Origin of the sequence: Lysinibacillus sp. HST-98, from assembly GCF_016757845.1 — a bacterium.
GTDB lineage: Bacteria > Bacillota > Bacilli > Bacillales_A > Planococcaceae > Lysinibacillus > Lysinibacillus capsici.
The window spans coordinates 1-115,343 of the sequence record NZ_JAENHX010000011.1; the positions used below are offsets into that span (position 1 = coordinate 1).

Annotated in this window: 99 protein-coding genes, 2 rRNA genes and 3 pseudogenes (1 of these 104 running past the window's edge); 70 read left to right on the forward strand and 34 right to left on the reverse strand. The window is 35.6% G+C overall.

Features of this window, described 5'->3' with window-relative positions; genetic code table 11:
- Together JIN86_RS19855 and rrf are read left to right on the forward strand one after the other, a co-directional pair.
- Nucleotides 1–125, forward strand: a 23S ribosomal RNA gene (locus tag JIN86_RS19855); the annotation flags it as partial.
- Nucleotides 126–317: 192 nt separating this feature from the next.
- A 5S ribosomal RNA gene (rrf, locus tag JIN86_RS19860) occupies nt 318–433 on the forward strand.
- A 103-nt stretch (nt 434–536) separates the two neighbouring features.
- On the opposite strand, the gene JIN86_RS19865 is transcribed toward rrf, so the two are convergent.
- Entirely contained in the window at nt 537–1,208 is a 672-nt protein-coding gene (locus tag JIN86_RS19865) for a LytTR family DNA-binding domain-containing protein (RefSeq protein WP_004233045.1), read from the reverse strand.
- 214 nt (nt 1,209–1,422) lie between these two features.
- Here JIN86_RS19865 and aceA point away from each other — a divergent pair, with 214 nt between their 5' ends.
- Nucleotides 1,423–2,706 carry an isocitrate lyase gene (gene aceA, locus JIN86_RS19870; RefSeq protein ID WP_004233046.1) on the forward strand — a complete coding sequence of 428 codons (1,284 nt, stop codon included), beginning with the start codon at nt 1,423–1,425 and terminating at the stop codon, nt 2,704–2,706.
- A gap of 112 nt (nt 2,707–2,818) precedes the next feature.
- Nucleotides 2,819–4,417, forward strand: coding sequence for a malate synthase A (aceB, locus tag JIN86_RS19875; RefSeq protein ID WP_039885193.1), 1,599 nt, complete (start codon nt 2,819–2,821; stop codon nt 4,415–4,417).
- Nucleotides 4,418–4,691: 274 nt separating this feature from the next.
- On the opposite strand, the pseudogene JIN86_RS19880 reads toward aceB, so the two are convergent.
- Both JIN86_RS19880 and JIN86_RS19885 read right to left on the reverse strand, forming a co-directional pair.
- Nucleotides 4,692–4,994: pseudogene (locus JIN86_RS19880) on the reverse strand (O-methyltransferase); the annotation flags it as partial.
- Nucleotides 4,995–5,635: 641 nt separating this feature from the next.
- A complete protein-coding gene (locus tag JIN86_RS19885) occupies nt 5,636–5,953 on the reverse strand; it encodes a hypothetical protein (RefSeq protein WP_036219235.1) in 318 nt (105 codons plus the stop codon).
- Nucleotides 5,954–6,266: 313 nt separating this feature from the next.
- Here JIN86_RS19885 and JIN86_RS19890 point away from each other — a divergent pair, with 313 nt between their 5' ends.
- The 4 genes and pseudogenes from JIN86_RS19890 (at nt 6,267) to JIN86_RS19905 (ending at nt 8,216) form a co-directional block, all read left to right on the forward strand.
- Complete coding sequence (locus tag JIN86_RS19890) at nt 6,267–6,662, forward strand: hypothetical protein (protein ID WP_370568730.1); 396 nt, start codon at nt 6,267–6,269, stop codon at nt 6,660–6,662.
- A gap of 204 nt (nt 6,663–6,866) precedes the next feature.
- Nucleotides 6,867–7,127: pseudogene (locus JIN86_RS19895) on the forward strand (recombinase family protein); the annotation flags it as partial.
- 426 nt (nt 7,128–7,553) lie between these two features.
- Nucleotides 7,554–7,778 carry a hypothetical protein gene (locus JIN86_RS23640; RefSeq protein ID WP_004233061.1) on the forward strand — a complete coding sequence of 75 codons (225 nt, stop codon included), beginning with the start codon at nt 7,554–7,556 and terminating at the stop codon, nt 7,776–7,778.
- 162 nt (nt 7,779–7,940) lie between these two features.
- Nucleotides 7,941–8,216, forward strand: coding sequence for a DUF5839 family protein (locus JIN86_RS19905; protein ID WP_202342690.1), 276 nt, complete (start codon nt 7,941–7,943; stop codon nt 8,214–8,216).
- Nucleotides 8,217–8,427: 211 nt separating this feature from the next.
- On the opposite strand, the gene JIN86_RS19910 is transcribed toward JIN86_RS19905, so the two are convergent.
- Entirely contained in the window at nt 8,428–9,354 is a 927-nt protein-coding gene (locus JIN86_RS19910) for a hypothetical protein (protein WP_202342691.1), read from the reverse strand.
- A gap of 88 nt (nt 9,355–9,442) precedes the next feature.
- Between JIN86_RS19910 and JIN86_RS19915 the strand changes: the two genes are divergently transcribed.
- Nucleotides 9,443–9,964 (forward strand): hypothetical protein, encoded by a 522-nt coding sequence (locus JIN86_RS19915; protein WP_004233066.1) that lies wholly within the window; start codon nt 9,443–9,445, stop codon nt 9,962–9,964.
- A gap of 418 nt (nt 9,965–10,382) precedes the next feature.
- Here the strand turns inward: JIN86_RS19915 and JIN86_RS19920 are convergent, their stop codons facing one another.
- The 3 genes from JIN86_RS19920 to JIN86_RS19930 form a co-directional block, all read right to left on the reverse strand.
- Complete coding sequence (locus JIN86_RS19920) at nt 10,383–10,736, reverse strand: hypothetical protein (protein ID WP_004233069.1); 354 nt, start codon at nt 10,734–10,736, stop codon at nt 10,383–10,385.
- Nucleotides 10,737–10,882: 146 nt separating this feature from the next.
- Nucleotides 10,883–11,443, reverse strand: coding sequence for a DJ-1/PfpI family protein (locus tag JIN86_RS19925; RefSeq protein ID WP_004233070.1), 561 nt, complete (start codon nt 11,441–11,443; stop codon nt 10,883–10,885).
- Between the two features lie 790 nt (nt 11,444–12,233).
- A complete protein-coding gene (locus JIN86_RS19930) occupies nt 12,234–12,440 on the reverse strand; it encodes a helix-turn-helix transcriptional regulator (protein WP_004233073.1) in 207 nt (68 codons plus the stop codon).
- Between the two features lie 750 nt (nt 12,441–13,190).
- Here JIN86_RS19930 and JIN86_RS19935 point away from each other — a divergent pair.
- From JIN86_RS19935 to JIN86_RS19965, 7 genes are all read left to right on the forward strand, one after another.
- The gene (locus JIN86_RS19935) at nt 13,191–13,406 is read left to right on the forward strand and encodes a hypothetical protein (RefSeq protein WP_202342692.1); all 216 of its coding nucleotides are present in this window, start codon (nt 13,191–13,193) and stop codon (nt 13,404–13,406) included.
- Between the two features lie 665 nt (nt 13,407–14,071).
- A complete protein-coding gene (locus JIN86_RS19940) occupies nt 14,072–14,365 on the forward strand; it encodes a LysR substrate-binding domain-containing protein (RefSeq protein ID WP_237497371.1) in 294 nt (97 codons plus the stop codon).
- Between the two features lie 72 nt (nt 14,366–14,437).
- Nucleotides 14,438–14,833, forward strand: a complete 396-nt coding sequence (locus JIN86_RS19945) for a GntR family transcriptional regulator (RefSeq protein ID WP_004233080.1) — start codon at nt 14,438–14,440, stop codon at nt 14,831–14,833.
- A 4-nt stretch (nt 14,834–14,837) separates the two neighbouring features.
- Nucleotides 14,838–15,935, forward strand: a complete 1,098-nt coding sequence (locus JIN86_RS19950) for a DUF1648 domain-containing protein (RefSeq protein WP_004233082.1) — start codon at nt 14,838–14,840, stop codon at nt 15,933–15,935.
- A 73-nt stretch (nt 15,936–16,008) separates the two neighbouring features.
- A complete protein-coding gene (locus tag JIN86_RS19955; RefSeq protein WP_004233083.1) occupies nt 16,009–16,680 on the forward strand; it encodes a response regulator transcription factor in 672 nt (223 codons plus the stop codon).
- A complete protein-coding gene (locus JIN86_RS19960; RefSeq protein ID WP_004233084.1) occupies nt 16,677–18,050 on the forward strand; it encodes a HAMP domain-containing sensor histidine kinase in 1,374 nt (457 codons plus the stop codon). Before JIN86_RS19955 ends, JIN86_RS19960 begins: the two co-directional genes overlap by 4 nt.
- A gap of 73 nt (nt 18,051–18,123) precedes the next feature.
- Nucleotides 18,124–18,531: a hypothetical protein gene (locus JIN86_RS19965; protein WP_004233089.1), complete on the forward strand. Its 408-nt coding sequence runs from the start codon at nt 18,124–18,126 to the stop codon at nt 18,529–18,531.
- A 44-nt stretch (nt 18,532–18,575) separates the two neighbouring features.
- On the opposite strand, the gene JIN86_RS19970 is transcribed toward JIN86_RS19965, so the two are convergent.
- Nucleotides 18,576–20,492 (reverse strand): SEL1-like repeat protein, encoded by a 1,917-nt coding sequence (locus JIN86_RS19970; RefSeq protein ID WP_202342693.1) that lies wholly within the window; start codon nt 20,490–20,492, stop codon nt 18,576–18,578.
- Between the two features lie 238 nt (nt 20,493–20,730).
- On the opposite strand from JIN86_RS19970, the gene JIN86_RS19975 reads away from it, so the two are divergent.
- The 4 genes from JIN86_RS19975 to JIN86_RS19990 all read left to right on the forward strand — a co-directional run bounded on the left by JIN86_RS19975 (nt 20,731) and on the right by JIN86_RS19990 (nt 24,574).
- On the forward strand, nt 20,731–21,444 hold the full coding sequence (locus tag JIN86_RS19975) for a glycosyltransferase family 2 protein (RefSeq protein WP_004233095.1): 714 nt from the start codon (nt 20,731–20,733) through the stop codon (nt 21,442–21,444).
- Between the two features lie 84 nt (nt 21,445–21,528).
- Nucleotides 21,529–21,789, forward strand: a complete 261-nt coding sequence (locus tag JIN86_RS19980; RefSeq protein WP_004233098.1) for a metal-sensitive transcriptional regulator — start codon at nt 21,529–21,531, stop codon at nt 21,787–21,789.
- A gap of 253 nt (nt 21,790–22,042) precedes the next feature.
- Complete coding sequence (locus tag JIN86_RS19985) at nt 22,043–23,179, forward strand: transglutaminase domain-containing protein (protein WP_202342694.1); 1,137 nt, start codon at nt 22,043–22,045, stop codon at nt 23,177–23,179.
- Nucleotides 23,180–23,269: 90 nt separating this feature from the next.
- A complete protein-coding gene (locus tag JIN86_RS19990; protein ID WP_370568731.1) occupies nt 23,270–24,574 on the forward strand; it encodes a transglutaminase domain-containing protein in 1,305 nt (434 codons plus the stop codon).
- 21 nt (nt 24,575–24,595) lie between these two features.
- On the opposite strand, the gene JIN86_RS19995 is transcribed toward JIN86_RS19990, so the two are convergent.
- The 7 genes from JIN86_RS19995 to JIN86_RS20025 all read right to left on the reverse strand — a co-directional run bounded on the left by JIN86_RS19995 (nt 24,596) and on the right by JIN86_RS20025 (nt 32,757).
- Nucleotides 24,596–25,543, reverse strand: coding sequence for an N-acetylglucosamine kinase (locus JIN86_RS19995; RefSeq protein ID WP_004233104.1), 948 nt, complete (start codon nt 25,541–25,543; stop codon nt 24,596–24,598).
- Nucleotides 25,540–27,054: an argininosuccinate lyase gene (argH, locus tag JIN86_RS20000; RefSeq protein ID WP_202342696.1), complete on the reverse strand. Its 1,515-nt coding sequence runs from the start codon at nt 27,052–27,054 to the stop codon at nt 25,540–25,542. The genes JIN86_RS19995 and argH overlap by 4 nt, the downstream gene beginning before the upstream one ends.
- Nucleotides 27,055–27,081: 27 nt before the next feature.
- The gene (locus JIN86_RS20005) at nt 27,082–28,788 is read right to left on the reverse strand and encodes an ABC transporter permease (protein WP_009371491.1); all 1,707 of its coding nucleotides are present in this window, start codon (nt 28,786–28,788) and stop codon (nt 27,082–27,084) included.
- Between the two features lie 12 nt (nt 28,789–28,800).
- Entirely contained in the window at nt 28,801–29,871 is a 1,071-nt protein-coding gene (locus tag JIN86_RS20010) for an ABC transporter ATP-binding protein (protein WP_009371494.1), read from the reverse strand.
- Nucleotides 29,872–29,954: 83 nt separating this feature from the next.
- On the reverse strand, nt 29,955–31,061 hold the full coding sequence (locus tag JIN86_RS20015; RefSeq protein ID WP_004233117.1) for an extracellular solute-binding protein: 1,107 nt from the start codon (nt 31,059–31,061) through the stop codon (nt 29,955–29,957).
- Nucleotides 31,062–31,260: 199 nt separating this feature from the next.
- Nucleotides 31,261–32,175, reverse strand: coding sequence for an EamA family transporter (locus JIN86_RS20020; RefSeq protein WP_202342697.1), 915 nt, complete (start codon nt 32,173–32,175; stop codon nt 31,261–31,263).
- A gap of 18 nt (nt 32,176–32,193) precedes the next feature.
- Entirely contained in the window at nt 32,194–32,757 is a 564-nt protein-coding gene (locus JIN86_RS20025) for a GNAT family N-acetyltransferase (RefSeq protein WP_202342698.1), read from the reverse strand.
- A 156-nt stretch (nt 32,758–32,913) separates the two neighbouring features.
- Between JIN86_RS20025 and JIN86_RS20030 the strand changes: the two genes are divergently transcribed.
- From JIN86_RS20030 to JIN86_RS20050, 5 genes are all read left to right on the forward strand, one after another.
- The gene (locus JIN86_RS20030; RefSeq protein WP_004233123.1) at nt 32,914–33,861 is read left to right on the forward strand and encodes a carbohydrate kinase family protein; all 948 of its coding nucleotides are present in this window, start codon (nt 32,914–32,916) and stop codon (nt 33,859–33,861) included.
- A gap of 20 nt (nt 33,862–33,881) precedes the next feature.
- Nucleotides 33,882–34,313, forward strand: a complete 432-nt coding sequence (locus JIN86_RS20035; RefSeq protein WP_004233124.1) for a protein-tyrosine phosphatase family protein — start codon at nt 33,882–33,884, stop codon at nt 34,311–34,313.
- 117 nt (nt 34,314–34,430) lie between these two features.
- Nucleotides 34,431–34,634, forward strand: coding sequence for a PLDc N-terminal domain-containing protein (locus tag JIN86_RS20040; protein ID WP_004233126.1), 204 nt, complete (start codon nt 34,431–34,433; stop codon nt 34,632–34,634).
- A complete protein-coding gene (locus JIN86_RS20045) occupies nt 34,631–35,515 on the forward strand; it encodes an ABC transporter ATP-binding protein (RefSeq protein ID WP_004233127.1) in 885 nt (294 codons plus the stop codon). Before JIN86_RS20040 ends, JIN86_RS20045 begins: the two co-directional genes overlap by 4 nt.
- Nucleotides 35,512–36,294 (forward strand): ABC transporter permease, encoded by a 783-nt coding sequence (locus tag JIN86_RS20050; RefSeq protein ID WP_202342699.1) that lies wholly within the window; start codon nt 35,512–35,514, stop codon nt 36,292–36,294. Before JIN86_RS20045 ends, JIN86_RS20050 begins: the two co-directional genes overlap by 4 nt.
- A 50-nt stretch (nt 36,295–36,344) precedes the next feature.
- Here JIN86_RS20050 and JIN86_RS20055 read toward each other — a convergent pair whose 3' ends face one another.
- Both JIN86_RS20055 and JIN86_RS20060 read right to left on the reverse strand, forming a co-directional pair.
- On the reverse strand, nt 36,345–36,998 hold the full coding sequence (locus JIN86_RS20055; RefSeq protein ID WP_004233130.1) for a GAP family protein: 654 nt from the start codon (nt 36,996–36,998) through the stop codon (nt 36,345–36,347).
- Between the two features lie 11 nt (nt 36,999–37,009).
- Nucleotides 37,010–37,765, reverse strand: coding sequence for a MerR family transcriptional regulator (locus JIN86_RS20060; protein ID WP_370568732.1), 756 nt, complete (start codon nt 37,763–37,765; stop codon nt 37,010–37,012).
- 170 nt (nt 37,766–37,935) lie between these two features.
- Between JIN86_RS20060 and JIN86_RS20065 the strand changes: the two genes are divergently transcribed.
- Nucleotides 37,936–38,640 (forward strand): CBS domain-containing protein, encoded by a 705-nt coding sequence (locus JIN86_RS20065; RefSeq protein WP_004233133.1) that lies wholly within the window; start codon nt 37,936–37,938, stop codon nt 38,638–38,640.
- 25 nt (nt 38,641–38,665) lie between these two features.
- On the opposite strand, the gene JIN86_RS20070 is transcribed toward JIN86_RS20065, so the two are convergent.
- Nucleotides 38,666–39,385 (reverse strand): YetF domain-containing protein, encoded by a 720-nt coding sequence (locus JIN86_RS20070; RefSeq protein ID WP_202342701.1) that lies wholly within the window; start codon nt 39,383–39,385, stop codon nt 38,666–38,668.
- A 102-nt stretch (nt 39,386–39,487) separates the two neighbouring features.
- Here JIN86_RS20070 and JIN86_RS20075 point away from each other — a divergent pair, with 102 nt between their 5' ends.
- Nucleotides 39,488–40,693: an MFS transporter gene (locus JIN86_RS20075; protein WP_202342702.1), complete on the forward strand. Its 1,206-nt coding sequence runs from the start codon at nt 39,488–39,490 to the stop codon at nt 40,691–40,693.
- Between the two features lie 28 nt (nt 40,694–40,721).
- On the opposite strand, the gene JIN86_RS20080 is transcribed toward JIN86_RS20075, so the two are convergent.
- Entirely contained in the window at nt 40,722–41,408 is a 687-nt protein-coding gene (locus JIN86_RS20080) for an adenine nucleotide alpha hydrolase family protein (protein ID WP_004233138.1), read from the reverse strand.
- A gap of 564 nt (nt 41,409–41,972) precedes the next feature.
- Between JIN86_RS20080 and JIN86_RS20085 the strand changes: the two genes are divergently transcribed.
- Genes JIN86_RS20085 through JIN86_RS20115 form a run of 7 tightly spaced genes read left to right on the forward strand, consistent with a single transcriptional unit; the run spans nt 41,973 to nt 47,748 of the window.
- Nucleotides 41,973–44,384, forward strand: coding sequence for a Na+/H+ antiporter subunit A (locus tag JIN86_RS20085; RefSeq protein ID WP_202342703.1), 2,412 nt, complete (start codon nt 41,973–41,975; stop codon nt 44,382–44,384).
- Nucleotides 44,374–44,796, forward strand: a complete 423-nt coding sequence (locus JIN86_RS20090; protein ID WP_004233141.1) for a Na(+)/H(+) antiporter subunit B — start codon at nt 44,374–44,376, stop codon at nt 44,794–44,796. The genes JIN86_RS20085 and JIN86_RS20090 overlap by 11 nt, the downstream gene beginning before the upstream one ends.
- A 3-nt stretch (nt 44,797–44,799) precedes the next feature.
- On the forward strand, nt 44,800–45,138 hold the full coding sequence (locus tag JIN86_RS20095; protein ID WP_004233143.1) for a Na(+)/H(+) antiporter subunit C: 339 nt from the start codon (nt 44,800–44,802) through the stop codon (nt 45,136–45,138).
- Nucleotides 45,131–46,636 carry a Na+/H+ antiporter subunit D gene (locus JIN86_RS20100; protein WP_004233145.1) on the forward strand — a complete coding sequence of 502 codons (1,506 nt, stop codon included), beginning with the start codon at nt 45,131–45,133 and terminating at the stop codon, nt 46,634–46,636. Before JIN86_RS20095 ends, JIN86_RS20100 begins: the two co-directional genes overlap by 8 nt.
- Entirely contained in the window at nt 46,636–47,118 is a 483-nt protein-coding gene (locus tag JIN86_RS20105; protein ID WP_004233146.1) for a Na+/H+ antiporter subunit E, read from the forward strand. Before JIN86_RS20100 ends, JIN86_RS20105 begins: the two co-directional genes overlap by 1 nt.
- A complete protein-coding gene (locus tag JIN86_RS20110) occupies nt 47,118–47,402 on the forward strand; it encodes a Na(+)/H(+) antiporter subunit F1 (RefSeq protein ID WP_004233151.1) in 285 nt (94 codons plus the stop codon). Before JIN86_RS20105 ends, JIN86_RS20110 begins: the two co-directional genes overlap by 1 nt.
- A complete protein-coding gene (locus JIN86_RS20115) occupies nt 47,380–47,748 on the forward strand; it encodes a Na+/H+ antiporter subunit G (protein WP_004233152.1) in 369 nt (122 codons plus the stop codon). Before JIN86_RS20110 ends, JIN86_RS20115 begins: the two co-directional genes overlap by 23 nt.
- 165 nt (nt 47,749–47,913) lie before the next feature.
- Here the strand turns inward: JIN86_RS20115 and JIN86_RS20120 are convergent, their stop codons facing one another.
- On the reverse strand, nt 47,914–48,627 hold the full coding sequence (locus JIN86_RS20120; RefSeq protein WP_202342704.1) for a DNA-binding response regulator: 714 nt from the start codon (nt 48,625–48,627) through the stop codon (nt 47,914–47,916).
- A 14-nt stretch (nt 48,628–48,641) separates the two neighbouring features.
- Nucleotides 48,642–51,650, reverse strand: a complete 3,009-nt coding sequence (locus JIN86_RS20125; protein WP_202342705.1) for an ATP-binding protein — start codon at nt 51,648–51,650, stop codon at nt 48,642–48,644.
- A 422-nt stretch (nt 51,651–52,072) separates the two neighbouring features.
- On the opposite strand from JIN86_RS20125, the gene JIN86_RS20130 reads away from it, so the two are divergent.
- The 3 genes from JIN86_RS20130 to JIN86_RS20140 all read left to right on the forward strand — a co-directional run bounded on the left by JIN86_RS20130 (nt 52,073) and on the right by JIN86_RS20140 (nt 54,375).
- On the forward strand, nt 52,073–52,867 hold the full coding sequence (locus JIN86_RS20130; protein WP_202342706.1) for a transporter substrate-binding domain-containing protein: 795 nt from the start codon (nt 52,073–52,075) through the stop codon (nt 52,865–52,867).
- Between the two features lie 133 nt (nt 52,868–53,000).
- The gene (locus JIN86_RS20135; RefSeq protein WP_004233158.1) at nt 53,001–53,660 is read left to right on the forward strand and encodes an amino acid ABC transporter permease; all 660 of its coding nucleotides are present in this window, start codon (nt 53,001–53,003) and stop codon (nt 53,658–53,660) included.
- Nucleotides 53,653–54,375: an amino acid ABC transporter ATP-binding protein gene (locus JIN86_RS20140; protein ID WP_202342707.1), complete on the forward strand. Its 723-nt coding sequence runs from the start codon at nt 53,653–53,655 to the stop codon at nt 54,373–54,375. The genes JIN86_RS20135 and JIN86_RS20140 overlap by 8 nt, the downstream gene beginning before the upstream one ends.
- Nucleotides 54,376–54,426: 51 nt before the next feature.
- Here JIN86_RS20140 and JIN86_RS20145 read toward each other — a convergent pair whose 3' ends face one another.
- Complete coding sequence (locus JIN86_RS20145) at nt 54,427–55,209, reverse strand: saccharopine dehydrogenase family protein (protein WP_237497372.1); 783 nt, start codon at nt 55,207–55,209, stop codon at nt 54,427–54,429.
- A 600-nt stretch (nt 55,210–55,809) separates the two neighbouring features.
- On the opposite strand from JIN86_RS20145, the gene JIN86_RS20150 reads away from it, so the two are divergent.
- The 10 genes and pseudogenes from JIN86_RS20150 (at nt 55,810) to JIN86_RS23645 (ending at nt 69,705) form a co-directional block, all read left to right on the forward strand.
- Nucleotides 55,810–56,058, forward strand: a complete 249-nt coding sequence (locus tag JIN86_RS20150; protein ID WP_202342708.1) for a hypothetical protein — start codon at nt 55,810–55,812, stop codon at nt 56,056–56,058.
- A gap of 54 nt (nt 56,059–56,112) precedes the next feature.
- Nucleotides 56,113–56,271 (forward strand): annotated as a pseudogene (locus JIN86_RS24015) (N-acetyltransferase); the annotation flags it as partial.
- Between the two features lie 64 nt (nt 56,272–56,335).
- Nucleotides 56,336–57,400 carry a hypothetical protein gene (locus JIN86_RS20160; protein WP_202342709.1) on the forward strand — a complete coding sequence of 355 codons (1,065 nt, stop codon included), beginning with the start codon at nt 56,336–56,338 and terminating at the stop codon, nt 57,398–57,400.
- A 19-nt stretch (nt 57,401–57,419) separates the two neighbouring features.
- Complete coding sequence (locus JIN86_RS20165) at nt 57,420–58,532, forward strand: hypothetical protein (protein WP_202342710.1); 1,113 nt, start codon at nt 57,420–57,422, stop codon at nt 58,530–58,532.
- Nucleotides 58,533–58,559: 27 nt separating this feature from the next.
- Entirely contained in the window at nt 58,560–59,678 is a 1,119-nt protein-coding gene (locus tag JIN86_RS20170) for a hypothetical protein (RefSeq protein ID WP_004233182.1), read from the forward strand.
- A 42-nt stretch (nt 59,679–59,720) separates the two neighbouring features.
- Entirely contained in the window at nt 59,721–60,197 is a 477-nt protein-coding gene (locus tag JIN86_RS20175) for a GNAT family N-acetyltransferase (RefSeq protein WP_004233183.1), read from the forward strand.
- 94 nt (nt 60,198–60,291) lie between these two features.
- Nucleotides 60,292–60,987, forward strand: coding sequence for a phage tail protein (locus JIN86_RS20180; RefSeq protein ID WP_009371514.1), 696 nt, complete (start codon nt 60,292–60,294; stop codon nt 60,985–60,987).
- A 208-nt stretch (nt 60,988–61,195) separates the two neighbouring features.
- Complete coding sequence (locus JIN86_RS20185; RefSeq protein WP_202342711.1) at nt 61,196–65,281, forward strand: S-layer homology domain-containing protein; 4,086 nt, start codon at nt 61,196–61,198, stop codon at nt 65,279–65,281.
- 208 nt (nt 65,282–65,489) lie between these two features.
- Entirely contained in the window at nt 65,490–67,208 is a 1,719-nt protein-coding gene (locus JIN86_RS20190) for an RTX toxin (protein ID WP_237497373.1), read from the forward strand.
- A gap of 22 nt (nt 67,209–67,230) precedes the next feature.
- Nucleotides 67,231–69,705, forward strand: coding sequence for an S-layer homology domain-containing protein (locus JIN86_RS23645; protein ID WP_370568733.1), 2,475 nt, complete (start codon nt 67,231–67,233; stop codon nt 69,703–69,705).
- 48 nt (nt 69,706–69,753) lie between these two features.
- On the opposite strand, the gene JIN86_RS20200 is transcribed toward JIN86_RS23645, so the two are convergent.
- Nucleotides 69,754–70,461: a response regulator transcription factor gene (locus JIN86_RS20200; RefSeq protein WP_004233926.1), complete on the reverse strand. Its 708-nt coding sequence runs from the start codon at nt 70,459–70,461 to the stop codon at nt 69,754–69,756.
- A 510-nt stretch (nt 70,462–70,971) separates the two neighbouring features.
- On the opposite strand from JIN86_RS20200, the gene JIN86_RS20205 reads away from it, so the two are divergent.
- The gene (locus tag JIN86_RS20205; protein ID WP_202342713.1) at nt 70,972–71,787 is read left to right on the forward strand and encodes a metallophosphoesterase; all 816 of its coding nucleotides are present in this window, start codon (nt 70,972–70,974) and stop codon (nt 71,785–71,787) included.
- Nucleotides 71,788–71,801: 14 nt separating this feature from the next.
- On the opposite strand, the gene tatC is transcribed toward JIN86_RS20205, so the two are convergent.
- The 4 genes from tatC to JIN86_RS20225 are packed head-to-tail and all read right to left on the reverse strand — an operon-like array spanning nt 71,802 to nt 75,365.
- The gene (tatC, locus tag JIN86_RS20210; RefSeq protein ID WP_202342714.1) at nt 71,802–72,647 is read right to left on the reverse strand and encodes a twin-arginine translocase subunit TatC; all 846 of its coding nucleotides are present in this window, start codon (nt 72,645–72,647) and stop codon (nt 71,802–71,804) included.
- 11 nt (nt 72,648–72,658) lie between these two features.
- Nucleotides 72,659–72,862, reverse strand: a complete 204-nt coding sequence (tatA, locus tag JIN86_RS20215; RefSeq protein ID WP_048390784.1) for a twin-arginine translocase TatA/TatE family subunit — start codon at nt 72,860–72,862, stop codon at nt 72,659–72,661.
- A gap of 27 nt (nt 72,863–72,889) precedes the next feature.
- Nucleotides 72,890–74,602 carry a GMC family oxidoreductase gene (locus JIN86_RS20220; protein ID WP_202342715.1) on the reverse strand — a complete coding sequence of 571 codons (1,713 nt, stop codon included), beginning with the start codon at nt 74,600–74,602 and terminating at the stop codon, nt 72,890–72,892.
- Nucleotides 74,603–74,615: 13 nt separating this feature from the next.
- Complete coding sequence (locus JIN86_RS20225; protein ID WP_202342716.1) at nt 74,616–75,365, reverse strand: gluconate 2-dehydrogenase subunit 3 family protein; 750 nt, start codon at nt 75,363–75,365, stop codon at nt 74,616–74,618.
- Nucleotides 75,366–75,694: 329 nt separating this feature from the next.
- Between JIN86_RS20225 and JIN86_RS20230 the strand changes: the two genes are divergently transcribed.
- Nucleotides 75,695–77,692: a methyl-accepting chemotaxis protein gene (locus JIN86_RS20230; protein ID WP_202342717.1), complete on the forward strand. Its 1,998-nt coding sequence runs from the start codon at nt 75,695–75,697 to the stop codon at nt 77,690–77,692.
- Between the two features lie 48 nt (nt 77,693–77,740).
- Here the strand turns inward: JIN86_RS20230 and JIN86_RS20235 are convergent, their stop codons facing one another.
- The gene (locus JIN86_RS20235; RefSeq protein WP_004233904.1) at nt 77,741–78,916 is read right to left on the reverse strand and encodes an alanyl-tRNA editing protein; all 1,176 of its coding nucleotides are present in this window, start codon (nt 78,914–78,916) and stop codon (nt 77,741–77,743) included.
- A 156-nt stretch (nt 78,917–79,072) separates the two neighbouring features.
- On the opposite strand from JIN86_RS20235, the gene JIN86_RS20240 reads away from it, so the two are divergent.
- From JIN86_RS20240 to JIN86_RS20270, 7 genes are all read left to right on the forward strand, one after another.
- Nucleotides 79,073–79,360, forward strand: coding sequence for a DUF6509 family protein (locus JIN86_RS20240; RefSeq protein WP_202342718.1), 288 nt, complete (start codon nt 79,073–79,075; stop codon nt 79,358–79,360).
- 150 nt (nt 79,361–79,510) lie between these two features.
- Nucleotides 79,511–80,656 (forward strand): VanZ family protein, encoded by a 1,146-nt coding sequence (locus JIN86_RS20245; protein ID WP_202342719.1) that lies wholly within the window; start codon nt 79,511–79,513, stop codon nt 80,654–80,656.
- Nucleotides 80,657–80,669: 13 nt separating this feature from the next.
- Nucleotides 80,670–82,004, forward strand: coding sequence for an FAD-dependent oxidoreductase (locus tag JIN86_RS20250; protein WP_004233896.1), 1,335 nt, complete (start codon nt 80,670–80,672; stop codon nt 82,002–82,004).
- Between the two features lie 14 nt (nt 82,005–82,018).
- Nucleotides 82,019–82,495 (forward strand): glutathione peroxidase, encoded by a 477-nt coding sequence (locus tag JIN86_RS20255; protein ID WP_004233894.1) that lies wholly within the window; start codon nt 82,019–82,021, stop codon nt 82,493–82,495.
- A gap of 149 nt (nt 82,496–82,644) precedes the next feature.
- Nucleotides 82,645–83,412 (forward strand): ABC transporter ATP-binding protein, encoded by a 768-nt coding sequence (locus JIN86_RS20260; RefSeq protein WP_004233892.1) that lies wholly within the window; start codon nt 82,645–82,647, stop codon nt 83,410–83,412.
- Nucleotides 83,399–85,267, forward strand: a complete 1,869-nt coding sequence (locus JIN86_RS20265) for an ABC transporter permease (protein WP_202342720.1) — start codon at nt 83,399–83,401, stop codon at nt 85,265–85,267. Before JIN86_RS20260 ends, JIN86_RS20265 begins: the two co-directional genes overlap by 14 nt.
- Before the next feature lies 1 nt (nt 85,268).
- Nucleotides 85,269–85,628, forward strand: a complete 360-nt coding sequence (locus JIN86_RS20270) for a YxeA family protein (RefSeq protein ID WP_004233888.1) — start codon at nt 85,269–85,271, stop codon at nt 85,626–85,628.
- A 72-nt stretch (nt 85,629–85,700) separates the two neighbouring features.
- Here the strand turns inward: JIN86_RS20270 and JIN86_RS20275 are convergent, their stop codons facing one another.
- Nucleotides 85,701–87,119, reverse strand: a complete 1,419-nt coding sequence (locus tag JIN86_RS20275; RefSeq protein WP_202342721.1) for a sensor histidine kinase — start codon at nt 87,117–87,119, stop codon at nt 85,701–85,703.
- Nucleotides 87,116–87,838, reverse strand: a complete 723-nt coding sequence (locus tag JIN86_RS20280) for a response regulator transcription factor (RefSeq protein WP_004233885.1) — start codon at nt 87,836–87,838, stop codon at nt 87,116–87,118. The genes JIN86_RS20275 and JIN86_RS20280 overlap by 4 nt, the downstream gene beginning before the upstream one ends.
- Nucleotides 87,839–88,029: 191 nt before the next feature.
- Here JIN86_RS20280 and JIN86_RS20285 point away from each other — a divergent pair, with 191 nt between their 5' ends.
- The 4 genes from JIN86_RS20285 (at nt 88,030) to JIN86_RS20300 (ending at nt 92,514) form a co-directional block, all read left to right on the forward strand.
- Nucleotides 88,030–88,644, forward strand: a complete 615-nt coding sequence (locus tag JIN86_RS20285) for a PH domain-containing protein (RefSeq protein ID WP_004233883.1) — start codon at nt 88,030–88,032, stop codon at nt 88,642–88,644.
- Nucleotides 88,645–88,728: 84 nt separating this feature from the next.
- Entirely contained in the window at nt 88,729–90,087 is a 1,359-nt protein-coding gene (locus JIN86_RS20290; RefSeq protein ID WP_202342722.1) for an acetamidase/formamidase family protein, read from the forward strand.
- Nucleotides 90,088–90,285: 198 nt separating this feature from the next.
- Nucleotides 90,286–90,840, forward strand: coding sequence for an HPP family protein (locus tag JIN86_RS20295; protein ID WP_004233879.1), 555 nt, complete (start codon nt 90,286–90,288; stop codon nt 90,838–90,840).
- Nucleotides 90,841–91,068: 228 nt separating this feature from the next.
- Nucleotides 91,069–92,514 (forward strand): hypothetical protein, encoded by a 1,446-nt coding sequence (locus JIN86_RS20300; RefSeq protein ID WP_225340601.1) that lies wholly within the window; start codon nt 91,069–91,071, stop codon nt 92,512–92,514.
- 39 nt (nt 92,515–92,553) lie between these two features.
- Here the strand turns inward: JIN86_RS20300 and JIN86_RS20305 are convergent, their stop codons facing one another.
- Complete coding sequence (locus tag JIN86_RS20305; protein ID WP_004233875.1) at nt 92,554–93,738, reverse strand: CaiB/BaiF CoA transferase family protein; 1,185 nt, start codon at nt 93,736–93,738, stop codon at nt 92,554–92,556.
- Between the two features lie 504 nt (nt 93,739–94,242).
- Here JIN86_RS20305 and JIN86_RS20310 point away from each other — a divergent pair.
- Complete coding sequence (locus JIN86_RS20310; protein ID WP_202342724.1) at nt 94,243–95,811, forward strand: sensor domain-containing diguanylate cyclase; 1,569 nt, start codon at nt 94,243–94,245, stop codon at nt 95,809–95,811.
- A 354-nt stretch (nt 95,812–96,165) separates the two neighbouring features.
- On the opposite strand, the gene JIN86_RS20315 is transcribed toward JIN86_RS20310, so the two are convergent.
- Nucleotides 96,166–96,522: a winged helix-turn-helix transcriptional regulator gene (locus JIN86_RS20315; RefSeq protein ID WP_004233871.1), complete on the reverse strand. Its 357-nt coding sequence runs from the start codon at nt 96,520–96,522 to the stop codon at nt 96,166–96,168.
- A gap of 125 nt (nt 96,523–96,647) precedes the next feature.
- On the opposite strand from JIN86_RS20315, the gene JIN86_RS20320 reads away from it, so the two are divergent.
- The 9 genes from JIN86_RS20320 to JIN86_RS20360 all read left to right on the forward strand — a co-directional run bounded on the left by JIN86_RS20320 (nt 96,648) and on the right by JIN86_RS20360 (nt 112,221).
- Nucleotides 96,648–97,274 (forward strand): nitroreductase family protein, encoded by a 627-nt coding sequence (locus tag JIN86_RS20320; protein ID WP_004233869.1) that lies wholly within the window; start codon nt 96,648–96,650, stop codon nt 97,272–97,274.
- 309 nt (nt 97,275–97,583) lie between these two features.
- Entirely contained in the window at nt 97,584–101,942 is a 4,359-nt protein-coding gene (locus JIN86_RS20325; protein WP_202342725.1) for an S-layer homology domain-containing protein, read from the forward strand.
- A 712-nt stretch (nt 101,943–102,654) separates the two neighbouring features.
- Nucleotides 102,655–102,837, forward strand: coding sequence for a salivaricin M family lantibiotic (gene slmA, locus JIN86_RS20330; protein WP_004233864.1), 183 nt, complete (start codon nt 102,655–102,657; stop codon nt 102,835–102,837).
- 105 nt (nt 102,838–102,942) lie between these two features.
- Nucleotides 102,943–106,062 (forward strand): type 2 lanthipeptide synthetase LanM, encoded by a 3,120-nt coding sequence (lanM, locus tag JIN86_RS20335; protein WP_202342726.1) that lies wholly within the window; start codon nt 102,943–102,945, stop codon nt 106,060–106,062.
- Nucleotides 106,063–108,225: a peptidase domain-containing ABC transporter gene (locus tag JIN86_RS20340; RefSeq protein ID WP_054548914.1), complete on the forward strand. Its 2,163-nt coding sequence runs from the start codon at nt 106,063–106,065 to the stop codon at nt 108,223–108,225. It begins immediately after the preceding gene.
- A gap of 143 nt (nt 108,226–108,368) precedes the next feature.
- On the forward strand, nt 108,369–108,533 hold the full coding sequence (locus tag JIN86_RS20345) for a hypothetical protein (RefSeq protein WP_202342727.1): 165 nt from the start codon (nt 108,369–108,371) through the stop codon (nt 108,531–108,533).
- On the forward strand, nt 108,524–109,486 hold the full coding sequence (locus tag JIN86_RS20350; RefSeq protein WP_202342728.1) for a polyprenyl synthetase family protein: 963 nt from the start codon (nt 108,524–108,526) through the stop codon (nt 109,484–109,486). The genes JIN86_RS20345 and JIN86_RS20350 overlap by 10 nt, the downstream gene beginning before the upstream one ends.
- A gap of 10 nt (nt 109,487–109,496) precedes the next feature.
- Entirely contained in the window at nt 109,497–111,626 is a 2,130-nt protein-coding gene (locus JIN86_RS20355; protein ID WP_202342729.1) for a sensor histidine kinase, read from the forward strand.
- Nucleotides 111,613–112,221, forward strand: coding sequence for a response regulator (locus JIN86_RS20360; RefSeq protein ID WP_237497374.1), 609 nt, complete (start codon nt 111,613–111,615; stop codon nt 112,219–112,221). Before JIN86_RS20355 ends, JIN86_RS20360 begins: the two co-directional genes overlap by 14 nt.
- 145 nt (nt 112,222–112,366) lie before the next feature.
- On the opposite strand, the gene JIN86_RS20365 is transcribed toward JIN86_RS20360, so the two are convergent.
- Both JIN86_RS20365 and JIN86_RS20370 read right to left on the reverse strand, forming a co-directional pair.
- Nucleotides 112,367–114,523 (reverse strand): peptidase domain-containing ABC transporter, encoded by a 2,157-nt coding sequence (locus JIN86_RS20365; RefSeq protein WP_202342730.1) that lies wholly within the window; start codon nt 114,521–114,523, stop codon nt 112,367–112,369.
- Nucleotides 114,524–114,592: 69 nt separating this feature from the next.
- On the reverse strand, nt 114,593–115,343 hold the final stretch of the coding sequence (locus JIN86_RS20370; RefSeq protein WP_202342731.1) for a type 2 lanthipeptide synthetase LanM family protein. It continues 2,402 nt past the right edge of the window; only the last 751 of its 3,153 coding nucleotides appear in the window; the start codon falls outside the window, past its right edge; the stop codon is at nt 114,593–114,595.

Consider the following 115,343-nt stretch of genomic DNA (forward strand, 5'->3'; position numbering starts at 1 on the left):
AAGATGAGATTTCCCATTACGCAAGTAAGTAAGATCCCTCAAAGACGATGAGGTAGATAGGTTCGAGGTGGAAGTGTGGTGACACATGGAGCTGACGAATACTAATCGATCGAGGACTTAACCAAAACGTTTGAAACATTCAATGCACCGTTTATCCAGTTTTGAAAGAATAATTCTTTCAACAAAAAAGAGCGCTTCAAGACACAAGTAGTACAAGGAAGCAAACGAGTGATTGAAGGAGCGTACGTTTGTACGTGACTGATTGAACGAGAGCAGCTGACGCCGTAATACGCCGTGTATTGGAGGTCGAATAAAAGTCTAGTGATGATGGCAAAGAGGTCACACCCGTTCCCATACCGAACACGGAAGTTAAGCTCTTTAGCGCCGATGGTAGTTGGGGGCTTCCCCCTGTGAGAGTAGGACGTCGCTAGGCAAATGAAAGATCAGAGAATAAATTCTCTGGTCTTTTTTGTTGTACACAAATTAAGAAGATAGTTTAAATTAGGCTGTCCCCCGAAAAAGACAGCCCTATATACTTAAAATTCAAGAGCACTCCGAAGATCATTTAGATAAGATTGACTCACTGGCAACTCACTTCCATCAATTAAAGTGACAATAAAATTTGATGTTAAATCACGTGCCATTTTTTTTATGAAATGTATATTTACAATGTAAGATCTATGGATACGAATAAAATATGATGGTAAGCGTAATTGAAGTTCTTTGAGTGTAATACTCGTTTTATACTGATCACCCTCTACATAAAACCATGTTTTTTTCTGTAGGCTTTCAATATGAGATATTTTATTAATTGCTACAGGATTCCATTCCTCCTCTTGCTTTCCAGTTAAAAATTGAAATGGTTCTGCTCTTTTTGCTGTAAATGATGACGGTAGGACAATGACGAGAGCAGCAGGCTTATTTTGAATGTATATAGGATAACCAATGCCGTAATATGGCGTATCGAATAGGGAATTATCTAAAATAGCATCTGTTCTTTTTTGAGTCTGTAATACTTGGTCCGCAATACTCCCAGGTAATACTTGTTGACCTATCTCTAAATGAATACTTTGGTGACCAGAGTGAAAATAAACATAAGAATTTTCAACAGCAATCGCAATGGATGAATCAGCAGGTATCCAGTCTTTCAACATAAAAATATATTGTTGTGAAATATCTTTTACGAAAGAATTTAACTCATTGTTCATTGTGAATATCCCCCTTGTTTGTAAACAGTCTTCCAAATTTCATCGTCAAAAAAGGTAGTTTTATCCTTAAAATTTGATCTTTTATCGAAAAATAATGAAAATTCAAATAGTCTGTTATATATTAATTTACAACAAATAAACCTGTTATGGAACAGATAATTAAAAGTTTTTTAACAGAGTATATTGTACACAAAGGGGAAGGTGGAATTTCAATATGTCAACTCGTCAAGAAAGAATCGAAGCTTTAGAAAAACAATGGGCGGAAAACCCACGTTGGGCTGGAATTGAACGCACATATTCAGCTGAAGAAGTTGTTAAATTACAGGGAACAGTAGTAATTGAACAAACACTAGCGCAAAAAGGTGCTACTCGACTTTGGAATTCATTACATGAGGAACCGTTTATCAATGCATTGGGGGCATTAACGGGGAATCAAGCAGTACAACAAGTAAAAGCTGGCTTAAAGGCTATCTATCTATCAGGCTGGCAAGTAGCTGCTGATGCAAACCTGTCTGGTCAAATGTATCCTGACCAATCATTATATCCAGCTAACTCTGTACCAGCAGTAGTAAAACGAATTAATCAAGCGCTTCAACGTGCAGATCAAATTGATCATGCTGAAGGACGTGTTGATCAATTTGATTGGTTCGCGCCAATCGTAGCAGACGCAGAAGCAGGTTTTGGTGGGCCTCTAAACGTATTCGAGCTTGTAAAAGGTATGATTGAAGCAGGAGCAGCTGGTGTTCACTTAGAAGATCAATTAGCTTCTGAAAAGAAATGTGGACACCTTGGAGGTAAAGTATTACTTCCAACACAAAATGCTGTTCGTAACTTAGTAGCTGCACGTTTAGCAACAGATGTTATGGGTGTAGATACAATTTTAATCGCACGTACAGATGCTGATGCTGCTGATATGGTTACATCAGATATTGATCCACGTGATGCAGAGTTCATCACAGGTGAACGCACACCTGAAGGCTTCTTCCGTACAAAAGCTGGAATCAAACAAGCAATTGCTCGTGGTTTAGCTTACGCTCCATATGCAGATTTAATTTGGTGTGAAACTTCTAAACCATCACTTGAAGAAGCTAGAGAATTTGCTGAAGCTATTCATGCTGAGTTCCCAGGTAAAATGCTTGCATACAACTGCTCACCTTCATTCAACTGGAAGGCAAATCTTTCAGAAGAAGAAATTGCAGAGTATCAACGTGAACTTGGTAAGTTAGGCTATAAATTCCAATTCGTTACTTTAGCAGGTTTCCATGCACTAAACCACTCTATGTTTGAGCTTGCTCATGACTATAAAGATAATGGTATGGCTGCATATTCTAAGCTACAACAAGCAGAATTTGCTTCTGAGTCTAAAGGCTATACAGCTACACGTCACCAACGCGAAGTAGGTACTGGATACTTTGATGAAATCTCTCAGGTTATCTCTGGTGGTACTTCTTCTACAACAGCAATGGCAGGTTCTACTGAGACAGAACAGTTTGTATAAGTCGTAGTTTAAATACGTGTTTTCCTAAATTCATAATCATAGAATAGTCTCCTCCGCTCCTCCTAAAGCGGAGGATGACGAAACTAAAATGGCAAAGGTGGGTAAACAGCTAATGGAACAAGCAACGACAGGTAAGCTTAAAATTGTTGGAGAACAAAATGAGCAAACTAATGAAATTTTGACACCTGAAGCTCTTGAATTTGTTCTTGCTCTGCACGAAAAATTTGATGCTCGCCGCAAGGAGCTGTTGGAGGCTCGACAAGAACGCCAAAAACGACTTGATGCGGGAGAGAAGTTGGATTTCCTACCAGAGACAAAGCATATTCGTGAAGGTGATTGGGTAATCGCACCACTTCCAAACGACCTGCAAGATCGCCGTGTTGAAATTACAGGGCCAGTTGATCGGAAAATGGTTATAAATGCGTTAAATTCTGGAGCAAAAATGTTCATGGCATGCTTTGAAGATGCATCTTCTCCGACATGGGAAAATATGATTGGCGGTCAAATTAATATGCGTGATGCTATTAATAAGACGATTGAGTTTACACAAGTATCCAATGGTAAAACATATAAATTAAATGATGAGACAGCAGTGTTGTTAGTTCGTCCACGAGGTCTACACTTGCTTGAGAAGCATGTCCTGGTGGATGGAGAGCCGATTTCAGGCAGTTTCTTTGACTTCGGTTTATATCTATTCCACAATGCCAAAAACGCACTTGCACAAGGTACAGGGCCATATTTCTATCTACCAAAGCTTGAAAGTCATTTAGAGGCTCGACTATGGAATGATGTCTTTGTGTTTGCTCAAGATTATATTGGTATTCCACAGGGGACAATAAAAGCTACTGTATTAATCGAAACGATTTTAGCTGCGTTTGAGATGGATGAAATTTTATATGAGCTACGTGAACATTCAGCTGGTTTGAATTGTGGTCGTTGGGATTATATTTTCAGCTACATTAAACGTCTACGCAATCAAGCTGATGTTATTTTGCCAGACCGTGGGCAAGTAACGATGACAGTACCTTTTATGAAAGCCTATACATCTTTATGTATTCAAACATGTCACAAGCGAAATGCACCAGCAATGGGCGGAATGGCAGCTCAAATTCCAGTTAAAAATGATGATGAGGCGAATGCAGTCGCATTTGCAAAGGTGGCAGAAGATAAACGTCGTGAGGCAACAGAGGGGCATGACGGTACATGGGTAGCACATCCTGGTATGGTTGCAACAGCGATGGAGCAATTTGATGCTATTATGACAACGCCTAACCAAATTCATAAAAAGCGTGAGGATGTACAAGTATCTGCCGAAGATTTAGTAGCTGTACCAGAAGGAACAATTACAATTGAAGGACTACGCATTAACTGTAGTGTGGGTGTACAATATATTGCTTCATGGCTTCGAGGTAACGGAGCGGCACCAATTAATAACTTGATGGAGGATGCTGCAACAGCAGAAATCTCTCGTACACAAGTATGGCAATGGATCCGTCATCCGAAAGGAATCTTAGATGATGGACGTGGTATTACACTAGCATTTGTTTTAGAAATATTGGAAGAAGAACTTGTGAAAATTAAAGAGGCTGTTGGGGAACAAGCTTATAACAGTGGTCGCTATGAAGAAGCTGCTGAACTGTTTAAATCCTTAATTGAACAAGATGAATTTGCGGAATTCTTGACACTTCCAGGGTATGAAAAATTAGCGTAAAATACAAGTCTACTATCCAACATATCAAACTTTCCTAATAACTATCTAAGGATTGCACTCGAGTACAATCCAGCCTATTCCACTAACATAACGTGACGGGGTCTGTTCCCCCGTTTAAAGAGATGAGCACGATTGATTTAAAAGGGGTCTATAAATAAAAGTTAAGAGCTTTTAAGGGGTAAAGATGTCTTACTAGCTTAGATGGGGAGCAGTAAGGCATCTTTTATATAGTACATCCGCGTAACTGCTTTTTTAGTTACGCGGTTTTTCTATGCTAATTTACTACGGCTAGTACAAAGCCGTCATACCCTTTGACACCCACTGTTTGTATAGCCGTTGCTTCAATTCTTGGGTTTGCTTTTACTAAATCCATAAATTCTTGTACGCCTCTAACACGTTCATCCTCACTATTTTCATTAGTTACCTCACCATTACGTACAACATTATCTGCAATAATAAGAGCGCCAGAGTTTGCTAATTTTAACGCCCACCTCAAGTAAGCGGGGTTATTAGGTTTATCAGCATCAATAAAGATAAAGTCAAATAATAGTCCAGCATTTTTTAAATTTGGTAATGTTGGCGTTTCGGAAGCTACCGTTCGGAGAAGATTGAAAGAGAATAAAAGTGAATTTTAGACATATTAGCTGTATATATTTTGTATATATACTTCCTGATAAATGGATATGAATGTATATAAAATGTATATCTTTCTTCATTTCATTGATATCACGAAAAAGCTTTGCCCTGCCTAGCCCCCGACTAGGTGGGGGGCACTTTTTCCTTATGCTCTTTCTAACTTTTTCTGGGGATTTCCAGAAGTTTTTTTAATTAAGGATCATCTGTAAATTTTTTTACGGATTTGATTTTACAGATCTTTTTCTGTTTCAGAGGGATAATAATTGAACTTTTAAAAAACACTAATGCCTTCCAATTCTAAACGGATGGCATTATTGTTTTGTTTATTATTTACTCTTTAAAAAATTAATCTCTTTCTTTAAATCTTCTAGTGTCTTGCCTGCTATAAAATCAGTTATTTGCCCATTAACTTCATTTGAAATAGAGAGAGTTGTTGTATCACTTATATTTATATCATCTGTAAAATCGTCTGGATTATAATCGATTAGATTACTATTTAATGTAGCAGCTTTATTAACTGTATTGGTATCAATACTAATTAAATAAGGTTCAATTGCTCTTAAGTAGATATTATTGTTGGTATCAAAACTGAGCAGTTGTTACCATTTTTCCAAAAAAACCAGTATCTGCATTGGTGAATCTAGTTAAGAAATTTACTGATTTTGAATCATTAAAAAATCGTATGTTCTCCGATGTTGATGTTCTCCACGATGATGCTCCGTCTATCCATCCGGTTTTTATAACGCCATTATTGAGGCTATCTCCCCATTTATACGAAATAAAGTTCGTACTAGTAAAACGCCAACCAGTTAAAGAGTATGCTGAAGCTGTGTTTTGAAATATAGAAAATAATAAAACAAAAGACAGAATCATAACAGCAAGTTTCGATTTTGATTTCAAGTTAAAACCCCCTAGGTATTTTTCAAACAACACCATTTTATACCAATAATTAAAATAAATAGTTTTTTATAAATTAGTTAATTTTAGTGAATTAAGGTAATTCAAAAGTCTTGGCTCAAAAGCAAAATATTTTTGATTTTTTTTAATAAATAACTCTGCCATGTTTACGAATGTATGGGGCGAATACCCATACTTTCCCATCAGCCTTTATATCAAAACTTAAAGAGTTGTGGAACGGATTCTTGTTCAACTAACGAAGAGATTTAGTTGAATATGTAACTTTTGGTAGACAATAGGTGTCTATATAAAAGAGGTGGGTAAATTGAAAATAAAAAAATTATTCTATGGTTTGATCGCATTAGCTTTATTCATGATTACAGGATGCAATATTCAAGGGGGAACTACAACAGTATCAATTGACAGTATAGATGCCGAAGAAGTTTTAACATTAGATTCTGATGCTGATATTTTTCAGTATGATGGAGTTATCTACAAAACTAATATTGATTGGGTTGAAGAATTATCTTTAACAAAAGATGTTCAAATCGGTGAAATAAAAAAAAATGATGCTAATACAGATTTTAGAGATGAGATGTCGAATAAACTTCCTGTTGGTACAAAGATTTTTTCCACCAAAGAACGGGGAGATATTTTAATTGTTGAATCTGAAGGAGAAATCAAAAAATATCTTGCAATTGTTGAAGGGTAAACAAAATTCCTTGTTCAACAAACGTGGTGCTTTAATTGAATAGATAGAATGATGTATCCATCTCATACGAGGTGGTCTTTTTTATTTATACAGTGCCAAAACTTAATAGTTTTGACACCGGTGTGTTGATGCAGTGATATCAAGGTGTAAAAAGGTGTCATAACTTAGGTCGATAAATGTAGTGCAGAAATGAGATATTTTTCTATGATTTACGGTTATGCAAGGGTATCGACTGTATCACAGGAATTAGAGGTTCTGCTTCAAACGTTGGAGAGTGAAGGAGCGACTGTTATTTATAAAGAGAAATTCACAGGAACGAAAACAGACCGACCACAATTAAATGAGCTGCTGTCTAAATTAAATAAAGGTGACAGGCTTGTTGTAACCAGATTGGATCGATTGGCTCGAAACACTAAAGAAGACAACGAGATCATTGAACGGTTATTCGCCAAAGGCGTAAATTTATTAAAAAGTTTCCGTCATCGAAAGCGTTTTGCATCGTTACTACAGCGATGTAAAACGCTTTTTTGCTTCAAAAAAGGAGCAACTATCATGAAAAATAAACTAAAAACTACACCAAACCAAGCAGTCTAAACATTTATTACATACGGCAATCAAAAAGGAGATCGGCAACTCAAAGAAGAGCGCCTACAGCAATTAGAAGACGTACTAGCCACACAAGGTATTTATCCTGGAGGGAAAGTACATAGAGTGCTAGAAAAATTGATTGATGATCTTACATACAACGGCATTATCGAGAGCATTTGAGTAACAAATTAGAGGTAGGATTCAATACAATTTCAACAGCTTTTAAGTATATGGAGCAATCTAAGAGCTATTTATCCTTTCCAGAAACAAATCAGAAAGACGGATAGTGGGTGTCGTGTCATTTTGGATGTGCAGCATGTGAACTTTGAAAGCATTTTAAGCGAAGTGTATCATCTAAATGCGTATGAAATTGCCATCGTTAAAGATGAATTTAAACAACCAAATAAACATCAAAATAAACATCAGGAATTGGCCCAAAACGCTGTTATATCAAAGCTTAATGGCTCGAATTCGACTCTTAACTATAATAACCAAATTAAAACAATCACGAGCAAGAAGAAGAAATAAGCGAAGAAAAGAAAGCCTATTTTGCACAAGAACGTGAGCGAATCTTGGCCAAGTTACGTGATCTTTAATCAAATGAGGAATGATGAAAAATCATACCTCTAGTTTGTTATACTCATTTTTAATAACGTAAAACATGGTTCTGGAAAAATAGGAGGTTGTGAAATGGAAAACAATAATACACTTTCAGGATTTCATATCAAAAGTAAAAAAGATAATGACGTATTGAAGTTATATCCTAAACCCTATACTTGGCATAATCCTAAACATTTACGTGATGTCAATCTTCAACCAGGTGATATTGTGGCTGTGGGGAAAACATTGGCGCCCTTTTTGGTAACAAAGGTTTTTCGGGAAGAGTTTGAGGAGACAGGACAACGATATGAAAGGGTTATTCGGCTTTTAGAGAAAGCGCCTAGGGAAGAGCATATGAGTGTATAGCTGTAATTATTGAATCAATACAAGGGTTTGTTCAATGCCGCCAAGAGGATTTTGATGCAGTAAGATTGTCAATCTAAATTTGCTCCTTATCCTCTCTTTGGTTCGGTACCGCAATTTAAGATTGACAACCGCCACGTTTCACCTTTTCTCTCCAGCGACTGTAAAGCCAAAATAAAAAGAGTAGCAAATGGCTACTCCTTAATGTTACTTTTTAAAATTTAGTTTGAGCATGTGTACTCGCTTCTGTAAATTTATCAGATTGACTAGCTGAAACTCCGAATGAAAGAGGATAGAAAGTAACAGATGGAGCAATTTGGAACGTTGTTTCTTGATGTAGGTACTTTCCATAAGCATCTATCTGACTAGTAGCAGCTAATTTATCAGCTGTATAATAAGAAAATGCAGATAAAGTTTTTACTTCTTCACTATTACAAGCATAAGATTTCACAACATCATTTGGTAAATCAATATTTAAGGCATAACCAGATGCCCCTTTTGACCATGAATTACTGCCACTAGAATAAGTTGTACTTAGATATTTAATTTGATCACAAGAATGTCTCACTGACCAACTTTGTTGACCGTATTGAGAATTTGGAGCAGGAGCCCAAAAAGAACTATTAATAGCTGTACCTATAACATCAATTTTTCTATTACTTGGCATAATACTCCACGTAATTGCAGTTTTTACCCTGTACTGTTGTTTTGCTGCTAAAGAAACAATTGTAGTAGTAACAGTCTTATAGGATGTAGTATGTGTACTTGAAAGTGTAGATACAGAATCATTACTTCTTTTAGCTTCTTCTAATTGAACTTCTCTTAAATACGTATTTTCATCAAGTTCAATAACGACTTCCTTACTAAAATTGTTAATATCGTATGTACTAACATTGTCGTTAGAAGTATCTCTTTCAATGACTTTAAAAAACTTTTTATCGACAGCTACAACTTCTCCGTCAATTTCTAAGTTTTTTAATATTTCTGTTTCAGGCATGTTCAAAATTTCTTCTTCAGTGAAACCTAAAGACTCTAAATGCCTTATTTGATCTATATTTAGCTCAGCAGCTTTAACATTCATACTTTCCAAATTAAAAACTACAAAATATACCATAAAAACAACTAATAATATTTTTTTCAAATAATCTCCCCCTTTATTTTATATTAACCTAATGATAAGTTTAAATGAAGTGAAAAAGTCCATTATTTTACAAAAAGGGGTTTTGTTGATGAAAAGGTTTATATTGCCATTTTTGGTATTGGTTATATTATCTATGTATTTATGGAATTATTATGAAAAGTATCATATAAAACCATTTGAAGAAAGTGTAAAGACTTTTATAGAAGAATCTAGCAAGGATAAAGTAGAGCTCATAAATTTTGAACAAATAGAAAATACTAATATATGGTTAGCTCAATTGAAGTTTAAAGAGGGAGAATTTGGTCATGCAAAATTTCAAAAGGGATGGAATCATAATCTAAAATTCATTTACCTAAAAACAAATCCTAATATCACTTATGAAGAATATAATACTAATAAAGGGAAGTATGGCGTTATATTTGTTAATAATTTAGATAAAAATATATCAAAAATAAAAGTCAAATCACAATTAAAAAACTTTGAAACAGAAATAAACATTTCAAACTCACAAACATTTATAAAAACATTCAAGTTGCCAAAGAATGTTGAAAATACTTCACCTGCAACCTTTGAAGTATATGATAAAAATGGAAATCTATATAATGATTGATAAATATGAAAGAGCATTTTCATTCTAGTTTTTATGAAAAAAATCAAATTATAGGGGCATTTACATTTGTTTTAAAACGCTTATTTTATTTTTGCTTTATATCAACTTCATGTTTTAATCTCAAAAGGCTTAAAAAAGCTTGTGGGAGCTTAGAGAAATATACAGGATTTTATGCAAAGTGAAGAATAAACCAAGTCAGTAAAAATGCTGCTATATCAGCATTTACGCTATTTGTATAAAAAGATGTATAAACAATGTTCATAAGAAAAGCCATAAAACGTTGATTTAACAATGTTCATGGCTTTTCGATGTGTTTCCAAACGTACATTTGGGAACGTTATTGGCTTTATGAATGTATATGTTATAAATCCTTGCTGCACTAAAGCACCCTTCCAGCACTTTATTGGGAATATGAGTACTAATATTCCGTAATTCGCCAACCTGTTTCCTCATCCCAAATGGCATCCGTATCATCTAGATGCACATGCCAATCACCATTAGAAATACTTCTTCTAATATCTGTCAAACAGGTCAACCAATAAAACAGTACATGCAATGTATCTTCAAAATTATCTGAAAGTGGTAGCTTTGTTGAACCTGCAAAGATCACTGTTGGTTCATCCTGATCATAGTCATAAACACAAAATGTTTCTCCAATATCCTTTCTTTCAAAACCTGCATTGTATTCATCAATGATAGCCGTTATCTGTTGCTCCTCACTGTTGGTAAGGTTATGGTTTCTCATACAAGTGTAATAAACAGAAACTCCCATGCTACATTACTCCTTTATTAGTTTTAAACCTGCGCCGTAAAATGCACCCAAAACGAGGAAAGCTTTCCTCGTAGAGTCACCAAACTTCCATTTGGGGAACGTTATTAGGTTTATTTATGAATACGTTATAAATTCTTGTAAAATTTTTATCCTCTTAATTGATTTTTAAAGAACAATACGGTTTCTAATTCGTCTTCCCTGTCTTTAAAAATCTCCAACCTTTTTCCAACTGCGACCGCAAATTCAACATACGCATTCCCTTCGGCTGTGATTAAATTTTCACACACGGTTACATCGGTTTCACTCTTGAATGCCTCATTGAAATAATGTTTGTAAGCCAAGTCATCGTCAATAGAAGTTGAATATTTCCTTTTTCGTAAAACGCCTGCTGCTGCTAGAAAGGCAGACCCTCCACAAATCGCTGAAATCACTTTACCTTGGTCATCAAACTCTCTAATAAGATTCAATACACGATCATCCTTAACAAACGGATCAGGTTCCCCACCAGGTATGATTAAAACATCATAGTCGTTGGGATTACATGCTTCGATATTCATATCCAATTTGACTTTGAACATCCCTTTATGAATGACTTCATCATTTAATGCGGTTGTATTAATTTCTACACCAGTTACATTTAAAATGTATGATAAAAGACTGATTTCCCAATCAACATACCCTTCATACAGAAAAAATAATGCTTTCAACTGTTTATCCCCCCACGCTTTTTTATATAACAATCTGCTCCGTTAGTTAAAGTATAACCTTCCCAAAGCGCAGTTTGGTCACAATTCTTTCTCTTTCCTTCACGTTGTAAATCCACATAAATCTGACTAACGATCATATATCAATCATTTGTTCAGTCAGAGTAGCATTTTACTACTTTTTTAGTTTTGTAAAAAATTCAAGGTTAAAGTAGGGCAAGCAACGGGTATGGCATGCCATGCCCCAAAAAACAGAGTTTTTGGCTTGGTAAGAGATTCCTACGACCTTTACAAATATAGCTGCTTATTTTTTCCAAATAAGCAGCTATATTTGTTGTCGCTTTGCTCGAATTGTAAAGAAAGAAGATACAAATAAAGTACAAAAGGATGCCTATTAGGCATCCTTTTGTACACCTTAATATGATTATGTACTAACCAAATATAAATAGTGCCTTTTTGTCCTTTGTGCAGAAGGATAAAAAGGTACCTTAATTAGAATATCAATTTCTTGAATTGAAAGCTATCGAACGAAGGGATTGAAAGTAAAATAAGGAAAAATTTACTTAAAAAAATACAAATTATACAAGATTTATTGATATAACTATCTCGAATTAGGCAGTAATGAGAGGACAAGAATTTTAAAGGAAAGAGCATAAGGGAAATCTGCTATCACTTGGGGTGATAGACTAGGCAGAGCCTAGTGTTTCGGTGTCCCCATAAAAAAGTGCATTTCTACATGTTTTCTATACAAACGTTTATTCGTTTCTATATGTTTTCTACATAGAGTATCCAGTCATTTTTGTTCTTTCAATCGTCTCCTAATAGTTGCTTCAGAAACACCTAGTATTCGTGCAATTTCTCGATTACTTTTCCCAGCATCTTTTAAATGCAGCAATTTTAATTCATTGATGGTTAACTTAGGGCGACCATTTGGATTTCCACCTTGCCATTTCTCATCATTTTTTTCATCTTTATTATTTTTAAAAAATCTTTTCAGCAATATTCTCCCTCCGACAATTGCGTCTTAACTCTAAATCTTAAGTTTTGACGCACACAATATCAACCTTACATTTTGGTAGGGCTCAATAAAAGATTAGGGAATTTAATTATTCAACAAGAAAAAAGTAACTGGAAAATGAAATTGTTTAGGAGTTGCGAACAAAACAAGGGAAGTTGATAGGGAAAATTGAAATGATTCGCTCTGGTGATGATATAATTTTATGAGTGAAAACCACAAATAAGTTCAGGAATAAATACAATACTGTAAATTGAAATGATAAAATATAAAAGGAGAGGTTGTGAGAAAAGTTTGATTTTTCGATTAGTCGGATACATATTCTATTTAATAGCTGCTGTATTTCTTTTAACCGGTTTTATGGAAGTGGTCTTTGTAAAAGATTTAATACATTCCATAAATTTTAATATGAAATGTACAATTGGTTTAGTAAGTTTAATAATTGGTACCACACTGCTTCAGATATGGAAATTAAAACATGATTAGATTTTGTTGCAGCTACTAATTGAGCTGAAAAGTGCAGTGAAAATCAGGCTGTATGATGCGAAATCAAAAAGGTAGTAACGACAGGGCTTGGCCCTTGCTCGTTACTGCCTTTTTCTAATGTTATGTAAAATAAAATGTATGAACTGAATAAAACTTTTAAAAAAAGTTGTTAAATCAATTGAGAGACCCCTTTATAGAGTGTTAGGTTGTTCAATTCTAACAAATTCATATAATATAGGGGGATATATAATGGCAACATCAAAAGTGGTAAGACGAGAAACAGAGGTTGTAACAGTACAAAGTTTCCTCGCTGCGGCACACAAAGAAAACAGTAAAATCAGTCCAGATGATTTAGGGTTAGGAATTGCTTCGGTGGGTGTAGCCTTAGTAGCAACAGCTTTTGCTAAACATATTGCACCAAAAATGGCAAAATTTTTGGAAGTTGTTGGCTTTGTATTACGATAACTGGATTTGTTGCAATGTTCTTAAAAAATCCGAATAAAAACCAGTTACAATCCGTTTTAAACGATTGTGCGAAGCGTAATGGTACTCACATTTTAACAACTACAGACTTAGTGGAGTATGTAGGTGCGAGTGGTAACAATATTACTTACTCAACACAAACAAAATATTCGTACCATTAATTTTGAAAAACAAGCAAAAGGTATTAATCCTTTTGCTTGTTTTTTTTGTTTAGCTTAATTGTTATATATAATGAAGAACTGAACGCAATAAACATTATTACAGAAAAAGCAATTGAGAACGTGGCTTTATAGTAGATAGATGTAATAGCCAAGACAATTAAACTGATGATAGCTACACGTAATAATAAATCTGTTTTTTTACTTGGATTAAAAAAATCTTGAAGAATGGCAAATAAATAAGCTAATCCGAAAAATATAATGTACTCATAAACCTACAGGCTTCACAGAATCGGGAATTCCTAAATACAGTAATTGAAATATGACAAGAAGTAATGCTACATATTTTAAATATTTATAGGAGTTTTTTGACAAATTATCACCCTTTTTTAGAGCTATTTATCCTTTCCAGAAACAAATCAGAAAGACGGATAGTGGGTGTCGTGTCATTATAGATGCGCAACATGTGAATTTTTAAAGCATTTTAAAATGAGGGAGCATCTTTTCTCATTATGTCAAACCTACCAAGTGAGACCACCCAATATCGCACTCCAATTTAATGGCATTCATGAAACCATTCGCTCAGTCATGGCGGGCTATGGTGCAAATTTTATTTCTTCTCTTGCTGTTAGAGAGTATGTAGAGAGTGGGCAATTGGCGAGAGTTTATGTGAAGGATATACATGCCATTAAACATAAAATTGCAATTTGTACAAGGAATAATGAGAAGCAGAATTTACTTGTGAAAAGATTTATTGAAACCATAAAAAATTCCCCTATTTAAACATTTCAATCTCATGCAAGGTGGAGAGAAATTTGTTATATTAGTTGTATAACAAATATGGAGCTGATAAACATGTTTATTCAAATAGAATTTCAATCAGACGTACCTATTTATGAGCAGGTAACACGTCAAATTATCGAAGGAATTGCTAGAGGAGAAATGAAGCCAGGTGATACTTTACCGTCTGTGCGAAGTTTAGCTGCCGATTTAGGTGTTAATATGCATACTGTTAATAAAAGTTATCATGAATTAGAGGCGAAAGGGATTATTGCCATTCGTCCAAAATCTGGAGCTATCATAAGTTCAGCAGAGGAGAGAGCTTTATCACCTGAGCAACTGCGACAAATCGAAAAGAATTTGAAACCTGTTGTGGCAGAAGGAATGGTGCTCGGCGCAACAGCTGAACAAATTGAGCACATGATGAAAAAAGTTTTTGCCGATTTGCAAATTCCAGTAGAGGGAGTGTAGCAAAATGCTACTTGGCGTTTTTATAACCATTTACATCATGACATTAGCTTTGCAAATAGTCGTTCCCTATATTGTACGAGAAACAATCGTTTTTGGAGTCACAGTGCCTGATCAAAATATTAAGCATCCCATCTTAGCTCAGTTGAAAAAACAGTATGTGCAGTTCGTAGGGGGAACAGGGATAGTTTTTCTAATCATCATGATTATAAGTTACAATCAATTTGCTCCTTCTGAATCTATTCAAAGTATTGTTTTATTAAGCTGTTTGTTTAGTATGCTTGCAGTAAGCATGGCGTTGTATTGGATAAATCATCAAAAGGTATCGAAGTTGAAAAAACAAGAGCAGTGGGGCGCAAATATTAAACAAGTACGGGCAGTGGATTTAACTGCAAGAAGCCGTGATGAAATGCTTCCTTGGTCTTTTTTTGCTGTTCCATTAGGAATATCGGTATTTTTGATCATTTACACATACCTTCATTACGATCTCATGCCAAATGATATAGCAGTACATTGGGGACCGAGTGGCGAAGCGGATGCCTGGAGAAACAAGACCTATTTTACAGCTATTTCACTGCCACTGGTAATGCTAATGATGCAATGTATGATGTGGGGAATTACCGACTCCATTAAACGTTCTGCAATTAAATTAGCTGTAAATCGCAAAGAGGAATCGTTAGAGGATCAGCTAAAAACACGAAAATACATGAGTTGGCAAATACTACTGATAAGTTCTGCATTAACAGCTTTATTAACTATTTTACAATTAAGCAACATCTATCCTTCTATGACAGTAGGCTATAAGCTATTACCAGTATTTATTTTGTTCTTAGTTGTTTTGCTGGGTTCATTACTTGTATATGTGGTGAAAAAGTATAAACATAAAGTACGCTATGAAGCAAATATAGATTCCCAAGTAATGGACGTGGATGAGGATCGTTATTGGAAGGGCGGCTTAATTTATATGAATCGACAAGACCCATCTGTTTTTGTGGAGAAACGCTTCGGGGTAGGATGGACCATGAACCTTGCTAATCCTAGAGGCTATATTGTGATTGGTTTACCTTTTCTCTTATTGCTGTTGATTTCTATATTTTCGTTATAAAATAATAGTAATTTGTGATGAAAAAATTCGTTCTATATGATCGGATTTTTTCTTATTAACTGGAGGTGGGCAGATGAAGATCCTTGTTGTCGATGATGACGTTCATATTTTACAGCTAGTCAATATTTATCTTACAAAGGAAGGCTATCAAGTGCTACTTGCTGAAAATGCAAAGCAGGCACTAGCCTTACTCGAAGGGAATCTGCCTGATTTAGCTGTTGTCGATGTGATGATGCCAGGAATGGATGGTTTTACACTAACAGAGTATTTAACTCAAGATTATGATATTCCTGTTTTATTATTAACAGCAAAAGGTGAGCTAGAGGATAAAGAACGTGGCTTTTTAGCAGGTTCTGACGATTATGTTGTAAAGCCCTTTGAACCAAAGGAATTATTATTTCGTATAGCTGCGATATTGAGGAGATTTGATAAAAAAAATCAAGTAACCATCCAAGTAGGTAAACTAGTAATTGACCGACGAAGCTTTGAGGTTGTAATAGGGGAAAATACACTTATATTACCTTTAAAGGAATTTGAATTACTGGCTTTGTTAGCATCACGTCCCCATCAAGTGTTTACTCGTAGCTATATTATGGAACAAGTATGGGGCTATGACTATGATGGAGATGAGCAAACGTTAAATACGCATGTGAAGCGGATTCGTGAAAGATTAAACCGATATGACACGGCTGTTGAAATTACAACAGTAAGAGGTGTTGGCTATAAGCTAGAGGAAGCAACATGAAAACCTTATATAGTAAATTTGTTGTAACAACAATGCTGGTAATGATCGGAAGCTTATGTATGGGCTTTTTAGCAACAAATACTTATTACCATCAAGTTATAAAAGAAAAAAATGATGCAAAAAACGTTAGCATAGCACAGGATATTGTGCATTATATTGAGACAGACAAACCAGAGGATTTAAATAGCTATCTGGCAACATTGGGTGAAATCGGCTATCAAATTTATGTGACAACTGGTCAGGAGGGGCAATTTTTTGGCGGTCCATATCGTGATAAAACATTGTCAACGTCTGTTGTGGAGCGTGTTTTAAATGGGGAAATCTATCATGGTATGCGAGATTTTCCTAAAGAGACCTTTGTAACAGGATTTTTTGCTAATGAACTGAATAATACAATTGGTGTGCCATTTACCTATGAAAGCAAGTCCTATGCATTATTCATAAGACCTGATATTCGTTTATTGTTTTCTGAGGTGCATACAATACTTGCGGGATTAATGTTGGTTATGACAATACTGAGCCTACTTGCCATGCTACTATTTGCTAAAGCATTAATTCGCCCCATTACGAAGTTAACAGCAGCCACTCAACAGCTAGCGCATGAAAAATTTGATACAGTTCTAGATATTGATCGTGCAGATGAAATTGGTCAATTAGCATCAAGCTTTAATAGGATGACCGAGAGATTACAGGAAACTGATCGTACACGGAAGGAATTTATTAGTAATGTATCACATGATTTTCAATCACCTTTACTAAATATTCAAGGGTATGTAGATTTACTGAAAAATCCTTCCCTTACTGAACAGGAAAGACAGGAATATGCAGCAATCATTGAGCTAGAAACAAAACGCCTATCTACATTAACCAAACAGTTATTATTATTAACCTCCCTTGACCAATCGACAATAATTGTAAAACGTGAGTCTTATCGTTTAGATGAACAGCTAAAGGAAACTGTACGAAAGTATCGTTGGCAAATGGAAGAGTCACAGCTTCAAATATCATATAAGCTTGAGCAAATTATTTTTGATGGCGATGCAGGGCTTTTACAAAACGTATGGGATAATTTACTGACAAATGCCATTAAATATAATGTAGAGGGTGGGCAGATACATCTACATTTACAAAAAAGATCCACCTCACTTGAAATTCTTGTGGAGGACAGTGGGATAGGAATGACTGAGGATCAATTAGCAAAAGTATATGACCGTTTTTATCGCGCCGATGCGTCTAGAACCAAGCAAGGGACCGGACTAGGCTTAGCGATTGTCAAACAAATTGTTGAGCTACATGGAGGGACCATACAGATGCAAAGTACGGTGCATGCGGGCACAAAGGTTTATATCCATCTACCAATTTTGTCATAAGAAGTTCATGTAAAGTTCATGTTCACAAGATAAACTGCTACTTAGTTGAAACACGATTAGGGGGAGTTATCGTATGGAACAAAAGTGGAGCATACGCCTTATTCGATTAGCGGCAATCTTTGCTTTAATCGGCACGTATTTAGGTTCACATATGTCGGGATCAGGTAGTTATGAATATAGACCGATACATGCACATATTTTACTTGTTGGCTGGCTTAGTATGTTTGCCTGGGGTATTTTTTATCGAGCCTTCAAAGTGAAATCACAAAAATTAGTAACCATTCATGGTTGGACAGCTATTGTGGGTGTTCTGGGCTTAACGTTGGGCATGTGGTTTTACAATATAAATCCATTTAATTTTGGTAGCACTTTTACATTAGTCTTCTTTATTGTAGGAGGAACTACGCTATTAATTAGCTTTGCTTTATTTATTGTTGTAACATTTATGATTCAACAACAAAAGGATAATAGCAGTCATTAATAAAACCTACCGTGTCTTATGTGATGCGGTAGGTTTTTTAATATTTATTTAATTTCTTCCAGTGACTTTTTCAGCCATCTTGTCGCCTCTTGATAGTCTTGTGCAACACCATGCCCTTTTTTGTAGAGCATACCAAGCTGGAATTGGGCTTTTGGATGCCCTTGATTAGCAGATAGTCGATAAAGCTGGGCGGCCTTTGCAAAGTCCTTTGGTACGCCCTGTCCATGAATGTGCATTTGGGCTAATTGATATTGTGCCTTCATATGTCCTTGTGATGCAGCCTGTTCAATCCATTTAGCAGCCTCTGTGTAATCCTGTTCTACGCCTTTACCTTTATCAAATAAATTGCCCAGTTGATACTGCGCACCTGCATGGCCTTGAGTGGCTGCTAGGCGATAACATCTGCGTGCCTCCTCAAGATTTAAGGCTACCCCTAATCCCTGTTCATATAGTAGGCCTAATTGATATTCAGCTTGAATATGTGATTGATCGGTTGCTGCTCGCCACCATTTAACGGCCTCCTTATAATTTATAGGAACACCAGTGCCAGATGTCAGTAATAGGCCAAGCTCATACTGTGCATCTGCATAGCCCTTTTCAGCGGCTGTCCTAAAATATGATATTGCCTTGACTGGGTCTTCAAGCTGATATGCATATAGACGTCCAAGCTCGAAGCCAGCGCTGATATGGCCATTGTCAGCAGCTAGCAGTAGCCACTTTTCTGCTGACACAAGATTCTGTTCTTTTTCATACAGCAGGCCAAGACAGTATTGAGCATTTAAATGTCCTTTATGTGCCGCTAGCTTGAACCATTTTAAAGCTTCTATATGATCCTTCGTCATTCCTTGCCCAGTATTATAGAGCATGGCCAGTTGAAACTCTGCGTTCACATGGTCCTGTAAAGCAGCCATATGAAACCATTTTGCTGCTTCTTCTTGGTTTTGGGGAATACCACGCCCTTTAAGATGCATATAACCAAGATTGTATTGAGCACTTGCATCTCCAGTTAAGGCAGCCATTTTGAAATAAGCAACGGCCTTATCATAGTTTTGCTCCACACCCGTGCCATTATGATAAAGAAAGCCTAGATTGTTTTGGGCACTTGTATTACCTTGATTGGCTGCTAAGGTATACCACTTGGCAGCTTCGTTAAAATTTTGAGATAGGCCTAAGCCTTGATTATAGAGTACACCTAAATTGTATTGGGCGTCAGCATTCTCTAAATCAGCAGCTATTTGGTAATGACGTGCAGCCTCTAGATAATCCTGTATAACACCTTGGCCTAGATGATAAAGTACACCGAGGCTATAGTGAGCATTTGCGTCATTTTGTGCGGCAGCTCGTTCATACCACATTTTTGCAAGCCTATAGTCCTTTTCTACACCTCGCCCATGATTGTAAAGAGCACCTAAGTTATATTGAGCACTTGCATCTCCATTCTGAGCAGCTACTTCAAACCATTTGACAGCATGTTCGTAAGCCTCTCGTGACTGCTCATGCTGTAGTATATTTTTATCAAATATAGAAGGAAGTTCTGTGACATGAGAAGACAGGCGGTTCGATTTGAAACTACGATCATAGCGCTTCATAAACCATTCAACAATATCGCTAAGATAGTCTAAAACAATTTTAGCTGCTTTGGCTTCTACAATGTCATTACTGGTATGGCTTGTCATTTTATGAATTAGATTCATCAATAAATAAATTCGACGAGGATGAATTTGCGCCACAAAACTTCGATTATTTAATAGCATTCGGACATTTTTGAGTTTAGGTTCGGTATGCATTTCCAATCGATAAATCTCATATAAAATTTCCTCTAATACAAGAAGTGACTTCTGTAAGGATTCTGCTGGGGTTGAAATGGCGAGCAAACTAGCATCCTGTAAATTTTTGGATAATATTATGAAGGACAGCTGTCTTAATTTTTGACATTGTTCTTCAAGATTTTCATAATGCATGACGAAAGTACTCACCTCTTTCAGTTAATTACCTCGGCGTCATTGCAAGCATTTTACTTTTAAACCTTTTTACAAAGCGCCTCTTCATCTCTTTGTTCATATATCGGAGAAAAATCGATATTATTGATATGTTTTAATGGGATTGATCAGTTGAATTGTTGGTGTTACATGATACTATTTGATATAAGGGAGATTCGTAGCTACGGAGAACCTGTCAGCCTTTAGGTGGGGGATCGAAATGAAAAATATTGCAGCTATTATACCAGCATATAATCCACAACAATCACTCATTACCTATGTACATCAATTATTAGCAACGACTATTACACAAATCATCATTGTCAATGATGGGAGTGATCAAAAATATAAAGATATTTTTGAAAACCTAGATAAAATTGAACGCTGCCAAGTACTACAGCATGATTGCAATATTGGTAAGGGGGGCGCACTTAAGACCGCCTTTGCATATATACGAGAACAACAAGCAAGGTGCCATGGTATCCTTACAGTTGGGGCTCATGGGCAACATACTTTACAAGATGTGAAGCTTGTTTTAACCATGACAAAGGTGTTTTCTGAAGGGATTGTGCTAGGTGTGCGTAACTTTCGTTCAACTGATAGTACATTTCTTTCTTACTGGGGAAATCGTGCAACAAGCTTATTTTTCGAGATACTGTATCATAAAAAATTAATGGATACACAAACCGGTTTACGTTATATTTCCATCAATGAGTTGCCTTGGTTAATGAAAGTAAAAGGTGAACGCTATGATTATGATACAAACATGTTGATTGCTGCACTTAAAAGAAAGTGTCCAGTTTTCGAGGTAGAAATTGGGCAATTACGTATAAAGAAAAATTCAATAATTCAGTACGATGAAATAACAAACGCTGGTACCATTATTACGAGAATGCTCATCAATTATCTAAAACCAAGGAATAGTAATGGCTAGGTTTAAATTTAAAATAATGAGCTAGGATAAAGAATAACGATCACTCATTAGAGCGTAGCGAGTATAAGAGAAGGAGCAATGTATATGGAATATTCAGATCAAGTGAAAAATCGTGTGAAACGGATGGAAGGACAGCTACGTGGCATTTTGAAAATGATGGAGGAGGAAAAAGACTGTAAGGCCGTCATTACACAATTATCAGCAGTACGCTCTGCTGTAGACCGTACAGTTGGGGTTATTGTTAGTACGAACCTATTGGAATGTGTACAGAATGCGGAAGGGGATGGTGAAAAAATGAACGAAGCCATTCAGGAAGCAGTTAATTTAGTGGTGAAAAGTAGATAATTTACTAAACGCCTGAACAATTACAGAATCTAAATCGAAATAAAACTCACTATTAATTAGGTGAGTTTTATTTTTTTGCAAAAAAATAGTTATATTCGCTAATTATATTTTATTAGTAGGTATTTTATAGTATATAAAATTTAATATATTTTTAGTTAAAAGTCTTAGTTAGTGAACTTGTATGATAGCTTAGTAGGTACATTCTTTGCTATGCTAAATAGTAAAGAAAGAATCAAAGGGAAGGTGATGAGTGATGAAAAAATTATTGTTATGTGGTGCGGCTTTATTGATGTTAAGTCCAACTGCGGTCTATGCAAAACAAACAGAAAATACCTCCCCAATTTATCCTATGGTAGCTAACTCAACAGTAGCAAGTTGGGATCAATTAACAGAAGAACTTGCAAAGCAAATACAAAACTTTGAGATCGATATAAAAATTAAGTATACAGGCAAAATAGGCGACCTAAAAAAAGAAATGATGGACGCACTTGAAAAAGCTAAGCAACAAGCCGTTTATGCAAGTGGACATATAGAAAGTACCATGGTTTCCGCAGATTCTCTAGGGAATGTAACGTATAAAATGAAGTACCTGACAAGTCAAACTCAAGAAGCAGCTGTACAAAAAAAGATTAATCTAATTCTGAAAAATATTATCAAACCTTCTATGACAGATTTTCAAAAAGTAAAAGCTATTAACGATTATATTGTATCCAATACTATGTACGGAACTAAAACTAAGGCAAGTCCACATAGTGCTTATGCTTTGTTTTTTGAAGGACAAGCTGTATGCCAAGGTTATGCATTGGCAGCACATGCCATGTTAGAGCAATCTGGGATAGAGACAAAATATGTTGTGGGCTTTGTAAATGGGAATGAGGCACATGCTTGGAATTTAGTAAAGGTTGATGGGGAATGGTATCATTTAGATACAACGTGGAACGATCCTTTGCCAAATCGCGTTGGTGCGGCGTCCTATGACTATTTTTTAGTCTCGGACAATCAAATTAGCAAAGACCATACTTGGATTAAAGGAAATTATCCTACTGCTACAAGCACTAAATACAGTTATATGCTTAATGTCCATTTCGCACATCAGTTAAATAATATTGTTTATTTTAGTAATACTGCAGATAACGATAAACTGTATAAGCTTGATATGACTAGTGGTAGTAAGTCAAAGGTATTAGATAAACGTTCGTTGTATATTACAGGGACTAATCAAAACCTATATTATAGTGATTACAGTAACGGTGGGTATTTGACAAAGCTAGATTTAAAAACGTTAAAAGCTGAGGTGCTAGTGAAGCAGCCAGTAACAAATTTAAAGGTTAGTGACAATTATTTACTGTATAATGTCCAATCAAAAGAACATACACTTAAAATTAATTAAGTCAACAAACAAATATTAACAAGCACAAATGGACCCTTAAGTGAGTTCTTTGTGCTTTTTTTGTATATAATGTAAGGAAGACGGTTGGAGGTGAGGAGTTTGTGGAAGAAATTAGCTATAATTGCCATTATCATTATTTTTATTGATCCTATTTATACGGCTGGTAAGGCAGTTGTTCAGCAGGTGGTCGATTGGACAAATAATGATGACATAGAAACGATGCTACTTTCAACAAAGGAGAAGATCGTAGATGTTACTGCAAGACTTTCAGATAATGCCTCAATTGAAACAGCCCTACCTATAGAAGATGTACATGAAGCGGAGGTAGCCCCTACAACTCCACCTATTCAGAAACCTGAAACAAAGTTAGTCGTCACAAATGCCAAGGAACTGGCTGATGCGATGTATGCGTATTATAATAGCTTTTCACCAAAGTTTGAAATTCAATATAAAGGGAATACACAGCGAATTGAACAAATTGTAGAAGAGGCCTATAACAATGCTATCAAACGCGATGACTATGTTTACGGCCATGTAAGTAAACATTCAATTCGATATGAATATGGGCGAAATAAAGCAACTATTTTTGGAGAACAGAGCTATTTAATGACGCCAGAGCAGGCGGCATATGTAGAGATGAATGTTCAAGAAATTATTGCTAAGATTAGTAAAAAATCTATGACGGATGTAGAAAAAGTACGAGCTGTCAATGACTATATTGTTGCCAATACTTCCTATACAGAACAAACGAATTCTAGCCCACACAGCGCTTATACCGTTCTTGCTGAGCACGGGGGAGTATGTCAGGGCTATGCTTTACTTGCTCACTCTATGCTTCAAAAATTGGGTATTGAAACAAAATATATCGTGGGCTATGTAGGTCAAGAGGGACATGCGTGGAATCTAGTCAAGTTGGATGGACAGTGGTATCATCTCGATACGACATGGAATGATCCAGTACCAGATCGTAAGGGTGCAATACGCTACCAATACTTTTTAGTAGATGACCGTACAATGGCGAAGGATCACTCGTGGATTGCTGAAGACTATCCAAAAGCAACAAGCACACTGTATAGTTATTATCATGATATAGACTTCCCAGCACAGGTTGGAGACCAATTGTTTTATAGTAATATTGCAGATGACAATAAGCTATATGTACTAGATATGAAAACTGGTAAGACGAAACGTGTCACAAATTCCCGGGCGCAATATATCGTTTATTCAGATGGTTGGCTCTACTTTAGTAATTATTCCCGAGGGGCATATTTAACAAAGATTCGTCCAGATGGTAGTGGAGAAGAGGTACTAAATAGGGAGGATTCGAAGGATTTATTTATAAAGGATGGCTATCTCTATTTTACAACGAATGAATTGAAGAGACTGGCACTTTAAAAGCAAGAAAAGGGCAATGACTTATAAACAGTCATATGCCCTTTTTGCTCGTTCGATTAAATAAGTAATAGGCTGATGCTGACAAAGGGTAATGACCACTTGAGGATACTTGAAGGTTATTTCCTCAGTAAAGTTCTTTAAAATGAGTGGATTATGCTTGATGGCACCACCATTACAATAAAAAGTAAATGGTTCATTCTGATAGTCAATATTTTTCAATACAGCGCTTGCTAGAAGGACTAGTTCATGAGCAGCTTGTTGAGATATTGCGATGGCACAAGCATCTTCTTGCTCGACTGCTCTTGCCACAAAAGAGCCCATCTTGGCCAGTTGTGCATTTGTATAGGAAGGGTGGAATAGCCATTCAGCAAGCTCCGTAACATCTTGTATACCTAAAGACTGATAGACAGCTTCCTTTAAGATTGTTGGTTTCCCACGACCATCCTCCATTTTAAATATAGCTCTTACGACTTCCTGCCCTAACCAATACCCACTTCCCTCATCGCCAGCCCGATGTCCCCAACCCCCTGCACGTACAATCCGCTGCCCATCAAAGGCATAGGCAATAGCTCCTGTTCCAGCAATGAGCAGTGCACCAGCCTGTCCAGCAGTCACACCTAATAGTGTGGCCTCTGCATCATTTTCAATAATCATTGTGTCTATTTGTAGCTGTGTGATCTTAAGAGCATTTTGAACAATAGTCACGACGGCTGCATGATCCTTCGGAGAATCAATGCCAGCTAAAGCAAAGGTAGCTACAGCAATTTGGGAATTAGGATACTTTCGCAAAAATCTTTCAACATTTGCTAAAAGCTCTTGTAATATTGCCGTAGCCGATTCAACACCAATGGCTTGATAATTAGAGCCCTTAGTGGATGTAGAATATTCAATGTCACCAGATTCAGCATGAACAACTGCACATGCTGTTTTTGTCGCCCCACCATCAATAATCAATAACCATTGCTTCATTGATTCCATTCCTCTAGAAAGGCTGCTAGTTCTTTTTCTGCTTCTATAATGGCACTTTCCTTTAAGCGAATCCATTCATAAAAATCATGGGCGTTCAGTTTGGAACGTTCAAGAGCAGCCTTCATAGTGGCTGGAGCGGGACCACCTAGTAATGTTCGCACACCAACAAAAGATTCTGGTTTTAACGTCTTATAGAAATCCTCTTCCGAAATAGTTAATTCGTTGCCCGTAATCAATTTCGATTGTGTGTTTACAAGTCCCCAGGTAAGACTAGCTAATGATTCCTCTCCATGAGCAAGTAGAACCTTAATACATTTACTAACAATACTATGTGCTTGACGGAAGGAAATTCCCTCTGAACGGACTAATGTATCAGCTAGCTCAGTGACATTCGCAAAGCTATTTTCAGCGCGATTTTTTAACTTCTTCTTATTGACATCCATTGTAACAACAAGCGAACCAAACAACTTGTAAATACCAACTAAGCGGTCAATGGCACGCCATAAATAAGGCTGCATATCATCCTCAGTGTCTACGATATCTCCAAAAGGTGTATTATGTACCATCTGTAATACTGTACTTGCATCTCCTACAACCGCAGATAGTAATGAGCGTGTATGTTCTATAGAAACAGGATTACGCTTTTGAGGCATAATAGAGCTTATTTGCACATATGGACTTGCGAGTGTAAACGCATTAAACTCCTGAGTAGCCCATAATAAAAAATCTTGAGAAGTACGGCCAAGATTGAGTGCAGCAAGCTGTACAATACTTGCAGCCTCGGCTATATAATCTGCTCCTGCAACTGCATCCCATGCATTTTCGATAATATCATCAAAGGCAAGTAGGTCACGCATACGTTCTCTACTAATTTTAAAGCCTGTCGTTGTTAAGGCAGCGGCTCCCATACTGCTACGATTGACCGTTTTATAGACATGCTGCATTCGTTCAAAATCACGCTCTAGCTGGTCGATGACCGCCTTTAAATAATGGGCGAAGGTTGTAGGCTGGGCCTGCTGTGTATGTGTGTAGCCAATCATAATGGTATCGATATGTTCCTCTGCAGCAGCGATTAAATCATCACGTAATGTTAGTAACTCGCGCATTAATAATAATAATTTTTTTCTTAATGTCATTCGATAGATGGCGATACCCATATCATTTCTGCTTCTGCCAATGTGAAGATTTCCAGCAATATCACCAGCAAGCTCTATTAATTTATTTTCAATGCGGAAAAATAAATCCTCATATTGGGGACTGTAATCCTCTAAACGATAATAATTTAAGTCAATTTTTTTTAGAGCCATCCCAATTTGCTTTGCTTCATCTTTTTTTACAAGTCCTTGTTCTTCTAACATTTTTAAATGAGCAATATTGATTTGTAGCATAATTGTTAAAAAATTTTTCTTTGCCTCATCATAAGCTGGCTGTAAAACGATTTTTCGATAGATGTTAGAAGGGAATATCATCCCATCTTCCAGCTGTGTTTTATTGCGAAAATCTTCAAACATTGTCATGGCCCCCTAATAGATTGGCAGTTAGATGGCTGTACCAGCACTGCCTTTTGATAGTTTTTCAGAAATAATAAGGACAACTAAAATTAAACAAATTTGTAAGACACCATAAGCACAGGCGGTCCCAAATTTAAATGCATATAATTTTTGGAATATCGCTACAGACAATGGAATAGTGGATGTACTGTAAATTAGAATGGATGCAACAAATTCACCAAAGCTTTGCACGAGGGCTAAGAGTGTCCCTGCTAAAATCCCGGTGAATGTTAAAGGCACGACAATACGTCTAAATGTATACCACCAGTTGGCCCCTAAGCCACGTGATGCCTCTTCAATCGATTGATCTAGCTGTACAAGAGAGGCAGATGTTGATCGAAAAACAAGTGGTAAATGTCGAATAAAGTAGGCTAATGGTAAGATCCAAAATGTCCCGATCAATACGTGATTAAAACTAAAGATACTTTCTGTACTAAAGGCTGCAATTAAATTAACAGCAACAACTGTTCCTGGCAAAGCCCAAGGTACCATTATCAAAATATCGAGCAAGGTTTTCCCTTTAAAATTTAAGCGCACCATAGCATAAGCTGCCGCGACTCCAAAGATGATATTGCCCAGTGTTGCAATGACACCCATTTGAATGGAGTTCCAAATAGGTCGCCATGTGCGTTCATCGGTAAAAAGAGCAATATAATGATCGATTGTATAATCGGTTGGGAGAATTTGCGTTTTCCAAGCTCCATCCACAGAAAAAGAGATCAATATCAACACTAAAATAGGCAGTATCAATATTAATGTGCCAACAAAAGAAGCAATGGTTGCTATAATTTTTACCTTTTTTGAGGATACCTCTGAACGATGAACACTAATTCCCTTACTCAGGTTTTGATAATTTCTGCGATTTTGATACCAACGCATAATGATTAAAAAAGTGATAGAGACAAAAGATAATATCATCGACTGTGTTGCCGCCATCTCAAGATTCCCATTTGTACGTGATAAATAAATTTGCATCGTCATAGTACGCTCCACACCAAACATCAAAGGTGCAGTATAAGAAGCCATAGAAATCATAAACACCAATAAGGATGAGGCGACAATAGAAGGTGTGAGCATCGGTAAAATAACCTTTGTCCATACGCGAATACGCCCTGCACCCAGACTAGTAGCTGCCTCTTCAAGAGCAGGATCAAGCCCCTTAATAGCAGCAGAGGCAGTCAAATAGAAGTACGTATACATTGTGAATGTATGAACAACGATGACGCCCCATATTCCCTTCAAGGCAAAAGGAACGTGATCCAACCCAAATAGATGCTGAAAAATTCGTGGGAAAATCCCGCTATCGCCATATAAAAATGAAAAGGACAAAACACCTACTAGAGGAGGAAGTGCCATTGGAACCAAAACTAAAACAGACAATATCCGTCTCCCAGGGAAATTATAGCGTTCTAGTAAAAAGGCCATTGTTACCCCAACAAGTGCACAGCAAATAACGCTGATAAATGAAATATAAATACTGGTCCACAAGGCCTCTAAATTTGCTGGACTAGCTATATCAAAAAATTTCTTATAGTGAAAGAACGCTTCATCACCAGCAAAGCTTTGGATGAAAGTTTGATAGAAGGGATAAACCACATAGGCGAATAACACTAAAAATAATGGCGATATTAAAACATAGACAAACCAATTGGCATGCAAAATTCGCGTCCACGTACTTTCAGACTGTTTCCCCATATTGGCTTCCTCCTATTCCCCTAAAAAGTACAGTGAATCTTGTGCCATATGGATTGTAATATCTTCACCGATCTTTTTGATTTGGTCATAAGAATTAATAAGCATTACTTTAAGTGAGAACGCAGTAAAATCTACAATGTAATTAACGCTAATACCTGTGAATTCAACAAATGTAATTTTTCCTGTTAATGTGTTTTCACCAGTACCAAGTTGGATCGATTCTGGACGAATAGAAATAAATACTTTGTCTCCAATCATATGCGTTAAAGAGGGAGAGCTTTGTTGCTTTCGCCCAATTAAATTATGTCCATTCACTGTTCGTACTTGTACATTTTCCCCATCAATAGCTTGGATTGAGCATTCAATTAAATTAGTTTCACCAATAAAATTTGCCACAAAACGATCCTTGGGTTGATGATAAATTTCCTGAGGAGTACCAATTTGTTTGATATAGCCATTTTCCATAACCATAATTCGATCCGACATAGACATGGCTTCCATTTGATCGTGAGTAACGTATATCGTTGTGACTCCAAGCTCAGATTGGATTCGTTTGATTTCAATACGTGTTTCCTCACGCAATTTTGCATCTAGATTGGATAGAGGTTCATCAAGCAATAAAATATCTGGCTCTATCACGAGTGCCCTAGCTAAAGCAACACGCTGCTGTTGCCCACCAGATAGCTCATTTATTTTTCTGTTGCCGTAAGCAGCAAGATGTACTTGACCTCTAATTCGATCCACCTTGTGCTGAATCTCAGCTTTTGAAAATTTTCGAACTTGTAAACCAAATGCAATATTCTCATCAACCGTCATATGGGGGAAAAGGGCATAATTTTGAAATACCATGCCGATATTGCGCTTATTGGGCTGAAGTCGAGTGACATCTCGATCATCAAAAAGAATTTTGCCTTTAGTAGGGTAATAAAAGCCTGCAAGCATCCTTAAAGTGGTTGTTTTGCCACAGCCGCTAGGACCCAGAAAGGTAAAAAATTCACCAGCTTTTATTTCAAGATTTAAGTCCTTCACGCTATACACTTGACCAAATTGCTTCGAGACATTTTCGATTCTGACACTTCTCAATCATTAGCTCCTCTCTAACAAAGAATCTAGATGATACAGGAAGGTAAAAATTCGCTGTATAAGCCGAATTTTTACTCGTTCTACTATTTACCGCGCCCTTTAATATTGTTATCCCAGTATTCCATCCATTCTGCTTCTTTGTCAGACATTAGCTGCCAATCAATATCAAATGTTTTTAAATCTAATTCCTGATACCATTCTGGCATGGAGCCTTTGTCAATATCTGAACGTGTAGGAATTTGGTAATAATCATTAGCTAATTGTGTTACCATCTCTTTTTCAAATAAAAACTCTACAAAAAGTTTCGCATTTTCTAGGTTCTTCGCATTGTTTACAACTGCTACACCGTCTACTAAAATAGGTGCACCACTTTTAGGATAAATATAATCAAAAGGATAATCTGTCGTATATTTTTTTAACAAAATATCTTGTAGATTCCATAGGGAGACACTGCCTTCTTGACGTGTTAGTTTTAAATACAAAGCATTAGGGTCTTGTGTGTACTCCTTTGTATTGGCATCTAATTGTAGTAACCACTCGTAGCCTTTATCAGGTGAATCCGCACCTTGTCGTACAATCATGGAAGAATAAATCGTACGCATTGTGCCTGACGCCAGTACACCTCTGATTAAAATTTGATCCTTCCATTTAGGATCTAATAAGTCATCCCAGTCCTGTGGACCAGTTTCTTTTGTTAGTAAATCACTATTAATCATAATTACTTCAGGTAACAGCATCTCGCCGAACCAACGTCCATCTACATCTTTGTGTGCGGTATCAATAGCGTCAATAAAGCTCGGCTGCCAAGCATGTAGTAAGTCTTCATTGGCGCCAACAATGAGTGCGGATTGCGTTCCGCCCCACCAAAAATCTGCTTGAGGATTGGCTTTCTCTCCACGAAGACGTTCTAAAATCTGTTGAGCACCCATTGTTAGAAATTCTACTTCAATGTCTGGATATTTTTCATTAAACTGATCGATCACATTTTGCACCATTTCTTCGTCACGTCCAGTGTAAATTACTAGCTTGCCTGAAGGCGACGTTGTTGCTACTTCTGTTTGTTTACCATCTGATGCCTCGTCATTATTTGCTGCATCATTTGTAGAATTTTGCTGATCTTCGCCATTACAAGCAGCTAAAACGACAAGCATTAACATAAGGAAAAAACCAAGAATATAGGCTTTTTTCATCAACTTCCCCTTTCTTAAAGTAAGTTACTTGCATATTGCAGTATAATACCGAAGGGGAACATTAATGTTAGAATTATTAAAAAATTACATTTGCATTCATCATAGCGAAGTACATAATGGTAAGCAATGGCATTTCATTAAAGTTCAAAAAAACTCCTTAAAAAGGAATCATTCCATTTTTAAGGAGTTTTTTGTCGTTTTATAAATGTACTTCTAATAAGCTATCCTTTTGTTGACGTTGTGCAACAATGGTTGGCAGCATCATGCCAGCAATCACCAGTACAATCCCGATAATTTGTACAGCAGTTAAAGGTTCATGCAAAACAATAACGGAAACAGTAACAGCCACTGGTAATTCAATGGCGCTTAAAATAGAAGCAAGCGCACCACCGACTTTAGGGATAGCAATCGAAAATAGATAAATCGGTAAAATGATACCGAAAAGACCTAGTGCTAGTCCATATTTCCACAGGCCTTGCATGAATAGTTTACCGTTCCAAATAACCTCGGGGCTTAGGAAAATACTGATCATAATAAGGGCTATAGAGGAAACGATTAATACCCTTGATGTGGTAGTCACGCCCTCGACAGGTCGAGAATTAAATTGAATAAAACATGCAAAAGTAACGGCTGCTGTAAAACCGAATAGCCATCCTTGAATAGGAATGTCACTTAAATCTACATTTAATACACCTGCAGCTAGAATCGTTCCGATAAATAAGATGACGATTGAAATAACTTCAGGTCTACTTGGTAATCTTTTATGGAGGGCACAATCAATCAGTAGACCAATCCATGTAAATTGGAATAACATGACTACTGCAAGAGAAGCAGGAAGATACTTTAAAGATTCTCCGTACACGATACCTGTTGTCCCTGTAAAAATTCCCGCACATATTAAAATAAGTAAACCCTTCTTGGACGGTCTTGGTAATTTTCTGTCAGTAAAAATAAAGATGGATATTACGAGTAAAAAGCCAATAATATATTGGCTTGATACAGCCTCTGCTGATGTAAAGCCATGCTGCATAGCTACTTTGACAATAGTCGACAAGATCCCGTAACTACTAGATGCAATAACAATCAAAAGAGGGTAAATCAAATTGTTCTTCATATATTAGTTATTCACTTCCTAAAACTGTTTAACCATATGGTGAAATGGCTCATCAATAATTGACCAAGGCTCCGTAATAACAAAGCCTAGTCGTTCATAAAGACGGCGAGCTTCTTCTTTTTGGGTTTCAACATTTAATGATAATTTTGTATAACCACGCTGCTTTGTCAGCTCTTCGGCAAATTGTAATAGCAATGTTCCGATTCCTTTACCACGTGCAGCTGGTGCAACACAAACTGTATCAATGTAAGCCTCGTCTTCATGGGCTTCCTGGTCAATAACAATCGATGGTGCATTTTTTGCTTCAAGCCATTTAACAAGGTTAGCATCCATATGAACGGCTTGTTGACCGTGATAATAAACGAGAATCCCTAAAATCTGTTCACTTTCAGTAGCGACAAAAGTATTTAAATAAGAATGTCGATTGTCTTCTTGTTGAAAAAGAACAGTCAGCTCTTGTATCACAGCCTCCGTTGATTGCTCACCAGTTAACCGATTAGCAATATCGCCAATGGCGTCGATAATTAAAGGCACCACAGCATGGGCATCTTGTGGTTGCGCTTGTCGAATTGTAATACTCATTTTGATAATCCCTACCTTTCTATAGGCAAGTATAACAAAGATAGGGGATGACTCAAGTTATCCATCCTCTCGTAAAGAAATGCCAAAAGTAAAAACCTTTATAGAATGACAATTTTCGTGTTAATCTATAATGACTAGACTTTCAGGAGGACTATCATGACAAAGCAAGAGAAGGATTTTATATTAGTCTATGGAGATGCTTTTATTGACTATATTGCTGATGATGTAACAAACACATCATTTACTAAATATATGGGTGGCGCAACGGTCAATGTTGCAGCGGGTATTAGCCGCATTGGGGCGCCTTCCGCATTAATTACAATTACGGGTGATGACGAGGGCTCGCAATTTGTGAGAGATGGGCTTGCCCAAGAGGGTGTGAAACTGGATTATGCCGTATTTGATCCAGCAAAACGAGTAAGTGGTGTTTATGTGCATCTAACAGAAGCATGTGAGCGAATTTTTAAGGATTATGTTGATGAGACACCCGATTTACAAGTTGAACCATCACAGCTAAATGAAGCAGCTTTTAAGCATGCCTCTGCTTTAACGGTGTGTTCAGGCACAATGTTCCATCCAACAGCCCTTGCTACAACACGAGCAGCAGTAGAAATGGCTAAGGACAAGGGTGCAATTATTGCAATGGATGCAAATATCCGTCCTTTACGTTGGAGCAGTGAAGAAATTTGTCGAGATACGATTACATCATTTTTCGAGGATGTCGATATTTTAAAGGTGACGGATGATGAGCTATTCTTCCTGACAGAGACAAGTAGCTTAGAAGAAGGTATCGAGCAATTAAATAGCTATTTAGTGCCTATTATTTTAATTACCGTAGGAGAGAACGGGACTTATGCGGTCCTTAATGGTGAGGTTATCCATGTACCGACTGAGAAAGTAGTGCCTGTGGATACTACAGGTGCGGGAGATGCATTTATGGCAGGTGTCCTACGTGATGTCCATTATAATGGTTTACCTACAACAAAAGCAGAACTAGTGCGTTGTACAAGCTTTGGCAACAAATTAGGAGCTTTTGCCGCAACAAAAGCAGGTGCTTTAACGGCTCTACCATATTATGAGGATATTAAGCATTTACTAAAATAAACATGTGAGGCGTGGAGAATATGGAGAAAAACTACGATGTTTTAGTAAAGGATCAACTGTTCTTTGGCGGTGCAAAAGATGCAGAGGCTGCATTTACACAAGAATCCGTTGATGTTGTGATAGATGTTCGTGTTCAAGGGCTATCCCTTCAAGAGCAGGAAACAGTTCCTTATTCTTATAAACATATGCCTATAGCAGATGAAGATAGTGAGGTAGCATCATCCATCCAACAAGTAGCGCAAGAAGTTGCTATAGCCTTTGAGACAGGGCAGAAAGTATATGTTCACTGTGGAAGTGGGGGTGGACGTGCAGGTGTTGCAGCTACTGCCATCTTAATGGAGTTGGGAATGGCTGATTCGTTAGAAGCAGCACAGTCAGCTGTCAAAAAAGCTCGTCCAGTAGTAACGATACGCCCTAAAATGGAAGAGGCTCTGCAAAAACTTTATAAATAATTGAGAAGATGTACTAATAAGGTACATCTTTTTTTATGATGTAACAGATACTTTGTTCTATACTTATTAGAACAAAGTTGTTATAGTTAGTGTATAACAAATAATGAGGTGATCTATATGATGGAGGAATTAGCAAAAGTTCCATGGGCAGTTATAGCACCGCTCATCATCGTTCAAATTATTTTGATGATCGTAGCACTTATTGATTTACGAAAAATTCATGCAACAAACGGCCCTAAAATTCTTTGGGTGTTTATCATTCTATTTGCTAATCTATTAGGGTCAATTGCGTACTTTATAGTGGGGAGAAAGCAGTCATGACAACTTTACTTCAAGTTACAGGTTTGACCAAGCAATTTGGAGAGCACAAAGTTGTAGATGCTATTCATTTCAACTTAGAGGAAAAAACTTCTACGGCTTTAATTGGTCCGAATGGAGCTGGCAAGACAACCACTTTATCTATGTTAACGGGACTTTTGAAACCGACTGCTGGAAATGTAAAGATGCTAGGTAATGATTTACGTGCGAATATAGGTTTTTTACCACAATATCCGCAATTTCATCCTTGGCTAACTGCGTTAGAGTTTACAGAAATGGCTGCAAAGTTGAATGGTATAGCAGCCAAAAAGGCTAAATTAGAAGCACAAAAAACCTTAGAATTTGTAGGGTTGGGGGACGTCCAACATAAAAAAATAGCCTCTTTTTCAGGTGGAATGAAGCAGCGACTTGGTATTTCCCAAGCAATAGTGCATAAGCCTAAATTACTGCTATTAGATGAACCTGTTTCAGCATTAGATCCAGTTGGCCGTAGAGAAGTACTTGATTTATTAAAAGGACTACAGCAAGAGACGACTATTTTATACTCAACGCATATTTTAAATGATGCTGAAGAAATGACAGATCAACTATTATTCTTGCAAAATGGAAAACTAGTAGAGCAGGGAACATTACGTGAAGTACGGCAACGTTTTGATGAGCAAAATTATGTCATTGAATTTGGCAGTGAAGAAGAGGCTAAGCTTTTTGCAAATCCATCTAATCATGTAATAGGTTGTAATGTGTATATTGAGATTGTGAATGAGGAGCCGACGATGAAAATGTTGCTTCAACGGTTAAGTGAATGTCCTTATACAATTAGAAAGGTAGAGCGACAGACAGCATCTTTGGAAGAAATTTTCATGAAGGTGGCGAAAAAAGCATGAGAGGATTCAATGTACTTCTGCAAAAGGAATTTAGAGAAGCATGGCGGAGTTGGAAGTTTTTATGGATTCCTCTAGTGTTTGCTCTGCTTGGAATGAGTGATCCACTAACAAACTATTATATGATGGATATTTTAAATGCTGTTGGGAATGTTCCAGAGGGCTTTGAAATGTTGATGCCAGAATTAATGCCACTGGATTTAATTCAAGCTTCTATTGGGCAATTTCAAACAATTGGCTTATTGGTGATGATGGCTTCGTTTGTAGGAGCTATTAGTAAGGAACGTGCTAATGGTATGGCAACATTACTATATGCTCGGCCCATTTCATTTGGCGCATATTTTTTGAGTAAATTTGTTGTTATGAGCACCATCTGTTTTGTTAGTATTTTAGCTGGGTTTGGTGCAAGTGTCTATTATACAACTATTCTATATGGAACGTTGGACATGGGTGCACTGTTAGTAAGCTTTTCTACGTACTATATTTGGTTGCTATTTGTGATAGCTGTTACGTTAATGATGAGTGCCAGCTTTAAAACAGTTATTGCTACAACATGTGCATTTACAGTGATCTTTGTTGGGCAAATTATCGATATGATTATAGGAATCTTTTGGACAATATCACCGTGGAAACTAGCAAGCTACGGAATTGCAAAATTTCGAGGAACAATAGAGATGTCAGATTACTGGTGGAGCTTAGTCATTACGCTAGCATTGACAATTATCTGCATCGGCATTGGTATCATGATGATGAAAAGAAATGCGTCTATGACAAAAATCTGAAGAGAAAACGGTAAAAACCAACTTATAATGGATTTTTACCGTTTTTTATTTTAAATCATCCTACCATTTATCAGTAAAATCAATCCCACAAAGAACATGATCCAAGAAAGGGTCGAACTTGTTCTTTGATCAAAAAGCGTTTGAATTTTTCTTAAAGGTTTATTCATAAATCGGCGGAATAATAGATGTAAGCATAGTAGGATGATCCCTGGTGCAATCATTACTAAATTGTATCCTGCCAATAAAGGTAACCATTCATAAAACACTATTTGATTACTCGTTAAAATACCTATTGCCGCGAAATAAGGAAGAGCGGTTGCAACTTCTAAAATAGAAGTTGTGAAACCTAAAGCTACCATAGAGCTCACATGTAAAGATTTTGGTTTAGGTGATCCACTTGCCGTTCTTTTTGGTACTAACCAACTGCCAATAAATAAAACTCCCCCTACAATGGTCATGATTAATCGAGCTGAGTAACTATCTAGTAAATTAGAAATAGGGCTGAATATGACACCTAGACCTAACATTAAAAAAATCCCGGTACTAAAGTAAAACAACCCAACAGTCATTAAATAGATTAATAAAAGGCGGGTCTGCTTTTTTTTAGCCACAAGCAATACATAGACGGATACGCCAATTATAGAAGGACTAAACATGTCTAACAAAGCTAAGGTCCCAATCAGTAGCAACATTTCTATGTTCATGATTGTGACTTTCATAACGCCTGTTTTTTTGTTTCATAAACATGAAAAGCCTGCTCTATAAAATGTAGAAATTCTTCCTCTAAAGGATATAATCCTATTTGTTCAGATTTATAAGTAGATTTTCTTATCGTCCACATCTTCTCTAAAAATTCATCATTTCCGTTATATTCTACCTTGGCCTTTTCCATCATTCGTTTAATAATAAACTGCACGGAATCGGCTTCAGGGCTTTCCTTATGAAGCTGCTTTAATTGACCTAATAAACCAATCCACTCTAAAGAATTAGGATCATTTTGATTTAAATTGGGTAATTTTCGGAAAAGTTCTATTTCCGTAGCTGCAAAAATCTGCTGGCGGAAGGCTTGCTTATGATCTCGTTCTTGATTTGAAAGCTTAATGTACTTTTGGATAAGGGACTCTGTTAACCCACCTTCGATAGACGAAGCATTCTTTAATCCAAGGATGGTGTTCTTCATCTGCTGTAGTTTCTTTTGCTCTTCTGCTACAAAAGCTAACTGATGGTCTAAACTTGCTTCCCAATTCCATGAATTATTGATAAGTGTCTGAATTTCTTTCAACTTGAAGCCTAATGCCTTTAAAAATACAATCTGTTGTAACGTTTTGAGCTCGTTCTCTCCGTAAATCCTATGTCCTCCCTCAGTCTTTGCTATAGGAAGTAACAAGCTGATCTCCTCATAGTAACGTAATGTTCGAACAGAAATGCCAGTTTGTTTTGATACATTGTGAATCGTAAGCAAAGTAATCACTCCTCCTTTCATGACATTATATAAAATGACGTTACGTCACTTTCAAGAGGGATTGTAAAATTCCTTTCTTGGAATCTCTATAACTTAGGAATATAATGGGTGTGTAACTCGAAATTTGTCAAATAACTCGGAAAATATATAGACTACTATAGAAAGAAGGGACATGAAAAGTGGGAACTGAAAATTCCGATCGTTTCCTGACAGCGTTTAATCGAATAGATCATAGACTGAGAGATATTGTAGGTGCTAAGGATTTTATGCCTTTTTATCGGCTGATTGATCAAGCGAAGAAAAAGGATGTCTTGGTGAAGAAATATGAAGATGATCTCCGCTCATATGCAGACTTACGAAATGCGATTGTGCATCATCGTACATCATTACATTATGTGATTGCAGAGCCACATACTGATGTTGTAGAACGAATTGAATACATAGATGCTACCCTTGCTAAGCCAACGCTTGTAGGGCAAATGTTCCGTAAAAGAGTATTGATTTTTCAAGAAAATGATTCTTTAAAACATGTTTTAAAAGTGATACGTCAGCGCAAATATACACAATTTCCTGTTTATTATAATAAGCAGTTTAAGGGGCTAATCACAACAGTTGGAATCACAAATTGGCTTGCGTCAAAGATGGGTGGCGATCATTTACCGAAAAGAATACCAACACTGCATGATATCTTATTTCATGAGAAAAATAGAGTGAATTACAAATTTGTCAGTAGAACGATATCTATCTATGAGGCTGAAGAAATATTTAAACAAGGAGTCGAAAGAGGGAGACGCTTTGAGGCATTATTAATAACGGAGCATGGTCAACCACATCAAAGATTACTCGGTATTATTACGCCCTTAGATATTGTCAAAATTGATTAACAAAAAAACGAGACTAGACAAGCAATTAAGGGCTTGAATGTCTCGCTTTATCTTTTAAGCTGATGTACAAGGAACCATTTGTTTGGACTTGAGCAAAATAAACTTCTTCTACAGAATGCACGTTTTGCTTTTTCAATTTCTTTAATACCCAGTCTTCTGTCAGCTCAAGTTCAACAATATTCTCAGTAATAAGTTGACCATCAGAAATAACTTCAGTAGGAAGATAGGTAGGTGGTGATACATCTGCTTTAACATCCTGCTTTGTAGCCACTTGTTCAGAGGTTTTTTGTAGCACACTGAGCTTTCCATTCGTTTCTAGTAAGGCATACTCAACGTCTTGTACGGAGAAAATGGCTTGTTCACGTAGCATCATTGTAAGCTCATCTAGATGAAGACGATTTTTTTGTAGCGCTGATTCTAATATAAGACCCTTTTGAATAACAATCGTTGGTTTATCATCAACGAGAACGCGAGCTTTTTTAGATTTAATTGTAATAACGGTCATCAAATATGTTAAAGCACTCCACCAAACGAGCGAAATCAAACCATCTAAAAATGGTGTTTCTTCCTGAGAGGCAATTTCTGAAGCGATCGAACCAAATGTAATACCTGTAATATAATGGAAGAATGTTAACTGGCCTAGTTGTTTTTTCCCAAGTATACGTGCCAAAATTAGTAAGGCAAAAAACGAAAGTGTTGTGCGTAGAATCATTTCCCAAAAATGAGCATGTATAAAGCTTTCCATGCATATATCAACTCCTTTTACAGCTGTCGAACTATAGCTTGTGCAAAATGGTCGATAGTATGCGACAATCATGTTTAAACAAAATATGAGTGAGGTGGCAACATGAATAAACAATTAAATGTAACCAATCCAATCTATCCGATTATGATTGCAATCGGTGTTGCTCACCTTATTAATGATACGATGCAAGCTGTTATCCCGGCGATGTTTCCGATATTTAAGAGTGAATTAGGATTGACCTTTACACAAATTGGAATGATTTCTTTTGTATTAAACATATTTGCTTCTGCATTGCAGCCTGCGGTAGGCTATATCAGTGATAAAAAACCAATGCCTTATGCTTTACCTATCGGTATGATAAGTTCATTTATAGGGATTGCTATTATAGCGTTCACAACGCAGTATTGGATTATTATTATTGCAGTATTATTTATAGGCTTTGGGTCAGCTATCTTTCACCCTGAGGGATCGAGAGTTTCCTTTATGGCAGCAGGATCTAAACGAGGACTTGCGCAGTCTATTTATCAAGTGGGGGGAAATTCAGGGCAAGCACTAGCACCATTAATTAGTGCTTACATCTTTGATATTCTCGGACAACGTGGGGCTGCGATCATATTAGTCATTGCAACGTGTGGTATCATTTTATTAAGTAAAATTGCTACATGGTATAAAAAACAATTGGAGCAGGAGCGTACAACCAAGAAAAAGCGTGTACTCGTCTCAACATTGCCTCCATTAACAAAGAAACAAGTTGGCATCGCATTAACATTATTATTTATAATTATTTTTGCACGATCATTTTATACAACAAATATAACAAGTTTTTATGTGTTTTATCTAATGGATCACTATGAGGTTAGCCTTCGACTAGGGCAAATATTAATATTCACATTCATGGCATTTGGTGTAGTAGGTACCTTTTTCGGAGGCTCTTTATCAGACCGTATTGGTAGGAAAAATGTCATCATCCTTTCTGTAGTTGGCCCTATGCCATTTTGTTTGGCATTGCCATATGTACCATTATGGGCGGCTATGATATTTTTAGTTATTATTGGTACGTTGATTATGATTAGCTTCTCCGTAACGGTGGTCTATGCGCAAGAGTTAGTCCCAACAAAAATTGGCACAATGGCTGGTTTAACAACAGGATTTGCTTTTGGTATGGGCGCAATAGGGGCAATGGTTATCGGCGTTTTAATGGATCATAAAGGCATTGATTTTACAATGATTGTTGTTTCATTATTGCCTTTATTATTACTAGTTGCCTTCTTCTTACCGAAGGATAAACCTGCTTCAGCTGCTGTCTAATAAAAAAAACGCGTATCTACGCGTTTTTTTATTGTCTTAATGGAGCTAAAAATTCTGCTGGCAATTTTTCCTGATCGATTACATAGCCCTCTGAAATATGAACTTCATGCATTTTATCGTTGTAAGTAAACTTAAAGATGCCGTTGTCAAAATCTGTGCCAATTTCTTTGAAGAATATACCTTCAATCGATACATACTTAGGACATGTAAATGCTACTTTAAAGTTCTCATGTTCTTTAATTAAGTAAGCACGTACTCCTTTTTCATATGTTTCATTTGCATCATCGTCTGTTGGGCGTTGAACAGCTACGATATGAAAATCAACAAAGGGAACTTCCTTTAACAGTACGTTTAGGAACGAGCCTTTAGTGATTTCCTCCCAACGGCTTTGTGCGCTTTGCCCTACGATAATTTGCGAAATGCTATAATTCTTTGCTACCTCTGCAATAACCTTTTGTATGGGGCGTTTTTCATTATCTTGCAGAATAAATTTTTCGACCTCAAGCTCATCTGATAACTTTTTCCATTGCTCTATATAACTAGATTTCTCTGCGTCAAATGCATCAAGGGGTTGCGAATCGACTGAAAGAATATAGAGTGGGCAATCAAGCATTGTGGCCATCTTATGACCACGACGAATCAAACGTTCGCCATTTAAGCCGTAGTAAACACAAACTAATATACTTTCATCCAAACGCCCTTTTACATGCTTCATAAAAAATGTACACCTCTTATCTGTTGGTATTTTGTTAATTTCACTGTTGATTTTGAAAAAATTATCCTAAAACAGCTAAAATCAATGCTGTTACAGTGCATTATGCTCATTTATATTGTATACTTAAAAATGTATAAAAGTTAACGAAAATGTATTGGAAAACCCTTGAAGGATTAAGCTTAAATCAATAATTAGAGATTATTTAATTTATGCATTCTGTGCATCTATGCTAATTTGCTTTCATATGCCACACTATTATGCAGTGAGTTAAATAGATAGTCAAGTGTCTTCATTAAGCTGATATTAACTGAGTTGTAACTGTATAAATTATCTGATTTTCCACAAGTTATTTAGGCTTGCATCGGGTTAGAAGTGACTAAATAACTAAAATAACCGTTTTTATAAACAATTAAGCACTTTAACACCCCACCACATTCCATTAAATAATTTCAAGAATACATCTAATATGTTCCTTAGCTTGAACAATTTTCTAAAGTCTTAGCACTTTACATACCCATCACCACAAAAATTTGCTAGATGATTTAGATAGTAGGAGGTTTTCATTTGGTCACAGTTCTCATTGCGATACTTTTGCCATTTGTTTGTGCTGCTCTAATTCCATTGCTTTACAGGCGACTAAGGCGTGTCACACATCTTGGCTGGTTTGTTTTATCTGTTCCATTCATCTTGTTTCTTTTACTCGCTCGCTATATTCCTCAATTAGCCGAGGGTAAAACCGTTATTCATACATATGAGTGGATTCCCTCTTTTAATATAAATTTCACTACTTACCTAGATGGACTCAGTATGATTTTTGGTCTGCTGATTACAGGTGTAGGTAGTTTAGTCATTTTATATTCTATTTTTTATTTATCAACGAAAGAATCTCTTCATCACTTTTACTGCTATTTATTACTATTCATGGGCGCTATGCTTGGCGTTGTTTTTTCAGATAACCTAATGGTATTATACACATTTTGGGAATTAACAAGTGTGTCATCATTCCTATTAATCGCATTTTGGCATCATAGAAAGGCATCTCGCGCAGGAGCTAAAAAAGCGATGATGATTACAGTCTTTGGCGGACTCTCAATGCTTGCAGGTTTTTTAATGCTCTATGTAGCTTCTCATACATTTAGTATTCGTGAAATTGTAGCTAATGTAGAGGTTATACGAGATCATGCCTTATTTACGCCTGCCCTTATTCTAATTTTACTAGGGGCCTTTACAAAATCTGCACAATTTCCATTCCACATTTGGTTGCCTGATGCTATGGAGGCCCCAACACCAGTTAGTGCTTACTTACATTCCGCAACAATGGTGAAGGCAGGTATTTATTTAGTTGCTCGTTTTTCACCAGTTTTTGGAGGAGAGGCAGAATGGTTCTGGCTAGTTAGTGTTATCGGCCTCGTTACATTATTCTGGGGCTCATTTAATGCTGTCCGTCAGACGGATTTAAAAGCATTATTAGCCTTTTCAACAGTGAGTCAGCTTGGTTTAATTATGAGTCTCTTTGGTCTTGGGTCTGTTGGTCATTATTATGGCTATGAGGAAAACTCAATTCTTTACACTCAAGCAAGCTTTGCAGCGCTATTCCACCTTGTGAATCATTCGACCTTTAAAGGAGCTTTATTCATGATGGTTGGCATTGTCGATCATGAAGTAGGTACTCGTGATATTCGTCGTTTAGGTGGCTTAATGTCTTTCATGCCTATCACTTTTACAATCGCAGTGATTGGTAGCTTCTCAATGGCAGGATTGCCACCATTCAATGGCTTTTTAAGTAAGGAAATGTTTTTTGCAGCAGTATTGGCTATTCGTGATGTAGAAGCATTCTCTATTGCTGATATAGGGTTATTTTTCCCAATAGTAGCATGGGTGGCAAGTATCTTTACCTTTATCTATAGTTTGATTTTAATTAGTCGTACATTTTTGGGTAAACTACAACCAGAGAAGATTGATAGAAAACCACACGAAGCTCCACTTGGCATGTTAATATCGCCAATTATTTTATGCTTGTTGGTAGTTGGTATCTTTTTCTTCCCTAATATATTAGGGCATTATATTTTAGAGCCTGCTATGGCTAGTATTTATCCTACATTCCCAACTACAAGTGAGTTAACACCACATATTCATGCATGGCATGGCATCAATGCAGAGTTATTGATGACAGTAGGTGTCATTATTATTGGCATTATCTTATTTAAAACATTAAAAAGCTGGAAGCCACTTTATCGTCTATTTTCACAAAAGTATACGTTTAATACGTACTACAATCGAATGATAGAGATGAGTGAAAATGGCTCACAGAGGCTTACCAATAAATATATGACAGGTAATTTAACACATTATTTTATCTATATATATGTATTTTTTGTTGCACTTATCGCTGGTTATTTTGTTTGGTCAGATGCCATGACCTTTAATTTTGACAAAGATTCCGCTATAGAATCCTACGAGTTAATCCTTGTGTTTGTCATGATCTTTGCTGCTGTTTGGATGATTTTCGCAAAGGGGCGGGTGACAGCCATGTTGCTAAATGGTGTACTAGGCTATTCTATTGCCTTCTTCTTTGTTATTTTCCGTGCACCAGACCTAGCTTTAACACAATTAGTTGTTGAATCGGTCACTACAGCTTTATTCCTTTTATGTTTTAAATATTTGCCAGATTTAATGCCAGAGCTACCACGTAAAAGAGTTCAATGGTCAAAAGCATTGATTTCTATTTTTGTTGGTGCAACCGTAACAATTGTTGGTTTAGCCGTCGTACACTATGATCGCTTTGAACCAGTGGCTACTTACTTCAATGATGCCTATGAATTGGCTGGCGGTTCCAACATCGTTAATACAATACTAGGGGATTTCCGTGCTTTTGATACGATGCTAGAGGTTGTTGTTCTTCTAATTGCTGGCTTAGGGGTCTATGCTCTAACAAAGCTTAAGCCACGAAAGGAGGAAGCAGATCATGAAAATTAATGATGTGATATTAAGGACCGTTACCAAAGCGGTCGTGTTCATTATTTTAACACTCGGCGTGTATTTATTCTTTGCTGGGCATCATGCTCCTGGTGGTGGCTTTATAGGTGGTCTGGTGTTAGCCTCGGGCATTGTTTTATTATATCTAGCCTATGATATTGAAACTGTTCATAAAGGGATGCCTTTCGACTTTAAAAAGGTTGCAGCTCTTGGTGTATTGCTTGCAACTGGAACTGCAATAGGTTCGTTGTTTTTCGATGTACCATTTTTAACACAAGCACATACGTATATAGATGTTCCTATCTTTGGGAAAATGGGCTTTTCAACTGTCACTATATTTGAAGCGGGTGTAGCTTTAACAGTGGTGGGGGTTGTTGTAACAATTATTTTAAGTATAAGTGAGGATGAGTAGCCAATGGAGTCTTTAATACTTGTTTTAGTAGGTATATTAGTAGCTGTTGCGACGTACTTAATCCTCTCAAAGCAGTTATTACGTGTTATTTTAGGAACCGCTGTTTTATCTCATGCTGCCCACTTACTGATTCTGACTATGGGAGGTTTAAAAAAAGGGGATGTGCCGTTATTAGGAGAATCAGAGGGACCATATACAGATGCATTACCTCAAGCATTAATATTAACAGCGATTGTGATTAGCTTTGCTGTCACTGCTTTTGTTCTCGTTTTAGGGTATCGTGCGTACAAAACAAATGGTTCAGGGAATTTTGATGAATTGAGAGGTACGCCTGATGAGTAATATGATTGTTTTACCATTAATTGTACCGGTAATTACGGCTATTTTACTGGTGTTTTTAAAAGAGCATGTGACGCTACAACGCATCATCAGCTTATTGACATTGAGCTTTATTATTATCATCAGCGTCATTTTATTAGTAGAGATTCAAGAACAGGGTGTGATGCGCATTGACTTTAGTGGATGGGCACCACCATTTGGAATCTCATTTGTAGCCGATTCATTTGCGACACTATTAGTGTTAGTTGCAAATATTGTAGCCCTTATTTGTATGCTATATGCAATTTTTACAATGGAGCTAAGATATGAAAAAATGTATTTTTATCCATTTACCTTGCTGATGATAGCAGGTGTCAATGGTTCATTTTTGACGGGCGATATTTTTAACTTATTTGTGTGTTTTGAAGTGATGTTGCTTGCTTCCTACGCACTGATCAGCTTAGGTGGCGAAAAAATTCAGCTACGTGAAGCATTGAAATATGTGCTTATCAATATTGTAGCCTCTTGGATTTTCTTAGTAGCACTAGCTTTTCTGTATGGAACAGTAGGCACATTAAATATGGCCCATATTTCAGTTCGTGTAATGGAGGCAGGAGCTAATCCTCTTATTACAACAGTAGCGCTTATTTTCTTAATCGTCTTTAGCTTGAAGGCTGGACTTTTATTATTCTTCTGGTTGCCAGGCTCGTATAGCGTACCACCAACTGCCATTGCTGCTTTATTTGCTGCTTTATTAACAAAGGTAGGGATGTATGCACTTGTTCGTTCCTTTACATTGCTGTTCCCTAATAATCCTGAAGTCACACACACAGCTCTCGGCATCATGGCTGGAATTACAATTATAGCAGGCTGTATCGGTGCACTTTCAGGTCGTGATGTTAGAACAATAGCCTCCTACAATGTATTAATTGGTGTTGGTTTTATAATAATTGGGCTAGCAGTAGGTACAGAGTCAGCCTTACAAGGTGTTATCTACTATTTAATGCACGATATGATAGCTAAGGCTATGTTGTTTTTAGCTGTTGGCATGATGATCTATCTCACTGGGGAAACAGTAATTGATAAGATGAGTGGACTTATCCGTAACTATCCCTTTTTTGGATGGTTGTTCTTTATAGCAATGTGTTCACTAGCTGGTATACCCCCACTAAGTGGTTTTTTAGGAAAGGTTTTAATTGGACAAGGAGCGATAGAAGGTGGCCATTTCGTTCTATTAGGTCTAGGGTTTTTCTCTAGTTTAATTGTTTTATATTCATTGTTAAGGATATTTCTTTCTTCGTTTTTTGGCGAAACCATTATTAGCCTAGAAGATGAAAAACCTTTACCTAAACGTATATTGTTGCCTTTAACATTACTGGCTGTTTGCACATTTGGATTAGGGATTGGGGCAGAAAAACTGGCACCATTTGTCACAGATGCAGCTGAAACTCTTTATACACCATCTATCTATATCGATGCAGTTTTAGATGGCGAACAATGGCAAGGTGAGGTGAATAAATAATGGCGATGCAGTTTATTTTAAATTTATTTATCGCAACACTTTGGTTACTTCTACAGGATGAAGTAACACCACAATTTTCGACATTTTTAATGGGTTTTGTTGTAGGCATGGGTATTCTATATGCGATGCATCGCTTTTATGGTACTCAATTTTACATGCGGAGGGTCTTTTCCATCATCAAGTTATTATGGTTGTTTAATTGGGAGCTATTTTTATCAAGCTATAGTGTATTAAGACAAATCACTACACCTAAGCTAAATATTACACCTGGTATTTTCACATATAAAACTGTATTGGAGGGTGATTGGGAGATTACAGCTCTTGCCTTACTATTAACATTAACACCTGGCTCTGTCGTCATGGAGGTATCAGAAGAGGGAGATATCTTTTATATCCATGCTATGGACATAGAAGAGTCAAAGGATGCAGTTATACGATCAATTGGAAAATTTGAACAAGCAATAATGGAGGTGACACGCTAATGATTAACAATATATTACTTCTTGCACTTGCTTTCTTCAGTATTTCCATTGCGCTGTCGTTATATCGTGTTATTCGTGGTCCATCAATGCCTGATCGAGCGATAGCTCTCGATACAATTGGTGTTAATTTATTATCGGCTATTGCGATTGTCTCTATTATATTGAAGACTAAAGCATATTTAGAAGCTATACTTATTTTGGGCATTTTAGCGTTTATCGGAACGATTGCATTTACAAAATATATAGAAAGAGGTGTAATTGTTGAACGTAAATCAAATGATTGAATGGGCAGCAGTTATCCTTATTCTTATAGGTTCCATTGTGAGTGTTATTAGCGCATTTGGAATGATTCGCCTACCAGATGTTTATACACGATCACATGCTGCTACAAAAAGCTCTACATTATCTGTCTTAACCTGTTTGTTAGGAGCGTTTATCTATTTCTGGGTGCATGACGGTTTTGTTAGTGTACGGCTCATTTTAGGTATTCTTTTCGTCTTTGTGACAGCGCCCGTTGCAGGGCATTTAATTTGTCGTGCAGCCTATCGTTCTCGCGTTCCATTAGCCAAGGGCTCTGGTGAAGATGAATTAAAGTCAAAATTGTTCCCTGAAGAACATACGATAAAATAGAAGGAGAACTGCTTTGCCCTAAAGCAAACATAGATTGTTCAAAGAGAGCGGGGAAATCCCTGCACAAGAGATGAGAGAGCATAGCCAGAAGGTAGTAAACATTGGACATTTCATAACATTCAAGTGAAAGGGAAGTTGATTGGTTTAATCAACTTCCCTTTCAAATTATTCTTGAAAAACTAATTGATACCCAGAGCCTCTTACCATCACAATTTTAGCTGTATGACCTGGAATCGTTTCAAGTTTTTTTCTTAAATTGCTGATATGAACTCGTAAGGCTTGTGTTTGTCCAAAGCTATCCTCGTCCCAAATAAGTCGGTACAGCTCGGCAGCTGGAAAAGCTTGATTACAATGCTGTGCTAAAAAGAATAAAATTTGGAATTCCTTTGTTGATAAAGTTAATACAGTATCACCAATTGAAACTTTTCCTGAGTGTATATGGAAGTGTAATGTATAAATAATTTTGGTTCCTTCATTTACAGAAGTATGTTCAATTGGTTGCATCAACTTTTTATGCTGCCTTCGTTCAAGTAGCCGCTCAATTGTTTTTAAGAGTCGGTTGTGGTCAATGGGCTTTAAAATATAATCTATAGCCTGTACATTAAAGGCCTCTAAAGCATAATTTTCGTAAGCTGTAACAAAGACAATATCTATATAGCTTGAAACATTTTCTATTTTAGAAGCAAATTCAAGACCAGTCATTTCAGTCATTTCAATGTCTAAAAACAAAATATCAGGTTTTAACATATCAATATTTACTAAACCATCTTTAGGATTCTGGAAGGTTCCGATAATCTCAATAGAGCCACTTGCCTTTAGCATGGATTCTAATAAACGAATGGCTAAAATTTCATCATCTATAATAACTGCTTTTAACAAGCTGCTCACATCCTCTATAAAGTAATTATTGGAAATCTTATTTCAACAGTCGTTCCTTTGTTTTCGTGGCTATCAAAATGGATAGTAGCGTTGTCGAATTTTTTTAATCTTTTGGAAATATTTAAAATACCAATGCCTTGACTAGCTGTTTTCTCACCATTTTGAATTTGCCTTAAAAGCTCTGAAGATATCCCAATGCCGTTGTCAATCAGTTGGAAAATCACCATATGCTCTTCCTGCCTTATAACTAATAGTAGCTCGCTAACCTCTTTTCTGACTTTCAAACCATGAAGAAGGGCATTCTCTACTAAAGGCTGAAGCAGTAAAGGAGGAATAAGACATTGGATAGGCTCATCCATGCAAATATTAAATTCTAATTGCTCAGGATATCTAGTACGATGAATATTTACATAGGCCTCAATAAGACTAAGCTCCTTTTCCAAAGGGACGAGACTGTTGGCATTTTCAAAGGCAAAACTATTACGTAAAAATGTAGCAAAATCTGTAATCATTGCCCGTGATTTATCTAAGTCTAAATAGCTTAGAGACAGAATGGAGTTTAAGACATTATAAATAAAATGCGGTTTAATTTGTGCCTGTAAAAATGCGGTTTCCATCTTCACAGCTGTTTCTGCAGACTCCTTCAATAAAAGAAGATTGCGTACCCTTGTCTTTAGCTCGGTAGCATCTAAAGGTTTATGTAAAAAATCATTTGCACCAGTTTGAAAGGCTGCAATCATATCCTCTGGGCGAACCGCCGCAGTCAACATTAGAATAGGTAGCTCTGTAGACGTGTAATTTTGTCTAACCTGTTGACATATCTCATAGCCAGAAATAGAGGGCATCATAATATCTAAAATTAATAAATCGATACTAGGTTGTTGTGTAAGGTACTCAAATACATGATGTCCATTATCAATTGCTATAATAGAATAGTTTTCTTGTGTCAATATATCTATTAGTACCTTTAAATTAACAGCATCGTCATCCACAATAAGAATTTTTTTCTTTCCTATTTTTTCAACAATATGTGGAAATGTTAGAAAAGGATGCTGGTATGTTTGGATTGGCAATGATGGTAATTCCTCATGAGTCGGCTGACCTTTTCGTAATTTGAATGAAAAGGTAGTACCTTGTCCGACAATAGAATCCACAAATATTTTTCCACCCTGCCGCTCGACAAGCTCCTTTGTAATATGTAAACCTAATCCACTGCCACCGATTGAATAATTGAATTGTTGGAATGGGTTAAAAATGGTTTTTAAATTTTCTGGTGCTATCCCACACCCAGTATCCTTAACCTCAATTACTAGGAATGACTGTTTCTCATAACAAGTTATATCAATTTTTCCTTCATTTGTATACTTCACTGCGTTATGAATTAAATTATATAAAATTTGGCGAAGACGGTTTTCATCAGCTTGGACAAAGGTTCCCCGTTCTATATGATTATAAATTTTGACATTCTTGCTAATCGTGTAGGAAAGCACTTCTACAGTCATATGTGCAATGGCATATAAATCTACAGATGTCATCCGCAATGTTAATTCATTCTCCTTCAACTTTGAAAAATCAAGTAAATCATTGACTAAATAGGATAGACGTTCTGCAATATTGAAAATAAGTGATACTTTTTCTTTTTGTTCGTCCGCTGAGATAGGTAAACTATTATCCTTTAGCATAGACTGCGAAATGCCTATAATGCCATGTAAAGGCGTTTGGAATTCATGAGAGGTTTTAGCGAGAAACTCATCCTTTAATTTATCTACACGTATCAGTGCCTCTGTTAGCTTGCCTTTTTCTAAATAAGAATCTGCAAAACGATGAGAAATATATAGGGAAAGCATTGTCAGGCAAATAAATGGTAACAATGGTGGTAGAGCACTCAGTTCAAGATTAATATTTGTATTTAACGTTGCAACGATAAAATAAAGCAAAATGGCTAGGGAGCTTAATGTTAAATACATTACTCCAGTCGCACGTTTGTAAATTGCTATAATTTGCACATAGAAAATATAAACAATATTTGCGAATACATACAATGAGTTGATATTCTGAAATAGTGAATTAATGGACGTTGGAAGCAATGCAACAAGCATTAGAAGGGTACCTATTGCGCAAAACACTTTCACAACTAAACGGTTCATATGGTTTATTAGAGCACGGTAAAAATATAACAATATAAAAAGGCCTACAGCTATACTAGAGATCATTTGTATTTTCTGAAATGGAGCATAGGGAATATTTATAAAGTCTAGTAATAACTTTTCCCCATGGGTAAGGGTGTAGACCCCACTTGCAAAACAAAATATAGAGAAGTAAAGCTGTTCTATACCAAATTTTGAATAAAGATATGAGCCAAAAAAATAGATAAACATTGTTAAAAAACCTGCTAGGGTAATTAAATCGTAGAATATGGCACCCTCTCGAAGCTTTGCAATACTAGATTGATCCCCTAAAAAAATGGAGCTAATAATTCCTCCTCCTGGTGCATAATCAAAATTGGCAACATGTACAATCAATTCAAGTTCTTTTTTATCAGGCGAAAAATAAGCTGTATATGGAGTATTGTGGGGTATATAGCTGCTATCCTCAGCTGGCTCTCCACTATGTCCAATGCGCTTTCCGTTAATATACAATGCGTTCGACATTCGAATGTTACTCGTTTTAATTCCTAAAATATCTTCGGTATCATCGATTAAAACCTTGAGACGATAAGTTCCACTTTCAAATACAGGTATTTGTTGCCCATCAATTGTATATTTTGTCCAAGCTGAAGGGACATTAACAAGATAGCTTTGATAAGAATCAAAGGTTTCACCGTCCACTAAATGATTCGGGATAAATGCCCACTCCCCATCTAATTTGATAGGCGTATTATCGTGAAATGAATGATGACGTAAATCCATCACACCTTCAATCGCTTGCGGCCCATGCGACTTAGGTTGAGTTAAGAAAAAGGTAATGCCTGCTATCAGCACTGAGCCAATAATAATTGCGAACAATAACGATAATTTTTTCATCGTAAAAATCCCTTTCAAATGATTTATTTGGATTATACAAGATAACTTACGGCATTAATACAAAATTCCTACTAGCGATGAACTCTAAATATTGCGAGCTTAAAGGATGGCGATAATCTCTATCTCTGAACTGTTGAAATTAAGTTGTTTTTATGATGGAGGAATAAATAATGCGAAAACGGAAAATAGTAAAGTTACTTTGTAAAATGAATGAAAACAAAAATAAATTGACTTATCAGAAAATTATGCATATAATATTTAGCTAAAATTTTTTTAGTTTATCTTGATTATTATTTCAAAAGAGTATATCTTAATTAGCAGATAGATTTTTTATTCTTCAACATGAATAAATATCCAATCAACTATATGCGAGAAATGTATTCTCATACACAATAAATTATAAATAAAAGGAGTTGCAATTTATGAAGAACAAGTTATTCATCATGATGCTGGTACTAGTAATAGGTGTACTTGCAGCATGTGGCACTAAAGACAATAATGCAAGCGATACAGGATCTACTACGGATACAGAGGGTAAGCAAGTATTAAAAGTTGGTACATCAGCTGACTATGCGCCATTTGAATATGTGGATGCAGCAAAAGGCGAAGAAATTATTGGTTTTGATATTGATCTAATCAAATTAGTTGGAGAAAAAATAGGCGTTGATATGCAAGTGCAAGATATGGACTTTAACAGTTTAGTGCCAGCACTACAAGCAGGGAAAATTGATGTCGTTATTTCTGGTATGACACCGAATCCAGAGCGTGAAAAAGTGGTAGATTTCTCAGATAAATATAATGAAACAGAGCAAGTAATCCTTGTTAAAAAGGATAGCGGTATTAAAAAAGAAGCTGACTTAGCTGGTAAAAAAATAGGTGTACAAACTGCATCTATTCAGGAAAACTTAGGTAATGAAATTGCGAAAAAGGTTGATGTAACAGTAGAAGGACGTACGCGAATCCCTGAGATTGTGCAAGATATGATGTCTAAACGTTTAGACGCAGGTATTTTAGAGGGTGGCGTTGCGAAAGGCTATTTAAAAACGAATGATCAATTAGAGGCTTTCCCAGTGAAAGAACAGCCTGAAGATTTCAAAGCAATCGCTGTTCCAAAAGGAAGCGATTTAAAAGATAAAATTAATAAAGCTTTAAAAGAGCTAGCTGAAGAAGGCAAAATCAAAGAGTTAGAAGAAAAATGGTTAGAAAAAGTTGAATAATAATTGCGTGCGATAGCTCTACTTTTGGGCTATCGCTTGTGCTTTTCATTATTATCCTTTAAGCCTCTTCTAAATTTGTGTTTGGTACAAAAAACAAAGCTACATCATGATGAAAAAGAAAGGAGGGAGCGCTGTGAATTTAGATTTTACAGCTATTGTTCCCTCTATTCCTTATATTTTAAAAGGGATAGGTGTTACACTTCAAATTGCAATCGGTGCATCCATCATTGGTTTTATCGTAGGTATACTTTTAGCATTATGTAAAATTGGTAAAGTGAATTTTTTACGTTGGTTTGCTGATTTCTATACGTCGATTTTCCGCGGTACACCTCTTGTATTACAATTACTAATTATTTATTATGCAGTACCACAATTACTAGATATCCAAATTGATCCTATTCCAACAGCTATTATTGCTTTTGGTTTAAACTCAGGAGCATATATTTCAGAGATTATCCGTGCTGGTATCAATGCAGTTGATAAAGGACAAATGGAAGCTGCACAAGCACTGGGTATTCCATATGCAAAAATGATGAAGGATATTATTATTCCGCAAGCAGTAAAAAATATTTTACCTTCCTTAGTAAATGAATTTATTACATTAAATAAAGAAACGGCAGTTGTGACAGTAATCAGTGCATTAGATATTATGCGTCGTGCCTACATTGTAGGTGGTTCAACATACCGTTATCTTGAGCCATTACTTTTTGCAGGGGTAATCTATTACATCATGACGCTTGTTTTAACGTTCCTTGGTAAACGAATCGAGAAAGGAATGAGAAAAAGTGATTAAAATAGAAGATTTACACAAATCTTATGGGCAGAATGAAGTATTAAAGGGTATATCAACTGAAGTTAAAGAAAAAGAAGTAATTGCTATTATTGGACCTTCAGGATCAGGTAAATCGACATTTCTTCGTTGCTTAAATTTATTAGAAACTCCGACAAGTGGGAAGGTAACGATTGCAGGGGATGTCCTGACAGATAAAGGGACAAATATAATGAAAATACGTGAAGAAGTAGGTATGGTATTTCAGCATTTTCATCTTTTCCCTCATAAAACCGTGCTTGAAAATTTAACATATGCGCCAATCAATGTGAAGGGTATAGATAAGACTACTGCTATCAACAAAGCAGAAGAGTTACTAAAGAAAGTGGGTCTGTTTGAGAAGCGTCAAGAATATCCAAATCGCTTATCGGGGGGACAAAAGCAACGTGTTGCCATTGCGCGAGCACTTGCCATGGACCCTAAAGTTATATTATTTGATGAGCCTACATCGGCACTTGACCCTGAAATGGTTAAAGAGGTATTGGCCGTTATGAAAAACCTCGCAGATTCTGGGATGACTATGTTGATTGTGACACATGAGATGGGCTTTGCTCGTGAGGTTGCTGATCGTATTCTTTTCCTTGATGGCGGCAAGCTCATTGAGGATGCTCCTCCAGAACAGTTTTTTTCAGCGCCATCAACACAGCGTGCTAAGGATTTTTTAGAGAAGGTTTTATAATAAAACAACAGGCATTTAGCTTCTCCGTTAGATGAGAGCTAAATGCCTTTTTTATTGAAAGGACCTATCAAAATAAGTCTGTAAGGTTTCTAATGTAAATAATTCCTCAATATGATAGGCTCCTGCTGGATGTTTATTGTTAAGGAACTCGTTAGCTATATATGCTGCAACTTTCGCTGTTACAAGTGATTCATCGCGATCAAGAAAGCCTAATGTAAAGCTTGCTTCTTTGTGATGTTTTTTCCCAATGGCTTCTATTTGTATGCCACACACATCAGAACCAATTTTTATTTTTTGAATAAGTGAAGCAAGCAAGATTTGTAGACGGTTAAATTTTAATAAGCAAGCAATTCTACTCTTTTGTAAAAAGGATACAAATTTATTTAATGGCTCAACATCAAAGCCTAATCTTGTGACGATAGGGATAGAAGGGAAATGCTTTGTTAATGTATGCTGGTCAGAAAAATTAAATTGATACACACTTCGTTTCCCAATCTTTTTAAATTTAACGGTTCTCTTATTAGTAAAATTAGCAACCTTCTGATTGTTGTAGCTACTAAACGGTTTATTTAATTGTTGCAATATCCAAAGAATTGCCGCTGTGCCATGTGTATCGCCTGCCCCAAGTAAAATGGAAATATGCATCTTCTCGAGGGAGGATAATTGCCTTGCAGCATGCATGGCCATTAAGTTGGTCAAACCTGGAGCCATACCAACACTAAAAATGGCTGTAGAATGTTTCTGTACAGCTAGTAAGTGGAGTGACTCTAACTTTTTAAGAAAGCTATAACTTGCAGTAATATCGATATAGATAAGAGTAGTGAAGACATCCACCTAATTTGAAAACCTTTGCTAAAAAGGTAACACTTTTGTGGGTCGGCTTGGAAGGCTACTTGACTCCGGTGGATAGCGAGACAAGCGAACCCTTTATGGAGTGAAAGCGGCTCGGCACTCGCCTACAGGAAAGTAAGTTGACTGGAATTAAAATCCATTTCTACCTTTCAATCGACTGTTTTGTTTTTCAACACTAATAAGAATTTGGTAGCTTTCTAGTAGATTCTTATTATTTATTAACATTCAATCAGTAGGTTTGTGATTGGAAGCTATTAAGCTACATCAGTGATAGTTAAAAAGAAGCCAATAACTGTACTTTAGCTACTAGTATCACTAATCATAATAAAAGGTTAAGAAAAATTAACCTAAAAAATGGAATGAATTCATAGTGAAATCTATTGACCTATAATATAATGAAAAAAAGGCAAAAAGCCACAAAATAAATGAAATAATAGACTTTTTATTTGGGCATTAAGTATTAGTTATTACTAGGCTTTTAAAAATCTGAATTTTATGATAAATAAAGCGAGGGAGATATAACAGACATGTGTTATGACTCTATAATCATTAAGCTATTCAAGAAAAGAAGGGGGCGGGAGGATGAAAGTAGAGCTTAAGTCTATTACGAAAGACGACGAGCCATTCCTTTACGAAGTCTATGCTTCTTCTCGTAGGAAAGAAATAGATTCATGGAGATGGTCTGCTGAAAAAATACAGCCCTTTTTTGAAGTGCAGTGGTGCGCACAGCAAACCTCATATAGACAACAATTTCCACACGCAAGCCATTGTATTATTACTTCAGATGAGCAATATGTTAGAAGATTGTTAACAAAAGATTTACCTGAGTAACTACATATAATCGACATCTCTATTTTGCCAAGTTACTAAGGCTATGGAGTAGGAACTTATATAATTATTAATCTTCAGCAAAAGGCAAAAAAAGAAAATAAACCAGTGATATTGCAAGTTCTTCATACAAATTCTGCAAGAAAGCTATATGAAAGATTAGGGTTTCAAGTGGTGTCAACTGATGAAAACTATTCAAAAACGAGATGGCAGTAAACGTATCAAGTCTTTTGAAGCTGGACCCGTCCATTATTAAAAACTAAAGCGAGGTGAATGTGAATTGCCAATATCAAATTCGGCTTTACAGACATATGAAGAAAATTTACAGCAAACGATTCAGTACTTTTTTAATTTAGAGGGACAAGTCGAAAGTGTCATTGTACACATTGACAGCAGTATCAAAAACTATATTCAAAAAAAAGAAAGAAGATTTTTATTAGCAAGTAAAAAGAAAGAAAAACATCTCGAAGAAGTAAGAATACTACAATCGGATTTACAAAAATCTTTAATTGGTATGGCACATATTAAACAGCTACTTGTCAATGAAATAAACACTTTGCAAAAAAATAACAGAGAATTACAGCAAACTTTAAAGGATATGCTTCCCCTACTTCCATTTGCAGTATCAAGCATCCCTTTTGAGACAAGTCTTTCTTCAAATGTTCAATTCAACATAATGCTGTCCCTCTTAATTGAAAAAGAGATAGTAACAAAATTACCCCTTCTAACTGCAACAATTGAATCGAGTCAAGTAAATGAAATAATAGTATCCCTAGACAATTTTGATGTGAACATAAAAGAGCAAATAAATGCAGCAAAAAGCAGTGCTGCTAAATTAATGTCAATCATTATGGATACTGAAATTGAATTGGACAGACAATTTGGCGATGTCGTCTCAAATTTAAATCAAAGTGATAGATTGTCAGAATCGACCTATACGCAACTTGATTTCATTGCTGAGATTAAAAGCAAGGGTGAGCAGTTGAAAATATGGGCCGATCACTATCAAATGCTTCATACAATGCTTGAAAAAGATATGGAATTCCAAGAGGCTGTACAACTAACGGCAAAAGTATTAAGCGAAAGTTTAGAGGAATCAGCGCAAATCTATCAAAACCAGAGAGTTTTACAAGGAGCTTATCTACTTGAAACAGGCGCGACCTATGTGACATTAGCACAAGATTTAAAGCTTTCTGAACAACAGGCAAAGCTATTAGTAGCAGCATACTTATTGCTAAACCAAGAGAGCATAGTAGTAGTTGCTGAACAAGTGAATTTGGAATTGATGAAGATTGAAGCTTTTTATAAAGAAAATAAAGAATTATTTTCTTTAATTATTTCCTAATCAGAAAGGAGAGAATGCTATGCCAATTTCGGAATACCAATTAGACAATTATGTGAAGGAACTTCAACCCAGTATTAAAAATATAATTGAACTAGAAGACAAGCTTGGAAAAGCCGGTGGAGATATAGACAGTATTTTATCTAAATTAAAAGATGAAGGATTTGATCTAGGTGCATGGCTTGGTGATAATCTATTTCGGACAGATAACCCGAAAAGGAAAGAAACAGCTATTCAACTGTTAAATGACTTAAACAATGAATTAAGTAATGCGAAAATTGATTTAAATATTTTAAAGCATGATATCCAAGATGAATTAAATACTTTATTAAAAGAGTATGGGGACTGGAAAACTTACTTTGATAATAGGTTACCATTTATTGCGTTTTCCATAGCTGTACCTAAATTCCAGGCTTTTAACCCCTTTCATCGATTAATGCTAGGGTTTGTATTAACCGTCGTATTGAAAGATATATTACTACCAATATTTGAGGTATTAGGGTTAGGTGTTGTAGGTCTTATTGTTGTGGTGGTGTTAATAGATGGAATAATTCAAGGCGAAAAAAGAATGGAGCTATTTGAAAATATCCAAAAAGAAACAAAGGCTGCGATGGAGGATGTTAAAAAGCTAAGGCAGGATATCAATGATGTGCAGGTGCAAGTAAATACCTTTTTTGAAGATGTGGCAAAGAGCTTTCAAGAAACAGGCTTGTTAACAAAGTCATATACAAACCATCAGGAGCTAGTATCGTTTGTTAAACAACAGGCTGGCACATTAAGACGTTGGTCGGATCAATATGATTCGATGAAGCGAATGATTAATAAAGGCTTAGATATTGAATTTTCAGCAGAAGTGGTTGCTGCAAATCTAGTAAATAAACAAGATGATGAAAATGAATTAGACAATTACAGCAAACTGTTAATGGGTGCCTACTTTATTGAAATGGGAGAGCCCAATAGTGTAGTTTCTCAAAAGCTTGATATGTCTTTAGAAAGAATTAAAAAAGTAAAAGCAACCTACATGTTATTTAAAATGCATACACCAGATGAGATTGCACAAGTCTTGGAAATGGATGTAAACGAGGTTATGACAATTCAAGAGACAAATAGCGATTTAATAGCAATTGTTAGCTAAAAAATAATCTTAGAATGGATGGATAATATGGCGATTACAGAAGCAACATTAACAACCTATGTCGAAGAATTACAGCCCGCATTAAAAAATATTTATGAAGTAGAAGATAAGCTTGCTGAATGTAAAGAGGGAATTGATAGCATCATTTCTAAGCTATTGGACGAGGATTTAGAAATTAGTGCATGGCTTGGTGATAATCTATTTCGTACAGATAACCCAGAGCGAAAGGCACAAGCAATTAAGCTTTTAAAAGAGCTGAAAAGTGAGTTAAGTGAAACATCAATTGACTTAAATATTTTAAAGCATGATATCCAAGATGATTTAAATAGTTTGCTAATGGAATTCCTCGAATGGAGAAAATGCTTTAAAAATACGTTGCCACTGATTTCTTTATCAATCGTTGTCCCTTCTTATAAAAAAATCGCTTTAGATAAGTATGTGGCGCTTACATTATTTGTAGTTAATCAATGGATTGGAAAAATAAAAGTGCTGGATAGCTTAGTTGCGAAACTAGGTACGCTTGGTGCAATAGCCGCTGTCCTCTACCTTATTACAGGAATTATTCAAGGAGAATTGCGGAAAGAGTATTTTGAAAATATTCAAGCAGAAACGAATAAGGCAAAAGATGATTTAACGAAGACTAAACAAGAGATTTATCGTGGACAAAGTCAAGTTAATGCTTTCTTTAAAGATCTTGCAATGACATTTAAGGAGACAGAACTTTTACACGATACTGTTGTAAATCATCGAGAGCTAGTTTTCTTAGTAAAGGAACAAAATTATACATTACGCAAATGGTCTGATCAATTTAATGCGATGAAACGTATGCATGAAAAAGGGATGGATTTATCAGTGGCAGCGAGTATAGCTGCAGAAGCATTATGCAAAAATGCTATGGATCAAAATGAGTTACAAAAAATCACTAATACTTTATTAGGATCGTATTTGATAGAGAACCATACGGATTTAGCCCAAATCTCAAATACTCTAAAAGTTTCTGGAGATCAAGCAAAGAAAATAAAAGCCATGTACATGTTGTTTACGAAGCATACACCTTCCGAGATAGCAAGAGTTTTAGAAATGGAAGTCCAAGAAGTCGAATCTATACAAGAAGAAAATAAGGATATTTTAGCGAGTGTTGCTTGATATTGATTGAAAATTCAGAAAAGAGGTGAGTAGCAAAGAAAAATGAAAGATAAAGTGAAATTGCGAGTGGCATTACCTGAAGAGGAGGATACCCTTTATTCATTATTTATATCTACAAGAAAAAATGAATTTGCCATATTAGAATTAGATGAGCAACAAATAGAAGGTTTATTACGTATGCAATACGATGCTCAAAAAGCTTCTTATCAGCATCAGTTTCCTAATGCCAAATATGAAATCATAATGTATGAAGGTTTAGGAATTGGTAGATTGATAACCGAGGTACAGCAGGAAGCAATACGTCTAATTGATATTTTCATACTTCCTGAATATAGAGGTAGAGGAATCTGTACAGTGCTATTGAGGGAATTTCAGCATGTAGCTGCTGAATCTAGATTGCCAATAGAATTAACTGTGTTGATGGGGAATCCTGCACAGAGGTTGTATGAGAGATGTGGGTTTGTTGTTATAGATGAAACGTCTCCGTATTTATTAATGATTTGGGAGGTTGATAGATAAGTGGGTATTCGATAATAAGGGTGTTTGAATTTAGTGAGATTAATTGATAGTAATTTTGAAAAATAATTTATAAGTGAGAAGGGAGAATTTAATAATGGAAGCTTTTGTTGGAACTATATTACCTTGGTCTTTAGATTGGGCTCCTGATGGGTGGTTATTATGTCAAGGTCAGGAATTGCCAATAAACCAATATCAGGCGATTTATTCTTTAATAGGAGTAAAATATGGAGGGAATGCTACAACTACGTTTAAATTACCCGATTTACGAGGTAGAGTGCCAGTAGGAATGGGACAGGGTGTAGGATTAGCAAATAGGCCAATTGGACAAATGGCAGGCAGTGAAAATGTGACCTTGCAAACTGGTCAGATACCACCACATATTCATACTGTTACATTAAATAATACATTTAGTGCAGGAATTAGTGGTGGAAGTATTAGTAATGGGGCTTGTGAAGTAACTGTGAATTTACCTAAGAATGCAACCACGGTACCAGGGAATACGACATCTGTGCCAGGTTCAAATAAATGTTTAGGTGTAGCAAAAACGGCTACTAATCAAGATGTAAACATATACAGCACGAATTCACCCGATACTACACTTCAGAATGATTCGGTGAATGCAACAGGAACAGTAACGGGAACAGTAACAGGAACGGTGAATGGGACGGTAACAGGAACAGTAAATACTGGTATAACAGGATCCGGCACTCCGATTGCGAATATGCAACCTTATCTGGTTATAAATTATATTATATGTTACCAGGGTATTTATCCGATGAGGCCATTTTAGCAAGTAAACTAAAAATTTTATAACGCTAATTATTTGATAAACACAACATATAGTTTCATATTTTCATAGCATTTTGGACATTCTTAAATGGGTCTTTAATAGTGAGAATACAAATTTTTAAAGTGCTTATATATTGGAATTCAAATCTTGATTTGTATAAACAATCCTTACAATCAAGGAGCTAAATTTATTTTGAGGAGAGGATTGAATGGAAAATAAAAAGCGGTTGAAAATTACTTCTGTCTTTGTGGTTGGTTTATTGCTTTTTAATTTAATTTCTTTTGGTGTATTTGCAGGTATGGAAGTAAGTGCTAGTTCAGATACAGGGGGTGAGAATGTTGCGTTAGGGAAAGCAGTTACAGTATCAAGTGAAGTCGAAGAAGAATGGGGAGTAAGTGGTAACGCTGTTGACGGTGACGAAACAACCTCATGGTATTCATGGACTACAAATGATTCTCCAAGTAGTGAACCTATTTCAGAAACCAATCCAGCTTGGTTAATGGTTGATTTAGGGAGTCCTCATATAATTAAGCGTTGGAAAGTTATTGCTTTTTCAATGACAGAGAATTATCAATTCAAAGATGTTTATTTAGAAGCCAGTAAGGATGGAGATGTTTTTACTCCTATTGATTCTTCTTTAAATAATACTACAATTGATCAAAATGGATATACAGTCACTATTAATAAATCGCTTTCCCCTACGGTGACATATCAATATTTCCGCATAAAAGTAACAAATGTCGAGCCTCTAATGGCTGAGGCTGGAAAACCAAATCCAACAAATATTTATGAGTTCGAATTATGGGGGTCTCCAGCTGGCGAAATAGTAGATGCCGATACACCAGCAATCGGGACGCAGCCAACGGGAGCGACTGTGAACCAAGGAGCCACAAATCCGACGTTAAGTGTAGGGGCAAGTGTAAGTGATGGAGGAACCCTGAGCTACCAATGGTACAGTAACACAACGAATAGCACGAGTGGAGGAACTCCAATTAGCGGAGCAACAAATGCGACCTATGCAGCCCCAACCTCTACAGCAGGCACGATGTATTACTATGTAGTAGTGACGAACACGAATAGTGGAGTAAGTGGCAATCAAACTGCACCAGTTACAAGTAATGTAGTAGGGGTAACAGTGAATGCGTTAGTAGATGCTGAGACGCCAGCAATCGGGACGCAGCCAACGGGAGCTATTGTGAACCAAGGAGCCACAAATCCGACGTTAAGTGTAGGGGCAAGTGTAAGTGATGGAGGAACCCTGGGCTACCAATGGTACAGTAACACAACGAATAGCACGAGTGGAGGAACCTTGATAAGCGGAGCCACGAATGCGACCTATGCAGCCCCAACCTCTACAGTAGGCACGATGTATTACTATGTAGTAGTGACAAACACAAATAGTGGAGTAAGTGGCAATCAAACTGCACCAGTTACAAGTAATGTAGTAGGGGTAACAGTGAATGCGTTAGTAGATGCTGAGACGCCAGCAATCGGGACGCAGCCAACGGGAGCTATTGTGAACCAAGGAGCCACAAATCCGACGTTAAGTGTAGGGGCAAGTGTAAGTGATGGAGGAACCCTGAGCTACCAATGGTACAGCAATACGACGAATAGCACGAGTGGAGGAACTCCAATTAGCGGAGCAACAAATGCGACCTATGCAGCCCCAACCTCTACAGTAGGTACGATGTATTACTACGTAGTAGTGACAAATACGAATAGTGGAGTAAGTGGCAATCAAACTGCACCAGTTACAAGTAATGTAGTAGGGGTAACAGTGAATGCGTTAGTAGATGCTGAGACACCAGCAATCGGGACGCAGCCAACGGGAGCGACTGTGAACCAAGGAGCCACAAATCCGACGTTAAGTGTAGGGGCAAGTGTAAGTGATGGAGGAACCATGAGCTACCAATGGTACAGCAATACGACGAATAGCACGAGTGGAGGAACTCCAATTAGCGGAGCAACAAATGCGACCTATGCAGCCCCAACCTCTACAGCAGGCACGATGTACTACTATGTAGTAGTGACGAACACGAATAGTGGAGTAAGTGGCAATCCAACTGCTACTGCGACAAGTAATGTAGTAGGGGTAACAGTGAATGCGTTAGTAGATGCTGAGACACCAGCAATCGGGACGCAGCCAACGGGAGCGACTGTGAACCAAGGAGCTACAAATCCGACGTTAAGTGTAGGGGCAAGTGTAAGTGATGGAGGAACCCTGAGTTACCAATGGTACAGCAATACGACGAATAGCACGAGTGGAGGAACTCCAATTAGCGGAGCAACAAATGCGACCTATGCAGCCCCAACCTCTACAGCAGGCACGTTGTACTACTATGTAGTAGTGACGAACACGAATAGTGGAGTAAGTGGCAATCCAACTGCTACCGCGACAAGTAATGTAGTTCCTGTAATAGTAAATTCAGCACAAACTATTACTATCACCTACAACGGCAATACAAACACAGGGGGCACAGTTCCAACAGATAGTGAAACGTATGAGCAAGGAGAAACTGTAACAGTTCTAGGTAATATAGGAAATCTAGTAAAAGTGGGTTACACGTTTGAGGGCTGGAACACGCAAGCAGATGGAACTGGAACAGATTATGCACCAGCTTCAACTTTCATAATGGGTAGTGGAAGCATCATATTATATGCAAAATGGAATCCAGTGACTGTGACACATACGGTAAGTTTTGATGTAGACGGAGGAAGTGCTGTCTCTAATCAGACGGTAGTACATGAAGGAAAAGCAAGTCAGCCAACGAAAGCGCCAACGAAAGCGGGCTATACATTTGGTGGCTGGTATACAAGTAATGCCTACACAACACCATATAATTTTAATACTGCAATTACAGCAAACACAGTGATCTATGCAAAATGGATTAGTAATAATACAGGTGTGGGCAATACTGAGCCTTCACCAAATCCTGATTCTGGTTCATCAACACCTTCAACCAATGTAGAGGAAATTGTGGTAGATGTTGAGTCTGGTGATGGTGACCTAGTTTCTAAAACAACAATAAAACGAACAAAAAATGTCGATAACACTATAAACGATGAAGTGACATTAACGGCACAGAGTGCAACAGAGACAATTAGAAAATTAAAGGAACAAGGAAATGATAAAGCAAGGATTATTATCCCAGACGAGAAGGATCAAGTAAATCAAGTCCAAGTGTCCATTCCTAAACATGTGCTGTCACTTTTTCAAAATGGGGCAGTCCATCTCGAAATTGTTACCGATAACGTTAGAATTGAAGTGCCAAAAACTTCATTGGAAATGTTTGGTGAAAATCTATACTTCCGACTCGTTCCGATAAAAGGGCATGATAAACAGCTAGAGATTGTAGAACAAGCCAAAAGGGAAACCGTTGTGCAGCAATTGGTAGAAGGTGCGGTTGTAGAGTTACTTGGTCGTCCAATGAGCATTGAAACCAATATGCAAAGCCGTCCTGTTAAATTAACATTGCCGTTGCCTACAGATTTAACAGATGAACAACTTGCCAATTTGGCGATCTTTATCGAGCATAGTGATGGCACAAAAGAAGTTGTACGAGGGAAGGTTGTAGAATATCAAAAGGGAATAATAGGTTTACAGTTTGAGGTGAATAAATTCTCTACCTTCTCCATTCTCTACTTACCAGAGAAGGAAGAAGTGAAGGAGCCAACTACAGAGGGTGTTACACATCTACCTTACATTCAAGGCTATCCAGATGGTACCTTCCGTCCGAATGCTCCTGTTACAAGGGCACAGATGGCAAGTATGTTTGCTCGTCAATTAACAGGTAATGCCATACCGCAAGCAAAGGCAACCTATACAGACACATTCCAACATGATGCTAAAGATGCAATCGAATTTGCAAAGGAAAAGGGTCTGTTTAAAGGGGTTACAGCAACTAACTTTAATCCAAACGGCTTGATTACGCGTGCACAGATGGCTACAGTGGCTGCCCGCTGGATAGAACAGCAATGTGTAGAACGTCCTGATGCCGATTTCTGTCCATCAACCTCACAAAGTCCAGCATTCAAAGATGTGAGCGTCCATCATTGGGCAGTGAAAGCAATTGATACTGTCAATGCAGCAGAAATTATGACAGGAATAACAGCCGATACATTCAATCCAGATGGATTTTTAACACGTGCACAAGCAGTGAAGGTATTAAATCGACTGTTTGAACGCCAAGTCTTCAGTGAAGATCAAATACCATTATTTAAAGATGTTCCAAAACACCATTGGGCATTTTATGAGATTCAAGAAGCCGCAGTAAAGCATATTCATGAAAAATAGATAAAAAAATAATATAAGGTTATTCAATATTGCTAGCAATATTGAATAACCTTTTTTTGATAAATAAAGGTTAAGAAAAATTAACTTTTATCATTAATGAATTTTGTAGTTAGGATTTTAGTTCTATTATATAATTTTATGTGAGTTGAAAGTCATAGCGAAAGGGAGAGTAATGTTAATTATTTTACATATATGGGAGGAAACGATTTTGCGTCAAAATACACGTAGTAAAAATTGTACTAAGAAAATTATTTTGCTAACTTTAATCTTTAGTTTTTGTTTTCAAGCACAATTAACTTATGCAACTTCTATTAATCATCCACCTGTTGTGGTAGCTTCAGAAAGAATTCAGAAGCAAACAATGACACTTGATCAAGCAGATATCGTGATTGATGTAAGTAAGCTATTTTATGATGCTGATAATGATTCATTAATATTTAAAGCTATTCCTGATTCTGTGGAGGTAGTAACAGCCGAAATTAACTCAAATCTATTAACACTAGAGGCCCTATCCCCAGGAAAAACAAGAATAAAAGTTAGTGCTGATGATGGGAAATTAGGGAGAGCTAGTAGTAGTTTTGAGGTAGAGGTCTTACCCAAGTTGAATAACTTACCTACCGTTGTTCAAATAATAAATGACCACATAGGACACGTAGGGGGAGCTCCAATATTAATTGATACAAGCAATGTTTTTACTGATGTAGATAACGATAACTTGACATTAGATGTAGATTCAAGTAACGAAACTGTAGCTACAGCACAATTGAATTCACAAATGATAACTATTGTACCGCTGGCTGTGGGGCAAAGTATAATCACTGTACAAGCGGATGATGGTAATGGAGGAATTGTCTCTACAACCTTTAAATTAACAGTTACAATTCCACCTAACCAGCCTCCTGTGGTCGAACAAACAATTAATAACAAAACAGGTACTGTGGGAAATGTACTAACAATAGATGTTAGTAATATTTTTTCGGATCCAAATAATGATGTTCTTACAATAGAAGTAAACTCAAGCAATGAAACTGTTGCTACAGCTCAAATAAGTGGGCAAATAATAACTATTTTGCCGTTAGCAGTAGGGCTTAATACAATTACAGTGCAAGCGGATGATGGCAAAGGAGGGAAAGTATCAACTAGCTTTACAGTTACCATAGACAATCCTACAGTGAATAACTCGCCAGTTGTAGCTCAGACGGTTAGAAATCAACGAGCAACTATTGGTGGTATACCTTGGAGTATTGATGTAGGTAATGTATTTTCAGATGCTGATAACGATTCGTTAACATTAGCTGTAAGTTCTAGTAATAGTGGGGTAGCTACGGCTAGTTTAAATGGTACAACCCTTAACATGACACAAAAAGCAATAGGGACAAGTATTATTACTATTACAGCAGATGATGGCAAAGGAGGGCTAGAATCTACAAGTTTTATATTCACTGTAGATGCTCCAAGTATTTTTATATCTGATTTTGTACAAAGTGGAAACTATAATGATGTCCTAGAAATATATAATCCTACTACATCTCCTCTATATGGTTATCAATTAGAGATACAGCAATATAATTTAATTTCAATGCAGCATAGTGTTCAAGAATTAGATATATCTTTAGTAAATCCAAATATGAATTTTGTAGTGATTCATCCCTATTTTTATGATTTTATGGATATTACCTTATCATATTATTACAACGAAGAATTTATTTTTAGAGATGCTTCTAAAATAACGGTGTCAATTACTTTAAAAGACAGTAATGGGAATATTGTTGATATATTAGGAACAAAAGATTCGACAACCGCTATATTGGAAAGTAATGGAGGTTATATTAGAGATAAAAGATTGCAATCAGGTTCTACAAATTTCAATATTTTAGAGTGGACTTTATTACCTAAAGACGACTTTTCTACTATCGGACATTACTAAACTATATTCTAACGAGGAAAGGGTGATTTTTATTCAACATTCTAAAAGAAAAATACTAAACTTAATTATGATATTTACCTTAGTTGCTTGCTTGCTACCTTTATCATCTGTAGCAGCAAAAAGTAGTCTAACTTCATTTAATACTGCCACTAATACGGAAGAAATGAAGTTGGCAATGACTACTGACTGGAGTGTATTACATTATACTGCTAAAGCTAATGAATTATTTCAAAGCTTTAAATTAGCAGACCAAAACTATTTAGCTAATAAGCTAATAGATGAAAGACCACAAAGTGGATATACATCTACAAGTACATTAAGACAAACATACTTAAATGCAGTCAATAATCGTTCTTATCTTATTAATGTTAACAGTACGACAGACTCATTAACACTATGGACAGTGTTCATTGATGATGATCATTTAAATTATAATAACTACAATCTTCTCACTATTGAAGATCAAGATGAAGTTTGTAAGCAAATTCTACTTGCCCGTCCTAATCAAGGATATGAGTCTATAGAAACTTTACAGTCTGTGTTAGATAGCAAAGTATCCAGTATACTTGTTCAAAAGGTACAACTGGATAAAGAGACACTTAATATTCAATATGCTCAGGGTGATACCTCAGCAAATGTCACTAAAAACCTTACTTTACCAATTATCGGGGATAATGGAACAACGATTAATTGGATATCTGACAAACCTGAGGTAGTTCAAAATAATGGAAGCGTTGTTCGCCCTACTATCTCCACAGGAAATCAAAAGGTTACGTTGACAGCACAAATTTTCATCGGTAATTTTGTGGATACTAAAAGCTTCACCATTGATGTAATTGCATTATCTAAAAGCCATAATGCCTTTTTAAAGGATTTGACAATTTCACAGGGAGCATTAAATATGGCATTTAATAAAAATACAATGTCATATACCGCTATTGTTACTTCTAGAGTAGATAGTATATTTGTTAATCCATTAGCTGAGGATAAAAAAGCTGAAATCACAATAAATGGGAGATCAGTTGAAGAGCCGATAAAGCTTGTAACAGGTGTCAATACAATAAAAATTTTGGTAACGGCTGAAGATGGTAGTCAAAAACTTTATACAATTGTAGTGACAAAGGAGAATACTTCTACTAATAGTGAAAATACCTCTACATCAGAATCCTCTCCACCTTCTTCTACAGAGAGTTTTACTGTAAATGTGGAGTCGAGTAATGGAAAAGCCGTTTCTAAAACAACTATTAAGCGATTAGTAGATGTAGATGGATTGGTGAAAGATGAAGTAATTCTTACAGAAGCAAGTGTATTAGAAACTATCAATAAATTAAAAGAAGAAAAATCGGATCAAGCTCGTATTGTTATTCCTAATTCGCAAGATAATGTAAAGCAAGTGGACATATCTATACCTAATAATATTGTTACTCTACTAAAAGAAAGTCTTTTAAATTTAGAAATATCAGCTTATGATGTAAGTGTCAATGTCTCCAATGAATCATTGGCAACGTTTAGTGATAATTTATACTTTAGATTAATTCCTTTAAAGGGACAAGCTGAACAATCACAGGTTGAAGAACGTGCAAAAAAAGAGTCAATTGTGCAAGAAATAGCTAATAGTTCATTTAGTAAAGTATTAGGGCAACCCATGAAAATTGAGACTAATATGCAGAATAGACCTGTATTATTAACTCTTCCATTACCTACAGATATTACACAGGAACAGCTCAATCATCTGGCTATTTATATCGAGCATAGTGATGGCACAAAAGAAGTTGTACGAGGGAAGGTTGTAGAATATCAAAAGGGAATAACAGGTTTACAGTTTGAGGTGAATAAATTCTCCACCTTCTCCATTCTCTACTTACCAGAGAAGGAAGAAGTGAAGGAGCCAACTACTGAGGGTGTTACACATCTACCTTACATTCAAGGCTATCCAGATGGTACCTTCCGTCCGAATGCTCCTGTTACAAGGGCACAGATGGCAAGTATGTTTGCTCGTCAATTAACAGGTAATGCCATACCGCAAGCAAAGGCAACCTATACAGACACATTCCAACATGATGCTAAAGATGCAATCGAATTTGCGAAGGAGAAGGGTCTGTTTAAAGGGGTTACAGCAACTAACTTTAATCCAAACGGCTTGATTACGCGTGCACAGATAGCTACAGTGGCTGCCCGCTGGATAGAACAGCAATGTGTAGAACGTCCTGATGCCGATTTCTGTCCATCAACCTCACAAAGTCCAGCATTCAAAGATGTGAGCGTCCATCATTGGGCAGTGAAAGCAATTGATACTGTCAATGCAGCGGAAATTATGACAGGAATAACAGCCGATACATTCAATCCAGATGGATTTTTAACACGTGCACAAGCAGTGAAGGTATTAAATCGACTGTTTGAACGCCAAGTCTTCAGTGAAGATCAAATACCATTATTTAAAGATGTTCCAAAACACCATTGGGCATTTTATGAGATTCAAGAAGCCGCAAAAAAATAACCAAAAAGAGGGTACGCGATTCGAATGTAATCGCAGTGCCCTTCTTTTTCATGGCTCGAAAAGGAATTTATATCCCGAACCCCTCACTGTTATAATCTTTGCTCTATGGCCAGCAACGGATTCTAGCTTTTTTCGTAAATTACTAATATGAACCTTCAATGCCTGTGTATGCCCAATACTTTCCTCTGCCCAAATAAGCTTATACAGCTCTGATGGGGGAAAAATTTGTCCTGGTCGTTGAGCTAGAAAGAAAAAAATTTGAAATTCCTTTGTAGATAAGGCCAATGCTGTGTTACCGATATATACTCTTCCGGAATGAACATGAAATTGAAAATCCTCTATTATATGAGCATCTTCCTCTATATGGTGTACAGCAGCTTTTACTGGAAATTGCTTTCTACGCATGGATATTCTCTTGATTGTCTTCATTAAACGTTCTTTCTCAATAGGCTTTAAAATATAGTCAACAGCCTGTACATTAAAAGCTTCTATTGCAAAACGCTCATAGGCAGTGACAAATACAATATCCATTAAAAAAGGAAAGTCTGCAATCTTACTAGCAAATTCAATACCATTCATTTCCGCCATATCTATATCCAAAAAAAGAATATCAGGTTTGAGTATAGGGATCTTTGCTATAGCTTCTAGTGGATTTACGAATTTTCCGATAATAGTAACAGCGCTATTATCATGTAACGTAGCTTCTAATAAATTGATTGCTAAAATTTCATCATCAACTATGATGGCTTTTAACATTTTTTCACCTCTTAACATCTAAATTTAGAATATTATGTAGCGCAACTGTACTTAATAAATTTTTCGTCATCAATTTTATACTTAGCAATGGAAGCTGGACTCTAAAGTTATTCAATTCTGAAAATTATGTAATCTATTAGGTAGTAAAACACCGTTTACCGTCCAATCTAATTGGATCATTACCTACAGTACAGCAATTTTTTCTCCTTTAACTGATTTAAGTTTATTAGTATTCTCGCACTTTAGTAAATGAGATGCATTTCCCAAATCGTGATGTATTATGAGTGGATAATAAAACATGCCTTTCTACCCATAATATAGCATGCCAATAGTTAACGAAAAATAGATTAAACCGTGTATCATAATCTACTGCTAAAAATTTTAAGTTAAGTGTATTTGTGCATTTTGTGTATTTAAAGTGCATATACTTACAATCACTCTGTTTTTTGCTTATAATAAGAAAGTCAGAATTATTTCTGAAAAAAGTAGCCACAAAGTGAGCGATTGCGATTGAAAAAATTATTATATGGTATCTTCTTTGTTGTTTTTATAGTCATTTTTTTGTACGTAAACAATCACTGGCTAGTCGTAAGTAAACATGTGTTTGAATCAGAAAGTGTGCCTGACAGCTTTGATGGGCTACGCATTGTACAAGTTTCGGATTTACATGACGCTGTCTTTGGTGACAAGCAACAAAAATTGATTGCTAAGGTAAAGGATACAAAGCCTGATTATATTTTTATCACAGGTGACGTGATCGATAGTAATCGCTATAATTTAAAACAAAGTCTACAAGCAGTGGAAGGACTAGTTAAAATAGCGGATGTTTATTATGTACTAGGAAACCATGAGGTAGCGTCAAATAAGGTGAAAGAAATTTATGAGGCGCTGTCATCGTTAGGGGTACATATTATGGCCAACGAATCGACCGTGTTAGAGCGCGACGGGGAGCGCTTGGCGATTGTTGGTATTGAGGATCCGTTAATGGGTAGAACAACAGAAGATATGCTGGACATTGCAACGGCCTATTTGCCAGACGATATGTTTAAGTTGTTACTAGCACATAGACCAGAAATATTTAATACGTATGTAAATTATCACATAAATTTAGTATTTTCGGGGCATGCGCATGGTGGGCAAGTTCGTATTCCTGGGCTTGGAGGACTTGTTGCACCAGGACAGGGGCTGTTTCCAAAATATACAGCTGGTGTCTACGAAGCAGGCGCGACGAGAATGGTAGTTAGTAGAGGGTTAGGTAATAGCTCAGTACCATATCGCATTTTTAATCTACCAGAAATTATTGTGATGGATCTAAAGAAAAAATAAGCACTGCGTAAAATTTACGCAGTGCTTTCAATTTGTTTGCGTTCTATACGTTTAACGAGGTAAATACTTATTTCATACAAAATAATCATCGGTATTAATACGAGTAATTGACTTATAAAGTCTGGGGGCGTGATAACAGCGGAGCCTACGCCCATTGTGATATAAGACCAGCCTCGTATTTTTTTCATGGATTCAGCAGTCAGTACACCAATGGCTGATAAGAATAGGGCAACAATCGGTAACTCAAATAATAGACCAAGCGGTACTGTAGTCATGATTAAAAAGTGCATATATTCATTTGCTGATACCATTACATCGAAATTGGTAGCCCCAATGCTTACTAAGAATGTATAGCTAAGTGGGTTTACGACGAAATAACCAAAAGCTACTCCTACTAAAAATAGAACTAACATGATTGGAGCATAGAGGCCTAAAAATCGACTTTCCTCTTCTTTTAAGCCTGGTTTAATAAAGCTCCATAGAAAGTGGACGAGGAAAGGCATTGCAAAACCAAAAGCTAAAGTAGTTGAAATTGTCATGTAAAATTTAACTACTTCTAGCGGTCCTAAAATAACGAGTGAGTGACCTCGCGTTATGAATGGAAACCAAATATTAATAGTAGAAAAGACAACAATGAAAAATAAAATAAAAACAGTTAACCCTTTGATAATTTGCTTACGTAAATCACTAAGATGCTCCAATAATGAGGTAACAGGTATCAGGGGTTCATCTGACACATGATCCTCTTCAATTGCTACATTAGGTATTTCAACTAAAGCCTCCACTGGTTTTGGAGGCTCGGCTTGTGGTTTATCTAAAGGGCTTAAATATTTTCTTTTTCCGTCTTCATATGGATCCATAGGAAACCCTCCTACGAAGCATCAGATTTTTTTTCGACCTTTTTCACGGTATCATCTTCATCATCCATAAGTCCCTTAGTAGACTTTTTAAATTCTGCAAACGTTTTACCAACCGCTCCACCGATTTCTGGTAATTTTTTTGGGCCAAATACAATTAATACAATCACTAAAATAATGATTAATCCAGGTACTCCAATTGCTCCTAGACCTCCCATAAGTCTTGCCTCCTTTAGAATGCTTTTTTATACTAATGAACCACCTGATTGACTGTATTTGATGACTCCTTCAGCACAACGGTAGGCAAGTGCCCCTAATGTGCCTGTTGGATTATAACCACTATTGTGTGCAAAGTTGCCTGCACTTACTGCGAAAAGGTTATCAACATCCCAGTGCTGTAAGTAATTATTCACAACCCCTTGTTCTGGTGTTAAGCTCATCACCGTACCACCAGTATTATGCGTCGTTTGGTAAGGTACGATATTGTAATCGGTAATTTCCGCGTTAGGGACAATTGTTTTTGCACCCATTTCCTTCATAATGTCAGCTGCACGTGCAGAGATGTATTTATGAAGAGCTCGATCTTGATCAGTAAAATTGTATGTTAACTGAGTTAATGGTAGCCCGTAAGCATCCTTATAGGTAGGGTCCAATGATATATAATTTTCCTTATGTGGCATAGATGCTCCTTGCGCACCAATCCCAAATGAACGTGTATAGTAATAAATAGATTGCTTTTTAAATTCTGGTCCCCAAGTAGGCGTATCAGGCGGGGTTGGATTTGAGCCGATTGGTCGTGTACCTGTCTGTGTAAGCGCAATATTACCTCCGTGAATAAATTCTAAATCACTATGGTCAAAATTATCCCCATTGTAATCGTCTATACACATGCCTAACGAACCTGCACCCATAAATGTATTGTATTGTTCCTCGAAGAACCCAGCGGCACCAGGCAAGATTTGATAACAATAGTTTCTGCCAAGTGTTCCTTTGCCAGTAGTAGGGTCATATCTTTCACCAATGTCAGAAACCATTAATAGCTTGGCATTATTAAAGACATAACTAGTTAATACAACAGCATTAGCTGGCTGAATGAATTCTTCTCCCGAAACAGTATCGATATATCTTACACCTGTAGCCTTGTTACCTTGCTTTAAAATTTCAACAACATTGGAATTGAAGCGTAAATCAAAATTTCCTGTCTTCAGGGCTGTAGGGACAACTGTAATTTCTGCAGATGACTTTGCACCATATTCGCATCCAAAGCGTTCACAAAAACCACAATATTGGCAAGCGTTGATCGTTTCGCCATCTGGGTTTTTATAAACCTCTGATACGTTAGCTGATGGAACCATATAAGGTGTTAGCTTCAGGTTTGTTGCAGCTTTTTCGAATTGTGCAAGCATAGGCGTTTTTTTCATAGGCGGTGTTGGATAGGGATTCGAACGCTTTCCACTAAATTTATTTTTATCATCACCCGAAATACCAGCTGTTTTCTCGAACTTATCGAAATAGGGCTCTAGCTGATCATATGTTAAGCCCCAATCCTGAATCAGATAATCCGGTCCCAGCTTATTAGGTCCATAACGTTTATCTGTTAATGTTTTGATTTGGAAATCATAGGGTAAAAATCGATAAGTCATGCCATTCCAGTGTGTCCCTGATCCACCCAGACCCTCTCCAAGTAGGAAGGAGCCAAGCTGACGCATTGGTAATGCCTTCATATTGCGATCATTACGAAAGCTTACGGTCTCTTTAGAAAGATTTTGCATTAAATCATATCGGATGGCATAACGGTATTCGTCATGAACATTTAAATAATCCTCAGTCCCACGCTTTTGACCTCGCTCTAAACCGACTACCTTTAAGCCAGCTTTAGCACATTCTGCAGCAACGATACCGCCAGTCCAACCTACACCAACTGTTACTACGTCTACACTCGGTAATGTTTTAGCCATTTTTTATCCCCCCTTAATGGTTGCCTAATGGATTAGGCTCAATTTTTTGGAACTTGGCATCTTCTATTTGTGTAATATACGCCATCTGGTGACCAGGGAAGCCCTTCATACGCCAGCCATCCATATTGCGATTTCCTCCATACATAGGGTCAGAATAAGCTCCTTCTAATGTTGCTGCTCGTAATAATGTAAAGAAGAACGCGGAAGTAACCCCAACCATTTCTATGTCACCTTTTTGGAAGGCAGTTAATATTTCATCCATTTGTTTGCCATCTAAATCGTTAAAGCTTTTCTTATAACGCTTTTTTGCTTCATCCTCCATTTTTTGAATACCCTGTCTAAAAATTTCCGCTCGCGTTAAACGGCTCTGGTAGCCTTGAGTTGGGGCACCTACATCAAATGGACCTTGCATATATTCTTTAGAGTTACTCCCATAATTTCCTGCAAGTTGATGATCGATAAAATAGGGAACGTCTAAACCAATAGCCCCTGGTCCCAAATCGTCCTCTGGAAAGATACGTTCCGTGGCCTTTGATAAGATACTAAAATCTTTTTCATTTCTGAAAAACATCTTAGCTTTTGGGGAGCCTGTGGCCTCATTCGTTGTTTCATGACCACCATGCTCTAGGGTAGAAGTACCTTTACCATTGATGTTGTAACCAACTAATCCTCCAATTAAACCACCACCGACTAATGTACCAGCAGCAATACCTGTAGTTTTTAAAAAGTCTCGACGAGAAACATTATTTTTGTCTGAACTCATGGAAATCCTCCCCTCAAAATGTGTTAAACGGATCCTATCTTTAATAATCAGCAAAAAATGTGAATTATAATCAATTTTTGTTGGAAAATGTTTTAATTTCCTCCATTAGCTTGATGTACTCTCCTTTTAAATGACAAGAGGGATCTATGAATTGAAAATTTTGTAGAAAATTGTTAGCACTATAAAGGTAGTGTAAATGGTATTATTATACATTTATTAATCATATTGGAAAACTTTTGTTGACTTCTACTTTTAGTGACTTTACTCTGAAGTTATGTGAAAATATGCGGATTGTATAGCTAAAAATGGAAGAAGTGAGAAAAAGAGAAATGTGGTTAAAAGGTATTGGCGGTAAATTAATTGTTGCAATTATAGCTCTTGTATTTGTAACATGTGGCACGCTTGGGCTATCTACTTGGATAAATAGTACAAAAGCCGTGAATGAGCAAGTGGAATCTAATTTGGTATCTAGAGCAGTGGATGTTTCTCAATACATAGAAGAACACTTCCAATTAACACTAGTGGAGGTGGAGGCAATTGCAGAGCAAGAGGCAGTTCGGAGCATGGACTTTGAAAAGCAAAAGCAGTATCTATCGAAACGTCTTGCCAGTAATGAGAATTATTTAGGTTTTGGCATTATCGATGCTAATGGAGTTGCCCATTATCTGGATGATACAACAGCTGAACTAGGGGATCGTGATTACGTAAAAGAAGGTTTTACCGGTAAATCTGTCATGTCAGAAATTACGATTAGTCGTGTAACAGGTGAACCAGTCATTTTAATTGTTTCACCAATTGATACAGTGACAGGTGAAAAAGCTTTATTATTAGCACGTATTGACGGCTATTACCTATCTAAAATTGTAGAAGACATTAAGGTTGGAGACAGTGGCTATGCATTTATGTTAGACGCTAACGGAACAATTATTGGACATAATAATCACTCGTATGTGAAGGAGCAATACAATCCAATTAAGGAAGCAGATGAAACAGGTATTAAGACAGGAAGAGCAACGGCTGCTAAAGAAATGATTACTAATGATAACGGTTATTTTTCTTTTGAAATGGAAGATACAGGAACTAGTCTAATGGGCTATCATACCCTTGATAATGGTTGGAAAATGGGGGTCATCGCACTAGAAGATGAGATGCTTTCAGGGCTTTCTAAGCTTAAGACCAACTTCATTGTCACTACGATCATTGTTTCGATACTTGGGCTATGCATCTCATTTGCCATTTCTCGCTCTGTTAGTAGACCACTTCAACATGTACTTCGCATTAGTGAGGGCTTATCGAAAGGAGACTTTACACAGGAGATTCCAGAAAAATATTTGAAACGTATTGATGAAATGGGAACGATGGCACGTGCATTAGATCGCATGACTGATAATATGCGGGAAATGATAGCCAAAGTGAGTCAAGAAGCAACGGCAGTGAATGAAGCTGCGTGTGATTTAATGGGGGATGTAAATGGAGTAACAAAGCGTTCAAAGCAAATTGCTGGTGCAATAAGTGAAGTAGATCGCGGGGCACAAAGCCAAACTGTGATGGCAGAGGAAAGTGCCTCAGCAATGGAACAAATGGCGATAGGGATACAAAATGTAGCTGAAGTTGCCTCCTCAATTGCTTGTAATACAGATTTTATTTCCCAGAAAATTAGTGAAAGCAATCATGCAGTTCAACAATCCGTTCTATGTATGAATGATATTCAGCAAGGCACAACAGATGAACTAACAATTATTCACAAACTAGAAAAAGAGTCAGAAGAAATTAGCTTAATTTCAAAAATGATTACCGATATTTCCGATCAAACAAATTTATTGGCATTGAATGCCTCTATTGAAGCAGCACGGGCTGGAGATGCTGGTAAAGGCTTTGCCGTTGTAGCAGAAGAAGTTCGCAAGCTATCGGAGCAAACAGCAGAATCAGCTACTAAAATTAATGTGCTCATCGAAAGAGTTCAATCTTATACATTAGAAGTAGTAAAAGCAGCGGAATCTGGTGAAGATAATGTTGAGCGTGGTTTAGCTTCCATTGAGGCAGTAGGAGAACGCTTCGAGGAAATGGTTCAAGCAGTAGGAGAAATAGCAGGTCAAATTGAAGAAATGAATGCTTCAGCTGAACAAATGTCTGCCAATACGGAGGAAGTTTCCGCGTCTATGGAAGAAATGGCAGCTACTGCACATGCGGCCAGTGATTATGTGCATGAGGTAACAGATGCAACAGCGGAACAGTTGAAGACGGTAGCAGTAATGAACAATCAAACTGAAAAACTATCAGAAATGGCAAAACGTTTATATGAAGCCATTCAAAAATTTAAATATTAAATAATAGAGGAGCTGTCTATTAATGACAGCTCCTCTATTAGAATGCAATTAAACGTCTTGCATCGCTGCTAGTAATTCTTCTTTCGAAACGGTGCAATCGCCACCACCTTGTACCATTTGGTCACTTCCTCCACCTTTACCATTAATAAGAGGCAGTGCCTTTTGGGCAACATCCTTCATGCTTTTTGAAACATTATTCCCTCTTGCTGCGACGAATTGTAGTTTGCCTTCATTTTCAGATACAAGTAGAGCTATTACATCTTTTTGTTCCGTAACAATCAAACGTGCTATTTTTTGTAGCTCTTGCATTGTTCGCTGATTAAAAGCAGCTGTTACTACACCTTCGCTATTAACAAGTGCCCTTGCTTCATACGTGAGTAATTCCTCTTTCGCAGCAGCGAGTGCTTTTTCTGTAGTTTTTTGAGTAGATAAAACTTTTGAAAGTGCTGTGGCAGCTTCAACCTCAGGGACACTTAATTGACGAGCAACGTCCGCTAATATTTTTTTACGCATGCCAAGCTCAGTCAAAACGCGTTGACCACACACAAAAGAAACGCGCACATTACCCTTCATTTTTTCGGTACCTAATATTTTGATGGTACTAACTTGCCCTGTGGATGTAGGGTGAGTACCACCGCAACCGTTGTAATCAAAATTAGGGATAATCACAAGTCGAATGTCTCCCGTCACTGCGACTTCTTTACGAAGATTATAGTTGCCCAGCTCTTGCTCTGTAACCCAGGTAGTTTGAATGGGGCGGTTCTCTAGAATAATGTCATTGGCTCTTGCTTCTGCTGCTGCAAGCTGTTGCTCAGAAATCGTTTCTATAGCAAGATCAATTGTTACTTGCTCACTGCCTAGATGAAAGCTTACAGTCTGCGCATTAAAAAGCTCTACAAAAGCAGCTGTTAAAATATGTTGCCCAGCATGCTGCTGCATATGATCGAACCGTCTTGACCAATTTAACTTGCCATGTACCACACCATCTAAAGTTGATAGATCACCTTCAATATAGTGACGAATTTCATCATTCACTTTTTCAACATCTATGACCTTCAACGCATTCAATGTACCTGTATCGTGAGGTTGACCACCACCAGTTGGATAGAAAGCAGTGTTCGATAGTACTACATAATGACGGTCGGATTCATCAGTTCCTTTACTAATAATAGTTGCATCAAACTCTTGTAACATAACGTCTTGATAATATAATAGCTCTTTCATGAAAAAGCCTCCTCGTATGTAGGGAAATTTAGTTCTAAATTAATTCCATTTCATTGTGGCATAATTAACTACAGGTGTATACGGGTTTTCTAGTTGACCCATGCTGAAATTGATTTAATATAGAAAAGAACAGCTAAAGAAAAAGGAGCAAATATAATGGAAATTACACAATTCTCAATGGAAGAAATTTTAGACCCAACAAATATTATTGAAGGTAAGCGTTATGAATTTATTCTGGATGTAGAAATTGATGAAGAAGATGAGCTTTACCACGAAGCTGGTATTGAAATTCGTGTCCTTATTGGTGAAAAAAACGAAGAACCATTTATATTAAATTACTTCATCATGGAAAAGGCTGAAGGTGAATATTTAGACTTTGCATTAGAGGATAATGAACTAGAAGAAATTTTGACATTCTGTAAAGAAGAAATAGCAAAAGCATAGTAAGTAACAGGTAGAGAGTATATATTCTTTACCTGTTTTTTATTGAATTAAGGATTATGTAAGCATGATGAAATATACATGTAGGATTGAAGGACTAAACTTAGTTTTAGTGTTCAGAAAATAGGGCAATTTATAGAAAGAGGTGTTTCTATGTCAACGTACACACAATCCATTTTTATAGCATTTTTCATAACCATTATTTTATCCTTTGTACTATTTATACCATGGCTGATTTATACGTATCGCAAGTATGGATACTTATCGATGTCCAAAACCATTATCATGTTCTCATTTATTTTTTACTTTTTATCTGCGCTTTGCTTAGTATTACTACCATTTCCGTCTACAAGAGATACTTGCTCACTTCAATCCGCAGACACCGTTCATACTAATTTGCGACTTTTTCAATTTGTTGATGATGTTTTAAAGGATAGTGGCGTTGTTGCCACAAATCCATCTACATGGCTTGCTATCACAAAACAGCAGGCATTTTTTCAAGCCTTCTTTAATTTCTTACTATTAATGCCATTCGGCGTTTACTTGCGATATTTTCTTAAAGAAAGAAGGTACTGGAAACGTGCATTTTTAATTAGCTTTTTGCTAACATTGTTTTATGAGGTCACACAAAGAACAGGCATTTATGGCATCTTTAATTGCGCATACCGAATCTTTGATATCGATGACTTATTACTAAACAGTGTAGGTGCGCTCCTAGGTTTCTTCTTAGCACCAATTGTTTGGGCATTATTCCCCTCTCATGAAGAGGTTGAGGCTAAAGCTGCTGAAATGGAAAAAAATGATATTGTTAAGCCGATTTCTATTTTACTAGCATTGGTCATTGATTTATTTATCGCTCAATTGGTTTGGGTGATTATTGGTGTTCTGACAGGGTATAGCGGTACTTTTGAATTTTTAGTGAAAATGGCTCTGTACATTATACTCTTTGGTTTGATACCAAGTATGATGAATGGCGCAACGCTTGGTATGAAGGTGATGCGATTTACAATGGTCAACAAGAATGGCAATAGTATTGTAAAGCAATCATGGCGTCGTTGTATTGCTATTATCGCTACCTTGAGTTTAGCAGATGCCATTACAACATTAGGAGACATCCAATTAGATATGGATTCACCATTTTATGTTCTACAAATTGTCATTTCTCTACTTGCCGCAATAGCAGGTTTTACACTTACAATGATATTAGCCGTTCATGTAGTAAGGGTCATCGTAAGTGGTGGAAAACGACGTTTGTATATCGATCAATATGCTGATTTAATGGCAACAAGGAAAAAATAAGGGGGCTTATAGAATGAAATACGTCATCATTGGGGGAGATGCTGCAGGTATGTCTGCAGCAATGGAAATCTATCGAAATGTTCCAGGAGCAGAAATAACTACTTTAGAACGCGGTTTTATTTATTCATATGGGCAATGTGGATTGCCTTATGTTGTAGATGGTCGTATTTCATCAACCAAACGTTTAATTGCAAGAGATGTCGAAACTTTTCGAGATAAGTATGGCATTGATGCAAGAGTTGGCTATGAGGTAGAGAATGTAGATATAGAGAAGAAGGTTATTACAGGTACACAAGCAAGTGGCGACAAATTTGAGTTTACCTACGATAAACTTCTTATTGCAACAGGTGCTAGTCCAGTCATGCCTGTGAAAAGGGGGAATGAGCTAGATGGTATCCATACGGTAAAAACAATTCCTCAACTGGAAGATTTGATGGCAGATTTAACACCAGAGATTGAGCAGGTAACCATCATAGGTGGTGGCTATATTGGTTTAGAAATGGCTGAAACCATACATGCCTGTGGGAAAAAGGTAAGACTTGTTCAGCGCGGAAGTCATGTGGCCCGTATTTTAGATGAAGAACTTGCTCAGCATGTGCATGAGGAAGCGAAAAAGAACGATGTAGAGCTGTTATTAAATACGAGCGTTGAGGCTTTTGAAGGAAATAAACGAGTGGAACGTGTTATAACAGATAACGGCATTCTAGAGACGGATTTAGTCATTGTCGCTTCAGGCATAAAACCAAATACACAGTTTTTAAAGGATACTGGGATTGCACTTGCAAAGAATGGGGCGATCATTGTAAATCGTCATTTAGAGACTTCCCTTGAAAATATTTATGCAGCTGGCGATTGTGCAACTCACTTTAATATTGTGAAAGAACGTTTAGATTATATACCGTTAGGAACAACTGCCAATAAGCAAGGTCGTTTAGCAGGACTCAACATGTCAGGCAAATTTGCTCCGTTTAGAGGAATTGTGGGCACATCTATTTTAAAGTTCTTCAATTTAACTATTGCTACAACAGGCATTAATGAGCGCGATGCTAAAGAGCTTGGTTTTGACTATGAGGCGTTTAAATTGTCTGCACGCCATATAGCTGGGTATTATCCCGGTGCACAACGTATGTTTATAAAAGTGGTCGTTCGCAAGCGCGATCAATTGTTATTGGGTGCGCAAATCGTGGGACCAGCGGGAGTCGATAAGCGTATCGATGTGTTTGCGACAGCATTATATAGTAAAATGACCTTACCTGATTTGCTAGATTTAGATTTGGCCTATGCACCACCATTCAACGGTGTTTGGGACCCTTTGCAGCAGGTGGCAAGAATGAATGGACGTTTATAATAGGAGGTAGAGAGATGAGCATTTATGATATTAATGTAACTTTAGAAGATGGTACTATCTATAGCCTTGAACGTTATAAAGGAAAGCCGATGCTAATTGTTAATACAGCTTCTAAATGTGGCTTTACACCACAATTTGAAGAATTAGAAGGTCTCTATGAAAAGTATCAGGAGCAAGGTCTTGTTGTACTTGGTTTTCCATCAAATCAATTTAAACAAGAGCTAGCGACAGCTGAAGAAGCGGCCTCCCAATGTCGATTAACATATGGTGTGACATTTCCCATGCATGAAATTGTTAAGGTGAATGGTAAAGAAGCACATCCTATTTTCGATTATCTTACTTCCCACTCCAAAGGATTTTTAGGCAATAGTGTTAAATGGAACTTTACAAAATTCCTTGTAAACCGTAATGGAGAGGTTGTTGGACGATACGCCTCAGCAGATAAGCCAAGTAGCTTTGAGGAAGATATTCAAAAAGTATTAGCTCAATAGATTAGAAAGGTTCATGCACAACATGTGTATGAATCTTTTTTTGTTTATAAATTCCAAAAGCAGTGGATTTAAGGTTGCTGTAAGCTTGCGACAAATTTGCTGTAAGTTTGGGGTCGTATACTAAAGTCAGAAAGAAGAGGTGAGCGTATATGACGCCATTATTAAAGGTACAAAACGTTGGAAAAACTTACGGCAAAGGCGCAAATACTTTTACAGCGCTATCGAATATATCATTTGAAGTAGCAAAGGGAGAGTTTGTTGGGGTAATGGGTCCTTCTGGGGCTGGGAAATCTACGCTTCTTAATGTATTAGCAACGATTGATACGCCAACGACTGGTGAAATTATTATTGAAGATACTAATTTGGCACGTATGAAGGATGCTGAATTAGCAGATTTTCGTCGAGATAATTTAGGGTTTATTTTCCAGGATTATAACTTGCTTGATTCTTTAACAGTGCGCGAAAATATTGTCTTACCACTAGCGATTGCAAAAATGCCGACAAAGGCTATTAATGCGAGAGTTGATCGCATTGCTGCATTGTTTGGAATTAGTGATTTATTAAACAAATATCCTTATCAAATTTCAGGTGGGCAAAAGCAGCGTACAGCCTCATCGCGAGCATTAGTGACAGAACCGAAACTAATTTTTGCCGATGAGCCTACAGGTGCGCTAGATTCAAAATCTGCAACCGATTTATTAGAAAGCTTAAGTGATTTAAACCAATCTCAAGCCGCAACGATTATGATGGTTACTCATGATGCCTTTGCAGCTAGCTTCTGCCAGCGCATTCTATTTATTCAGGATGGACAGCTATCTAAGGAAATTCAACGTGGGACTCTAACGAGGAAGCAATTTTTCCAAGAGATCTTGCAGGTGCTATCTAGCATCGGGGGTGGAGTAAATGACGTTATTTAGTTTAGCGCGTAAAAATATTCAACGCAATTTATCGAATTACTTTTTATATATTGCCTCAATGGTATTTAGTATCGTTATTTACTTTACGTTTGTGACACTCAAATATAATGATGACCTTTCAGCCTTAAAGCAATCGTCACAACAAATTAAAGGATTGATGAGTGCCTCGTCAGTCGTACTTCTGTTCTTCATTGTCATCTTTATGGCCTATTCCAACTCGTTTTTTATGAAGAAGCGGAAAAAGGAAGTAGCCCTTTACTCGTTACTAGGTGTACGTAAGCAAAAAATTGGCTTAATGCTCTTTTTTGAAAATTTAGTCATAGGACTTGTCTCTCTAATGTTTGGTATCCTTCTAGGTTTCTTTATGTCCCAAGGGCTATTAATGATACTAGTACGCTTAATGGGCTATGAAGTGGTTGGTAGCCTGACATTTTCAATGGAGGCACTAATTAATACAACGGGCATTTTTGCACTACTGTTTTTATTCACATCCTTACAAGGTTACCGTGTAATTTATCAATTTAAGCTAATTGATTTATTCCACGCAGACAAACAGGGAGAGCAAATTCCACGTGCTTCATTAGTAGCTGCTCTACTCGGCACTGTACTTATTGCATTTGGTTATTATACAGCTGCCTCTGATATGTTTACGAGTGAAATATGGCGATTCTTTACGGTATTAGGTACGCCATTAATGGTTATAGGGGTGACAATTGCAGGGACATACCTTCTATTCCATAGTGTGAGTGTCTTTGTGTTAACAGCATTAAAGAAAGCAACATCATGGTCCTGGAAGGGTTTAAATTTAATCGGTGTTTCTCAATTGTTGTATCGTATTCGAGCCAATGCCAAATCGTTGTCAATCATTGCAATTTTAAGTGCCACTACGATTACAGCAGGTGGCGGTGTCTTCGGTATGTATTATAATGCAGAAGCTTCTGTACGTCAGATGCTGCCAAACACATTTATGTGGAAAGGCGAGACAGTAGAATTTTCACAACAAGATGTCTTATATAATGAAGCACTGGCTGTGAAAAATTTACGTGTAGATAATGAATTCTCATTTTTCGAATATACATTACTTAAGGAATCGGACTATAATCGTTTAGCAAAATTACAAGGCAAGGATAAAGAGCTACACATTCCAGAAGGTTCTACGGTTTTACTTGATGCAGCCTATGATGAACGATTTTCACATGATTTTACAGGTGAGGACTTTAAGCTACAAAACGGAGACTCCTTCCATGTAGAGAAGATGTACACGGAAAGCGTGTTAAACTTTATAGCAGCTGGAACAGTTCTCGTTGTGAATGATCAAGAGTTTAAAGCTACTGATGCCGATGAAATTATGATGCAGGTTGTTGGATTGGATAATGATTTGAAACAACAGGATGTGTCGAAAGACATTTACCAGCAGTTGTCTTCTGAACAACAAGAATCATTTTCTAGTGTACCGCAAAGCTATGAGGATAGTTTAGCAACAGTTGGTGCTCTATTGTTTGTGGGAAGCTTCCTAGGATTGGTTTTCCTAGCAGCAACGGGCAGTATTATCTACTTCAAAATTTTAACGGAAGCTGAAGAAGATCAGGAAAAATATGCTATTTTAAATAAAATTGGTGTAAATAGTAAGCAAATCTTAAAGACAGTAGCAGGACAGGTCGCTGTTATCTTTAGTGCGCCACTTATTGTGGGGATTGCACATAGTGTGTTTGCATTACTAGCATTTTCACAGCTATTTAACATGAATATTACAAAACCAGTCATCTTGTGGATGATTGCATATTCAGCTATTTACTTTATTTATTATATCTTTACCGTTCGTTCGTTTTATAAAATAGTGAGACAGGGGAATTAATATGAAAAAAGTATTTTTCGGAATAGGTGCATTGTTCATCTTATTCGTAGCAGGGTTGATTGTATTGATGACTGTAGATTTTAACCGATTAAATAAAGATACCTACTATGTTCATATCACGGCTGATGGTGAGGTAGAGGAGTATAAGGCAGATAGTGGTGAAATCTTTAAAATGTATTGGTACGAGCTACCTACTTACGATAAAAATGGGGAAGAAAAAACATTAAAGTTTTCCGCTCATAAAAATTTACGCCAGGATGCTTATTTAAAGCTTTACGTGAAAAAGGAAACAGAAGTTACTTCATTTGATGAAGTGAAATTCCATGAATTACCTGCTAAAGTACAGGATCAAATGAAATAGCACCAAGTAGGAGTCTCAAAACTTGAGACTCCTTTTTTCCACACGAAAGAGCAGTGCCAAAGTATTTAACGCTTAAATCGAACTTGTATTTGGTTTACTATTTATTTGGTATCCCTTTTCTAGTTCAATAATAACGCATGTACCTATTCCTTTTTCCGAGGTGATGGTTACTGTTCCTCCATGGGCCTCAATGATATCTCTAGCAATAGCTGTACCTAAACCAGTACCCGCAGTATTGTCCGTATTTGTGCCACGGTAATAGCGTTCAAAAATATGTTCTAGATCCTCTGGGGCTATCCCCTTGCCATTATCAGAAATTGTTAGAGTATGCTCATCAACAGACACATGGACAGATACATCGGGAGCATTGTGAAGCAATGCATTGTGTAAAAAGTTCATGATAGCTCTGCGCATAAAATGTTCATCGATTTGATGCAGACTGTTCTCGGTTGTCGCCTCAAACGTAAGATTAGCCTGTTCATATTGTGGGGTATTTAATGTTTCAATCACTATCTCGCGAATAAAAGGCACCATGTTCACTTCATTTAGTGTAAGTGGAAGCTGTTGGTGTCTTAAACGCATCGTTAAATTTAGGTCATCCAGTAGATTTTGCATATACAATGATTGTTTTTCTATAATTTTTGCGTACTCGATTTGCTCAGTATTTGTTATTTGTGCATCATTCAATAGTTCTGCATAACCCCGAATAGAGGCAAGTGGCGTTTTCATATCGTGGGAGACATTACTAATCCATTCTTCACGCATGATTTCTAGTCTCTTTCGCTCCTGTTCATGGGCTGCCAATTCTCGTGATACTTCATTTAAGTTTTCAAAAACCGGCTTGTAGACACCACCAGGAGTCTTAATAGACGTATGATCATGATTCTTTAAATGGTGAATGCGATCTATCATCGCATAAAGAGGTTTCGTTAATGTACGACCAAAAAGCCATCCTACTAATGTAGCTACTAACAAGTCAGCAATCACGATGAACAGGCCAAATTTCCCTATAAACTGTAAGAGTGATGTGCCAGAAACATGCGTAACAAGCCTTGTAACACCGCTACCTTTAATACCAATTAAATAACTAAAGGGATCCTTACTGCCAATATACACCGTAGTATCAGAATCGAATTCTTTATATTTATATACTTGAATTAAGTCGATAGGTGCATAGTGCAATGGTGCTTTATCTGGTGCAAAATGAGCATCAATCACTTGACCATTTTCATCAAGCAATTGTATCCAAGCATTTCTTTGATGCAATTGTTCGAGTCCATCTTCACGTATGGAGGTTGCTCCATTTTTTGTCTCGATATGTTTTTGAAATTCTCGCACAAAGTTTTCCTCTTCGGTGGCAGAAACGCCTTCAGAGTCAGTTGTTAGCCGATAAGTAAGGAGTCCCATGAAGATAGCTGTATTGACAAAAATAACAATGATGACGATAGAAAGTACGGAAAGGAGAAAGCGAGCGGTTAATTTCCACTTCATTCTTGTGCCTCTTTGGGCATGACAAACTTATAGCCAAGTCCTTTTACAGTTGTGATATATAGAGGATTAGAGGCATCCTCCTCAATTTTTTCACGCAACCGGCGAATATGCACCATAACAGTGTTATCAGAACCGAAGAAATCCTCTCCCCATACACGTTCAAACAATGTTTCTTTACTTAAGATTCGATTGGGATTGTTCATAAAGCACGCCATTAACCCAATTTCCTTAGCTGTTAACTCCAATAATACGCCATTTTTATGCACTTCAGTTTCATCGGCATTCAACTGAAATGGTCCAATTTGTAGTGTTTTTTCAACAATATTCGTTATGGTATCTTGTGTTTGATAGCCAGCTCTACGTAATTGCGCCTTCACACGATAGGCTACTTCTTTCGGGCTAAAAGGTTTTGTAATATAATCGTCTCCGCCAATGGCTAGTCCTAAAATTTTATCAATTTCCTCATTTTTAGCAGACATGAAGAGCACAGGGACATGGGATACTTCACGGATACGTCTACATAAATCGTAACCCTCACCATCGGGAAGCATGACATCTAGAAGTATAATATCGGGTGTTGTTTGTTGAAAGCTTGTCCAAGCATCGCGAATGGTACTAGCTGTATAAATTTGTTTGTAGCCCTCTTTTTGTAAGCTTACTTTTAGTAGATTCGCTAAATCTGCCTCATCATCCACTACTAAAATGGTTGGTTCTTGCACTTGTTCACACGACCTTTCGATTTGGAAGAATCTTTACTGACAATTATTATAAATGAAATGTATAGAAAAGAGGAAATGTTGGGTTGTATTCTACAAGAGAGGAAGTACATTTTTTATATAAACCACTACAAGGTGAAACCTTTACAGATTCTAAAGCGTAAAAAGAGTATTACAAATTAGGAGGAATGGCGATGTTTAAAAAAATAGCAGCAGATGCGCTTGGACTTTCAGATATTGGGGTGGTTGTGCCAAGAGAGGACTATGATAAGACAGATGCAGATGATTTTATCTTACATGAAATTGATGAAAAAATTTACTTTTTAATTAAAACGAAGGCTGATGAGTATTGCTTTACAAATCGTGCAATTATTCATGTAGATGGCGAAAGTGCTATGAGCAAGAAACGATTACTGCGACGCTATGACTATTCAATGTATACTGTGACAGAAGTTTTTCTAGAAACAGCAGGAACAATCGACCTTGATGTCGAAATTAAGTTTACAATTGGCAATTCCGCACTATCCATCGACATTCATAAACGCTTTATTGATGACATTAAAGATTTATATAAAGCACTACATGCCATTAGCTATGAACAAAAGAACAATGCTTATAAGCTAGAAGTAGCGGAAAAAAGTTTAAACATAGCATCATCATCACTTGGTCGAATTGGCAATGACAATATATCTCCTGCGTCTTCATTCAAAGAAATTACAAGCTTTGCGAATACTTGGATGATCGATCATAAAGATAAGTATAAAAAAGAAGACTTCTCACATATTTTTGATTTATATATGAACAATTGATAAAAATAGCTCTCTGCAAGTGTAGAGAGCATTTTTAACATATAACGATATACATAAAAATTATTCTAGGAGCGTGATTAGAACATGACAAACGACATGCATGTGCTAGAAAAAGAAGAGGTAGAAAGTGATGATTTTATACAGCAACCTCAAGCCGCTGAAACATTGTTCGTAAATGAGTTTATTGATGGTATTTTAGATCCATCACAGAAGATGTTAGGGCCGCTTAAGGATGGTGGAACGATTATTGCCAATACAACACCTGGATGTTGGGGACCCATGCTTACTCCTACTATTCGTGGAGGACATGAAGTAACGAAGCCCGTGTTTGTAGAAGGAGCAGAGGTGGGTGACGCCATTGTTATAAAAATTAAATCTATTCAGGTCACATCTCTTGCAACTTCGTCTGGCCATGATGAAGCAATTGTAGATCGATTCATTGGTGATCCGTTTGTTTCAGTAAAATGTCCGGGCTGTGGCAAGCTTCATCCAAGCACAGTTGTAAAAGGAATAGGCCCACATGCAATTCTATGTTCTACATGTGATACAGAAACGGCACCCTTTAAAATGACAAACGGCTATACGATGGCACTTGATCATAAAGGGCAAATGGGTGTAACTGTTGGACGAGAGGGTGCTAGACGAATTGCACTTGATGCTAGAAACTATATGAGAACACCTGAAAATTCTGTACAAAATCCTGTTGTTGCATTGGCTCCAAGCGACTTAGTAGGTGTATTGGCGAGAATGCGACCATTTTTAGGTCAGCTTGGGACAACCCCTTCTAAAGCGATGCCTGATTCACATAATGCAGGTGACTTTGGTTCATTTTTAATTGGAGCCCCACATGAATATGCTTTTACTCAAGGAGAATTGGATATACATCGTACCGATGGACATATGGATATCAGCCGAGTACGAGAAGGTGCGACTATTATTTGTCCAGTCAAGGTACCAGGCGGTGGTGTATATATTGGAGATATGCATGCTATGCAAGGGGACGGCGAGGTTGCAGGACATACAACCGATGTAGCGGGTATTGTGCAGCTTCAAGTAAAGGTATTGAAGAAAGTAGCTTTGGAAGGCCCAATTTTACTACCAAATGTAGAAGACTTACCTTATACAGCAAAACCCTTTACAAAGGAAGAAAAACGTCGCGCACGTGAGCTAGCGGAGGAGTTTGGTGTTAAACAGGTAGAGGATGCATTCCCGGTGTCGGTGATTGGTTCTGGTAAAACGTTAAATGAGGCGACTGATAACGCGATTAGTCGAGCTGCGAAGCTATTTGAGATGAGCGAACCAGAGGTTTTAAATAGAGCAACTATCACAGGGTCCATTGAAATCGGACGCCATCCAGGGGTTGTCACAGCCACTTTCCAAGTACCTAAAACTGTATTGAAAAAGGTAAGAATATATAAAACTATTAAAAAACAGTATGACTAATAATGATTTCTTGAAAAAGCAAACTTTTAAAAGTTTGCTTTTTTGTATGAGCTACAAGTCAGATAAGTAAATGTTTGTCTGAAATTTGAAGTTTGGATTGAAATCTATTGTTGTGTTGATATAATAGTTAAAGTTTAACAATGAATAACAGGACCTTAAATAAAAAAGATGAGTATAGAAGAGAAAAGTTGGTGTCTAATGACAGAAATTATAGGTGAGGAAAACAAAATAGAGAAAAAGAATAGTATAAAACCTTTTATATTAAAAATGAGAGGAGGAGGTCATGCTCCATCTCGAACAAATTTCGCTGATGCCTTTACTGGAGCGATGGGAGGATTAATATGCATTTTTGTGTTGCTATGGTTAACTAACATTACCAATTCACCTTGGTTAATGGCCTCATTAGGCGGTAGCTGCGTTCTTGTATTTGTCGTCTGGAATGCACCTTTGTCCCAGCCCCGAAATATAATTGGAGGTCATTTTATTTCGGCATTTATCGGGTTGGCCATGTATTCATTACTAGGCCCCAATATATTGTCTATTAGTCTTGGTGTCGGATTAACTATATTTTTTATGGCCTTTTTAGGTGTCATACATCCTCCAGCGGGCGCCAATCCTATAATTATTATTTTAGGAGGTTATGGTTGGAGTTATTTACTAACCCCTGTATTAATTGGAGCAGTCATAATTGTATTTTTCGGTTTGTTGATCAATAATTTACGAGAAAAAAGAAAATATCCGTTGTTTTGGTAAAGATGATATCCATCTATAAAGTGTGTTCACTTATATAGGTGGTTTTTTATATTGTTAACGTTTTTGCTATGCATACCCATATTTTTTTAGCATATGTTAGTTAAGATTTGTTATATTGAAGAAAGAGTGTAAAAATCATGTATTTGAATGATAGGGGAAGATCTTTGTTGGTAGAAATTGATGGGAGGATCCATTTTTATGCTGTTGGACTGTGATGAGCAATTATTCATGGCTTATAAACAAAAAAGTAAAAAGGGTGCTGAAAATATACTAGCAACTTGGCTGGAGGCAGAGTCAAATCTGCGAGAAGATCCAAAAATACTTGGTACTTCGCTTTCACCCAATCTATTTTTAGTAAACGAAGAAACGGCTAAGAATATTGCCTTTTCCACAGCACGTAAATATTGGGGTCATGTATCAACAGAAATGCAAATATATTTTGACAAATATGGTTTAGATTCAAAATTTGTGAATGAACGTCTCAGTGCTTTTTTCTATACACAAAAAGGTAAAGATACTTTTTTTGAGCAGCTTTTTGCACAACATACAATAGACTTAGAACGATTAATTTGGTTAGTCTTTGGGAAACGAATGCAAATAGCTATGCCAGTTAATGAGCTACAATCAATTATTTTATATAAATTTCAAGATGAATATTTAGTGCATATGATGTATAAAGAGCATGCATCTTTTTGGCATTGGCTTTTCACAAAAAAAGTTTATTCACTGCTTATCCACAAACCTTTAGAGCAATTCACATTTCTTTATGAAATAATGGGACATTTCGAGCATTCTGTGAGAGAAAATTGTGAACATGTGGATAACTTTGTGAATAACTATAAAACGATACTGGATAAGTGTATAACTCATGTGGATAAGCATAATGCTAGCTGTTTGGCAAAGAAACAATTACGTCTTTATCAAATTGTTACTCATTATCGCTTATCAGAAGGTGATTTTAAAAGTGTCAAAGCGCTTATTACCTCATTTGAAGCTGAATGGCGCTACTCAATGTATGCACTATCAGAGAAGGAAAAAGTGTTAATTGCCTATATTTTATTTCATATAGCAAATAGAGAACAGCAGAGTGAAAAGGTTATATATTATGGTGAATATTTATTAGAGGATGAGCGAATAAATAATTATGCCATTGAAATATTACTGGAGTATAAAGAGCTATTACCAAATCGTAAACCAACACCACCTGCCATTATTAAAAATTATCAGCTAAATTATTTAGAAAATTTATATGCCATTCTACTAGAGCACTATGTAAAAATGGCACGTTATGAGGATGGCTTACTTTTATTAAAAGAGCATGTTTTAGCATCGAATAAAAAAATCAATTCTTCATTAGTACACAAAAATTTTAGTAGTGAACAACTTATTGCAATTGAGGCATATGTTCAACAGGATATAGCACTTCATGTGAATAACTCTCTACAACATATTGGTTTGTCTGTGGAAGAGTGGCGACGCAATTATCGTCAACCAAATGCACCATACTATGTTGTCGCACAAAGTGCATCCCTGCATATGTTAAATATTTTAAGAGTTTTGTTTGTAACTGAGCAGTACGAACTTTTTGAAAAGTTAATGGAGATTTACAAAAAATATCTACTAATAGATGATCATTTTGAAAACCTGCGTATGTTTATTAGTGCATATGTATAAAAAAGGTGTCTAATACTGTGATGTATTAGACACCTTTTTTTACTCTAAAACGCCTTTTTCCTTCAAAGCCTCAATTTGTTCAGCATCAAAGCCTAGAGATAGTAAAACTTCCTCATTATGCTCGCCTAATTTAGCACCAACATGCTTGTATTCAGGCTGCGTACCATCAAATTTAAACGGAGAGGCAATTTGTTTTTGCATAGTGCCATCGCTTTTGGGAATAGTCACAATCATTTCTCGTGCCTTTAGCTGTGGATGCTCACATGCTTCTGGAAATGTTAGAACTGGCTCTACACAACCTTCGAAATCCTCGTTAAACACTTCAAGCCATTCCTCATATGTTTTGGACAAGAAGGCGTCGTGAACAGCCTCTTTAAAACGAATTTGCGTGTAGTAGGAGTCATTGAAGGTATTATCGATCAACTCAGGAATATCGAGTGCTTCACAGAGTAATTTGCGAAATTGAGGCTCTAAACTACCGACAGAAAAAAAACGCCCATCCTTTGTTTTGTAAAAATCATAGTAACTGCCTCCATTTAAAATTTCTTGCTCTGGCTGTGGGACACGTCCACCTCCAATAAATGCTGCACCATACATAGCATTAAGTGAAAAGACAGCATCTGTCATACTAATATCGATGAACTGTCCTTCTCCTGTTTTTTCACGATGGAGGGCAGCAGCCAGTACGCCTATTGCTGCATGCATTGTCCCTCCAGCTATGTCAGCTAGTTGGACGCCCATGGAAACAGGTTTTTTATCCTTATGGCGTGAATAGTCGAGTAAGCCTGCTAATGATAGATAGTTATTATCATGTCCTGGACGATTACTATATGGCCCTGTTTGTCCGTAGCCAGTTATCGCACAATAAATAACCTTAGGATTTATTTCTTTAAGCGCTTCATAGCCGATGCCAAGTCGATGCATTACACCAGGTCGAAACCCTTCGATAATAACGTCATATTCCTGTACAAGTGATTTAACAATGTCGATAGCTTCTGGTGATTTTAAATTTAGCGTTATAGACTTTTTTGATCGATTTAAATGTTGATGGATATATGCCTCATGATCCTCGTCATAGGGAGGCATAATTCGCGTTAAATCAACCCGCTTTGAAGATTCAACGTGGATAACATCTGCTCCTAAATCAGCAAATATCATTGTCGCCATTGGTCCTGGTAGTAATGCAGAAAAATCGAGAATTTTTAACCCCTTTAAAATACCCAAATCTTCCAACCCCTTTTTGTGTAGGCTACACAACCATCTGTATGATGATGGCGAGTAGCGCTTTTCTCATAATCCCCATTGTGTGAAAAGCGTATTCTATATACTGTATTATTACAGTTTATTGTATTTTAATGAGTATTATAACAGATTGAATCTTAACTTGCCTATGCTAATTTTTATTATAAAATAAACGCTTCAACTTTTATATGTCAGAATAACAATAAAAGTAAAAAAATTTAGAATTTAGATTTTTTATCAAATTTCAGATAATTAGCGTCAGCTGTTGGAATTTTTAATCTAAGTAACTAAAATGTTGCAATTTTGTTTGCTAGATTCTATATGATACGATCTCGTTTATTGATACAATCCTAGAGGTGTGTTGGATTCTTCTTACACAATTAATACATGTTACTTTTACCTATAGGAGTCTTTGCTTATAATAGGCACTAATTGTTTAAGAATCTCAAAATATACATATAAAAAATCATAAATAGGAGGGGAAAAATGAAATCGCACCGATTAAAGTTAAAGCATCTTATAATGGGCGTAGCAATGGCAGCATTCTTTTTAACAAGCATAGGTAGTGTTTGGGGCGGCTATAGGATGAACATTGATTCCATTAAGGAAAATGCGCTAGAAACGAATAGAGTTTATGCTCAAAAATTAGCATCAACTGCTGATTCCTATCTACATGAAGCTTTTCAAATCTTAGGATATAGTGCGGAGCAGGTCAGAACGAAAATGGATGATGAACAAGTATTGAATCAGGAAACAGAGCGTTTGAGATTGCAAAATCAAATGTTCAATTCGGTGGTTATAACAAATGCAAAGGGACTTGTTTTATCTGTCTCTCCGCCCTCTATAGAAATTAAAGGAGAGATTTTAACATCCATTGGCGCTAAAGAGGCATTAGCCAAAAAGACACCCATTATTTCTAAGCCATATGAGGCGATGACAGGGCGGCTCATCATTTTTATATCACATCCTATTTTCTCGGAGTCCAATGAATATCTAGGAATGATTGCTGGCACTATTTATTTAAAGGAACCTAATGCCTTTAAAACCTTGTTGGGAGAACATTATAGTAAGGATGGTTCTTACGTATATGTAGTTGATTCAGATGGACGAGTTATCTATCATCAAGATCCAAGTCGTATTAATGACATTGTAACGAAAAATAAAGTTGTTCAAGCTGTTACATCTGGCAAGGATGGTGCCCAACTAGTTGAGAATACAAAAGGAGTGAAAATGTTAGCAGGCTATAGTGCAGTGGCATCGACAGGGTGGGGAGTTGTTGCGCAAAAACCTTTAGAGGTAGCATTAGCCCCTTCATTTGATCGTGTACAAGAGGTCATTATAAAATCTGTCCCTCTTATGTTTGTTTCGATTATCATTGTACTTTGGGCTGCAGCACGTATTGCGAATCCCTTACAACAACTAGCATCATTAACAGAAGAAAGTTTAGATAAGAAAAATGTAGAAGGTTTAAAATCTGTTAGTGGATGGTACTTTGAAGCCTATTCATTGAAGAATGCATTGGTTCGAAGTTTATCGTTTCTACATGGACAGGTCTCCTTTTTCAAGGATCAATCTACTGTTGATCCACTGACGGGAATTACGAACCGACGTACAATGGATTCAATGCTTGCTGAATGGTTAGCAAGTAAGGTACCACATGTCATTATTTTGCTAGATTTAGACCACTTTAAAAGTGTGAATGATACATATGGACATGCAGTAGGTGATAAAGTTTTACAATTTTTGGCTAGACAAATGGAGTCAGTAGCTAGGGAAGGCGATGTATGTTGCCGGTACGGTGGCGAGGAATTTATCATGCTTCTACCGAACACGACGGTAGAGGAAGCCAAACTAGTCGCAGAACAACTACGAAAAACTTTGGCCGATACGGTCAGTCCTTGTGGTAGACCAATAACATTATCCGCAGGAATAGCATCCTACCCTGTAATGGCAAATACAACTGAAGCGCTAATTGAAGCGGCTGATGACGCACTTTACCTTGCGAAACAAGAAGGGCGAAATCAGGTAAAAGTTGGAGTATTAAAAAAGGAATAAAAAAATACAACAAAAGAGCTTACAACCCAAATTTTTGGGGTAATGATTAATGCAAACATCATTTGGGCAAGCTGTATATAAGTCATCAGCCACATGACTTTTAAATTATGTTCAAATGATATGTAACTCGGGCCACATCTCTTGATCGACTTGACAAGACGTAAGGTTATCCCCCTTTCCCTTATGACACCCCAAGTACGACTAGATGTATGCCTATATATCGTCAAAAGCCAAGCGAGCACCGATGCTCCTTGGCTTTTTAGCATTTTGTGGAATATTCTAACAGAGTAACAAGCTGTAGTTTTGATACGAATTATAGAAAGGTGATTAGTACAAGGAGCCTTTAAGGAAAACTTAGCTTTCTTTTTGATGACAACAAATTTGTTGCTCCTTGGCAATTCCCTTTAAACGTGCATAATCATTTCCCCATGTACACATTGTATTTAAAACGGGTATAAATGACTCTCCTAAATCTGTTAAACTATATTCTACTTTTGGTGGTACTTCTTTAAATATTTCTCTTCGAACAAGTCCGTCTCTTTCTAACTGTTTCAATTGATCGGTTAGAACTTTTTGCGTAATTCCGGGTATTAATTCATAAAACTCTTTCGTCCTTACTGATTGTTGACTCAAGAAAAATAGTATTAAACATTTCCATTTGCCACCTGCAATATCCATAAAAATATTGATTCCTGTATTATAGTTCACCATGGGCTTCCTCTCCTAAATAGGCACAAAAAAGTGGCTATACCACTTTTTTGTGCGTTATTTTCTTATTTATTATTGCTTACTATAATTAGAGGCGCAATACAATAAAAACTTAGGAGTTGTTCATAATGAGTGTAAAAGATACTTTAGAAAAAAGACGTTCAGTTAGACATTATGATTCAAATTATAAAATTAGTTCAGAAACATTGACTGCCTTAGTTGAAAGTGCAAGTAAGTCGCCTAACGGAAATAATATTCAAGCAACACGATACTTAATAATCGAGGATGCGAAATTAAGAAATTTATTACTACCTATAGCTTTTAATCAACAGCAAATAGTAGAAGCTTCAACGTTAATCGTCATGTTGGGCGACTATCAGGCATTTAACAAAGGTAATATTATTAAAATTCATGAGGAGGGGTACCAGGCAGGTTATTTTGATGAATCATTAAGAGACTATCTTGCGAATGCTGCAATAAATTATTATGAAGGTAAGACAAAAGAAGATCTAAAGTTAGAATTAACTAGAGATGTAAGTCTTGCCTCAATGTCCTTGGTTTTGTTAGCGAATGAAGCTGGTTTTGACACAATTACGATGTCAGGCTACGATTCTAAGAAATTGAAAGAGATCTTAAATATTTCTGATAGGTATCTTGATGTTATGCTGATTGCTATTGGTAAAGGTATAAAAGCAGGTCATAAAACTGTTAGGCATGATGTAAACAAGGTAATTTATAAAAATGAAATAATTTAGTGTTATTAAACTAACCAAACTTTTAAAAGTTCAAAATTAATAGCTAATAGAGAGAAGCCAATTACGAAACTATTTTTAAATGGCTTCTTTTTTATGTATTGCAAACTATGAATTTTTAAATATTGAGTGATGGAAAGCTTATGAACTCGCATAGTAAAGAAATCGTATTTTAGTCTCTAACTCTAGAAGAAATTTACCCTACTATTTTAGATTTATCTATGAAGGTTAGCTAGCCTTTGGTCGATATAAAGGATATGAGCAAAATGATATTTGTACGTATCAAAATACATAAGCGAAAGGAAGAGTGGAATGGATAAATCTAAAATCCAAAAAGTAAATAAAGCCTTGATTGCAACCGTATTTGCTTCAAGTGGGATTGCTGTTGTAGTACCTCCACCAAAAGCAGCAGCGGCTACTTCTCCCTTTACGGATATTAACCAATACTCGGATAATTATAATGAAATATTAAAACTATATTCTCAGGGCGTAATGAGCGGTTTTGCGGATAATACTTTCCGTCCTGATGTCAGTGTAACTCGTGGAGAGGCAGCGAAAATGCTGGCAACGGCGTTAAAATTGGATACAAAAAATATCCAAGATCCTTACTATAAGGATGTTCCAAAGGGCAATCAATATTATAAATACGTAGCGGCCTTGCAAAATGCAGGTATTATGTCGGGCTATTCAAATGGCATGTTTATGCCGAATGAAGTGTTGACTAGAGGGGAACTAGCCAAAATGGTTGTAGTTGGATTCCATCTAGAGGTATCCCCTACGTACAATAATATTTTCAAAGATGTGAATAGCAAAACAAACAATGCCATCTATATTCAAACTTTAATCGATTTGAATATTACAAAGGGCACAACTCCCGTTACATTTTCTCCATTTGATCCTGTTACTCGCGGACAGTTTGCTTCGTTTGTAGTGGGTTCACAAGAGAAGAAAAGTAATGAAACATCTTACAAAATCACAAATGTGGATGATGATGCTGTTTATATAAATGGTCAATCTTATACAATTCCAGAAAGCCTTGCTCATATTTTTAACGAATATAATGCTCCTGTGTTAAAAGGTGCTGTCATTGAGGGTGATTTATCGAGTAAGGGAATTCGCTCCATTTCAAAATTAACCCTTAATGCAAGTGGAACAAGCACACGTTCTTTAGATTTTGATGGAAATTACGGTTCTTTTGGCGCAACGATTGTAGTAAATGGTAATTATATCGAATTCTCGAATATGACGCTGACAGGGACAATGTTTGTCAACGAAACCGTTCGCCCACCACTGCATTTAGGGGCTACTTACAATCAACCATTAGCTCTTGGTCGTGTGGCAAGTAACAATATTTCATTTATTAATTGGTCAAACCCAGATAACAATAAAGGCGATGATTCGTCAACTAACAATTCGAACGATCTTCAAAATTGGACAAAACCAAATACTGAAAATGATAAGCCATTTGTTAACTGGTCTAAAGAAAAAGAGGAAATGAAAAACGTTGAGAAGTACCTAGAATTTTATAACAGTAGTGTTTCTCGACTAGTAGTATCTCAAACAGGTACAAAAATTGAAACAAATACAAAACTACCACGTGTAGACATCATTGGAAATGTGCGTGAGTTTGAAATTCAAGGCGATATTGGTACGTTAAATTTAAATACAGAAACAAAACTTACAATTTATGGTTCAGGAAATATCGATTGGATCAATTACAATAGCTACACAGATCTAGAGCTGTATATTGATGGACGAATTGGCACATTATTTGTTGATAATTCATATGGCAAAATTGATATTGGAGATTATACGTATATTGATAAGGTCATCTTACCTAAGGATGGATCACCAAATAATATCTTCGACGATTTCCTCGATGATAAAGATAATATAGGCAATATTACTGATCCAGATGGCAAACCAATTGATAAAGAGGAAAATGAGAATCAAAATCCTGATGATAAAACAAAACCAATCATTAGTATTACAAATGTAAAAGTACTAAATGGTAGCGAAATTCAAGCAGATTTCACTTCTGATGAAGTCGGTACGTACTATTATATTGTGCGTGAAAAGGGCGCAGAGGCACCAAATAAAAGCGAAATGGTTAACCGTCTCTCAAATAAGAACGTAGCACATGGAACTGCGGCAGCCATCAAAGGAACAAACTCAATTAAGGTTTCTAATTTAGGTGAGAAAAAGGAATATGTTATCTACATCATGGTTGTGGATGGCTCGAAAAATGCATCGGACATAGTTTCTCAAGAGTTCCAAATGAAAGATGCTTCACCACCAGTAGTGAAATCCCTCCAAGTTACGCCATTACATGGAGGAACACGTGCTGAATTTACTTTTACAGCCAGTGAACCAGGAGACTATTACTACTATGTACGTAAGAAAACAACAGCTGCTGATCCAACAACGGCTGACATCGTTGCTAACCCAACAGGAAAAGGCGAAGCAAAAGCTAGTGAACTTGGCATAAAAGGCATTCTAACGGGATTAGATGCAGAAACAGAATATCAGCTTTATGTTGTGATGAAAGATAATTCAGGTAACTTCTCGATAGACCCTCCTGCAGTAAAAGATTTTAAAACTGGTGCGCTTGATAGTGTTCATCCATATGTAGAACAAGGAAAGTTAGTAAGGAAAAGCAATAATCAGTTTGAACTTACTGTTAGTGAAGCATTAGATCCAGAAAGTGCTAACGATATTAACAATTATTTATTAACGGGTACAGTTATTGTTAACGTAACTGGAGAAAAAGGAATCAAACCATCAGCTGTAGAGTATAAAGCAGGAGATAAAAAAGTTTTATTAACAATACCATCTGATACGGGGTTTGTTAATGGTGATACGTTGCGTGTAACAGTATTACCAGGTGTTAAAGATTTAGCGGATAATGCGTTTGAAAATACTGGCACAGTGAAGCCAGGTGACCCGGTTCGTAACTATGCTGAGTATAAACATGAAGACACTGTGGAACCAAAGATAACAATAAAAGATCCAGTGAATAAAGCGGATGAATCTGATGGTTTCCGTAGAGCTGAAATCGAATTTGAGCCTAATAAAGCGGGAACGTATTACTATATGATCCTACCTAATACAGTAGTAGATAATGGTGAGACGAAGACTTTCCAACAATATTTAACAGATCATAAAATTACTGAAAGAGATTTTATAAATGAATTTGCAGGTGACACTAGTAAATCAGGATATTTCCAAATTGGTGGAAAAGATATATATATTCAACGTGGTTCAGGTACGGCAGATTTAGAAACAGCTACGCAAAAATTCCCTGTATCTGTGGAACAAAATAAACTCGATCCGTTTAATAGCTATTCTATTTACATGGTACTAAGAGATCGTGGAGGAGAACTTTCTAAAATCGCAGGTCCTAAGACTGTATTCGAAGATACTAAGGCACCTTTAATTCGTAATTTAGAGATTAAGCCAAAAGAGAATGATGATACAAAAGCAACTATTAGCTTTGAGACAAATGAAACAGCAAAAGTTCATTACTGGTTTGTGGAAAAAAGAATTAAAGATAAGGATGGTATATTGATTGATAATCCTGATGCTAATTTAACTGCTCCAGCAGATGAAAAATATTTAGAAACAAAACTTAAAAGTAGTCCATCTGTTGAAAAGATTGGAAAAGGTCTGTCTGGGACGATTGATGCGAGAGGGATTACTTTAAAGCCACATACTGAATATATGGTTTATGTTGGAGCTGAGGATACACCTGGGAACTTTACAATTTATAAAGCTAATGTTCCATATAATGATCACGATAGAACTTCAACAGGATTAATGAAACAAGATTTCTACTCTGATGGTACACCACCAAGCATTGGCATGGCTTCCCCATTGGACAACAAATATTATCCAGGTCTTATTTATCGTAACAGCGATGATACATTTACCATTACTTTTAGTGAAACAATTATGCGTGATGAAAATGGTAAATCTAAACTTGTAAGTACAGGTGATACAGTTGATGTTAATTTAGCAGATATTATGACGATCACGACAAAAGATTCCAATGGTAATGAGACTGATGTGACAGCTAAGTATGCCCCTGTTACTTATACTACTGGAACAGATACAACGAAAGCTAGTAAGCTCATTATTAAATCGAAAACATCTAATGACGCAAATCAAACAATAACAGTTACAATGAAAGAGAGTACTCGAGATTTTGTGATTCAAGGCTATGAAGGCCATAAGTTCGTTAATAAGGCACAATACCTATATAGAACACTGGATGCGAAGTTTATGGAAATTAAACTCGGCTACTTGAATACATCGGGTGACGATAGAAAAGTTCAAGCGACATTTGATTTACTAGGTTCTGCTCAACAATTCTATGAAAATGGCGAATCACTGAAGTACTATTATTTATCCGATACTGCAGGAACAAATGAAACAGTTATTGCTGATAGAACACCTTCACAAGTGATTCAAGCGGTTGTACATGGTACAGACAGTTCTTTAGCAAAGGGAACAGGAACAGTTGCTACTAATGTTGCTCGTGTTACAAAAGAACTAACACATTCAGCCAAATTCTTCAATGGAGACTGGGTGACAATTGTATTAGAAGACAAGTATGGTAATTTCCATAAGTTCTATGCAAAGGTTGGATACAAAGATCCTTCAATACAGTAAAAATAGAAACCAAGTGATTATTAAATGATCACTTGGTTTTTTATTTTTAGAACAATGAAGGTGGAATTTAAATGTGCCAGCCTTGGTTCAAAAGGAGGCCCTTGATTCAAAAGTATGGTGAGTTTCATTTTCAATTGGACGATTGCCAGACTGTGCAGGAGATTTTATTTTTTATAGAAGATAGGGCGCTTGAATTCCCTAAAGAAAGTACATTATGGAATAAATTGCCTTCAGCGGAAAATAATAAGGTTACTTCTTTAAGTAGTACTACCTCCTACTTTAATGACCCTGTTTCATTAAAGAACAGCTTAATTTAGTAGTAGAAGCCTTTAGTAATATGCAAAAAATAAATAACATGAATAATTCATAAGCCAAACTACAATCTATCGCAGTTTGGCTTTTATTTGAGAATATTTTTAATTATAATGATAGCTTTTGTGAAGTTGGAAAGTTTACACCTTATCGGGAAGCTTCTTATAGTAATCATTTAGAAGTCTTAATCTTTCTCCATAGGGGACATCCCTCTGTACAATTCAAAAGAAGCTCCAAAGCTAAATATTAACAAAAGAAATAAGGTGAATTACTATATAACGCAAAAATTATTGCGGCAAATACGGATTTTTTTTAGGATAGATTCCTGTAATATTTTAATTGGCCAAGGAAATGATGCATGCATATGTAGCAAAATTTAAAGAACTAGGGGAGATTTAAAATGAAAAAGAATAAAAATGAAAAATCAATTAATAGTCTTCAATATGAAATCCAAGCACAAGATTTAGATGGAAAATCAGGTGCTGGTATTCTTACTGCTATTCAATTAACATTAGCGAAAAAATGTGGAGGCTATTTTACAGCTTCATACGAATGTACTAGTAATAATATTCCTTGTAATTAATATTTACTTTGAAGGAAATGCTCAGAAGGATTTTAATCCTTCTGAGTTTTTCTTATAACCAACAAAAAACTCTTCTAACTTAAATTTTAAAAAGGAGTTGTAGGCATGCAACAACTGAATTTAAATATTACCGAAGACGAAAAAGAAATACTTTTATTTTGGAAAGATTTTTTTCCTGAATTCAAAGAAGATGATGATTTAGAGAAACTTTTTTTGCGAGTATACAATAATAATATTGAAAATTATTTGAAGGATAGAGAAATAGAAGATACATATCAAAAAGAATTTATAAATAAAATTATGGCTTTTAATATAAAGAATGATAATGAGATAATCTTTAACAATATAATGGATAAATATTTTCATGATTTTAAGTGGATTGGTTTTTTTAGACCATTATTATTAAAATATGATGACACAATAAAAAATATTATTAACTCTAAGCTGTTTAAAGATAGTGAGAGGGCATTTGATTTAATTTATTGTCAAATGTTGCAGAGTTTGGTTAATAGATCATTTAGAGTTATCGTATTAGAGATTAATCTAGCAAGACAAGAGAATATTTTATTAGGTAAAGATTCTGAAGAGAGATACACTTATTTTGTTAAAGAATTATTATTAGATAATAATTTTCTTGCTAAAATATACAATAAATATCCAGAATTAATACGTATTTTAGATAATTATTTAGAAAATACAACTAAATATTTAAAAGAAATCTTAAAAAATCTAAATGATGAAAAGAACTCTCTTTTTATGCAAATGGAAATAAATAAAGATATTAAATTAGAGAACATCGAATTTAGTCATGGAGATACTCACAATGGAAATAAGTCGGTTGCTAAACTAATATTTGAAAATAATTTCAATTTAATGTATAAACCTAGATCTTTAGAAATTGAAAAAGGCTATAAAGATTTAATAGACTGGCTGGACAATAGAATATCTGGCTTTAAAAAGCCATATGCAGCTAATGTATATAGCAATAATAATTATGGCTTTATGGAATTTATAAATAATAAAGAATGTGATAACCCTGAAGAAATTTCAAATTTTTATTTTAAAATGGGGGAGCTCTTAGCTATACTATATAGTTTAAATTCTAGGGATTTTCACATTGAAAATATCATAGCATTTGGGGAAAATCCAGTTTTGGTAGATTTGGAAACCCTTCTACATAAAACTGTAGAAATTAATGAAGAGGAAATAAGTAGTTATGAAAATATACTGAGTATTATCGGTAATTCTGTTGCAAGTATATCAGTGTTGCCTACTACAATGATTAATAAAAAAGAAAATTTAATTATGGAAGTAGGAGCAATGAATTCTGGTAAGGTACAAAAATCGCCTTATAGAACACAAGCTTTAGAAGAAAGAAATACAGATCGTATTCACATAAAAAATGTTTATAAAGAAATAGATAAATTGAATAGTAGCCCTAAATCTGGAGGTAGGTATTTATCTGCAGAGAATTATATTTCTGAGATAAAAGAAGGTTTTATTAAGATATACAGATGGATAGAAGAAAATAAAGATAAATACTATGAGAAAATAGAAAGTTTATTTGCACATAAATATTCCAGATATATTTACAGAGGGACGAACAATTATACTCAACTACTAGAAACCAGTTATCATCCAGATTTATTAAGTAATAAAATAGATAGATATATTTATTTCCATAGAATTTTTACAACCATAGATTTTCATAATAATGAAAAAGATATTGAAGTTACAAAAACTGAAATATTAGAAATGTTGAATGATGATATACCAATGTATCAAATTAAAAATGATGAAATATATATTTCTGATATGAAAGGTAATATTGTTCTGAGAGAAGAAGGTAAGAGTATTTTAGAGAGTATTGAAGAAAGAATTAATACTTTTAATGAAATTGATTTAAAAAGACAAATATCTATTATTAATCAATGCTTTATTGGCTGTGGATTAAAAACAGACATACCAGATGGAACAAACACGGTTTTTGATGAAGGTATTCAACCTAGAACAAGGACTGAGAACTTAAATATTGCAATTGATCTGACAAATTCGATGCTTGAAAGGGGAATTCGAAATAGCTCTAAAGAATCTATGAGTTGGATTGGTTTGAAAGGATATGGAAATGAGTTATATGAGAATCTACCTTTAGAAATTGACTTATATAATGGTAATTCAGGTATTATTATAACATTAATAGAGCTGTATAAAATTTCAAATGAAGAAAAATATAAAATTGCCATCGTTGAAAGTGTTAATTATGTTTTAGAGTTTTTAGAAACTTGTAATGTAGAGGAAGTAGATTTGGGTGCTTTCTCAGGATTGTATGGATCATTCTATAGTCTATTTATAGCTTGGAAATCAAATATTTTACCTAATAACGATAGATTAATAAAGACATTAATAAAGAAATTAGAGGAATCTGAAAAATATATTAAACAACTAAACAATTTAGATATCATAGGAGGATTAGCTGGTATTCTCGGTGTGCTGCTTACACTAAAAGATAATTTAACAAATGAAAATCCGTATATTGATCAGTGTTTAAATAGAATAATTCAGACCACTTATACTAGAATCGAGAAAAGTGCAATTTATGTTAATGAGAACATGGTGAAATGGAATGAAAACAATGACAGTGGATATGCTCATGGAAGTTCTGGAATAATTACGCAATTGGTGCGATATTATAAAAAATATCCTGATATAAGAAAACTAGATTTAATAAAGAAAAGCTTAAACTACGAAAGAGCATACTTAATTAATGAATCTCGAAATAAATGGATAATTCGAGACAACAGTCACTACTTCTCTTGGTGTAATGGTATAGGAGGGATTTTGTTAACTAAATTATACTTATTAAATAATAATTATAGTGATGAGAAGATAAAAGCTGAGATTGATATTTTAATAGAACAACTAAAATTGTGTGGCTTTAGATACGACAAAAGTCTCTGTCATGGAGATTTAGGCAGCCTCATTATATTAAAGTATGCTGGTGAAATTTGTGGTAATACAGGTCTAGTAAACTCTTCACAAAACTTAATTTCTGAAGTTGTATATAAATATAATGATTTGAAAAAGGATATATCTATGGAGATTGAGGATTGGGGATTAATGACAGGAACATCAGGTGTTATTCTGTCTATGCTTAATATAGTTGGTACGATTGATATCACTAAAATATTCTTATTAGAAGATCCTAACATAGGTGAAGTGAGATAAATGGGATTTAAATCAAAACGCAAAGTGCCTTTCATCGAACAATATCAAAAAACAGAATGTGGTATATGTTGTGTATGTATGATTCAGAATTATTATAATTTGGAAATTACCATACAAGAACTTAGAAAAGATCTTGAAGTAGGAAGAGATGGTAGTACTTTTACTCAATTGAATGAATTATTAGAGAAATATAATTTTACAACTAAAGCCTATAAAATACCTGCTGAAAAAATATTTATACTTGATGCACCTTCAATAATTTTGTGGGATAATAATCATTTTGTCATTTATGAAGGAGAAAAAAATAATAAAGTAGTGATTGTTGATCCTAAAATAGGTAGATTAAAATATAGTATTGAAGAATTTTCTGAACATTTTTCTAACTATGTACTTGTTCCAAAACCTAGTGAAGAATTTAAAACAAGTAAAAAAAATACTAGCCCTTTTAAAGAGTTAAAAAAAATAATTTTCTATAATAAATGGCATTATATTAGAAGTATTATAATTTCATTAATACTTTATACATTTACAATTGCATTACCGATTGGGATTCAAAAGATTATTGATCAAGTTATAGTAAATAAGCAAACTATAAGTATATTGCAAATATCTATATTATTAATTTTAATTTCTATTTTATATTTTGGGGTGAACTATACTAAATTAAAGTTCACTCTCCAACTGAGAGCCCAATTGGATAAGACATTAAATTATAATGTGGTAGGTCATTTATTAAAGCTTCCCTATAAGTATTTTTCAGTTAGAAGCAGTGGGAACACTATCTATTCGTTAAATAGTATACCTCAAATAAGAGAAATCTTCGCAAATCAATTTATAAATGGTTTATTAGAATCTGGTATATCAATATTTATACTTACTTATATTTTTTATCTTAAATTTGAACTGGGTATTATTTCAAGTCTATTATTTGCATTAAATATTTTAATCGTGTTTCTAACGAAGCAAAATATTCAAGACAATAGTAAATCATTAGTGTCTACTCAAAACGAAGTACAAAATATTCAATTAGAAACCGTTTATGCAATACTAGGTGTAAAAATGAGTGCTATTGAAAATGATATATTTAAAAATTGGAAAACAGTTTATTCGAAATTTATGGATAAGTATATCCAAAATGGAAATTACTCTAATAAAATAAATAGTATATTAGAGTTACTAAAATTCATATCTCCTTTGACTATACTTTTTATTTCCATTTACTTTGCATCTGTAGGTGATATTTCACTTGGGATGATTATCTCGATTTATTCATTAAGTACTATATTTTTTGGACTTTCTTCAACTGTTTTAGACACCTTTACAAGCTTTATAAATAGTGGCGTATATTTTTCCAGGATAGCAGATATTCTTTCTAGCGACTTTGAAATAAATGGTGGCGAAAAAAAGAAGCTTGATGGGAGCATAGAACTTAAAAATGTATCTTTTTCTTATACAAAAAATTCTAGTAAGATATTAGAAGGAATTAATATTAATATAAACCCAGGCTCGAAAATAGCGATTGTCGGCAAATCAGGTTCTGGAAAGAGTACATTGTCAAAACTATTAGTCGGCTTATATTCCCCGACAGAAGGTGAAATATTTTATAACAATTTACCCTTAGATAAGATGGATAAAAAATTTGTACGACGACAAATAGGAATTGTACCACAGGATATAACACTATTTAACAGTAGTATACTTGAAAATATTGTGATGAATAGATTAGATATAACTTTAGAAGAAGTAGAAGATGCATGTAAAATAGCAAATATTCATGATGAGATTGAAGCTATGCCTATGAAATATCACACAATCATATCAGAGATGGGATTAAATTTGTCGGGTGGTCAGAGACAACGGATAGCACTTGCAAGAGCATTGGTAAATAAACCAAGGATCATACTATTAGATGAAGCAACAAGCTTTCTTGATAATATAAATGAAAAACTTGTATCTGATGCATTTAAAAAAATTGGTGCTACGCAAATTGTTATTGCACACCGTCTATCGACTATCATTAACTCTGATATTATATTTGTATTAGAAGACGGAAAAGTAATTGAACAAGGTACGCATGAAGAGTTATTAAAACACAAAGGGCAATACTATGCATTATATTCAAATAATGAGATTAAAAATAACGGGGAAGTAATAATACAGTGAATTAATAAAAACCTTCTAATAAAACATATTAGAAGGTTTTTATTTTAAAATAAGGGTAATTATTACATTTATCGATGGATTAAAATTACATTAAATGCTATTATATACATATATAATATTTGAATTAAAGGGGAATGAAAATTATGCAAACAGCATTATGGAACGTAATACAATTGTTTAACGAGAGAGAGGATATAGAAGTAAAGGAATTAGAGGTTGCTAAGAACATGCTAGATGATAAAACGTTTGCGCTACTGTTAGAACATTTTGAAGGTAAGTTGGAAATTAGATCGGAACAATGGTTATAAATAGTCGTGAATTAGAAATACAAACAGAAATTCAACTTTTTATAGAAGAGTATTTTAAAACAAGTAATCTACATATAGAAATGAAAAAAATTGTTCTAAAATTATTGTCTTTAGAAGGTAAAATATTTAATACTTCAAATTCCCATTTTACTTGGAGCGAGTTTTATTTCTATGTATCATCATTACTCGATAAAAAGATTCCTTATTTAAAAAGAGTTGGACAAGCTGCTGCATTTGAATTGCTTATTTTATCTACAGACCTTATAGATGATCTTATAGATGATGATTTCAATAAAGAGACACTTAGCTATTTTACAAAGGCTCAGGCGGTACTACTATCAAATGCATTGCTAATTGAATCATTAAATTTATTGGTGAAAAATACTAAAAGAAATCCGAATAAAATACTTTCAATTATTAATGCAAATTTAATAAATGCAAGTAATGGGCAATGGGATGATATATATTTTAATGTTGATAAGCCTGGAACTTCTGAAAAATTATATTTTCAATTAATTCAGCAGAAATCAAACTCTCTTATAAAATTGATATTTGAATTAAATAATTATAATGTTGAAAAAAACTCTGTATTAAAGGAGATATCAATGTATATAGGGTATGCAGGTCAAATTAGAAATGATGTTCAAGATGTTTTTTCAAATATTAAAAGTGATCTTAAAAATAAAAAAGCTACACTTCCATTAATAAAGGCCCTTGAATATAGTCAGCAGAACGATAATAATTATCTCATTAAACAGTTATATGTTATGGATGAAAACAATGATAATTCTCATTCATTTAATGAACTTAAAACATATATTAGTAAAACAGGAGCAATAGATTATTGTTTAATTTTGTCTAAGTTATATATAAATAAAGCAAAAGATTTATTACTTAAACATTATCCTAATAGTAGCATAGAGATAGATAAGATTATCAAACTTATTGATTAGGAGATATGTAATGTTTAGAGTAGCTATACTAATTTTAGTATTTATTTGGGGTTTTAGCCTTTATTTATTTTATGATTCTACTTATTTTTATCAAAAAATAAATGAAATAACATATAATTTTGAATTATTCTATGTATCTCCTGATTTATCTAAATTTTTAAATCTTTTAGAGGTAATTATTTATTATTATTCAACTTATTTTATTAGTGCTGTTTATTTCCTGACTGGAATATATGCGTATACTCAAAGACCAACATCAATTATTATTCGTAATTTTTTCTATTTAATGAGTGTAATAGGAACATCCATTACATTCTCAAAGCCTTCAAGCTTAAACTTATCTATGGCCAGTGAAATTGAATTACTATCGATTAGTTTAATACCATATTTTTTAATACTTTTTTTTGAATATTTTCCTTACTATAGTGAACGGATTTTTATAAAGAAAACTAAATATTTCCTTTTGGGTTATGGGATAGTAATAAATATATTGTATTATATTTCTCTATTTATCTTAGGAAAAGTAAGCCTATTATTAATGCTTTTTATAAAAACAGCATTAGTTATACAATTAGTCTTTTCAATATACATCTGTTTATATTTGCTAATTAAATTATGGAAATCCAACAATAAGTGGATTCATAACCAATTAATTATTTTATTAGGAAGCCTTATTGTAGCATTTAGTCCCATCCTTTTATTAAGTATTATACCAGGTAGTCTCTTCAACTTATCTACTATTCCTTTCAGTTACAGCATTATTAGTATTATACTTTTACCTTTAACTTTAGCCTATCTATTGATAAAGCAGGAAGTACTTGATTTTAATAAAAGTTTGAATACTTACAAGTATAATTTATTGGGTTTATTATTGATTTTTACCATTATAAATATTTTATTATGTATAACTTCTTTGAACTTTAAGCAAATTACTTATCAAAATCTATTATTAATATTAGCTTTTTTATTGTATGGCATCTTTGGTAAAATTATTGATCCTATTAAATCTCGTAATCTGCAAAATAAATTTTCTCAAATTCAAGAAGAAAAGCAACGTATTTTACAAGAAATTAATAGCAAAAAATTTCTTCAAACATGTGCTGAACATATTGTGAAACTGATACATAAAATGGTAGATGTTAATGGAGCGTGTATAGTCTGGGGGAAGAATGAACCGCTAATACTATATGATTCAGGCTTATTTGATGATAAGGAAATAGCAAATGGAGCAATCAAACCTATACTAGAGGATATTACTAACAATGTTGAGTTTGTGAAGAAAACTCCTTACAATATATTTCCTATACTTAGGGGAGGAGAAATATTTGCAACAATAATAGTAGGGCAAAAAAGAAATTTAACGGCTATGGATAAAGAAGAAATAGCCTTATTAAAAAAAATTCAAAGTGAGGTATTAGATCTTTTTATAAATGTACAGCGATTGCAAAAAGTAGAGAATGAATTTAAATCAACCCAACATTCAAATTCATTAATAGATTATTTTAATTCTTACTTATTAAATGAATTAGAAACTGAGAGAAAAAATTTATCTGTTTTTTTACACGATGATATTTTACAAAATTTAATATTATTATTGAAAAAAGTACAAGCACTCCCGAATACTGTTGATGTCCAGGAATTTGAAAGGTACTTATTGTACTATATTAATGAAATTCGAGAAATGTGTAATAATTTACATCCAGTATTAGTTGAGGATTTAGGTTTAGAGATTAGTTTAAAATCTCTCGTAAAAAAAACAAGTACAAACCATGATATTTTAGTAAATTTAAATTACAATACATCACAAAAAATTATTCCCAATTCCTTGTCAATTCATGTTTTTAGAATAATTAAAGAGCTTATAAATAACGCAATCAAGCACGCATCTGCCACTGAAATTAATGTATATGTAGAAGTAGATAATAATAATTTAATCATAAAGATAATAGATAATGGAAAAGGATTCAATCCACCTGACAGCACTAATTTATATACTCAGAATAATATGGGATTGATGACAGTAAAGAAGAAAGTAAATCAATTACAAGGAATATTTGATATATATTCAACATTAGATATTGGAACAACAATAACAATCACCGTACCTATTAAATGGAGTGATAACCTTGAAAAATATTAAGATTGTTCTTGTAGATGACCATATATTATTATTAGAAAGCTTGAAAAACGTTTTAAACAAAGACCCTGAAATACAGGTGGTACATACTATTTCTAATCCTAATTCTATTATAAAGGATATAAAATTACTAAAACCAGATATAATTCTGATGGATATTAGATTGAATTCTTATAATGGTCTAGAATTAACAAAGAGCATCACCAATTGTATTCCTCAAATTTCTATAATTATTTTATCTGGATATAATTATGAAGAATATATTGAAGCAGCCTACAATGCTGGAGCAAGTGCTTATATCACAAAAGAAAAATCAAATGAGGAATTAATATCCACAATTAAGCAAGTTTATATAGGTTATAAAATATTTCCAAAATATGAAGTTGATCTTTTGTGTGAATCACTTACACCAAAGGAATGCGAAGTATTAAAACACATAGCAGCTGACAAAACGAATAGTGAAATTAGTGAAGATATGAGAATAGGAAAAAGAACAGTTGAGTATCATGTATCTTCTATAATTAGAAAAATGGATGCGGGTTCTAGAGTTGGTGCTGTAGTTAAAGCTATAAAGAAGGGATTACTTGATGTACATTAATAAAGAGAAATTATTATAAAACTTAATATCCTTAGTCAGGGAGCATTATATAGGAAATTTAATCCTATGGATTGCTCCTTTTTAGACTAAAGAATTAAAGCTGCTTTACAAACTATTGTTCCTGGCATAATGTATGTTAAATTTATTAAAATGTTTCGGATACTACTAAATCAGTACTGCAGTATAAATTATAATATTTCCCTTTTAAATCCATAAGTTCATAATGTGTTCCCTGTTCAATGATTTCACCTCTATCAAGTACATAAATAAAATCACTATTTTTTATGGTAGATAGTCTATGAGCAATAATTATACATGTACAGCCTAGACTAGTTAAGTAATTGGCAATCTTCATTTCATTGATAGAGTCTAAAGAACTAGTGGCTTCATCTAATAGTATTATTTGGTGTTTATTTATTATTGATCTCGCCAATGCGATTCTTTGCCTTTGTCCCCCGGATAGGTTTGAACCTGTATCAGAAATTATTGTGTTATAACCCATAGGCATATTTTCTATTTCTTCTGCAATTTGAGTAAATTCAGCTGCTTTTTTAACCCTATCTATCTCAATAGTCGAATTTCCCATAGTAATATTATTATAAATAGAATCATTTAGTAATTGAATTTCTTGAGGGACTATCCCCATCTGTTTTCGAATATGTTTTTTACTTATATACTTTATGTTGATATCGTCATAAAATATATTACCCTCATTTGCTTTGTATAGCCCTATAAGTATTTTGCCAAGTGTAGATTTTCCAGATCCAGATTCACCAACAATAGCTATCTTTTGCCCACTTTTAATATTCAAACTAATATCTTTTAATACCATTTTAGATTGATTTGTGTATGAAAAATAAATGTTTTCTAATTTAATGTTACCTTTTAAATTAGGGTAGGGATTTAAGCCATTTAATTCGATATCATTTTCAATTTCAACATCTGTGATGTCTTTAATTCTTTCTAAATTATTGGAAGCAATCCAAAATGTACTCCAAACTTGAAAAAAGGTAGAGCTTGTTGAAAAGAAAATAACAGTTAAAGAATAATATGCAAGTAACTCTCCTATAGTTAATGCACCTTTTAAATATTGATCCATACCGAAAACTAATACAATTAGAGGGGAAATAGTTAATGTTAGTTGATTAAAAGTATTATAAACGTTAGATATCTTACTCTGTTTATTAAATCGATAGAGTACATCGTCTAGTTTATCTATATATTTTTTATTAATTTGATCTTCTAGTGCAGAAACCTTAATACCAAAAATAGATGAAATAGTTTCTACTTGAATTTTTGATAATTTACTTCGTTCTACAATTTCATATAAATTTAGCTCTTTCATAAGTGGTCTTATAACAATAGTAATTAGTAAATAAATACTGAACAATATGAAAACAATAATAGTCAATGGCACAGACTTATACATTAAATAAGAAAACATAATTATTAAAGCGCCAAAATCTAAAATCCCTTTAATCATGTTTTCTGATAAAAGATCTCTTACTATATCAAGACTACTAATGCGATAAAGTATATCTCCTTTAGCTCTAGATTCAAAGAATTTATAAGGAACTTTTAATATATGATTGAATATATTTTTAAAGATTGAACTTTCTAGTATGATTTTAATGATAATTAAGTAATGACCTTTAATATATAGTAGTAAAGAATTTAATATGATAAAGCTAATAAAAATTAGTATTAGGTTCAAATCGAACGCTTTACTATAGATAACATTATCCATTAATTTTTGTATAAGAATAGGTAAGGCCAATGTAGTCATATAAGTAAGCAAGGATATTAAAAACAGCATTGAGAATATACCCTTGTTGCTTAATATGTAAGGTATTAACATTTTTATGGCATACTCTTTTTTATTATAGGGAATAAAGGAGTCATTAGGTGATGGAACTAAAATAACACCTGAAAAGCATTTTTCAAATTCTTCTTGTTCTAAAGTTATTCTACCAATAGCTGGATCCACAATGAAGAATTTCCCCTTTTTAATTTTTTCTAATATAATGAAATGATTATTGTTCCAGTGTAATATAATAGGACTATTAAATTCTTTTAAACCTTCAGCGGAAGTTCTATAAGCTTTTGAATAAAAGTTCAGCTTTAGAAATAAATTATGTATCTGATTTAATGTTAATCCGTCTCTACCGGTTTCTACTATCTCTCTCAATTTATGCATCGGCTGATAACTTTTATGATATCTTAAAATCATAGCTACACAGCATAATCCGCATTCAGTTGGATGTAATTGTTCAATAAATTGAACTGATCTTTTTGTTCTCATCCTTTACCAAACCCTTTGCAATATTTGATATTAAGGCACTATTAATTTTTAATAGCACCTTTTTTGAAATTACTCGATCCACAATATATCTGGCATCTCCACTCTACATCCGTATTTTAATAAGCTGTATCCATATCCTGCTAAACCAATCATTAGACCATATACACTTGCAGTTCTATAAGATGTTTTGTCCCATTTTCTAGAGATATAGTGATTGAATATCTCATTAAAGGTCTCATTACATTGCTCGTAAAGGGTTTCATCATCTAAAACAGAGGCTAGATGAAACAAAACTCCTATACTTCCTAAATCTCCGTGACATAAAGTGATGTTATTACCAAAACCTTTTTTGAGTGTAGTCTCCAATGCAATATTTATTTCTTTTGAGATTTGTTCGTCAAAGTACCCATGATTAATTAATACACTTCTACTTAATAAAATACCTGCAGCTCCATGACACCAACCAATGCTATCAGCTTCCCCATTGATTTGTGTTCTCCAATTTTTTGTTGTTGGAGAGTATAACTCCCTTTCAAAATTCAAGGCTTTTTTAATCAATTGATAGACATTTTTATCGTGTGTAATTTTATAAAAACGGCCTAGACTAGCTATAATACCACTTGTTCCATGAGCGAAGCCTGTATAACCACCGTCTCCATTAGTATCAACATAGCCCCAAAAAATACAGTTATCTTTAAATTCAATAGTGCTTTCTAATATTTTTTCAAATATAATGTAGCATGCATCTAATAATTTTTTTTTCACTTTGGCATTGTCTGAGGTATTATAGATAGAAATAAAGACAGATAAAGCACCTGAC

Excerpts from the sequence above, each read along its gene's own strand:
- JIN86_RS19865 (WP_004233045.1), bottom strand. The coding sequence starts at position 1,208 with ATGAACAATGAGTTAAATTCTTTCGTAAAAGATATTTCACAACAATAT.
- aceA (WP_004233046.1), top strand. The coding sequence starts at position 1,423 with ATGTCAACTCGTCAAGAAAGAATCGAAGCTTTAGAAAAACAATGGGCG.
- aceB (WP_039885193.1), top strand. The coding sequence starts at position 2,819 with ATGGAACAAGCAACGACAGGTAAGCTTAAAATTGTTGGAGAACAAAAT.
- JIN86_RS19905 (WP_202342690.1), top strand. The coding sequence starts at position 7,941 with ATGGAAAACAATAATACACTTTCAGGATTTCATATCAAAAGTAAAAAA.
- JIN86_RS19915 (WP_004233066.1), top strand. The coding sequence starts at position 9,443 with ATGAAAAGGTTTATATTGCCATTTTTGGTATTGGTTATATTATCTATG.
- JIN86_RS19920 (WP_004233069.1), bottom strand. The coding sequence starts at position 10,736 with ATGGGAGTTTCTGTTTATTACACTTGTATGAGAAACCATAACCTTACC.
- JIN86_RS19935 (WP_202342692.1), top strand. The coding sequence starts at position 13,191 with ATGGCAACATCAAAAGTGGTAAGACGAGAAACAGAGGTTGTAACAGTA.
- JIN86_RS19940 (WP_237497371.1), top strand. The coding sequence starts at position 14,072 with ATGAGGGAGCATCTTTTCTCATTATGTCAAACCTACCAAGTGAGACCA.
- JIN86_RS19945 (WP_004233080.1), top strand. The coding sequence starts at position 14,438 with ATGTTTATTCAAATAGAATTTCAATCAGACGTACCTATTTATGAGCAG.
- JIN86_RS19950 (WP_004233082.1), top strand. The coding sequence starts at position 14,838 with ATGCTACTTGGCGTTTTTATAACCATTTACATCATGACATTAGCTTTG.
- JIN86_RS19955 (WP_004233083.1), top strand. The coding sequence starts at position 16,009 with ATGAAGATCCTTGTTGTCGATGATGACGTTCATATTTTACAGCTAGTC.
- JIN86_RS19960 (WP_004233084.1), top strand. The coding sequence starts at position 16,677 with ATGAAAACCTTATATAGTAAATTTGTTGTAACAACAATGCTGGTAATG.
- JIN86_RS19965 (WP_004233089.1), top strand. The coding sequence starts at position 18,124 with ATGGAACAAAAGTGGAGCATACGCCTTATTCGATTAGCGGCAATCTTT.
- JIN86_RS19970 (WP_202342693.1), bottom strand. The coding sequence starts at position 20,492 with ATGCATTATGAAAATCTTGAAGAACAATGTCAAAAATTAAGACAGCTG.
- JIN86_RS19975 (WP_004233095.1), top strand. The coding sequence starts at position 20,731 with ATGAAAAATATTGCAGCTATTATACCAGCATATAATCCACAACAATCA.
- JIN86_RS19980 (WP_004233098.1), top strand. The coding sequence starts at position 21,529 with ATGGAATATTCAGATCAAGTGAAAAATCGTGTGAAACGGATGGAAGGA.
- JIN86_RS19985 (WP_202342694.1), top strand. The coding sequence starts at position 22,043 with ATGAAAAAATTATTGTTATGTGGTGCGGCTTTATTGATGTTAAGTCCA.
- JIN86_RS19995 (WP_004233104.1), bottom strand. The coding sequence starts at position 25,543 with ATGAAGCAATGGTTATTGATTATTGATGGTGGGGCGACAAAAACAGCA.
- argH (WP_202342696.1), bottom strand. The coding sequence starts at position 27,054 with ATGTTTGAAGATTTTCGCAATAAAACACAGCTGGAAGATGGGATGATA.
- JIN86_RS20005 (WP_009371491.1), bottom strand. The coding sequence starts at position 28,788 with ATGGGGAAACAGTCTGAAAGTACGTGGACGCGAATTTTGCATGCCAAT.
- JIN86_RS20015 (WP_004233117.1), bottom strand. The coding sequence starts at position 31,061 with ATGAAAAAAGCCTATATTCTTGGTTTTTTCCTTATGTTAATGCTTGTC.
- JIN86_RS20020 (WP_202342697.1), bottom strand. The coding sequence starts at position 32,175 with ATGAAGAACAATTTGATTTACCCTCTTTTGATTGTTATTGCATCTAGT.
- JIN86_RS20025 (WP_202342698.1), bottom strand. The coding sequence starts at position 32,757 with ATGAGTATTACAATTCGACAAGCGCAACCACAAGATGCCCATGCTGTG.
- JIN86_RS20030 (WP_004233123.1), top strand. The coding sequence starts at position 32,914 with ATGACAAAGCAAGAGAAGGATTTTATATTAGTCTATGGAGATGCTTTT.
- JIN86_RS20035 (WP_004233124.1), top strand. The coding sequence starts at position 33,882 with ATGGAGAAAAACTACGATGTTTTAGTAAAGGATCAACTGTTCTTTGGC.
- JIN86_RS20040 (WP_004233126.1), top strand. The coding sequence starts at position 34,431 with ATGATGGAGGAATTAGCAAAAGTTCCATGGGCAGTTATAGCACCGCTC.
- JIN86_RS20045 (WP_004233127.1), top strand. The coding sequence starts at position 34,631 with ATGACAACTTTACTTCAAGTTACAGGTTTGACCAAGCAATTTGGAGAG.
- JIN86_RS20050 (WP_202342699.1), top strand. The coding sequence starts at position 35,512 with ATGAGAGGATTCAATGTACTTCTGCAAAAGGAATTTAGAGAAGCATGG.
- JIN86_RS20055 (WP_004233130.1), bottom strand. The coding sequence starts at position 36,998 with ATGAACATAGAAATGTTGCTACTGATTGGGACCTTAGCTTTGTTAGAC.
- JIN86_RS20070 (WP_202342701.1), bottom strand. The coding sequence starts at position 39,385 with ATGGAAAGCTTTATACATGCTCATTTTTGGGAAATGATTCTACGCACA.
- JIN86_RS20075 (WP_202342702.1), top strand. The coding sequence starts at position 39,488 with ATGAATAAACAATTAAATGTAACCAATCCAATCTATCCGATTATGATT.
- JIN86_RS20080 (WP_004233138.1), bottom strand. The coding sequence starts at position 41,408 with ATGAAGCATGTAAAAGGGCGTTTGGATGAAAGTATATTAGTTTGTGTT.
- JIN86_RS20090 (WP_004233141.1), top strand. The coding sequence starts at position 44,374 with ATGAAAATTAATGATGTGATATTAAGGACCGTTACCAAAGCGGTCGTG.
- JIN86_RS20095 (WP_004233143.1), top strand. The coding sequence starts at position 44,800 with ATGGAGTCTTTAATACTTGTTTTAGTAGGTATATTAGTAGCTGTTGCG.
- JIN86_RS20100 (WP_004233145.1), top strand. The coding sequence starts at position 45,131 with ATGAGTAATATGATTGTTTTACCATTAATTGTACCGGTAATTACGGCT.
- JIN86_RS20105 (WP_004233146.1), top strand. The coding sequence starts at position 46,636 with ATGGCGATGCAGTTTATTTTAAATTTATTTATCGCAACACTTTGGTTA.
- JIN86_RS20110 (WP_004233151.1), top strand. The coding sequence starts at position 47,118 with ATGATTAACAATATATTACTTCTTGCACTTGCTTTCTTCAGTATTTCC.
- JIN86_RS20125 (WP_202342705.1), bottom strand. The coding sequence starts at position 51,650 with ATGAAAAAATTATCGTTATTGTTCGCAATTATTATTGGCTCAGTGCTG.
- JIN86_RS20130 (WP_202342706.1), top strand. The coding sequence starts at position 52,073 with ATGAAGAACAAGTTATTCATCATGATGCTGGTACTAGTAATAGGTGTA.
- JIN86_RS20150 (WP_202342708.1), top strand. The coding sequence starts at position 55,810 with ATGAAAGTAGAGCTTAAGTCTATTACGAAAGACGACGAGCCATTCCTT.
- JIN86_RS20165 (WP_202342710.1), top strand. The coding sequence starts at position 57,420 with ATGCCAATTTCGGAATACCAATTAGACAATTATGTGAAGGAACTTCAA.
- JIN86_RS20170 (WP_004233182.1), top strand. The coding sequence starts at position 58,560 with ATGGCGATTACAGAAGCAACATTAACAACCTATGTCGAAGAATTACAG.
- JIN86_RS20175 (WP_004233183.1), top strand. The coding sequence starts at position 59,721 with ATGAAAGATAAAGTGAAATTGCGAGTGGCATTACCTGAAGAGGAGGAT.
- JIN86_RS20180 (WP_009371514.1), top strand. The coding sequence starts at position 60,292 with ATGGAAGCTTTTGTTGGAACTATATTACCTTGGTCTTTAGATTGGGCT.
- JIN86_RS20185 (WP_202342711.1), top strand. The coding sequence starts at position 61,196 with ATGGAAAATAAAAAGCGGTTGAAAATTACTTCTGTCTTTGTGGTTGGT.
- JIN86_RS20200 (WP_004233926.1), bottom strand. The coding sequence starts at position 70,461 with ATGTTAAAAGCCATCATAGTTGATGATGAAATTTTAGCAATCAATTTA.
- tatC (WP_202342714.1), bottom strand. The coding sequence starts at position 72,647 with ATGGATCCATATGAAGACGGAAAAAGAAAATATTTAAGCCCTTTAGAT.
- tatA (WP_048390784.1), bottom strand. The coding sequence starts at position 72,862 with ATGGGAGGTCTAGGAGCAATTGGAGTACCTGGATTAATCATTATTTTA.
- JIN86_RS20220 (WP_202342715.1), bottom strand. The coding sequence starts at position 74,602 with ATGGCTAAAACATTACCGAGTGTAGACGTAGTAACAGTTGGTGTAGGT.
- JIN86_RS20225 (WP_202342716.1), bottom strand. The coding sequence starts at position 75,365 with ATGAGTTCAGACAAAAATAATGTTTCTCGTCGAGACTTTTTAAAAACT.
- JIN86_RS20230 (WP_202342717.1), top strand. The coding sequence starts at position 75,695 with ATGTGGTTAAAAGGTATTGGCGGTAAATTAATTGTTGCAATTATAGCT.
- JIN86_RS20235 (WP_004233904.1), bottom strand. The coding sequence starts at position 78,916 with ATGAAAGAGCTATTATATTATCAAGACGTTATGTTACAAGAGTTTGAT.
- JIN86_RS20240 (WP_202342718.1), top strand. The coding sequence starts at position 79,073 with ATGGAAATTACACAATTCTCAATGGAAGAAATTTTAGACCCAACAAAT.
- JIN86_RS20245 (WP_202342719.1), top strand. The coding sequence starts at position 79,511 with ATGTCAACGTACACACAATCCATTTTTATAGCATTTTTCATAACCATT.
- JIN86_RS20250 (WP_004233896.1), top strand. The coding sequence starts at position 80,670 with ATGAAATACGTCATCATTGGGGGAGATGCTGCAGGTATGTCTGCAGCA.
- JIN86_RS20255 (WP_004233894.1), top strand. The coding sequence starts at position 82,019 with ATGAGCATTTATGATATTAATGTAACTTTAGAAGATGGTACTATCTAT.
- JIN86_RS20260 (WP_004233892.1), top strand. The coding sequence starts at position 82,645 with ATGACGCCATTATTAAAGGTACAAAACGTTGGAAAAACTTACGGCAAA.
- JIN86_RS20265 (WP_202342720.1), top strand. The coding sequence starts at position 83,399 with ATGACGTTATTTAGTTTAGCGCGTAAAAATATTCAACGCAATTTATCG.
- JIN86_RS20270 (WP_004233888.1), top strand. The coding sequence starts at position 85,269 with ATGAAAAAAGTATTTTTCGGAATAGGTGCATTGTTCATCTTATTCGTA.
- JIN86_RS20275 (WP_202342721.1), bottom strand. The coding sequence starts at position 87,119 with ATGAAGTGGAAATTAACCGCTCGCTTTCTCCTTTCCGTACTTTCTATC.
- JIN86_RS20285 (WP_004233883.1), top strand. The coding sequence starts at position 88,030 with ATGTTTAAAAAAATAGCAGCAGATGCGCTTGGACTTTCAGATATTGGG.
- JIN86_RS20290 (WP_202342722.1), top strand. The coding sequence starts at position 88,729 with ATGACAAACGACATGCATGTGCTAGAAAAAGAAGAGGTAGAAAGTGAT.
- JIN86_RS20295 (WP_004233879.1), top strand. The coding sequence starts at position 90,286 with ATGACAGAAATTATAGGTGAGGAAAACAAAATAGAGAAAAAGAATAGT.
- JIN86_RS20300 (WP_225340601.1), top strand. The coding sequence starts at position 91,069 with ATGGCTTATAAACAAAAAAGTAAAAAGGGTGCTGAAAATATACTAGCA.
- JIN86_RS20310 (WP_202342724.1), top strand. The coding sequence starts at position 94,243 with ATGAAATCGCACCGATTAAAGTTAAAGCATCTTATAATGGGCGTAGCA.
- JIN86_RS20315 (WP_004233871.1), bottom strand. The coding sequence starts at position 96,522 with ATGGTGAACTATAATACAGGAATCAATATTTTTATGGATATTGCAGGT.
- JIN86_RS20320 (WP_004233869.1), top strand. The coding sequence starts at position 96,648 with ATGAGTGTAAAAGATACTTTAGAAAAAAGACGTTCAGTTAGACATTAT.
- JIN86_RS20325 (WP_202342725.1), top strand. The coding sequence starts at position 97,584 with ATGGATAAATCTAAAATCCAAAAAGTAAATAAAGCCTTGATTGCAACC.
- slmA (WP_004233864.1), top strand. The coding sequence starts at position 102,655 with ATGAAAAAGAATAAAAATGAAAAATCAATTAATAGTCTTCAATATGAA.
- lanM (WP_202342726.1), top strand. The coding sequence starts at position 102,943 with ATGCAACAACTGAATTTAAATATTACCGAAGACGAAAAAGAAATACTT.
- JIN86_RS20340 (WP_054548914.1), top strand. The coding sequence starts at position 106,063 with ATGGGATTTAAATCAAAACGCAAAGTGCCTTTCATCGAACAATATCAA.
- JIN86_RS20345 (WP_202342727.1), top strand. The coding sequence starts at position 108,369 with ATGCAAACAGCATTATGGAACGTAATACAATTGTTTAACGAGAGAGAG.
- JIN86_RS20350 (WP_202342728.1), top strand. The coding sequence starts at position 108,524 with ATGGTTATAAATAGTCGTGAATTAGAAATACAAACAGAAATTCAACTT.
- JIN86_RS20355 (WP_202342729.1), top strand. The coding sequence starts at position 109,497 with ATGTTTAGAGTAGCTATACTAATTTTAGTATTTATTTGGGGTTTTAGC.
- JIN86_RS20365 (WP_202342730.1), bottom strand. The coding sequence starts at position 114,523 with ATGAGAACAAAAAGATCAGTTCAATTTATTGAACAATTACATCCAACT.